General features: G+C 62.9%; 95 protein-coding genes, 2 pseudogenes and 3 riboswitches (1 of these 100 running past the window's edge). Of the genes and pseudogenes, 52 read left to right on the top strand and 45 right to left on the bottom strand.

Features of this window, described 5'->3' with window-relative positions:
- Positions 1-279 precede the first annotated feature (279 nt).
- The 3 genes from ASC86_RS14705 to ASC86_RS14695 all read left to right on the top strand — a co-directional run bounded on the left by ASC86_RS14705 (position 280) and on the right by ASC86_RS14695 (position 3444).
- Positions 280-1491, top strand: a complete 1212-nt coding sequence (locus tag ASC86_RS14705) for a pyrophosphate--fructose-6-phosphate 1-phosphotransferase (protein ID WP_056322343.1) — start codon at positions 280-282, stop codon at positions 1489-1491.
- Positions 1492-1594: 103 nt separating this feature from the next.
- The gene (locus ASC86_RS14700; protein WP_056322664.1) at positions 1595-2224 is read left to right on the top strand and encodes a LysE family translocator; all 630 of its coding nucleotides are present in this window, start codon (positions 1595-1597) and stop codon (positions 2222-2224) included.
- Positions 2225-2346: 122 nt separating this feature from the next.
- Positions 2347-3444, top strand: a complete 1098-nt coding sequence (locus ASC86_RS14695; RefSeq protein WP_056322340.1) for a lytic transglycosylase domain-containing protein — start codon at positions 2347-2349, stop codon at positions 3442-3444.
- 272 nt (positions 3445-3716) lie between these two features.
- Here the strand turns inward: ASC86_RS14695 and ASC86_RS14690 are convergent, their stop codons facing one another.
- Together ASC86_RS14690 and ASC86_RS14685 are read right to left on the bottom strand one after the other, a co-directional pair.
- Entirely contained in the window at positions 3717-5066 is a 1350-nt protein-coding gene (locus ASC86_RS14690; protein ID WP_056322338.1) for a serine hydrolase, read from the bottom strand.
- A gap of 132 nt (positions 5067-5198) precedes the next feature.
- Positions 5199-6752, bottom strand: a complete 1554-nt coding sequence (locus ASC86_RS14685; RefSeq protein ID WP_056322335.1) for a bifunctional diguanylate cyclase/phosphodiesterase — start codon at positions 6750-6752, stop codon at positions 5199-5201.
- Between the two features lie 285 nt (positions 6753-7037).
- On the opposite strand from ASC86_RS14685, the gene ASC86_RS14680 reads away from it, so the two are divergent.
- The 4 genes from ASC86_RS14680 (at position 7038) to ASC86_RS14665 (ending at position 11251) form a co-directional block, all read left to right on the top strand.
- Entirely contained in the window at positions 7038-8288 is a 1251-nt protein-coding gene (locus tag ASC86_RS14680) for a DUF3419 family protein (RefSeq protein ID WP_056322332.1), read from the top strand.
- A gap of 29 nt (positions 8289-8317) precedes the next feature.
- Positions 8318-8929 (top strand): class I SAM-dependent methyltransferase, encoded by a 612-nt coding sequence (locus ASC86_RS14675; RefSeq protein ID WP_056322661.1) that lies wholly within the window; start codon positions 8318-8320, stop codon positions 8927-8929.
- Positions 8930-9084: 155 nt separating this feature from the next.
- Positions 9085-9885: a GH25 family lysozyme gene (locus ASC86_RS14670; protein ID WP_056322330.1), complete on the top strand. Its 801-nt coding sequence runs from the start codon at positions 9085-9087 to the stop codon at positions 9883-9885.
- Positions 9886-10054: 169 nt separating this feature from the next.
- On the top strand, positions 10055-11251 hold the full coding sequence (locus ASC86_RS14665) for a lytic murein transglycosylase (protein ID WP_056322327.1): 1197 nt from the start codon (positions 10055-10057) through the stop codon (positions 11249-11251).
- 27 nt (positions 11252-11278) lie between these two features.
- Here ASC86_RS14665 and ASC86_RS14660 read toward each other — a convergent pair.
- Positions 11279-12508: pseudogene (locus tag ASC86_RS14660) on the bottom strand (cation:proton antiporter); the annotation flags it as partial.
- A 304-nt stretch (positions 12509-12812) separates the two neighbouring features.
- Between ASC86_RS14660 and ASC86_RS14655 the strand changes: the two are divergent.
- Entirely contained in the window at positions 12813-13715 is a 903-nt protein-coding gene (locus tag ASC86_RS14655) for a DMT family transporter (RefSeq protein WP_082510201.1), read from the top strand.
- Positions 13716-14188: 473 nt separating this feature from the next.
- Here ASC86_RS14655 and metF read toward each other — a convergent pair whose 3' ends face one another.
- The 4 genes from metF to ASC86_RS14635 form a co-directional block, all read right to left on the bottom strand.
- Entirely contained in the window at positions 14189-15112 is a 924-nt protein-coding gene (gene metF, locus ASC86_RS14650) for a methylenetetrahydrofolate reductase [NAD(P)H] (RefSeq protein ID WP_056322319.1), read from the bottom strand.
- A 3-nt stretch (positions 15113-15115) separates the two neighbouring features.
- Entirely contained in the window at positions 15116-16150 is a 1035-nt protein-coding gene (locus ASC86_RS14645; protein ID WP_056322658.1) for a metalloregulator ArsR/SmtB family transcription factor, read from the bottom strand.
- 237 nt (positions 16151-16387) lie between these two features.
- On the bottom strand, positions 16388-18037 hold the full coding sequence (gene ettA, locus ASC86_RS14640) for an energy-dependent translational throttle protein EttA (RefSeq protein ID WP_056322316.1): 1650 nt from the start codon (positions 18035-18037) through the stop codon (positions 16388-16390).
- A gap of 88 nt (positions 18038-18125) precedes the next feature.
- Complete coding sequence (locus ASC86_RS14635; protein ID WP_244477610.1) at positions 18126-19061, bottom strand: ribonuclease; 936 nt, start codon at positions 19059-19061, stop codon at positions 18126-18128.
- Positions 19062-19117: 56 nt separating this feature from the next.
- Here ASC86_RS14635 and ASC86_RS14630 point away from each other — a divergent pair, with 56 nt between their 5' ends.
- Genes ASC86_RS14630 through ASC86_RS14620 form a run of 3 tightly spaced genes read left to right on the top strand, consistent with a single transcriptional unit; the run spans position 19118 to position 22690 of the window.
- A complete protein-coding gene (locus tag ASC86_RS14630) occupies positions 19118-20059 on the top strand; it encodes an alpha/beta hydrolase (RefSeq protein ID WP_056322653.1) in 942 nt (313 codons plus the stop codon).
- Between the two features lie 7 nt (positions 20060-20066).
- On the top strand, positions 20067-21017 hold the full coding sequence (locus ASC86_RS14625; protein WP_056322313.1) for a DMT family transporter: 951 nt from the start codon (positions 20067-20069) through the stop codon (positions 21015-21017).
- Positions 21018-21043: 26 nt separating this feature from the next.
- The gene (locus tag ASC86_RS14620; RefSeq protein ID WP_056322310.1) at positions 21044-22690 is read left to right on the top strand and encodes a thiamine pyrophosphate-binding protein; all 1647 of its coding nucleotides are present in this window, start codon (positions 21044-21046) and stop codon (positions 22688-22690) included.
- A 211-nt stretch (positions 22691-22901) separates the two neighbouring features.
- Here the strand turns inward: ASC86_RS14620 and ASC86_RS14615 are convergent, their stop codons facing one another.
- A complete protein-coding gene (locus ASC86_RS14615; RefSeq protein ID WP_056322308.1) occupies positions 22902-23240 on the bottom strand; it encodes a TIGR01244 family sulfur transferase in 339 nt (112 codons plus the stop codon).
- A gap of 68 nt (positions 23241-23308) precedes the next feature.
- Positions 23309-24136: a DUF4432 family protein gene (locus tag ASC86_RS14610; RefSeq protein WP_056322305.1), complete on the bottom strand. Its 828-nt coding sequence runs from the start codon at positions 24134-24136 to the stop codon at positions 23309-23311.
- A gap of 200 nt (positions 24137-24336) precedes the next feature.
- Here ASC86_RS14610 and ASC86_RS14605 point away from each other — a divergent pair, with 200 nt between their 5' ends.
- Complete coding sequence (locus tag ASC86_RS14605) at positions 24337-25752, top strand: L,D-transpeptidase (protein ID WP_082510185.1); 1416 nt, start codon at positions 24337-24339, stop codon at positions 25750-25752.
- A gap of 134 nt (positions 25753-25886) precedes the next feature.
- Positions 25887-27176 (top strand): FAD-binding oxidoreductase, encoded by a 1290-nt coding sequence (locus ASC86_RS14600; RefSeq protein ID WP_056322304.1) that lies wholly within the window; start codon positions 25887-25889, stop codon positions 27174-27176.
- A 204-nt stretch (positions 27177-27380) separates the two neighbouring features.
- Here ASC86_RS14600 and ASC86_RS14595 read toward each other — a convergent pair whose 3' ends face one another.
- The 6 genes from ASC86_RS14595 to ASC86_RS14570 form a co-directional block, all read right to left on the bottom strand.
- Complete coding sequence (locus ASC86_RS14595; RefSeq protein WP_056322300.1) at positions 27381-28073, bottom strand: ParA family protein; 693 nt, start codon at positions 28071-28073, stop codon at positions 27381-27383.
- 230 nt (positions 28074-28303) lie between these two features.
- On the bottom strand, positions 28304-29449 hold the full coding sequence (locus ASC86_RS14590; protein WP_056322296.1) for an iron-containing alcohol dehydrogenase: 1146 nt from the start codon (positions 29447-29449) through the stop codon (positions 28304-28306).
- Positions 29446-30831 (bottom strand): aldehyde dehydrogenase family protein, encoded by a 1386-nt coding sequence (locus ASC86_RS14585; RefSeq protein ID WP_056322294.1) that lies wholly within the window; start codon positions 30829-30831, stop codon positions 29446-29448. The genes ASC86_RS14590 and ASC86_RS14585 overlap by 4 nt, the downstream gene beginning before the upstream one ends.
- Positions 30832-30967: 136 nt before the next feature.
- Positions 30968-32341: a glutamine synthetase family protein gene (locus tag ASC86_RS14580; RefSeq protein ID WP_056322291.1), complete on the bottom strand. Its 1374-nt coding sequence runs from the start codon at positions 32339-32341 to the stop codon at positions 30968-30970.
- A gap of 90 nt (positions 32342-32431) precedes the next feature.
- Positions 32432-33979, bottom strand: a complete 1548-nt coding sequence (locus tag ASC86_RS14575; RefSeq protein ID WP_056322289.1) for an amino acid permease — start codon at positions 33977-33979, stop codon at positions 32432-32434.
- A 115-nt stretch (positions 33980-34094) separates the two neighbouring features.
- Positions 34095-34862, bottom strand: coding sequence for an N-formylglutamate amidohydrolase (locus tag ASC86_RS14570; protein WP_082510183.1), 768 nt, complete (start codon positions 34860-34862; stop codon positions 34095-34097).
- A gap of 171 nt (positions 34863-35033) precedes the next feature.
- On the opposite strand from ASC86_RS14570, the gene ASC86_RS14565 reads away from it, so the two are divergent.
- The 7 genes from ASC86_RS14565 (at position 35034) to ASC86_RS25840 (ending at position 41365) form a co-directional block, all read left to right on the top strand.
- Positions 35034-35951 (top strand): MurR/RpiR family transcriptional regulator, encoded by a 918-nt coding sequence (locus ASC86_RS14565; RefSeq protein WP_056322282.1) that lies wholly within the window; start codon positions 35034-35036, stop codon positions 35949-35951.
- 98 nt (positions 35952-36049) lie between these two features.
- Complete coding sequence (locus tag ASC86_RS14560; RefSeq protein ID WP_056322279.1) at positions 36050-37156, top strand: ABC transporter substrate-binding protein; 1107 nt, start codon at positions 36050-36052, stop codon at positions 37154-37156.
- 134 nt (positions 37157-37290) lie between these two features.
- On the top strand, positions 37291-38154 hold the full coding sequence (locus ASC86_RS14555; protein WP_056322277.1) for an ABC transporter permease subunit: 864 nt from the start codon (positions 37291-37293) through the stop codon (positions 38152-38154).
- On the top strand, positions 38151-38939 hold the full coding sequence (locus ASC86_RS14550; RefSeq protein ID WP_056322274.1) for an ABC transporter permease: 789 nt from the start codon (positions 38151-38153) through the stop codon (positions 38937-38939). Before ASC86_RS14555 ends, ASC86_RS14550 begins: the two co-directional genes overlap by 4 nt.
- Before the next feature lie 14 nt (positions 38940-38953).
- Complete coding sequence (locus ASC86_RS14545; RefSeq protein ID WP_056322272.1) at positions 38954-40015, top strand: ABC transporter ATP-binding protein; 1062 nt, start codon at positions 38954-38956, stop codon at positions 40013-40015.
- A gap of 109 nt (positions 40016-40124) precedes the next feature.
- A riboswitch (FMN riboswitch) is annotated at positions 40125-40276 on the top strand.
- Between the two features lie 90 nt (positions 40277-40366).
- Positions 40367-40840 (top strand): 6,7-dimethyl-8-ribityllumazine synthase, encoded by a 474-nt coding sequence (locus tag ASC86_RS14540; protein ID WP_056322269.1) that lies wholly within the window; start codon positions 40367-40369, stop codon positions 40838-40840.
- 201 nt (positions 40841-41041) lie between these two features.
- Positions 41042-41365: a hypothetical protein gene (locus ASC86_RS25840; protein ID WP_156387054.1), complete on the top strand. Its 324-nt coding sequence runs from the start codon at positions 41042-41044 to the stop codon at positions 41363-41365.
- A gap of 51 nt (positions 41366-41416) precedes the next feature.
- On the opposite strand, the gene ASC86_RS14535 is transcribed toward ASC86_RS25840, so the two are convergent.
- From ASC86_RS14535 to ASC86_RS14510, 6 genes are all read right to left on the bottom strand, one after another.
- Entirely contained in the window at positions 41417-43078 is a 1662-nt protein-coding gene (locus ASC86_RS14535; protein WP_056322265.1) for a urocanate hydratase, read from the bottom strand.
- A gap of 213 nt (positions 43079-43291) precedes the next feature.
- A complete protein-coding gene (locus ASC86_RS14530; protein WP_056322263.1) occupies positions 43292-43621 on the bottom strand; it encodes a TfoX/Sxy family protein in 330 nt (109 codons plus the stop codon).
- Between the two features lie 2 nt (positions 43622-43623).
- Positions 43624-44724, bottom strand: coding sequence for a DUF917 domain-containing protein (locus ASC86_RS14525; RefSeq protein WP_056322261.1), 1101 nt, complete (start codon positions 44722-44724; stop codon positions 43624-43626).
- On the bottom strand, positions 44724-45980 hold the full coding sequence (locus tag ASC86_RS14520; RefSeq protein ID WP_056322259.1) for a Zn-dependent hydrolase: 1257 nt from the start codon (positions 45978-45980) through the stop codon (positions 44724-44726). The genes ASC86_RS14525 and ASC86_RS14520 overlap by 1 nt, the downstream gene beginning before the upstream one ends.
- Entirely contained in the window at positions 45977-47359 is a 1383-nt protein-coding gene (locus ASC86_RS14515) for an amidohydrolase family protein (protein ID WP_056322256.1), read from the bottom strand. Before ASC86_RS14515 ends, ASC86_RS14520 begins: the two co-directional genes overlap by 4 nt.
- Positions 47360-47371: 12 nt before the next feature.
- The gene (locus ASC86_RS14510) at positions 47372-48910 is read right to left on the bottom strand and encodes an aromatic amino acid lyase (RefSeq protein ID WP_056322255.1); all 1539 of its coding nucleotides are present in this window, start codon (positions 48908-48910) and stop codon (positions 47372-47374) included.
- A 138-nt stretch (positions 48911-49048) separates the two neighbouring features.
- Between ASC86_RS14510 and ASC86_RS25835 the strand changes: the two genes are divergently transcribed.
- A complete protein-coding gene (locus ASC86_RS25835; protein ID WP_056322253.1) occupies positions 49049-50266 on the top strand; it encodes a LysR family transcriptional regulator in 1218 nt (405 codons plus the stop codon).
- A 14-nt stretch (positions 50267-50280) separates the two neighbouring features.
- Here the strand turns inward: ASC86_RS25835 and ASC86_RS14500 are convergent, their stop codons facing one another.
- Positions 50281-51252 (bottom strand): GlxA family transcriptional regulator, encoded by a 972-nt coding sequence (locus tag ASC86_RS14500; protein WP_056322249.1) that lies wholly within the window; start codon positions 51250-51252, stop codon positions 50281-50283.
- 113 nt (positions 51253-51365) lie between these two features.
- Here ASC86_RS14500 and ASC86_RS14495 point away from each other — a divergent pair, with 113 nt between their 5' ends.
- The 9 genes from ASC86_RS14495 to ASC86_RS14455 all read left to right on the top strand — a co-directional run bounded on the left by ASC86_RS14495 (position 51366) and on the right by ASC86_RS14455 (position 63555).
- Positions 51366-52268, top strand: coding sequence for a 3-keto-5-aminohexanoate cleavage protein (locus ASC86_RS14495; RefSeq protein WP_056322246.1), 903 nt, complete (start codon positions 51366-51368; stop codon positions 52266-52268).
- Between the two features lie 143 nt (positions 52269-52411).
- Positions 52412-53902, top strand: coding sequence for a carnitine 3-dehydrogenase (locus ASC86_RS14490; RefSeq protein ID WP_056322244.1), 1491 nt, complete (start codon positions 52412-52414; stop codon positions 53900-53902).
- A gap of 175 nt (positions 53903-54077) precedes the next feature.
- Positions 54078-55238 (top strand): acyl-CoA dehydrogenase family protein, encoded by a 1161-nt coding sequence (locus ASC86_RS14485; protein WP_056322241.1) that lies wholly within the window; start codon positions 54078-54080, stop codon positions 55236-55238.
- 14 nt (positions 55239-55252) lie between these two features.
- Positions 55253-57319, top strand: a complete 2067-nt coding sequence (locus ASC86_RS14480) for an acetate--CoA ligase family protein (protein ID WP_056322240.1) — start codon at positions 55253-55255, stop codon at positions 57317-57319.
- Positions 57316-58098, top strand: a complete 783-nt coding sequence (locus ASC86_RS14475) for a carnitinyl-CoA dehydratase (protein WP_056322237.1) — start codon at positions 57316-57318, stop codon at positions 58096-58098. Before ASC86_RS14480 ends, ASC86_RS14475 begins: the two co-directional genes overlap by 4 nt.
- 304 nt (positions 58099-58402) lie before the next feature.
- Positions 58403-59992 carry an ABC transporter substrate-binding protein gene (locus tag ASC86_RS14470; protein WP_056322235.1) on the top strand — a complete coding sequence of 530 codons (1590 nt, stop codon included), beginning with the start codon at positions 58403-58405 and terminating at the stop codon, positions 59990-59992.
- Positions 59993-60102: 110 nt separating this feature from the next.
- Entirely contained in the window at positions 60103-61107 is a 1005-nt protein-coding gene (locus ASC86_RS14465; RefSeq protein WP_244477616.1) for an ABC transporter permease, read from the top strand.
- Positions 61104-61931, top strand: a complete 828-nt coding sequence (locus ASC86_RS14460) for an ABC transporter permease (RefSeq protein ID WP_056322230.1) — start codon at positions 61104-61106, stop codon at positions 61929-61931. Before ASC86_RS14465 ends, ASC86_RS14460 begins: the two co-directional genes overlap by 4 nt.
- On the top strand, positions 61924-63555 hold the full coding sequence (locus ASC86_RS14455; RefSeq protein ID WP_056322228.1) for an ABC transporter ATP-binding protein: 1632 nt from the start codon (positions 61924-61926) through the stop codon (positions 63553-63555). The genes ASC86_RS14460 and ASC86_RS14455 overlap by 8 nt, the downstream gene beginning before the upstream one ends.
- Positions 63556-63710: 155 nt before the next feature.
- Here the strand turns inward: ASC86_RS14455 and ASC86_RS14450 are convergent, their stop codons facing one another.
- Together ASC86_RS14450 and ASC86_RS14445 are read right to left on the bottom strand one after the other, a co-directional pair.
- Positions 63711-64049, bottom strand: coding sequence for a hypothetical protein (locus ASC86_RS14450; RefSeq protein ID WP_056322225.1), 339 nt, complete (start codon positions 64047-64049; stop codon positions 63711-63713).
- Between the two features lie 57 nt (positions 64050-64106).
- Positions 64107-64898 (bottom strand): helix-turn-helix transcriptional regulator, encoded by a 792-nt coding sequence (locus tag ASC86_RS14445; RefSeq protein ID WP_156387052.1) that lies wholly within the window; start codon positions 64896-64898, stop codon positions 64107-64109.
- Positions 64899-65024: 126 nt separating this feature from the next.
- On the opposite strand from ASC86_RS14445, the gene ASC86_RS14440 reads away from it, so the two are divergent.
- Both ASC86_RS14440 and ASC86_RS14435 read left to right on the top strand, forming a co-directional pair.
- Positions 65025-66614, top strand: a complete 1590-nt coding sequence (locus tag ASC86_RS14440; RefSeq protein ID WP_056322223.1) for an ABC transporter substrate-binding protein — start codon at positions 65025-65027, stop codon at positions 66612-66614.
- 11 nt (positions 66615-66625) lie between these two features.
- Positions 66626-68626 carry a CocE/NonD family hydrolase gene (locus tag ASC86_RS14435; RefSeq protein WP_056322219.1) on the top strand — a complete coding sequence of 667 codons (2001 nt, stop codon included), beginning with the start codon at positions 66626-66628 and terminating at the stop codon, positions 68624-68626.
- Between the two features lie 3 nt (positions 68627-68629).
- Here ASC86_RS14435 and ASC86_RS14430 read toward each other — a convergent pair whose 3' ends face one another.
- Positions 68630-69028 (bottom strand): ACT domain-containing protein, encoded by a 399-nt coding sequence (locus ASC86_RS14430; protein WP_056322217.1) that lies wholly within the window; start codon positions 69026-69028, stop codon positions 68630-68632.
- Positions 69029-69219: 191 nt separating this feature from the next.
- On the opposite strand from ASC86_RS14430, the gene msrA reads away from it, so the two are divergent.
- Entirely contained in the window at positions 69220-69945 is a 726-nt protein-coding gene (gene msrA, locus ASC86_RS14425; protein WP_056322214.1) for a peptide-methionine (S)-S-oxide reductase MsrA, read from the top strand.
- A gap of 5 nt (positions 69946-69950) precedes the next feature.
- On the opposite strand, the gene ASC86_RS14420 is transcribed toward msrA, so the two are convergent.
- Positions 69951-70880 carry an alpha/beta hydrolase gene (locus ASC86_RS14420; RefSeq protein WP_156387051.1) on the bottom strand — a complete coding sequence of 310 codons (930 nt, stop codon included), beginning with the start codon at positions 70878-70880 and terminating at the stop codon, positions 69951-69953.
- A gap of 451 nt (positions 70881-71331) precedes the next feature.
- Here ASC86_RS14420 and ASC86_RS14415 point away from each other — a divergent pair, with 451 nt between their 5' ends.
- The 9 genes from ASC86_RS14415 (at position 71332) to ASC86_RS14375 (ending at position 82196) form a co-directional block, all read left to right on the top strand.
- Positions 71332-72243 (top strand): LysR family transcriptional regulator, encoded by a 912-nt coding sequence (locus ASC86_RS14415; RefSeq protein WP_056322209.1) that lies wholly within the window; start codon positions 71332-71334, stop codon positions 72241-72243.
- Between the two features lie 127 nt (positions 72244-72370).
- Entirely contained in the window at positions 72371-73531 is a 1161-nt protein-coding gene (locus ASC86_RS14410; protein WP_056322207.1) for an ABC transporter substrate-binding protein, read from the top strand.
- Positions 73532-73697: 166 nt separating this feature from the next.
- Positions 73698-74693: an ABC transporter ATP-binding protein gene (locus ASC86_RS14405; protein WP_056322204.1), complete on the top strand. Its 996-nt coding sequence runs from the start codon at positions 73698-73700 to the stop codon at positions 74691-74693.
- Positions 74690-75640 (top strand): ABC transporter permease, encoded by a 951-nt coding sequence (locus ASC86_RS14400; protein ID WP_056322202.1) that lies wholly within the window; start codon positions 74690-74692, stop codon positions 75638-75640. The genes ASC86_RS14405 and ASC86_RS14400 overlap by 4 nt, the downstream gene beginning before the upstream one ends.
- Positions 75630-76442 carry an ABC transporter permease gene (locus ASC86_RS14395; protein WP_056322200.1) on the top strand — a complete coding sequence of 271 codons (813 nt, stop codon included), beginning with the start codon at positions 75630-75632 and terminating at the stop codon, positions 76440-76442. The genes ASC86_RS14400 and ASC86_RS14395 overlap by 11 nt, the downstream gene beginning before the upstream one ends.
- Before the next feature lie 16 nt (positions 76443-76458).
- Positions 76459-77886, top strand: a complete 1428-nt coding sequence (locus ASC86_RS14390) for a gamma-aminobutyraldehyde dehydrogenase (RefSeq protein WP_056322196.1) — start codon at positions 76459-76461, stop codon at positions 77884-77886.
- 246 nt (positions 77887-78132) lie between these two features.
- Positions 78133-80319: a TonB-dependent siderophore receptor gene (locus ASC86_RS14385; protein ID WP_056322193.1), complete on the top strand. Its 2187-nt coding sequence runs from the start codon at positions 78133-78135 to the stop codon at positions 80317-80319.
- A gap of 100 nt (positions 80320-80419) precedes the next feature.
- Positions 80420-81088 carry a siderophore-iron reductase FhuF gene (gene fhuF, locus ASC86_RS14380; RefSeq protein WP_162245009.1) on the top strand — a complete coding sequence of 223 codons (669 nt, stop codon included), beginning with the start codon at positions 80420-80422 and terminating at the stop codon, positions 81086-81088.
- 1 nt (position 81089) lies between these two features.
- Entirely contained in the window at positions 81090-82196 is a 1107-nt protein-coding gene (locus ASC86_RS14375; protein WP_056322188.1) for an ABC transporter substrate-binding protein, read from the top strand.
- Positions 82197-82251: 55 nt separating this feature from the next.
- Here the strand turns inward: ASC86_RS14375 and ASC86_RS14370 are convergent, their stop codons facing one another.
- Positions 82252-82752, bottom strand: coding sequence for a ferritin-like domain-containing protein (locus tag ASC86_RS14370; RefSeq protein WP_056322185.1), 501 nt, complete (start codon positions 82750-82752; stop codon positions 82252-82254).
- 162 nt (positions 82753-82914) lie between these two features.
- Here ASC86_RS14370 and ASC86_RS14365 point away from each other — a divergent pair, with 162 nt between their 5' ends.
- Complete coding sequence (locus tag ASC86_RS14365) at positions 82915-83433, top strand: hypothetical protein (protein WP_056322183.1); 519 nt, start codon at positions 82915-82917, stop codon at positions 83431-83433.
- A gap of 73 nt (positions 83434-83506) precedes the next feature.
- On the opposite strand, the gene ASC86_RS14360 is transcribed toward ASC86_RS14365, so the two are convergent.
- The 3 genes from ASC86_RS14360 to ASC86_RS14350 form a co-directional block, all read right to left on the bottom strand.
- Positions 83507-84739 carry an aromatic ring-hydroxylating dioxygenase subunit alpha gene (locus tag ASC86_RS14360; RefSeq protein WP_056322180.1) on the bottom strand — a complete coding sequence of 411 codons (1233 nt, stop codon included), beginning with the start codon at positions 84737-84739 and terminating at the stop codon, positions 83507-83509.
- A 205-nt stretch (positions 84740-84944) separates the two neighbouring features.
- Entirely contained in the window at positions 84945-87395 is a 2451-nt protein-coding gene (locus tag ASC86_RS14355) for an FAD-dependent oxidoreductase (RefSeq protein WP_056322177.1), read from the bottom strand.
- The gene (locus tag ASC86_RS14350) at positions 87392-89842 is read right to left on the bottom strand and encodes an FAD-dependent oxidoreductase (protein WP_056322175.1); all 2451 of its coding nucleotides are present in this window, start codon (positions 89840-89842) and stop codon (positions 87392-87394) included. The genes ASC86_RS14355 and ASC86_RS14350 overlap by 4 nt, the downstream gene beginning before the upstream one ends.
- 280 nt (positions 89843-90122) lie before the next feature.
- Between ASC86_RS14350 and ASC86_RS14345 the strand changes: the two genes are divergently transcribed.
- The gene (locus tag ASC86_RS14345; protein WP_056322172.1) at positions 90123-90980 is read left to right on the top strand and encodes a LysR family transcriptional regulator; all 858 of its coding nucleotides are present in this window, start codon (positions 90123-90125) and stop codon (positions 90978-90980) included.
- Positions 90981-90984: 4 nt separating this feature from the next.
- Here the strand turns inward: ASC86_RS14345 and ASC86_RS14340 are convergent, their stop codons facing one another.
- Entirely contained in the window at positions 90985-92760 is a 1776-nt protein-coding gene (locus tag ASC86_RS14340; protein ID WP_056322169.1) for a GGDEF domain-containing phosphodiesterase, read from the bottom strand.
- Positions 92761-93015: 255 nt separating this feature from the next.
- Positions 93016-93278: riboswitch (cobalamin riboswitch) on the top strand.
- A gap of 44 nt (positions 93279-93322) precedes the next feature.
- Here ASC86_RS14340 and ASC86_RS14335 point away from each other — a divergent pair.
- Complete coding sequence (locus ASC86_RS14335; protein WP_056322644.1) at positions 93323-93499, top strand: CbtB-domain containing protein; 177 nt, start codon at positions 93323-93325, stop codon at positions 93497-93499.
- A gap of 175 nt (positions 93500-93674) precedes the next feature.
- A complete protein-coding gene (locus tag ASC86_RS14330; protein WP_056322642.1) occupies positions 93675-94448 on the top strand; it encodes a CbtA family protein in 774 nt (257 codons plus the stop codon).
- Between the two features lie 40 nt (positions 94449-94488).
- Here ASC86_RS14330 and ASC86_RS14325 read toward each other — a convergent pair whose 3' ends face one another.
- Together ASC86_RS14325 and ASC86_RS14320 are read right to left on the bottom strand one after the other, a co-directional pair.
- Positions 94489-95196 (bottom strand): ferric iron reductase, encoded by a 708-nt coding sequence (locus ASC86_RS14325; protein ID WP_156387050.1) that lies wholly within the window; start codon positions 95194-95196, stop codon positions 94489-94491.
- Positions 95197-95334: 138 nt separating this feature from the next.
- A complete protein-coding gene (locus ASC86_RS14320; RefSeq protein ID WP_056322163.1) occupies positions 95335-96624 on the bottom strand; it encodes a glucoamylase family protein in 1290 nt (429 codons plus the stop codon).
- 158 nt (positions 96625-96782) lie between these two features.
- Here ASC86_RS14320 and ASC86_RS14315 point away from each other — a divergent pair, with 158 nt between their 5' ends.
- Positions 96783-97574, top strand: a complete 792-nt coding sequence (locus tag ASC86_RS14315) for a DUF1194 domain-containing protein (protein WP_056322160.1) — start codon at positions 96783-96785, stop codon at positions 97572-97574.
- 166 nt (positions 97575-97740) lie between these two features.
- On the opposite strand, the gene ASC86_RS14310 is transcribed toward ASC86_RS14315, so the two are convergent.
- Positions 97741-99036: an FAD-dependent oxidoreductase gene (locus tag ASC86_RS14310; RefSeq protein WP_056322158.1), complete on the bottom strand. Its 1296-nt coding sequence runs from the start codon at positions 99034-99036 to the stop codon at positions 97741-97743.
- A 53-nt stretch (positions 99037-99089) separates the two neighbouring features.
- A complete protein-coding gene (locus ASC86_RS14305) occupies positions 99090-99329 on the bottom strand; it encodes a hypothetical protein (protein WP_056322156.1) in 240 nt (79 codons plus the stop codon).
- Between the two features lie 184 nt (positions 99330-99513).
- Between ASC86_RS14305 and ASC86_RS14300 the strand changes: the two genes are divergently transcribed.
- On the top strand, positions 99514-99750 hold the full coding sequence (locus tag ASC86_RS14300; protein WP_056322640.1) for a DUF982 domain-containing protein: 237 nt from the start codon (positions 99514-99516) through the stop codon (positions 99748-99750).
- Between the two features lie 63 nt (positions 99751-99813).
- Here the strand turns inward: ASC86_RS14300 and ASC86_RS14295 are convergent, their stop codons facing one another.
- The 4 genes from ASC86_RS14295 to ASC86_RS14280 all read right to left on the bottom strand — a co-directional run bounded on the left by ASC86_RS14295 (position 99814) and on the right by ASC86_RS14280 (position 106136).
- Positions 99814-101802: a DEAD/DEAH box helicase gene (locus ASC86_RS14295; protein ID WP_056322637.1), complete on the bottom strand. Its 1989-nt coding sequence runs from the start codon at positions 101800-101802 to the stop codon at positions 99814-99816.
- Positions 101803-102053: 251 nt separating this feature from the next.
- Positions 102054-104294, bottom strand: a complete 2241-nt coding sequence (locus ASC86_RS14290; RefSeq protein WP_056322153.1) for a heavy metal translocating P-type ATPase — start codon at positions 104292-104294, stop codon at positions 102054-102056.
- A gap of 109 nt (positions 104295-104403) precedes the next feature.
- Positions 104404-105360: an ABC transporter substrate-binding protein gene (locus tag ASC86_RS14285; protein WP_056322150.1), complete on the bottom strand. Its 957-nt coding sequence runs from the start codon at positions 105358-105360 to the stop codon at positions 104404-104406.
- Positions 105357-106136, bottom strand: coding sequence for an ABC transporter permease (locus ASC86_RS14280; RefSeq protein ID WP_056322148.1), 780 nt, complete (start codon positions 106134-106136; stop codon positions 105357-105359). Before ASC86_RS14280 ends, ASC86_RS14285 begins: the two co-directional genes overlap by 4 nt.
- Before the next feature lie 104 nt (positions 106137-106240).
- Positions 106241-106343, bottom strand: a riboswitch (TPP riboswitch).
- A 203-nt stretch (positions 106344-106546) separates the two neighbouring features.
- Here ASC86_RS14280 and ASC86_RS14275 point away from each other — a divergent pair.
- Positions 106547-107251, top strand: coding sequence for a L,D-transpeptidase (locus tag ASC86_RS14275; protein WP_056322145.1), 705 nt, complete (start codon positions 106547-106549; stop codon positions 107249-107251).
- A 27-nt stretch (positions 107252-107278) separates the two neighbouring features.
- Here ASC86_RS14275 and ASC86_RS14270 read toward each other — a convergent pair whose 3' ends face one another.
- Positions 107279-107743: an Lrp/AsnC family transcriptional regulator gene (locus ASC86_RS14270; RefSeq protein WP_056322142.1), complete on the bottom strand. Its 465-nt coding sequence runs from the start codon at positions 107741-107743 to the stop codon at positions 107279-107281.
- A 134-nt stretch (positions 107744-107877) separates the two neighbouring features.
- On the opposite strand from ASC86_RS14270, the gene alr reads away from it, so the two are divergent.
- Entirely contained in the window at positions 107878-109008 is a 1131-nt protein-coding gene (gene alr / locus ASC86_RS14265) for an alanine racemase (RefSeq protein ID WP_056322140.1), read from the top strand.
- Positions 109009-109026: 18 nt separating this feature from the next.
- Positions 109027-110292: pseudogene (locus ASC86_RS14260) on the top strand (D-amino acid dehydrogenase); the annotation flags it as partial.
- 147 nt (positions 110293-110439) lie between these two features.
- On the opposite strand, the gene ASC86_RS14255 reads toward ASC86_RS14260, so the two are convergent.
- Together ASC86_RS14255 and ASC86_RS14250 are read right to left on the bottom strand one after the other, a co-directional pair.
- Entirely contained in the window at positions 110440-111162 is a 723-nt protein-coding gene (locus ASC86_RS14255; protein WP_056322135.1) for an aspartate/glutamate racemase family protein, read from the bottom strand.
- Positions 111163-111182: 20 nt separating this feature from the next.
- Positions 111183-111812, bottom strand: coding sequence for a flavin reductase family protein (locus ASC86_RS14250; RefSeq protein ID WP_056322132.1), 630 nt, complete (start codon positions 111810-111812; stop codon positions 111183-111185).
- A gap of 129 nt (positions 111813-111941) precedes the next feature.
- Here ASC86_RS14250 and ASC86_RS14245 point away from each other — a divergent pair, with 129 nt between their 5' ends.
- Entirely contained in the window at positions 111942-112619 is a 678-nt protein-coding gene (locus ASC86_RS14245) for a GntR family transcriptional regulator (protein WP_056322130.1), read from the top strand.
- 218 nt (positions 112620-112837) lie between these two features.
- Here ASC86_RS14245 and ASC86_RS14240 read toward each other — a convergent pair whose 3' ends face one another.
- The 3 genes in view from ASC86_RS14240 to ASC86_RS14230 are tightly spaced (each overlapping or abutting the next) and all read right to left on the bottom strand, a layout consistent with a single transcriptional unit that may run on beyond the window.
- Positions 112838-113827, bottom strand: coding sequence for an oligopeptide/dipeptide ABC transporter ATP-binding protein (locus ASC86_RS14240; RefSeq protein WP_056322127.1), 990 nt, complete (start codon positions 113825-113827; stop codon positions 112838-112840).
- Positions 113824-114807 carry an ABC transporter ATP-binding protein gene (locus ASC86_RS14235; RefSeq protein ID WP_056322124.1) on the bottom strand — a complete coding sequence of 328 codons (984 nt, stop codon included), beginning with the start codon at positions 114805-114807 and terminating at the stop codon, positions 113824-113826. The genes ASC86_RS14240 and ASC86_RS14235 overlap by 4 nt, the downstream gene beginning before the upstream one ends.
- Positions 114800-115343: the end of an amidohydrolase family protein gene (locus tag ASC86_RS14230; RefSeq protein WP_056322120.1), read on the bottom strand. 944 nt of this gene lie beyond the right edge of the window; only the last 544 of its 1488 coding nucleotides appear in the window; the start codon falls outside the window, past its right edge; it ends in the stop codon at positions 114800-114802. Before ASC86_RS14230 ends, ASC86_RS14235 begins: the two co-directional genes overlap by 8 nt.

The raw sequence follows: 115343 nt of genomic DNA, 5'->3' as shown, positions 1-115343 counted from the left end.
GGCCCTCAACATTTCGCCAAAGCGACCGCCGCCGGTTTTTGCGAAGCTGTTTTCACTCATTTTTTCAAATGATTGCGAAAGACGGTCTTTCGCCGACCCGACACACAGCGGGGGAAACGCCGCCCCACCGGATGCGGGCCGCCCCATACCAAAGAATAGGACGCCGCAGCCGGCGAAAGCCCTGTGAGCGCCCTTTCGCTGTCATTTCCCTTCCATAGGAATTGCGCTAGACACTCAGCAGGAGGGGCTTGTCCCCGAGCCGATGACCGAGGAGAAATCATGGCCAAGCAGAAAGTCGCAATGCTCACCGCCGGTGGGCTCGCACCGTGTCTCTCGTCCGCCGTTGGCGGGCTGATCGAGCGTTACACCGACATCGCCCCGGATATCGAACTGGTCGCCTATCGCTCCGGCTACCAGGGCCTGCTGCTCGCCGACCGCATCGAAATCACCCGCGACATGCGCGAGAAGGCTGCGATCCTGCACCGCCACGGCGGCTCGCCGATCGGCAACAGCCGCGTCAAGCTCACCAATGCCGCCGATTGCGTCAAGCGCGGCCTCGTCAAGGAAGGTGAGAACCCGCTGCGGGTCGCCGCCGAGCGCCTCGCCTCGGACGGCATCACCATTCTTCACACCATCGGCGGCGACGACACCAACACGACGGCGGCCGACCTCGCCGCCTATCTCGGCGCCAACGGCTACAACCTCACCGTCGTCGGCCTGCCGAAGACCGTCGACAACGACGTCGTGCCGGTTCGCCAGTCGCTCGGCGCCTGGACGGCGGCCGAATACGGTGCCCGCTTCTTCGACAATGTCAGCAACGAACAGAGTGCCGCCCCCAAGACGCTTGTCGTGCATGAAGTGATGGGCCGCCATTGCGGCTGGCTGACCGCCGCCACCGCCCGCGCCTACATGCAGATGACCGACAAGGAGGAATTCGTCGACGGCTTCATGATGAACAAGCAGATGAAGAACATCGACGGCCTCTATCTGCCGGAGATGGCCTTCGACCTGCAGGCCGAGGCCGAGCGTCTGCGCGGCGTCATGAACAAGGTCGGTTTCGTCACGCTGTTCGTCAGCGAAGGCGCCTGCCTCGATGCGATCGTTGCCGAACGGGAAGCCGCCGGCGAAACCGTCAAGCGCGATGCCTTCGGCCATGTGAAGATCGACACGATCAATGTCGGCAACTGGTTCTCCAAGCAGTTTGCCAACCTGCTCGGCGCAGAACGCGCCATGGTGCAGAAATCCGGCTATTACGCCCGCTCCGCGCCGGCCAACCGCGACGACCTGCGCCTGATCCAGAGCATGGTCGACCTCGCCGTCGAAAGCGCCCTCAACAAGGTTTCCGGCGTCACCGGCCACGACGAGGACCAGAACGGCAAGCTGCGCACCATCGAATTCCCGCGCATCAAGGGCGGCAAGCATTTCGACACGTCGGCCAAGTGGTTCGGCGACGTAATGGGCGCCATCGGCCAGCCCTGGCGCGCCGCCTGAGACAACCCCTGAAAACACCCACGCGGCGGGCTTGACCCCACCGCCGCCGCGTGGCTTGCTCCCCTGATCGCTTATCGGCGCCGCTCACGAGGGGGATATCATGATATCGATCGAACACTGGCTCGCTTTCGCCGCGGCCTCCGCCATCATGCTGGCAATCCCCGGTCCGACCATTCTCCTCGTCATCTCCTATGCGCTCGGCCACGGCCGCAAGACCACCGGCGCCCTCGTCGCCGGCGTGGCACTCGGCGATTTCACGGCCATGACCGCCTCGATGCTTGGGCTCGGCGCACTGCTGGCGACCTCGGCAGGCGTCTTCACCGTCCTGAAATGGATCGGAGCGGCCTATCTCATCTGGCTCGGCCTCAAGCTGTGGCGCGCGCCGGTCGGGGCGACCGAAGCCACCACGGAGACGGAGACCGCCAGGGAACGGCCGCTGCGCATCTTCCTGCACACCTATGTCGTCACGGCGCTCAATCCGAAGAGCATCGTGTTCTTCGTGGCCTTCCTGCCGCAGTTCCTCGATACCACCCTGCCGCTCGTGCCGCAGATGGTGATTTTCGAGGCGACCTTCCTGGTGCTGGCGACGCTGAATGCGTCCACTTACGCCCTCATGGCATCGGCCGCGCGAAAGACGATCCGCAATCCGAATATCCAGAAAATCGTCAACCGGACGGGCGGTTCGCTGCTGATCGGAGCGGGCGTTTTGACGGCCGGATTGCGGCGCATCTAGGCCTGGTTAATCGTCACAGCTTGCGATCCGGCGCCCCATAGGTTAATGAAGGCCAACCTCCGGCGGCCCAAGGCTGCTGATTTGCAAGCGGCGCACGCGCCCGGCAGCAGGAAAGCGACGGCATGGCTAAAATCGGTTTTTCCCTCTCGAATCAGCTGCTTACGGCGTGCGCCATCGCCTCTGCAGCGCTGATCACAGGCTGCTCCAGCGTCGACAACACCTCGACCAAGCAACTGTCGGCGATTCAGACCCCGAAACCGCAGCCTCAGCAGACCGCCGCTTACGCAGCCCCTGTCCCCGCCAACGGCGCATCCGCCTCCGCTTACGCGACCCAGAAGACGGCGCTCACACCTGCCCAGCAGGCCGCAGCCCAGCTCGGCGCGATGACCGCCACCCAGGCGGCCGCCACGGCGACACCGGCTGCGACGGAGACCGCAGTCGCGGCGACCGCCTATGCCGACGCACCACCGGTCGATCTCGCCGCCGCAGCCGCCGCCACCAGCTTCGTCGTTCCCGGCAACCCCGGCGTGCCCACGGCTCGCCCGGATATTCCGCAGACGGCCGTCGCTGCCGTCGAAGCAGAGGTCGCAGCCTCCCCCGTGCAGATGGCATCGGCCGTTCCGCAGGACGCCGCGGCAAAGGTGCAGCCCGTCGCCTACGGCGCTTCCCCGCAGATCCCGCAGGGCATGTATGCCATCGCCGCGATGGAATCGGATTTCGACACCGGCGAGCCGATGGGCCTTGAAAACCTCGTCGCCCGGCAGATGATCGTGCCGATGCCGCGTCCGGGCGAAAGCGCCGCCTTTGCCCCCGCAACGGCGGAACCTGCTGCAGTCGTGACCGCGCTTTCTGCCAACACCACCAGTTCGCGCCCGGAACTCGACAAGCTGATTTCCTATTACGCCAAGCTCAACGGCATACCGGAAGCGCTCGTGCACCGCGTCGTCAAGCGCGAGAGCACCTACAATCCCCGCGCCTATCACAACGGCAATTACGGGCTGATGCAGATCCGTTACAACACGGCCAAGGGCCTCGGCTACGACGGCCCGCCGGAAGGCCTGTTCGACGCCGAGACCAACCTGAAATACGCAACCAAATACCTGCGCGGCGCTTTCATCGTTGCCGACAACAAGCATGACGGCGCGGTCAAGCTCTATGCCAGCGGCTACTATTACACCGCCAAGCGCAAGGGCCTGCTCGACGACCTCGATATGCGGTGAGCGGGCGTAGCATGGATTTTGAAAAGGCGGCCGGAGGGCCGCCTTTTTTTGTTTGTGGTTGGGGCCTGCCCACTCTTTGCTCACTTACTCCGCGGCTCTCCGGCCTCCGCGTCCTTGTCCTCTTCCCTCTCATCCTCCGGTTGTCACCCTCGGGCTCGACCCGAGGGGCCACGCCCCGCGGCATGGATTGTCGGGACGAGCCCGACCAAGACGGAAGTGATAGAGAGCGGCATAGCATAGCAGCAGGCTTCACAAACCAAATCTGCCTCACCTCACCGGATCGCCTTGACGATCTCCGCATCCAGCGGCCGGACGTCATAGCCCAGCGATGACGGGGTCAGCCCCAGCCGCACCACGGCGAGATCGAGCGAGGGCACGAGCATGATCGTCTGCCCGTCATGGCCCTGCATCCAGTAAGCATCTGCGGGCAGCGCGATCGAGCGGTCGCGGCCGATGCGGGTCCAGACCTGCCCTGCCCCATAGGCGCCATCGGAGGCCGCTGTCGGCGTGCGCATGAAATCCACGAACCCTTCCGGCAGCATCTGCTGGCCGTTCCAGGCGCCGCCCCGCAGCAGGAAGAGCGCGAACCGCCCCCAGTCCCGCGCCGTCGCATACATGTAGGACGAGCCGACGAAGGTGCCGTGCGCATCCGGCTCGATGACGGCGCTGTTCATGCCGAGAGGCCGGAAGAGCGCTACGCGCGGAAAGACCAGCGCCTCGCGGGTGCTGTCGAAGGTGCTCATCCACAGCCGCGCGAGAATGGTTGTGCTGCCGCTCGAATAGCTGAAGCGGGTACCCGGCGTCGCCGCAAGCGGCTTGCTCGCGGCAAAGCCGGCCATGTCGCCTTCGAGGAACAGCATGCGGGTGACATCGGTCACCGAGCCGTAATCCTCGTTGAAATCAAGTCCGCTCTGCATGGCCATGAGATCGGAGACACGAATGCGGCTACGCGGATCGTTGCGCCATTCCGGCAGAAGTTCGGTACGGTCGAGCGCCATGCGGCCGTCGCGCACCCGAAGCCCAATGAGCGCCGCCGTCACCGATTTTGTCATCGACCAGCCGAGCAGCGGCGTCTCGCGGTCGAAGCCTTCGCCATAGCGCTCGGCGACGATGCGGCCGTTGCGGATGACGACCAGGGCACGCAGGCCGGGACCGGCAAGGCTGTCATTGGCGACGACGGCCTGCACGGCCGGCTCCGTAGCGATCCCGTCGCCGTCCGGCCAGGGCTTGGTGTCATCGCCCGGCCCGCCGCGCCGCCGCAGCTGGCGGTTGCCCGGAAAGGCCGCGAAATCGCCATCGACGACCGTCGTGCAGCCAAGCCCTTCGCGATAGATCGCGTGTCCCGGCGCGGCAAAGCCGAACATGCGGGCGGTCACCGACTTGCGGGTGTCGTCGACGGAGATACGGATGAAGCGCAACAGCGGATGGCCGGGCGCCTGCACGTCCTCGGCCAGCACCTGCGACGCATCACGGCCCGCCAGAAAGACGTTCGAGCAGACGATCTTTGCGGCATAGGCATCACCGACCCGAAGCAGTTCCGGGGGCCATAGGGCAAGCCAGGCCGCAACCGAGGCCACCAGCGCAAACACGATACCCGCAAGCCATTTCAAGACTATCCGCATGCACTCGCCTCTGTCTCGCGCAACGACGGGCCGCAGCCCGCCTGCAATTCAAAAGAGCGCAGCCAGAAGAACAGGATTCCCGGCATTTAGGAAGAGCAGGCGGCGATCAAATCGTCGAGACCGGCCGTTTCGTCAGACGGCCCGGCTTTCGGCCGCCAGCCGGTCGCATTCGAGAAGCCCCATCACATCGGCGGCCGAAACCGGGCGCGAGATCAGGAAACCCTGCGCCTCGGAGGCCCCGAGCGCACGCACGAACTCCAGTTGCCCTTCCGTCTCGATGCCTTCGATGGTGGTGGAGACCTGGAAGGTGTTGCCGAGTTGCAGGATGATATCGACAAGCTCGGCATCCCGCCGGTTGGCGAGCATCGCCTTGGTAAAGGACCGATCGACCTTGAGCTGGTCAAGCGGGAAGCGCCGAAGGTTGTTGATCGAGGAAAAGCCGATGCCGAAATCATCGAGCGCCACCCGCACGCCATGGGCGCGCAGTTCCGCCAGACTGTCACAGATCGTCCTGGCATCGACCGAGAAGATCGATTCGGTCACCTCGATCGTCAGCCGCCCCGGCGCAAGCCCGGCCTCTGCAAGGCACTGTTTGACGTGATCGACGAAGGCGACATCCTTGAACTGGTCGCCCGCGACATTGACGGCGACACCCATGGGCGATGGCCAGCGGGCTGCTTCCAGACAGGCGGTGCGCATCACCCAGCTGCCGATCGGCAGGATCATGCCGGTCTTTTCGGCGGCACTGATGAAGAGATCGGGCTGGATGATGCCCTTTTCGGGATGACGCCAGCGGATCAGCGCCTCGAAGGAGCGCACCGCCCGGCTTTCGATGCCGACGATCGGCTGGTATTCGAGGAAGAACTCACCGTCTGCGATCGCCCGCGACAGGTCGTGCTCTATCTCGAGCTTGCGGCAGGCTTCGGCAGCCATCTCGCCGCAGTAATAGACATGGGCGCTGCCGGGCAGCTCCTTGGCCCTGTAGAGGGCGAGATCGGCCTGCTTCAGCATGTCCGACATCGAACCGTCGCCATCCTCGGCACGAGCCACGCCGATGCTCGCGCAGGTCCAGAACCGGCCGGACTGCAGCTCGAAAGGTTCGGCGAAGAGGGTCTTGATAAGCGCGCAGACATCCTCGATCTTACCCTCGGACGGCGCTCCCGCCAAAAGCACCACGAACTCGTCTCCACCGAGGCGATAGACGTTCGCCATACCTTGCAGCATGCTGCTCAACCGCTGGCTGAGCGCGACCAGCAACTGGTCGCCGGCATCGTGGCCCATCGTGTCGTTGACGAACTTGAAGCGATCGAGGTCGAGAAGCAGCAGCGCGCCACGATAAGACTCTTCGCCCTGCCCGCCCGCTGCAGCGAGATCGCGCTCCAGCGCAAAGCGATTGGCAATGCCGGTGAGCTGATCGGTATGGACGGCCTGCGACAGGCGCTCCTCGGTTTCGCGGTGGCGGTCGAGTTCGGCGATAAGGCGTGCGCGAGAGCGGCGGCTCTGGACGAACATCGCGCCGGCAAGAAACGGGATGGCAGCAAACAGAGCGCCGCCGACCGGCGAAACGGCAAAACCCTCGACAAAGAGCCGGGGAGCGGACAGCACGGCGACGGAGGTGGCGGCACCGATTGCGACACCGATCATGGTGTTCCTGATATCGGTGCTGATCGAAAACGGTTTCAACATCATGTTTATCCCGACAGATTGATTCTGCTGCAATCGGCGTGGCCACGGCCAGCACCGGAAAACGTGGCACTCCTAAAATTGTGGAGACTGTATAAACGATTTCGCTACCAAATCGTGAATGCGGCTCGGGTTGCGCGGCGGCGCGGTCCCCATGTTTAACAAAGCCTTCCCGCGGATTGCGCCGGAAACCGGCGGCTCTCGGCCGCGGCCTCTCCCGTCGCTGCGTCATCAAACTGTAGCCGTTCGGCCATAGAAGCGGGCAACTTCACAACGGATGGCAGCGCAATGACTGATCTCGCCCCCGATGCCGGCTATGGCAGCACCAAAGCCAAGCTCAAGACCGCCCTTCTCCAGCACGATGCCTTCAGCCCCGCCGGATTCTCCGAACGGCTGTTCGGTCTTCTATTTTCCGGCCTCGTCTACCCGCAGATATGGGAAGACCCGGCCGTCGATATGGAAGCGATGCGGATCGCGCCGCACCACCGAATCGTCACCATCGGCTCCGGTGGTTGCAACATGCTCGCCTATCTCTCTGCCGGCCCGGCCGGGATCGACGTGGTCGATCTCAACCGCCATCACATCGCCCTGAACCGGCTGAAGCTTGCCGCCTTCCGCCATCTGCCGAGCCATGGCGACGTGCGCCGTTTCTTCGCCGAAATCGGCACCGCCAGCAACACCCAGGCCTACGACCTCTTCATCGCGCCGAAGCTTGACCGCCAGACCCGCGCCTACTGGAGCGGCCGCGACTTGACGGGACGACGGCGCATCCGCGTCTTTTCGCGCAACATCTATCGCACCGGCCTGCTCGGCCGCTTCATCGGCCTTGGCCATCTGCTCGCGCGCCTGCACGGCGTCGATCCCCAGGAGCTGGTGAAGGCCCGCTCGATCCGCGAACAGCGCCAGTTCTTCGACGAACGCCTTGCGCCGCTGTTCGACCGTCCGGTGGTGCGTTGGATCACGGCGCGCAAAAGCTCGCTTTTCGGCCTCGGCATTCCGCCGCAGCAATTCGACGAGCTGGCGCGGCTCAGCGAAGAGCGCTCGCTCTCCAGCGTGCTGCGCGGCCGACTGGAAAAGCTCGTCTGCCACTTTCCGCTGAAGGATAATTATTTCGCCTGGCAGGCCTTCGCCCGCCGTTACCCGCAGGCGCATGAGGGCACGCTGCCGCTCTACCTTCAGGAAGGCAGCCGCGACGCCATCCGCGACGGCGCTGACCGCGTGAAGGTTCACCACGCGAGCTTCACCGAGCTTCTTGCCGGCAAGGCGGCGAGTTCCGTCGATCGCTACGTGCTGCTCGACGCGCAGGACTGGATGACGGATGCGCAGCTCAACCACCTCTGGAGCGAGATCAGCCGCACGGCAACGCCGGATGCCATGGTCATCTTCCGCACCGCCGCCGAAGACAGCATCCTCCCCGGCCGGCTCTCTGAAACGCTGCTCGGCCAGTGGGACTACGATGCCGAACGCTCGCTGGACCTCGGCCGCAAGGACCGCTCGGCCATCTATGGCGGGTTCCACATCTACAGGAAGAAGCCGTGAGCCTTTCCCTCGACAGCCATGCGGCCCGCATGGACCGGATGTACAGATACCAGCGGCACATCTATGATTTTACACGGAAATATTATCTTTTCGGCCGCGACACGCTGATCCGCGACCTCGACGTGCCCGACGGCGGCAGCGTGCTGGAAATCGGCTGCGGCACGGGACGCAACCTTGCCTTGATCGCCCGCCGTTTTCCCGGTTGCCGGCTCCATGGCTTGGATATATCGGCGGAAATGCTGGCGAGCGCCGAGGCGAAACTCGGCCGGAACGCCCCAGTGCTGCGCGTCGCCGACGCCACGGATTTTTCCGCAGGACAGTTCGGCACGGATGGTTTCGACCGCATCGTGATTTCCTATGCCCTGTCGATGATCCCTGATTGGGAAGCGGCGATCGATGCCGCCATCGCAGCGCTCAAGCCCGGCGGGTCGCTGCATATCGCCGATTTCGGCCAGCAGGAACGCCTGCCCGGCTTCGTTGGAACTGCGCTCAAGGCCTGGCTTGTCCGCTTCCACGTCACGCCCCGACCCGACCTCAAAGAGGTGCTACAGGAGCGGGCGGATCGTGCGAATGCGCGGCTTGAATTCCGCTCGTTGGGTGGCGGCTATGCCTGGCTTGCCACCTATCGCCAGGCCGGATGAACGGGCGACTGCCCTCTTCCATCATTTCCAGCTTGAAAATAACCCAATTTTTACGATGATGGGGCGATTATGGGGGCAAGCCTCCGGGGGGATCGTCACATCATGGACACCGTCATTTGAGGCGCAATCATCGATCGTTTCGAAACGGGAACCCCATGCGCCGGCACCTTCTGGCTCTGCTGCCAATCCTGACGCTTCTTTCGGCCTGCACCTACGGCGATTACGACCTCGTTTCAACCGCCTCCATCCCGCCGCGCTTCCACGACAAGGACCCGCAGGATTTTGGCGCGCGCACGCCGCATCAGCAGGCGATCCACGGCATCGACGTTTCCAAATGGAACGGCGACGTCGACTGGGGCAAGGTCCGCGCCTCCGGCGTTTCCTTCGTCTTTATCAAGGCGACCGAGGGCAAGGACCGGGTCGATACCCGCTTCAACGACTACTGGCAGGGCGCGCGCGCCGCCGGTCTCGCCTATGCGCCCTACCACTTCTACTATTTCTGCTCGACGGCGGACGAACAGGCCGACTGGTTCATCGCCAATGTTCCGAAGAGCGCCGTGCACCTGCCGCCGGTGCTGGATGTCGAGTGGAACAACGAATCCAAGACCTGCCGCTTCCGCCCCTCGGCGCTGACCGTGCAGAGCGAAATGAAGCGCTTTATGGACCGCCTCGAAGCCTACTACGGCAAGCGGCCGATCATCTACACGTCGGTCGATTTCCACCGCGACAATCTCGTCGGCCAGTTCAACGACCACCATTTCTGGGTGCGCTCGGTGGCCAAGCATCCGACAGAGATCTATACCGAGCGCCGCTGGGCCTTCTGGCAATATACCAGCACCGGTGTCGTGCCGGGCATTCAGGGCGATACGGATATCAACGTCTTTGCCGGCTCCGCCAAGAACTGGAAGAACTGGGTCTCGGCGGTCTCGCAGCCCCAGCAGGTCGCGCAGAACTGAGCCTGAAGACACGCGCATAAGCCCTTGAACGGATACCTGTTTAACGGTTAACCGCCGGGCATTTCTTCTTTCCGCCCCAATGACATGTCATGGGGCGGACATCACTTTCACGAAAACCTCGCGCGCTGCCCGTTCGTCGGCAGCGCGAACAACTCTTGAAGGATTTGCGATGTTCCGCCGTGTTCGGCCCCTGCTTCTGTCCACCGCCTTTGTCTCTCTCGTTGCCTCCTCGGCCTTCGCCCAGCAGGCGCCGGCCTGCGGCGGCGATCTTTCGGCCTTTCTTGCGGGCGTGAAAAGCGAAGCCGTCGCCAAGGGCATTCCAGCCGATGTCGTCGACCGGGCGCTGGCCGGTGCGAAGATCGACGAAAAGGTGCTGAGCCGTGACCGCGCGCAGGGCGTTTTCAAGCAGAGCTTCACCGAGTTTTCGAGCCGCACCGTCAGCAAGGCGCGCCTCGATATCGGCGCCAAGAAGATGAAGGAATATGCCGCCGTCTTCGATCGCGCCGAGAAGGAATTCGGCGTTCCGGCCGCCGTCATCACCGCCTTCTGGGCGATGGAGACCGATTTCGGCGCCGTGCAGGGCGATTTCAACACCCGCAACGCGCTGGTGACGCTCTCCCATGACTGCCGCCGCCCGGAAATGTTCCGCCCGCAGCTGATCGCCGCCATCGAGATGGTCCAGCACGGCGACCTCGACCCGGCAACGACGACCGGTGCCTGGGCCGGCGAGATCGGCCAGGTGCAGATGCTGCCGGAAGACATCATCGCCCAGGGCGTCGATGGCGATGGCGACGGCCATGTGAAGCTGAAGGAAAGCTCGCCGGATGCGATCATGACCGCGGCGAAGTTCATCGCCAGCCTCGGCTACAAGGCCGGCGAGCCCTGGATTCAGGAAGTCAGCGTGCCGGAAAACCTGCCCTGGGAAAAGACAGGCCTGCAGCCGGGCATGACGGCCGGCGACTGGTTCAAGCTCGGCGTCAAGCCGCGCGACGGTAACACGTCCTTCCCGCAGCTTGCCGCTTCGGTGGTCATTCCGCAGGGCCGCAAGGGCGTGGCCTTCATGACCTATCCGAACTTCAATATCTATCTCGAATGGAACCAGTCGTTCATCTACACGACCTCGGCCGCCTATTTCGCCACCCGCCTCAACGGCGCACCGCCCTACAATGGCGGCAACCCGGAACCCGGCCTGAGCAACGACGGTATGAAGGCACTTCAGACCAAGCTGCAGGGCATGGGCCACGATGTCGGCAAGATCGACGGCATTCTCGGCTCCGGCACCCGCGCGGCGCTGCAGAAGGAACAGCAGCGGCTCGGCCTGCCCGCCGATGGCTGGGCGACGGAAGGCGTTCTCAACGCGCTCTGAGCAGAGCAAGCACTGCTGATACAACTCTTAGGGCCGGTTTTCCGGCCCTTTTTGCTGCGCGCGTCTGAGCTTGCGATGATGGCGGGCGAGACGGAAGGCGCGGTATCGGAGCCGGATCGACCAGCGCGCGCCGGCAAAGGCCTCGCCTTCGCGGGCATAGGCGATCGCGAGGGCTTCACGGTAATCGTGCAGCTCTTCGGAGGCGATATTTTCCATCCTGTGCATCAGGTTCACCCAGACGGGCGAGACCAACAGCGAAATCGCCGTGACGGTAATCGCCAGCCGGTAGGTATCGAGCTGCAGAACGCCGGTCGAGAAACCGGCGGCGGCCAGAACGAAGGAAAACTCGCCGATCTGCGCCATCGAAAGACCGGCGATCAGCGCGATCTGCGGCGAGGAGCCGGTTTTGCGCAGCAGGAAGATGTTGAGCACCGTCTTGGCCGCGATCACCATCACCGCCGCGCCCATCAGCAACAGCAAATGGTCAAACACGAAGGGCAGATCGATCAACAGGCCGATGGACAGGAAGAAGACGACGAGCAGCACGCTCTGGATCGGCTCGATGACGGGAATGATGCGGCTGCGCAGCGTCGAATTGCCGAGCAGGATGCCGGCGAGAAAGGCGCCATAGGCCGGCGACATGCCGGCCACACCGGAAACCGCCGCCGCCGAAAAGCATAGCGCCAAAGCTCCGAGCGCCAGGATCTCGACCTTGTCTTCCATGGTTTCGCTGAAGGGGATCTTCAGCTTGCTGCGGTGGCCGAACCACCACAGCAGCCCCGCCAGAAGCCCGATGGCGACGACCATCTTCACCGCGATCGAAACGATATCCAGCTCTCCGCCGCCGAGGCTGGAGACGAGGATGAGCATCGGCACGACGGCGACATCCTGCGCGATCAGCACGCCGATGGCGATGCGGCCCGTTTCGCTGCGAAGCTCGCCCATATCCTCCAGCATCTTCATGGCGACGACGGTGGATGACATCGCCGCGACAAAGCCGAGGATCATGCCTTCGGCAAGGCTTGCGCCAGTCATCAGCTCGATCAGAACGGCGACCGCCAGCGCCGCCCCCACCTGCCCGCCGGCCACCAGCAGCGCCTGACGCAGCGTCAGCGTGAACGCCTTGACGGAAAGCTCCATGCCGATGAAGAACAGCAGCACGACGACGCCCATCTCCGCGAGAAGGGTGACGTTGCCACTGGAGGAGATCAACCCGAAACCGGTGGGGCCGAGCGCGATGCCGGCGAGGATGAAGCCGACGAGCGGCGGCTAGCGCAGACGCAGGAAACCAAGCCCGAGCAACGCCGCCACGGCGACCACGACAGCAATGGAAACGAGGCTCTGGTCGCCATGGGATGCAGTTTGCGCAGCAGCGTCCAACGTTTCCAGCGCAAGCTCCTCGAATGAACCAAATCACGATACGGCACGAATCGGGTGGCGGCCCGCCGCCGAAATCCGTACTCCCTCACAATGTTTCAAATCAGGCGCCGGAAGGTCAAGGCATATGCAGCAAATTCGAGATGCACAGACGGCGCCGGCAGCCCTGCCGCAGGCGACCCGTATGGCGGCCTCCACCTGGGGGTTGCTCTGCCTCCTCGGCCTGATCTGGGGCGGCTCGTTCTTCTTCGCGCGCATCGCCGTCGCGGCTGTTCCGCCTTTCACGCTGGTCTTGCTGCGGGTGGGGCTGGCAGCGCTGGCGCTACAGATCTACATCGCCGGACGCCACGGCATTTATGATGTGTTTGCAAAGCGCTGGCGGCAGTTTCTGCTGCTGGGCCTCATCAACAACGCCATTCCGCACACGCTGATCTTTCTCGGCCAAACCCAGATCGGCGCCGGCCTCGCCGCGATCCTCAATGCCACGACGCCGGTCTGGACCGTGCTGATCGCCAATGTCCTGACATCCGACGAGCGGCTGAGCGCGATGAAGATCGCCGGCTGCCTGCTCGGCCTTGGCGGAACCGCCGTGCTGATCGGCCCCAGCGCTTTTACCGGCCTTTCGCCGGAGAGCGGCGTGCCGCTCTGGGCGCTGCTTCTGCCGGTGGGCGCCGCGATCAGCTATGGTTTCGCTGCCATCTACGGCAAGGGTTTTCGCGATCTCGCGCCGCCGGTGACGGCGGCAGGGCAGATGACAGCCTCGACTGTCATCATGCTGCCGGCGTCCCTCATGCTCGATCGCCCCTGGGAGCTCGCCATGCCCGGCCTGCCGGTGATCGCCGCCATCCTGGCGCTGGCGCTGATCTCGACCGCCTATGGCTATATCCTCTATTTCCGCATTCTCGGGCGCGCTGGCGCAACCAACGCTTCTCTCGTCACCCTGCTGGTGCCGCCGAGCGCGGTGCTACTCGGGTTTCTTTTCCTCGGGGAGACCCTGCATACTGCCGATCTCGCCGGCATGGCGCTGATCGCACTCGGCCTGATCGTGCTCGACGGCCGGCTCGTCCGCGCCTTAATGACAGGTTAACGGAGGTTTGAGGCTGTATCGGCCTGATGCCTTCACGGGATGTTTCATCCGTTCACATTAACGAAATCGATGCGATTGTGAAAAAAATGTGGCGAAATGAAAAACGTTTTTAAACAATATATTAGCCCTGTGCATAACGGAAATTGGGCGTTTCCTTATCGCAGCGCAGCATAAAATCCGCTTTGACACGTCGGGTTTTCACCCTATCTTTCAGACGTTAACGCAAGGAGGGCCGATTATGGGACTTACGCATTCGCTGAATGTCCTCATGATAAGTGCAGCGTTCGTCTTCGTCGCAACCATGCTTTTCATCTGAAGCGCCAGGAGATCAGATAATCGGATTTTATCCGAGCCATTGCAGCCAGACAGCATCTTGAACGCAGCATGCGGATGCTGGCACCAGACTGCCTCAACTGAAAAATCCCTGTCGGCAACCCGGCGGGGATTTTCCGTTTTTCAGAGATGCTTTGCCGTCAGGCGGCCGCGCCTTCATGGCGGGCATGGCCAACCACCGGCCTGCGCTCGAAACCGACGAGATCGCAAACGGCGGCGATCAGCGGCGAGCGGTTCATCGTATAGAGGTGGAAATCGCGCACCCCGCGACGGGCGAGATCGACGATCTGCTCGGCGGCAATATGGGTCGCCTCCTTGAAGCGCTCGACCGGCTGATCGTCGAGATGCTCAAGGCGGGTGGCGATCGCATCCGGCACGCGCGCGCCGCAGAGGCCGGCGAATTTGCGCATCTGGCCGAAATTGTTGATCGGCAGGATGCCCGGCACGATCGGGATGGCGATGCCGGCGCGGCGCACCCGCTCCAAATAACGCTCGAAATCGTCATTATCGAAGAAGAACTGGGTGAGCGCACGCGTCGCGCCATTGTCGACCTTTCGCTTCAGCATATCGATATCGGTAGCGACATCGGCGCTTTCGGGGTGCTTTTCCGGATAAGCGGAGACGGAGATTTCAAAATCGCCCTTGGCGCGGATACCGGCAACGAGGGCTGCGGCATTCTCGTAACCGCCGGCAAAGGGTTCGTAACGGGAACCGATGCCGCCTTGCGGATCGCCGCGCAGGGCCACGAAATGGCGCACGCCGCAGGTCGCGAACTCATTAACGACCGCATCGACATCGGCCTTGTCGGCACCGACGCAGGTGAGATGGGCGGCGGTGTTGAGAAGCCCGGTATCCTTGATCATGCGGCAGACGGTGGTCAGCGACCGCGCCTTGGTCGAGCCTCCGGCGCCGTAGGTGACCGTGACGAAGGACGGGGAAAAGACCGACAGGGCCTCGACGGTGTCGAACAGCTGCGTCTCCATCTCCTCGTTCTTCGGCGGGAAATATTCGAAGGAGAGCCGCAGATTGCCGCGCTCGGCCGGATAAAGCGTGTGGATCGCCATGGTTCAGTTCCTCCCCGCCTGGGCATAACGGGTACGCTCGACGTCCCCTGCATTGTCATTCGTCTTCGGCTCTGCCGCGCGCCGGTCGCGGGCAAGCCAGATGGTCACGGTCAGCTGCCGGTCGCTCTCGGGCTTCAAATCGACCGCCTTCTCCACCGAAAGCCCTGCCCGCTCCAGCCATTCGGCCATCGTCGCATGGGAGAAGCCGAGGCGGACGTGTGCGTGCTCGTCGCGCAGGTGCTCCAGGCTATGGGGGGCAAGATCGATGATCGCCAGACGGCCGCCCGGCGCCAACATGCGAGCCGCCTCCAGGATCGCCGCCTCCGGCTGCTCCAGGAAGTGCAGCACCTGATGGATGGTGACGAGATCGAAAGCCTGGCCATCGAGCGGCAGGTTGAAGATATCGCCGTGGCGGATGGTCGCCTTGCTGGTGCCGCTGCGGTCGAGATTGGCACGCGCCACTGCCAGCATGTCGCGGCTGGCATCGATGCCGATGCCGCGGCGATAGATACCTTCGAACAGCTGCAGGATGCGGCCGGTGCCGGTACCGAGGTCGAGCAGCGTATCGACCGGCGCATCGCCGACCACGCGCTTCAGCGCCGCTTCGACATCGGCTTCGCTGACATGCAGGCGCCGCAGCGCATCCCACTCGCCGGCATTACGGCTGAAATAGGCCTGCGCCTTTTCCGCCCGCGCCCGCTTCAGGGTCACAAGACGCTCGCTGTCACGCGCCAGCACAGCATCGGCTTCGGAGGCGGCGGACAGCATGTCCTGCACCAGCCGGACCGGCGCCCCTTCGTTCTTCATGCGGAAATAGGCCCAGGCACCTTCCTGATAACGATCGATGAGGGCGACTTCGGAGAGCAGCTTCAGGTGACGGGAAATACGCGGTTGGGACTGGCCGAGAATTTCGGTAAGATCGGTCACGGTGAGGTCGCCGGCCGACAGCAGCGCCAGAAGACGCATCCGCGTCGGCTCCCCCGCCGCCTTCAGGACGTCGACCAGCGCATCCAATCCCAAGCCCTGTGCGTTTGCCATCAAAAACCCCATCAACACATAAAGATATGTTTATGTGATTTCAGGATGCGGTGCAACTCGGAAATTGGGTGTTGAGAGAAATGAAGAGGCCCATCGGTGGCCCAGCGGGGAGAAGGGAGACGCAAGTGGCCACCAAGCGCCCCAAATACCCCTGTCCCGCAGCAAAAAGGGCGGCCTTGCGAGGCCGCCCTTTCCAAGACTTACAGGCGGCCATTCGCGCCGCCCGCTCGAAACGCCTCAGCGCGTCAGGCGCTTGTAGCTGACGCGGCTCGGGTTGACCGATTCCGGGCCGAGGCGGCGGATCTTGTCGGCTTCGTAATCCTCGAAGTTACCCTCGAACCATTCGACATGGCTGTCGCCTTCGAAAGCGAGGATGTGGGTCGCAAGACGGTCGAGGAACATGCGGTCGTGGCTGATGATGACAGCGCAGCCCGCGAAGTTCTCGAGCGCAACTTCGAGCGCACCAAGCGTTTCGGTGTCGAGGTCGTTGGTCGGTTCATCGAGCAGCAGGACGTTGCCGCCGGACTTCAGCATCTTGGCGAGGTGAACGCGGTTGCGCTGACCACCCGAGAGATTGCCGACCTTCTGCTGCTGGTCGCCGCCCTTGAAGTTGAAGGCGCCGCAATAGGCGCGCGAGTTCATTTCGAACTTGCCGAGCTTGACCACTTCGGCACCGCCTGAAATCTCTTCCCAGACGGTCTTTTCCCCGGCCAGCGCATCGCGGCTCTGGTCGACGTAGGAGAACTGCACGCTGTCGCCGACGCGGATCGAGCCGCTGTCGGGCTGCTCCTGGCCGGTGAGAATGCGGAACAGGGTCGTCTTGCCGGCGCCGTTCGGGCCGATGACGCCGACGATGCCGCCCGGCGGCAGCTTCAGCGAGAGATTGTCGATCAGCAGGCGGTCGCCATAGGACTTGCTGATGCCGTCGAGTTCGATGACGACGTTGCCGAGGCGCTCGGCCACCGGAATGATGATCTGCGCATCGGTCGGCCGGATGTTTTCGGCCGCTTCCACCAGCTGGTCATAGGCCTTGATACGGGCCTTGGACTTCGACTGGCGGGCCTTAGGGCTGGAGGCGATCCATTCCTGCTCGCGGCTGATCGCCTTCTGGCGGGAAGCGTCTTCGCGCGATTCCTGCTGCATGCGCTTGGCCTTTGCGAGCAGGTAGGCCGAGTAGTTGCCCTCGTAGGGAATGCCGCGGCCGCGATCGAGTTCGAGAATCCAGCCGGTGACGTTGTCGAGGAAGTAGCGGTCGTGGGTGATCATGATCACCGCGCCCGGATACTGGCGCAGGTGGTTTTCCAGCCAGCCGATGGTTTCGGCGTCGAGGTGGTTGGTCGGTTCGTCGAGCAGCAGCAGGTCCGGCTTCGACAGCAGCAGCCGGCAAAGCGCGATACGACGACGCTCACCGCCCGAAAGGCTGGTCACGTCGGCATCGCCCGGCGGGCAGCGCAGCGCGTCCATGGCCATCTCGACCTGGTTTTCGAGATCCCACAGGTTCTGGCCGTCGATGATGTCCTGAAGACGGGCGCCTTCCTCGGCGGTCTCGTCGGAATAGTTCATCATCAGTTCGTTGTAGCGCTCGATGATCGCCGTCTTGTCGGCAACGCCTTCCATGACGTTTTCCAGCGCGGTCTTGTTCGGATCGAGCTGCGGCTCCTGCGCGAGATAACCGACGGTCGCGCCTTCGGCGACCCAGGCTTCGCCGGTATATTCCTTGTCGAGGCCCGCCATGATGCGCAGCACGGTCGACTTACCGGCGCCGTTCGGGCCGAGGATACCGATCTTGGCGTCCGGGTAGAAAGACAGGCTCACATTATCGAGAACCTTCTTAGCGCCGTAGGCCTTGCTCAGCCCCGACATGTGAAAGATGAATTGGCGTGCCATTAAGCTCTGCTCCGACGGAATGAAATTTGCCCGCTATGTAGGCGAATTATCCCCAAGGAGCAATCTCGAAACCGGCGACATCTCCGCTTTACCGGGCTTCCGCGCGCGCAATGGTGCCGCTTGCGCATTTGCCGTGGGTGGCATCGGCGGCAAGGATGAGCGCCGACAGCGCAGAGCCCGCATTCCCCTGCCCTGCGGTACCGGCAGAGGCACTGACCGGCGTAACGGCCCCGCTGTCGCCGAGCCCGATCGTAAGCCCCGTCACGATCGTCTCCTTGCCCGTCTTTGCGCAATGAAGACGTACTCGCTCGCCGGCACCCGGACCGAAGGCGGTATCGAAAGCCTGCCGCACCTCCTGCTCCGTCACCATCCCGCCGAGCTTTTCAACGAACAGGCTGCGCACGGCCGAGCGGTTCAGGGCATCGAGATAGCGCATCTGCCCTTCGAAATACGCTTCCGCACTCGCGGAATAACAGCGGCCGCTTCGCAGCCATTGATGACGGTCGAGGCCGGATTGCACACCGGGCATGACGGCCGCGAGCGTCACCATCGCCTCATTGGCAAGCTCGGGGCGCGGCAATTCCAGCCATTTGCCCTTGCGGTCCTGTGCTTTGACAGCGGCATCGATGCCGCAATAGCTCTTGCCGACCGGCCAGAGGCCGTGCAGCGTAAAATGCATGGCGGAAAAGCCATCCTGCGTCTCGGCCTTGCATTCGAGTCGTTCAGGCCGGGTTCGGCAGAAGCCCGGCTGCCAGCTGACGGAAAAGACCGCCCTGGTCCGTCCCGCCTCCCTCGCCTTCTGTTCAGCAGCTTGCGCCCCCGCCGAAAAGATCATGAGGAACGCCGAAAGAAGGTATGACATCTGCCTCAAGATCGCGATCATCGCGTCATCCTCCAACAAGAACAAAACATGATCATTAACCAACATTAACGGGAAAATTACAACCCTTAATCGACTACCCTGCTTAAATTTTCTGAGGTAATGCGCAACCGTCACCAAGATGGCATTGCTTTCGCCCGGCAAATCTCCTTGAGTGCGGAATGTGTCGCTACATGCGGCCGGGAATGGCGGGAGGCATGATGTTTCAGGAGGTGAAGGCGCTGCGAAGCCCGACAGGTGCGACGCTCGCCTGGCGGTCGCAGGCTGCGGCCGCGCCGGAACGTGGCGTGCTCCTGCTTAGCCACGGCCTTGCCGAACATTCCGCCCGCTATGCCCGCTTCGCCCATTTCATGGCGGTGCAAGGTTTTCACATTTATGCCCACGATCATCGCGGCCACGGCGCGACGCAAGGGGCGGATGCGCCCTTTGGGCGCTATGCGCAAGCCGAGGGTCCAAAGAAGGTGGTCGAGGATATCGCCGCCATAGCCGGCGTCGCCAAGGCTGAACACCCGGATTTGCCTGTCATTCTTTTTGGGCATTCCATGGGTGGGCTGATCGCGCTCAATGCGGCGGAAGAAAATCCCGAGCTTTACGATGGGCTTGCGGTCTGGAACTCCAATTTAAATCCGGGCCTCGCGGGTCGTGCCGCACTCGTCATCCTTGCCGGAGAGCGCATGCTGAAGGGTTCGGATGTGCCGAGCACCATTCTGCCGCCGCTCACCTTCGGCGCCTGGGGAAAATCCATCCCCGGCCACAAGACGCCGTTCGACTGGCTTTCTCGCGACGAGCGCGAAGTCGCCGCCTATATCGCCGACCCGCTCTGCGGTTTCGATGCCAGCGTTTCGATGTGGATCGATATCTTCCGGCTGACCTTTGCCGGCGCAAGCAGTGAGCGCCTGCGCCGCCTGCCGGCAAAGCTGCCGATCCACCTCGTCGGCGGCGGGCAGGACCCAGCGACCAATGGCGGCCGCGCCATCGGCTGGCTTGGCGAGCGCATGAAGCGACATGGACTTCTAAACGTGACGACGCGGCTCTATCCCGAGATGCGCCACGAAACCCTCAATGAAAAAGACCGCGAAGGCCCGATGCGGGACTTCGCAGCGTGGTGTGCCGCCGTCGCAAACGGCTGGCGCAAGGCATAGGCAGAGCATGACGGACAACGCAATTTCGGGAACTGCCCGCAGGGACGACGTATCGCTCGGCATGAGCCTGATGGTGATCTCTGTGCTGCTGGCGCCGCTTATCGACATTTTTTCCAAGCTTGCCATCGCCACGGTGCCCTCCGGCGAAATCACAGGCGCACGCTTCGTTTTGCAGGCGCTGTTCCTGCTGCCGATCGTGGCGATGCGCGGCACGCTGTTCGAACTCACCTGGAAGAAGACGGCGCTGCATGCCCTGCGCGGTGCGCTGCTGGTCGCGGCCATGCTCTCCTTCAGCACGACGCTGAAGGTGATGGAGGTTGCGGATGCCATCGCCATCTTCTTCGTCGAGCCGATCATGCTGACCATTCTCGGCAGTATCTTCCTGAAGGAGACCATCGGCTGGCGGCGCTATACCGCCTGCGGCGTCGGCTTTTTCGGGGCTATGCTGGTCATCCAGCCGAGCCTTCAGGAAGTGGGGCTGATCGCGCTTCTGCCTGTCGTCGCAGCTTTCATGCTCGCGGTTTTCCTGCTGGTAACGCGGCTGGTGGCGAAGAACGAGGACCCGTGGTCGATGCAGTTTCATGCCGGCATCTGGGGCATGCTGTTTTGCGCCGTACTGCTGTTTTTCGGCAAGGGAACCGGCTCGGATATCCTCGATCCCGTCATGCCGGACAGCACGGCGATGCTCTATCTGCTCGGCGTCGGCGTGACCGCAACGATCTCGGGCATCCTTGGGGTCTATGCCTATCGGGCAGCGCCTGCTTCGGTGCTGGCGCCGCTGCAATATCTGGAAATCGTCTCGGCGACCATCTTCGGCTGGCTGGTGTTCGATCACCTGCCGGACGCTTTGAAATGGCTCGGCATTGCCATCATTATCGGCTCGGGCCTTTACATCATCTGGCGGGAGCGCCGGGTCAACAAATCCGCCGGCATCGCGCCGGTATCGCCGGCAATCTAGCCGGCCGCATGCTTGGAGGAGCAGACATGAAAACCGGAGGTCAACTGATCGTCGATGCGCTGAAGGCGAACGGCGTGAAACGTATTTCCTGCGTGCCGGGCGAGAGCTATCTCGCCGTGCTCGACGCACTTTACGACAGCGGCATCGAATCCGTCGTCTGCCGTCAGGAAGGCGGCGCGGCGATGATCGCAGACGCCTGGGGGCGTCTGACGGGCGAGCCCGGCATCTGCATGGTCACCCGCGGTCCGGGCGCCATGAATGCCTCGGCCGGGCTGCATATCTCACGGCAGGATTCCGTGCCGGTCATCCTGTTCATCGGCCAGGTGCAGAGCGATGCGCGCGAGCGCGAAGCCTTCCAGGAAGTGGAGTATCGCCGTGCCTTTACCGAGATCGCCAAATGGGTCGGCGAGATCGACGACGCCGCCCGCATTCCCGAATTCGTCACCCGCGCCTTTGCGATCGCGACCTCCGGCCGTCCCGGCCCGGTCGTGCTGTCGCTGCCGGAGGACATGCTGACCAGGGAAGTGGAAGCGGTCTCCGCCCGCGCCGCCGTGCCGGTTGAAAGCCACCCCGGCCCCAGCCAGATCGCCCGCCTGGAGGCTCTGCTGGCCAAGGCCGAACGCCCGATCGCCATCATCGGCGGCACGCGGTGGAATGAACAGGCCGTCGCCGGCTTCCGCGATTTTGCCGAACGCTGGCAACTGCCGGTCGGCTGCTCCTTCCGCCGCCAGATGCTGTTCGATCATCTCCATCCGAGCTATGCCGGCGATGTCGGCATCGGCATCAACCCGGCGCTGGCGAAGGAAATCAAGGAGGCGGACCTTGTGCTGCTGGTCGGCGGGCGCATGTCGGAAATGCCGTCTTCGGGCTATACGCTGCTCGACGTGCCCTATCCGAAGCAGACGCTGGTGCATGTCTATCCCGATCCGAGCGAGCTTGGCCGGGTCTATCGCCCCGATCTGGCGATTGCCGCAGCACCCGACGATTTCGTGGCAGCCCTCTCGGCTTCCGCTCCAAAAAGCGCGCCGGCCTGGGGCGGGCGGACGAAGCAGATGCACGAGGCCTATCTCGGCTGGTCGACACCGCCGCAGACCGGTCCGGGCGCGGTGCAGATGGGACCGATCATGGATTGGATCGAGGCCAATGTGGCCGAGAATGCGATCTTCACCAATGGCGCCGGCAATTATGCGACCTGGCTGCACCGCTTCCATCGCTTCCGCCGGTTCGGCACGCAGGCAGCGCCGACCTCCGGTTCGATGGGCTATGGGCTGCCGGCTGCCGTCGGGGCTAAAAAGCTATTTCCCGATCGGGACGTCATCTGCTTTGCCGGCGACGGCTGCTTCTTGATGCACGGGCAGGAATTTGCGACCGCCGTGCAATATAACCTTCCGATCATCACACTCGTCATCAACAACGGCATCTACGGCACGATCCGCATGCATCAGGAGCGGGAATATCCGGGCCGCGTCAGCGCGACCGACCTCACCAATCCCGATTTTGCGGCACTCGCCCGCGCCTATGGCGGCCATGGCGAAACGGTGGAAAAGACGGAAGACTTCGCCGCCGCCTTCGAACGCGCACGGGCAAGCGGAAAGCCCTCGATCATCGAGATCAAGCTCGATCCCGAAGCGATCACGCCGGCACGCACGCTGAGCCAGATTCGCGCCGGTTGAGGCGCTGAGAAACGAAACGGCGCGTGGGGAACGCGCCGTTTTGCTTTGTTTCTGCTTTTTGGACGAACGCCAACTCCACACTCTGCGTCATCCTCGGGCCTGACCCGAGGATCTTCCAGCCCCTGCCCGAACGGAGAGACTGATGGATGGTCGGGTCAAGCCCGACCATGACGGAAGAGAGTCGGGGGCTTACCAATTGGAGCCGGGCAGTTCAGTTCCGAATGTGCTGCGTCTGCTGGTAAACGGCCGTCGAGCGGGCACCGGAGCGGCAATAGCCGAGCATCGGGCGCTCGAAAGCGTCGAGCGCGTCAACCATCTGGTGCACGGCATCGGCGGTCACACCGGCGGGGCCGACCGGGATATGGGCGATATCGAGGCCCAGTTCTTCGGCGCGCGCGGCGATGAGGGCGAAGTCCGGCTGGTCCGGGCTCTCGTGGTCCGGGCGGTGGCAGACGATGGATTTGAAACCCATTGCCTTGATCTCATCGAGATCCTCGACGGCGATCTGTCCGCTGACCGAGTATTCATCGTTGATCTGGCGAATATCCATGGCAAAGCCCTTTCTCGGAAAATGTCGGTCTGATGTAAGACCCGCGACATGCGGCGTCAATCGCGGGTTCAGGCGACGCGGAAGGTCAGTTCGTAGGAAGTCGAAGCTGTGGGTTGCAGCGGCAGCATCTCGCCGGCTGCCGCAAGCTCCGGCCGCTTAGCGATGCGATGGGAAACGGGTTCGATGCTGATGACATTGGCCCCACCGCGCTCACAGCGCCACATCTGCAGATACGGCAGTGTCGCGGTCGCAAAGCGCACCTGCAGCGAGCGGCCGGAAAGCGCGGGAAACGGTCCGAGAACGACATCACTCCAGCCGTCTCGTCCGTGTGCCGGAAGGCAGAAATGGGCGCTTTCCCCTTCCCCGAAGCGCCAAGGGCGGGGTTCTCCGGCAAAAGCATCGGCCGACATCACGGTTTCCGGGGCCATCAGCCAGCCGCCGAGATTGATGTGATACATCATCATCGGGGCAAAGGCCTTGTCGCCGATATTCGTCAGTCGGTCGTAAAGATGAACGGCGCCGGCATCGACGGACCAGCGCCGCTCCAGTCGCGCCCGACCGCCGCCCGCTAGATCGAGTTCGATGACGCCCGTGCAGCCCTCCATCCCGGCCATCCGTGCTTCGAGGACCCGCGTGCCGGCAAGCGAGCCGTGCAGCGGATATGTGCCCGCGCCGTCCTCGATTTCCTCGGGATGGCGGATATGCTCCGGGCCGCAGGTGAAGAGAAAGCCCTTCAGCGCGTGGTCGATGCGCGGATCGCCATCGGAAGGAATGGCGGTTCCCGGCGAAAGATCGATGCCATCGACGACGAAAGCGCCGATATTCAGCGCCGATTGCCGGTCGAGAAGAATATGGAAATCCCCCTCGCCACCCTCACCTGCGATACGAATCGGCATAGACATCTCCCTTGCAAAACCTGCAACCAAACCCGGCCCTTAGACGTTTGATAGGCAAGCCGGCATTGCCTTGAAAGAGCCATGCGTTGAAATTACATCGCACTTAACGGGATGTTCATCATGAATTCAGATTTTTCATATTACCGTCTCATTTGATTTCTACGCGCCGAAAACCAACCGAAGACAGCAGGTTTACAAAAGTGACGCCCCGGACCACGATTTTCCTTCTCGCCGCCGCCAGTGCGCTCGGCCTTTGCGCGGGAACCGCTGCCGCCCAGGATCTCGGCCGCCTGCCGCCCGATGCGGTGCTCGTCACGCCGCAGGGCGAGATTCTCGATTACATCCCCGAATCAGGCGAAGTCACCCTCACGCGCGACCGGCGCGGCCGCACCGTGCTCGTCGACAACTGGGGCAATATCGTCGCCACCGTCATGGGCTCGGGCCGCCGTGGTGGCCAGGCCGTCGATGGTTTCGGTCGCAACGAGGCAAGCCGCTCGTATGGCAATCAGGGCTACGGCTCCTCGGTGCGCCGTTATGGCGATACCGTCTACAGTTCCGCCCCGGACTATCGCGACCCCGCCTATCGCCAGCCGGGCGATATAACCGGCTCGATCCCGGATTACCGCGACAGCGTTCCGAATGTCGAGCGCCAGCCGCTGCCCGATTCGCAGACGGCCTCCCTGCCCGATGAAAACGACAGCGCCGCCCTGCCGGCACTGGAAGACAGTCCGAGGGGACCGACCCTGCCGCCGGCTGCGGCCATCGGCAAGAAGTCCAGCGCGGAAATCACCGCGCTGCAGGTATTTCTCGACCGCGAAGGCTTTTCGCCGGGCGTGATCGACGGCAAGAAGGGCTCGAACGTCACCAAGGCGATCGAGGCCTGGCAGCAGGCGACCGGCGAAACGCTCGATCCGAACAACACCGATGATATTCTGGAGCGGCTACGGCTGAGCGGCGGCCTGCCGATCACCTCGTATACCATCACGGCTGCCGACGCCGCCGGTCCTTATGTCGCCTCGATCCCGGAAGATTACGCCCATAAGGCGATGCTTCCGCACCTCTCCTTCACCTCGACGACGGAGATGCTGGGCGAAAAGTTCCACATGGACGAAACCTACCTGCGTGAACTGAACCCCGGTGTCGATTTCACGGTTCCAGGCACGATCATCAAGGTCATTTCGCCCGGCGAGAAGAAAACCGGCAAAGTGGCGCGCATCCTCGCCGACAAGGCTCGCAAGCAGCTTTTCGCCTATGACGATGCCGGCAATCTGATCGCTGCCTATCCGGCCTCGATCGGTTCGGCCGATACGCCCTCACCATCCGGTACGGTGCAGGTCGATCGCATCGCGCTCGATCCGGGCTACACCTATAATCCGAAGATCAACTTCCAGCAGGGCGCCAACGACAAGATCCTATCGATCCCGCCGGGACCGAACGGCCCGGTCGGCACCGTCTGGATCGCACTGTCGAAGCCGACCTACGGTATCCACGGCACGCCCGAACCGTCGAAGATCGGCAAGACCCAGAGCCACGGCTGCATTCGCCTGACCAACTGGGATGCGACCGAGCTTGCCAAGATGGTGAGCGTCGGAACCACGGTGGAGTTCGTCGATTGAGGCCTTGGCCTCGTTCGCCTTCCTTCAGTCCAGAGCGATGCTTCATGACTTCATGAGATGTTCTCATGAAACAAGCGCGCCCGCTTGCTCTATCTGTTACAAAGCTGCTCACAGACTTTTCAAGGACGACACCGATGGCCGCCGAACGCGCTCTTCCCAACCTCTGGCATGCGACCGCGCCGGCGGCGCCCGAAACGACGCCGCTCAACGGTGACGTCACCGTCGATGTGGCGATCATCGGCGGCGGCTTTACCGGCCTCTCGGCCGCGCTGCATCTCGCGGAAAAGGGTGTGAACGCCATCGTCATCGAAGCGCGTATGATCGGCTTCGGCGGTTCCGGCCGCAATGTCGGCCTCGTCAATGCCGGCATGTGGACGAAGCCCGACGACCTGATCGCCACGCTCGGTAAGGCCGTCGGGGAACGGCTGCTGACGGAACTTGGCGACGGCCCCTCGCTCGTCTACTCCCTCGTCGAAAAGCACGGCATGGAATGCGAAGCCGTCCGCAACGGCACGCTGCACATGGCCGTAGGTGCCGAGGGCGTGAAAGACATCCGGGAACGCGAGACCCAGTGGAAGAAATTCGGCGCCCCGGTCGAGGTTCTAGACGCCGCGCGCGCCCGCAAACTGACGGGTGCTGAAGGTTTTGCCGGCGCCCTGCTCGACCGCCGCGCCGGCACGATCCAGCCGCTCGCCTATGCCCGCGGTCTTGCCCACGCCGCCCTTGCCGCCGGTGCCCGCATCCACACCGAAACACCGCTGGAAGGCGCCGAGCGCAAGGGCGACGTCTGGCTTCTGACGACGCCGCGCGGCCGCATAACGGCAAAGCATGTGATCCTCGCCACCAACGCCTATGGTGCGACAGTCGGCAAGACGCCGTGGACGGCCCACACGGAAGAGCTGACCATCCTGCCCTACTTCCAGTTCGCCACCAATCCGCTGCCGGCCAAGGTCGCTGAAAAAATCCTGCCGGAGCGGCAGGGTTGCTGGGATACCGGCCTCGTCATGACCTCGTTCCGCACCGACAAGCAGAACCGCATGATCTTCGGCAGCATCGGCCGCCTTGATGCCATGGCCGAGGGCACGCACCGCGCCTTTGCCATGCGCTCCGTTCGCAAGATCTTCCCCGAGATCGGCGATATCAAATTCGAATACTGGTGGGATGGCCGCATCGGCATGACCACCAACCACTTGCCGCAGACGCATCAGGTCGCGCCGAACGTGTTCTCCGTCAGCGGCTATAACGGCCGCGGCATCGCACCGGGCACCGTCTTCGGCCGGGCGCTGGCGCAGCGCGTACTCGGCGATGAAAACGCCATTCCGATCGCCGAAACGCCGGTGACACCCGATCCCTGGCGCGCGCCGAAATCAGCCTTCTACCATGTCGGCGCCCAGGCCAAGCACCTGATCGACCATCGATTTTAAGACAAAGAAGGCCTCGCCACACCCTCTACCGTCACCCTCGGGCTTGACCCGAGGGTCTTCCAGCCTCTCGCCGAATGGAGGTGCTGATGGATGCCTGGCTCAGGGCCGAGCACGACGGAGGAGAGAGTTTTCGGGCCGCCAAAAGGCGCCCAAAAAAGAAGCCCCGCCGGAGAGGACGGGGCTTTTTGCGTGCTAAGAAATTCGTCAAGCCGCGCGGCGGGCCGAACTCGTGGTGCGTAGCGGCACCAGGCGGCGGACTTCGTCGCCGAAGGCGCGGGCGTTTTCGCGGGCCTTTTCGAGGTTGCTCACCCGCTCCGGGTCCATGGTCTGGAGCGTGCCGCCACAGTCGAAGATATCGCGGAAGGCGGCGCGTTCGATGATCGGTGTATCGAGCACCGGGACGTTGCGCTGGGAGAGCAGCGTCTTGACCACCTGCAGCGCGCGGGTGGTGACGAGCGAGTTGACGCGGGTCAGCACCACGGAATGATTGATCGAAATGCCGGCCTTTTCCTTGAGATAGGCAAGCAGTTCCAGCACCTGCGCCCCACCCTTGGCGTCCATGGCACAGCCCTGGATCGGGATCATCACATGGTCGGACATGCCGATCGCCGTTGCCATCAGCGTGTTGCGGGCGCCGGCGAGATCGATGACGAAATAATCGGTATTAGCGCGGTTCTCGGCAATGTGGGTCTGGATATTGGCCATGCTCACAAAGGAGATGACCTGCACGTTCGGCACCGACACGGAAATCTCGTGCCAGGTGGTGATCCAGTGCTGCGGATCGCAATCGAGAATGGTGACCCGCGCGCCCGTGCGCGCAAGTTCCTGTGCGAGGATCAAGGCGGCGGTCGTCTTGCCCGCGCCGCCCTTGGTGTTCGCAAATGTAATGACTGGCATGGTCTGTCCCCGTCTGAATGATGGCCCGAGCCCCGGCATGGCTCTCGTCAAGCGCCCGTTTCGATCGCGCTTCGGTTACCAGAACCTTTCAGAACGTGGTTAATAAACTCTGAAGACCGCCTCGCCAGAATTAACTACTCAGCCCGACGCAAGGCATCCACGCACGAAAAAAGCCCGGAAACACAATGGTTTCCGGGCCTGAGCGTCAAAGCCGCCTGGGGCCTTAAAGGTTAAATGCACTCCTTGAAGAGCTGCTTTGCCGCTTCGAGCGTCAATTCCACCGGGTTGCCGCCGGCGGTGGGGTCGACGATCGCCATTTCCGACATCTCGTCGATCCGGTCTGTGCCGACGCCGAGCGCAGAAAGCTTGTCGGGAACGCCGAGTTCTTCGCGCAGCTTCAGCACGTAGTCGTAGAAGCCGTCGAAGCCGCCGGAAATACCGAGATAGGCGGCCGCACTTGCGATCCTGCCTTCGATGGCCGGACGGTTGAAACGCAGCACCGGCGGCATCACCACGGCGTTGGTCATGCCGTGATGGGTGTTGTAGATCGCACCGACCGGATGGGAGAGCGAGTGGATGGCACCCAGACCCTTCTGGAAGGCAACGGCGCCCATGGCGGCGGCCGACATCAGGTTGGCGCGGGCTTCGATATCCGTGCCGTCCTTATAGGCGCGCGGCAGGTATTCCTTGACGAGGCGCATGCCTTCAAGCGCGATGCCCTGTGACATCGGGTGGTAGAAGGGCGAGGAATAGGCTTCGAGGCAGTGGGCGAAGGCATCCATGCCGGTGCCCGCGGTGATGACCTTCGGCATGCCGACCGTCAGTTCCGGGTCGCATATGGTCACGGCCGGCAGGAACTTCGGATGGAAGATCACCTTCTTGGTGTGGGTCTCGGAATTGGTGATGACCGAGGCGCGGCCGACTTCCGAGCCGGTGCCGGCCGTGGTCGGCACGGCGATGATCGGCGCAATGCCTTCGACGCTCGCACGCGTCCACCAATCGCCGACATCCTCGAAATCCCAGACGGGACGCGTCTGGCCGGCCATGAAAGCGACCGCCTTGCCGAGATCGAGGCCCGAGCCGCCGCCGAAGGCAACGACGCCGTCATGGCCGCCATCCTTGAAGGCCTTTACGCCGGCTTCGAGGTTCTTGTCGTTGGGGTTCGGATCGACGTCGGCGAAGATGGCGCGGCCGAGGCCGGCAGCTTCGAGAATGTCGAGCGCCTTCTGCGTGATCGCCATCGGGGCGAGGCCCCGGTCGGTGACCAAAAGCGGCTTCTTCATGCCGACCGCCTTGCAATGATCGGCAAGCTCGCTGATGCGCCCTGCCCCGAACTTGATGGCGGTCGGGTAGCTCCAGTTGGCGGTGATGGTCATGCTGTGACTTTCTTCAGGTGATAGGATTTCGGGCGGGTGAGGTTCTGGAAGCCGATGACCGAAAGCGAGCCGCCGCGGCCGGTTTCCTTGACGCCGGTCCAGCACAGCGCCGGGTCGAGATAATCGGCACGGTTCATGAAGACGGTGCCGGTTTCGATTTCGGCACCGATGCGCGCGGCGCGCTCGGCATCCTTGGTCCAGAGCGAGGCGGTGAGGCCGTATTTGCTGTCGTTCATCAGCGAAAGCGCTTCAGCGTCATTCTTCACCTTCATGATGCCGACAGCGGGACCGAAGGTTTCCTCGCGCATGAATTCCATCGAATGATCGACATCGACGAGGATCTGCGGGGCGACATAAGCGCCGACGTCATCGGCCGGAAACAACTTCGGATCGACCAGCGCCTTGGCGCCCTTGGCGACGGCGTCAGTGATCTGGGCGCGCACCGTCGCGGCAAAGCGCTTGTGGGCCATCGGGCCGAGCGACGTTTCCTTGTCGAGCGGGTTGCCGAGCTTGTAGTTCGAAACCCAGGCAACGGACTTTTCGACGAAATCGTCATAGAGGCTTTCGTGCACATAGATGCGCTCGATGCCGCAGCAGCACTGTCCCGAGTTGAAGGTTGCGCCATCCATAAGCGTATCGACAGCGGCGTTGAGATCGGCGTCTTCCATCACATAGCCGGGGTCCTTGCCGCCAAGCTCGAGGCCAAGCGGCGTGAAGGTGCCGGCGGCAGCCCGCTCAATCGAGCGTCCGCCTTCGACAGAACCGGTGAAGTTGACGAAATCGAAGCTCTTTTCGGCAATCAGCGCCGAGGTGGTGTTGTGGTCTAGGAAGATGTTCTGGAAGACGTCTTCCGGCACGCCGGCCTCGTTGAAGGCGCGCACCATGCGCTCGCCGACGAGGATCGTCTGGCTGGCATGCTTGATGATGACCGTGTTGCCGGCCATCAGCGCCGGGGCAACCGTGTTGATCGCGGTCATGTAGGGATAGTTCCACGGCGCGATGACGAAGACGACACCATGGGCCTCGCGCGCGATACGGCGCTCGAAGCTGGCGCTCTCCTCGATGACCAGCGGGGCCAGCGCATCGGCCGCGATCGTCGCGACATAGTTGGAGCGCTCGTTGAAACCGCGGAACTCGCCGCCGTAGCGCACCGGCCGGCCCATCTGCCAGGCCAGTTCCGGCACGACCTCATCGACCATTTCATTGAGGCGCGCCACGCCCTTCAGCACGAGCTGAACGCGCTCTTCCAACGGCCGCTTCGCCCAGCTTTTCTGCGCCTTCCTGGCACGCGCGACGACTTCGCGGGCAGCTTCCAGCGGCAGAGCCGGGCGTTCGGCGTAAACCGAACCGTCGATGGGTGAAATACATTGGATCATTGTCATGATCAGTTTTCCTATTGGTTTATCCGTGTTTCATCGACCAGCGTACAAGCACACCATATGGTCAAGATGAAGCCGGACCACCCGTTGCCTGTCGGCATCGCGGCAATCCGGCCAATATGCAAAACGCCGACGGCTTTTACGCCCTCTCGAAGCCGCGCGCCACCTCCCAGTCCGTCACGCGACGATCGTATTCTTCCTGCTCCCACTGCCCCGCGCGGGTGTAGTGGTCGATCACATCGTTACCGAAGGCTTCGCGCAGCATTTCCGAATTGGTCATGAAGCTCGTCGCATCGCGCAGCGTCTTCGGGATTTCGCGCACGCCGCTGCCGCCGCCATAGGCGTCGCCGACGAAGGGGGCTTCAAGCTCCAGCTTGCCCTCGATGCCGGCGATGCCGGCGGCGATCAGGGCGGCCATGGCGAGATAGGGATTGAGATCGGAGCCGCCGACGCGGCATTCGATGCGGATGCCCTTGGTGCCTTCGCCGCAAAGGCGGTAGCCGGCGGTGCGGTTGTCCTTGCTCCACACGGCCTTGGTCGGCGCGAAGGTGCCGGCCATGTAGCGCTTGTAGGAGTTGATGTAAGGCGCGAGGAAATAGGTGATTTCGCTGGCGTGGGTCAAAAGGCCGGCGACGTAATGGCGCATCATGTCCGACATGCCGTATTTGGCATCCTTGTCGAAGAAATGCGGCGTCTTGCCGTCAAGGCTCCACAGCGACTGGTGGATATGCGAAGACGAGCCGGCAGCCGAATAATGCCACTTGGCGAGGAAGGTGATGGCCTTGCCGCGGCTCCAGGCGATTTCCTTGCAGCCGTTCTTGATGATCACGTGGCGGTCAGCCATGGCGAGCGCATCGGCATAGCGCACGTTGATCTCTTCCTGACCGGCGGAGGCTTCGCCCTTCGAATTCTCGACGGGAATGCCGGCGCCCTGCAGGCCCTTGCGGATCGCCCGCATCACATCCTCTTCCTTGGTGGTCTGGAAGATGTGGTAATCCTCGTTGTAGCCGCTGACGAGCCTGAGGTCGCGGTAGCCGCTTTCGCGCGCATCGTCATAGCTCTGGTCGAAGAGGAAGAATTCCAGCTCGCTTGCCATATAGGCCTTGAGGCCCATGGCTTCGAGGCGCTTCACCTGACGCTTCAGGATGGCGCGCGGCGAATGCGGCACTTCCTGATGCGTATGGTGATCGAGCAGGTCGCAGAGCACCAGCGCCGTTCCCTCGAGCCACGGAATGCGGCGCAGCGTCGAAAGATCCGGCTTCATCGTATAGTCGCCGTAGCCCGCCTCCCAGCTGGTCGACTTGTAGCCGGAGACGGTGTCCATCTCCATGTCGGTGGCGAGCAGATAGTTGCAGCTATGGGTCTCCTCATAGCCGCTCTCGATGAAATATTCCGCCTGGAAGCGCTTGCCCATGAGGCGGCCCTGCATGTCGACCTGGCAGGCGAGCACGGTGTCGATGCGCCCCTCGGCGACATCAGTCTTTAACTCTTCGAACGTGTAGATTGCAGTCATGATTTCGGGCCTTGTAATGGAGGCCGGCCGCGCGGGCCGGAAAAAGGGAGGGCGAAGGCCGCTTGGGGGCAGCCTTCGCAGCAAAGGCGATCAGTGCTCGCCGACAGCCTTTTCGGCAGCCGCGATCTCCGCCTGGCGGCGGGCCACTTCGTCGCCGATCGGCGGGCCGCGGAAGCGGCGCGTCTCGAAGCCGAACCAGATGATGCCGGTGAGCACCAGGAAGCCGACGGTGACATAGAGCGCCGGATCGTTCGGCGGCTGGATGCCGAGCACGAAGATCAGGATCATCGCCAGGACCGAGAGCACGGCAAACAGCTTGAACGTGCCTTCGCCGAGGTTCCACGGACCCATCTTGTCCCACTTCGACGTACCCCAGGCGAAAAGGCCGAGCGTGATCGGGATCGCGAAGGAGAAGAACAGGAAGATGACCGTGCAGGACACGACGATCGTATAGACCGGCGTTTCGCCGATGGTGACGAGCGACGAGCCCCAGACGAACAGCACCGACAGGATAGAGCCGGTCCAGATGGCGGCGACCGGCGTGCGATAGGTCGGGCTGACCTTGGCGAGCGCCTTGGAGGCCGGCAGGCCGCCGTCACGCGAGAAGGCGAAGATCATGCGTGAAACCGAGGTTACCGTCGCCAGACCGCACAGCCACTGCGACAGCAGAATGGCGAAGTAGAGGATGTCCTTGACGGTCGGGTTGACCTGTTCGCTCATCGCCCAGAAAAACACGTTCCAGCCCTGCTTTGCAGCGTCGTCCATGTTCGGCAGCATCAGCACGAAGGAGCACAGCATGATATAGCCGAACAGCGCCGACCAGAGCACGGAATAGACCATGGCGCGCGGCACGGAATGCGCCGCCTTGACGGTTTCTTCCGAAGTGTGGGCCGAGGCGTCGTAGCCGGTGATCGTGTAGATCGGCAACAGCAGGCCGAGCAGGAACACCCAGCCGCCCGAAGTCGCCGGCCAGACGTTGCCGCCGGCTTCGCCCGAATAGTTCGCGAAGGTAAAGAGCCGCCCGAACTCATAGGTATCGGCAGCAGTGAGGCAGACGATGGCGAGCGCGATCGAGGTTGCGAAGATCAGGTAGCCGGAGAAGTCCGTGAGCTTCGCCGTCAGGCCGATGCCCATGTGGTTCACCAGTGCCTGCGCGCCGGTGATGACGGCGAGGAAGATGATGCGGGTGACCGTCGTGTCTTCCATGCCGAAATACGGCGTGCCGAAGGTGCCCATGAAGAAGTAGTAGGTACCGACATTGATGGCGCCGAGAACGGTGACGAGACCCAGCAGGTTGAACCACGCGGTCAGCCAGCCGGTAAAGCGGTTGCCGAGGATCGAGCCCCAGTGATAGAGGCCGCCGGCCGTCGGATAGGCCGACGAAATCTGCGCCATGGCGATGGCGAAGACCAGCGACACGAAGCAGCCGATCGGCCAGCCGATGCCGATCGCAGCGCCGCCGGCGCCGGCGGTTGCCTGAGCCAGCGAGTTGATACCGCCCGAAAGAATGCAGATGATTGAAAAGGACACCGCGAAATTCGAAAACGAACTGAGGCGCCGCTCCAGCTCCTGCGCATAGCCCATGGAATGCAGGACCTGCATATCCGCCTTTTTATCTGAATCAGAATAATCTGACATTGATTTTCCCCTGTAACGACAGGGCCGTCGGCGGAATTGCCGAAAGCCTCCAATGCCTGGTCCATGGCAAGCCATGGCCACACTCCGCGGACATGCCGCTCCCCTGGGTCTTGTTTTATTGTTTCGACATCGACTGCAGGCTTTCGCGCAGCAGCCCCGTCAGATAATCAGCCATGACCCTTTGGCTGTTATCGTCAGCGATCAGGTCGTTTCGGACCTCGATCATTACATTGGGCAGGCGGTTGGCCAGCCCGTGCAATTTTAGCGTATGCGTCACGCCGTCTTCCGGCCCGTAGGGCGCGTTGCGGCGGATATCGTAGCGCGCCGCCTTTTCGGCAGCCGAGAGCATGCCATCGGCCAGACGCGCGTCCTCGTCATGCAGGATGCCGACCTCGACCGCGCGCGGCTTGCCGAAATAGACCGGCGTGAAGCTGTGAACCGTGACCAGAACCGGCATCACGCCAGCGGCAAGACGCGCCCGCAGCAGCGCATCTATTTCCCGGTGAAACGGGAAATAGAGCGCCTCGACACGGGCGGCGCGCGCCTCGTGCGACAGGGCGGCATTGCCGGGCACGGCATAGACTTCGCTGGTTTCCGGCATGGCGCCGGGCGATTCCGGCGGCCGGTTGCAATCATAGGCGAGCCGGGAAAAGCGCTGGTGCACCAGCGTCGCATCGAGCGACTGCGCCATGTAACGCGACACGGCAAGCGCGCCGGGGTCCCAGGCGATATGGCTGAGAAGAGCTTCGGGGGAAAGACCGAGCGTGCCGAGGCTTTCCGGCAGGGTGCGCGATGCGTGCTCGCAGACGATGACCACAGGGCTCGCGCCCTCGGCATTCTCGACGGCAACCGGGCCGCCCTCCGCTGCACTCAACAATGTCACCGGCCCCTCGATCGCTTCATCAATCGTTAATGAAAAGAATTCTTCAGGATTTGGCCCCTGTCAACGGGGATATGAAAATTTCTCTTCAAAAAACCATTTGACTCGAATTGTCAGAGCGATGTTTAATTTTGTGATAGGCAGGCAAAGACCCGCCAGAGGGGAAATTCAGACTTGGATCACGCATCGACCTCCGTTTCGGATGTGATCGCCGCTCATTTCGACGGGCTGACGCGCGCCGAAAAGCAGCTGGCGAACTCGCTTCTCGACAACTACCCGGTCTCAGGCCTCGGCAGCATAACCACGGTTGCCGAGAATGCCGGCGTATCGACGCCGACGGTCGCCCGCATGGTCCAGAAGATCGGCTATCGCGGCTTTCCCGATTTCCAGGCCTGCCTGCACCACGAGCTGGAGGCTACGCTTTCCAGCCCCATCGCCAAGCACGACCGCTGGGCCGCCAATGCGCCGGGAACCCATACGCTCAACCGTTTCGCCGACGCGATCATGACCAACATGCGCGAAACGCTGTCGCAGCTGGAAACGGCGGTTTTCGACGGCGCCGCGGCACTTGTCGCCGACCGGCGGCGCGACGTCTACGTCGTCGGCGGGCGCATCACCAAGGCGCTGGCCGAATATCTCTTCACCCATCTCCAGGTCGTGCGACCCGGCGTGACCCAGATCGCCGCCAATGCCAGCGGCTGGCCGCATTACGTGCTGAACATGAAGCCGGGCGACGTGCTGGTGATCTTCGATATAAGGCGCTACGAGCAGGAAATGGAGGCTCTTGCCGGCGCTGCACGGGAACGGGGCGTGGAGATCATCCTGTTCACCGACCAATGGGCCTCGCCGGTCGCCAAAAACGCCACCCATGTCTTCCGCGTCCACATCGAAGCACCCTCGGCCTGGGATTCCTCGGTCGTCAGCCTGTTCATCGTCGAGGCGCTGATCGAGGCCGTGCAAAGCAGCGAATGGACCGAGACGCGCGAGCGCATGGCGGTGCTCGAACATCTTTTCGAGGAAAGCCGGGCCTTTCGAAAACCGCGTCAGGCGACTGCTGCGGCCAAGAGCACGAAGCCAGAAAAACTGAAATAAATCTGTCACATAAACTTCATCTACCCCGATTATCTGCTTCACGGAAATCGGATTATCAGTTTCGCCGAAATCGATTGACACACAAAAGGAGAACACCCGTGATGTCACATACGAAGCGCCTGCTCTCGCTCACCACGGCCATCACCGTGGCCCTGCCCGCTCTTGCCTTCGCGGAGCCGAGCGCAGAATTGATTGCTGCAGCCAAGGCTGAAGGCAAGCTCACCACCATCGCCCTGCCCCATAGCTGGTGCGGCTACGGCGACGTCATCGCCGGCTTCAAGGCCAAGTATCCGGAAATCCAGATCAACGAACTGAACCCGGATGCCGGCTCGGGCGACGAAATCGAAGCCATCAAGGCCAACAAGGGCAACACCGGCGATCAGGCTCCTGATGTCATCGACGTCGGCCTCTCCTTCGGCCCCTCGGCAAAGGCCGAAGGCCTGATCCAGCCCTACAAGGTCTCCACCTGGGATTCGATCCCGGCAAGCGCCAAGGACACCGACGGCTACTGGTACGGCGATTATTACGGCGTTCTCTCGTTCCTCGTGAACAAGGACCTCGTGAAGGAAAGCCCGAAGGACTGGTCCGACCTGCTGAAGGCCGACTACGCCAACGCGGTTGCTCTCGCCGGTGATCCGCGCAGCGCCAACCAGGCCGTCCAGGGCGTCTTCGCAGCCGGCCTCTCGGCCAATGGCGGCGACACCTCCAAGGCTGGCGAAGCCGGTCTCAAGTTCTTCAAGGAACTGAACGACAAGGGCAATTTCGTGCCGGTCGTCGGCAAGGCAGCCCCGTTCGCCCAAGGCTCCACGCCGATCATCGTCGCCTGGGACTACAACGCCCTCTCCTGGGGCCAGAGCCTGAACGGCAACCCGCCGTTCGAAGTCGTCGTTCCGGCATCGGGCGTCGTCGCCGGCGTCTACGTCCAGGCGATCTCGGCCTTTGCTCCGCACCCGAACTCTGCCAAGCTCTGGATGGAGTACCTCTATTCCGACGAAGGCCAGCTCCTGTGGCTGAAGGGCTATTGCCACCCGATCCGCTTCAACGATCTCGCCAAGAACGGCAAGATCCCGCAGGATCTGCTCGACAAGCTGCCGCCGGCTGCAGCTTACGAAAAGGCAATCTTCCCGACGCTCGAAGAGCAGTCCGCCAACAAGGAAGTGATCAGTGGGCAGTGGGACAGCGTCGTCGGCGCCAACGTCCAGTAACAGGCTTTACGCATCTATGCCCTCCCGCCATCGGCGGGAGGGTTTTCCTGTTTATATTCAGACGCATACGTTGCACTTATATTATTTGCGGCTAAACTTCCCCCACCGCCTCCAGCCTGGATGACCACCGCTTCATGAGCACCCTGATAGACCGCCGAAAAGTCGTCGATTGGCTCGGCATAGCGCCGTTCATGATCTTCGCGCTGATGTTCCTCATCCTGCCGACACTCTATCTGGTGACGGGGGCGTTCTTCACGCCGGATGGCCAGTTCACCTTCAAGAACCTCGCCGACCTGACCCATCCCTCGATCATGAGCGCCTACTGGATCAGCATCAAGGTTTCGGTCGCCTCCTCGATCGGCGGCGCGCTGATCGGCTTCTTTCTCGCCTGGGCGATAACGCTCGGCGGGTTGCCGTCGTGGATACGCTCGGGACTTCTGACCTTTTCGGGGGTCGCCTCGAACTTCGCCGGCGTGCCGCTCGCCTTCGCCTTCATCGCAACGCTTGGCCGCACCGGCCTCGTCACGGTGCTGCTGCGTGATATCTTCGGCTTCAATCTCTATTCGACCGGCTTCAACCTGCTGTCGTTCTTCGGCCTGACCATCACCTATATGTTCTTCCAGATCCCGCTGATGGTACTGATCCTGACGCCGGCGCTGGACGGCATGAAGAAGGAGTGGCGTGAAGCTTCCGAAATCCTCGGCGCCTCCACCTGGCAATACTGGCGCATGGTGGCCCTGCCGATTCTCTGGCCAAGCGTCATGGGCACGACGCTGCTGCTCTTCGCCAATGCCTTCGGCGCCATCGCCACGGCCTATGCGCTGACCGGCGCCTCGCTCAACATCGTGCCGATCCTGCTCTATGCGCAGATCCGCGGCGACGTGCTGCACAATCCGAACCTCGGCTATGCGCTGGCGCTCGGCATGATCGTGATCACCGGCGCTTCCAACATTCTCTATATCTGGCTGCGCTCGCGCGCGGAACGGTGGCAGAAATGAAGACCAACCGCCTTCTCGCCTGGATCGCACTTGCCATCGGCGTCATCTATTTCGTCGTTCCGCTGCTCGGCACCTTCGAATTCTCGCTGCGCATGCGCCGCGGCGAATATTCCTTCGATGCCTACCAGTCGGTGTTCTCCGACATGCAGTTCCGCGAAACCTTCGGCTATTCGATGATGATGGCGCTGCTGACCATCGTTTTCGGAATGCTGCTGATCGTGCCGACTGCCTATTGGGTGCGCCTTCGCCTTCCGCAGGTAAGGCCGGTCATCGAGTTCATCACGCTCTTGCCGCTGGTCATCCCGGCCATCGTCATCGTCTTCGGTTATCTCAGGCTTTACAATTCCTCGTCCTTCCTGCCGCTGACCAATAGCTCCAGCGGCACCAACCTGCTGCTGATGCTCTCCTACATGACGTTGTCGCTGCCCTATATGTACCGCGCCGTCGATACTGCGATGCGCGCCATCGACGTCTCGACCCTGACGGAGGCCGCTGAAAGCCTCGGCGCCAAATGGCCGACCATCCTGTTCCGCTGCATCTTCCCGAATGTGATGAGCGGCGTGCTTTCCGGCGCCTTCATCACCTTCGCCATCGTCATGGGCGAGTTCACCATGGCCGCACTTTTGAACCGCCCGGCCTTCGGCCCCTACCTGCAGCTCGTCGGCGCGAACAAGGCCTATGAGCCTTCGGCGCTCGCGATCATCGCCTTCGCCATCACCTGGATCAGCATGGGCCTGCTCCAACTCGTCAGCCGCTTTTCCAAAACCGCCCCCCGCAAGGCCTGAGGGATATTTCTCATATGTCGTTTCTCACACTGACCAATATCCAGAAGTCTTTCGGCCCTGTTCAGGTCGTCAAGGACTTCAACATGACCATCGACAAGGGCGAGTTCGTGTCCTTCCTCGGGCCATCGGGCTGCGGCAAGACCACCATCCTGCGCATGATCGCCGGCTTCGAGACGCCCTCCGGCGGCAAGATCGAGATCGGCGGCAAGAGCCAGGCGAACCTGAAGCCCAACCAGCGCAATATCGGCATGGTCTTCCAGGCTTACGCCCTGTTTCCGAACATGAACGTCGCCGAAAACGTCGCCTTCGGCCTGAAGGTCGCCGGCAAGCCGAAGAGCGAGATCGATGCCCGCGTCAAGGAGATGCTCGGCCTGATCAAGCTCGATCATCTGTCGGAACGCTATCCCTACCAGATGTCGGGCGGCCAGCAGCAGCGCGTGGCGCTCGCCCGCGCCCTTGCCCCGAAGCCGCAGGTGCTGTTGCTCGACGAACCGCTGTCGGCGCTCGATGCCAAGATTCGTGTGTCGCTGCGCGAAGAAATCCGCATGATCCAGCAGCAGCTCGGCATCACCACGGTCTTCGTCACCCACGACCAGGAAGAGGCTCTGTCGATTTCCGACCGCATCGTCGTGATGAATGCCGGCCGCGCCGACCAGGTCGGCACGCCCTATGAGATCTATAACCGCCCCACCACCCGCTTTGTCGCCTCGTTCGTCGGCACGCTGAACCTGATCGAGGCCAAGGTCGTCGACCCCGCCTCCAACCGCATCACCATCGGCAACCAGGGCATCACGCTCCGCGAGCCGCTGGGCACCGCGAAAGCCGGCGATACGATCTCGCTGGCGCTGCGCCCGGAAGCGGGCTCGATTGCTGAAGGCGCAAAGGGCGATACGGCGCTGACCGGCGAAGTCACCTCCTCCAACTTCCTCGGCTCGGTCATCCGCACCCGCATGAAAGTCGGCGACAGTGTGATTTCGTTCGACATGTTCAACAGCCCCGGCCTCGTGCCGCCGGCCGTCGGCGATGTCGTGACGCTGCGCTTTACCGCGAGCGATCTCCTGATCATCCGCGAATAGGCAAAGCTTTTTCCCGCATCCCCATGTTGCGGGAAAAATCTGTCGTCAATCCCGCCCTTCATGTCGCAAGCGGGTTTGATCTTGCTCGTCAGAGCCTTATAGTCGGCGGCGTAGTTCTCAGGGCGGGGTGAAACTCCCCACCGGCGGTAACGGACAGCAATGCCCGGAGCCCGCGAGCGCTTCCGGTTTCACGCCGGAAGGTCAGCAGATCCGGTTGAATTCCGGAGCCGACGGTCACAGTCCGGATGGAAGAGAGCAAACAGGCGGAAACCTCTTTACGGGGTGGCCGTGCCTGTACGTTCGCCCAAGGGACCATTGAAGAATGGCACAACCCTTGAAAGGCCAAAACTTATGACGATTGCCTCCCACCCCTCGCAGAAGATCGCCGTCATCCGTGCCCGCTGGCACGCCGATATCGTCGACCAATGCGTCGATTCCTTCGTGTCCGAATGGCAGAAGCTCGGCGGCAACGCTGCCGATGTCGAGATTTTCGACGTTCCCGGCGCACTGGAAATCCCGCTGCATGCCCAGACGCTGGCCAAGACCGGCCGCTATTCCGCGATCATCGGCACAGCCTTCGTCGTCGACGGCGGCATCTACCGCCACGATTTCGTCGCCGGCACCGTGCTCGACGGCATGATGAGGGTGCAACTCGACACCGGCGTTCCGGTGCTCTCGACCGTGCTGACGCCGCACAATTTCCAGGAATCGGAAGCGCATATCCGCTTCTTCAGGGATCATTTCGTGGTGAAGGGCGTGGAAGCCGCCAATGCGACGCGGCAGATATTGGCGGCGCGGGCGGAACTTGCGCTCGTCAACGCTTGATGAATGCGGGCGGCCTTCAGGCCGCCCTTTCGCTATCCAGTCAAGCTTGCATCACAAAGAGGTAACCAAAGCACGTTATTTCCTCTGCAAATCTGATCTTTGCCAATCTCCCTACTGTACAACCTCAATGTCGGTAACGCTGCGTTAGATACAACCAATCAGGATATTGGCAGCTCAGTACAACATTTATCGGGGATATGGATGCGTATTGCCTTAATCTCTTTCTACTGTGTTACGCTCTTTATAGAGGCAACTCTCTGGATATTCCTCCGGCCGGCAGTAGGAAAAACCTTGATCGCGTTCCTCGGCCTATCCGCAGGCGCCGGGATTGGCGTAGGGTGCCGGATCAATCCCGCTTTACCCGCTGCCATAGGATTTTTTGCCGTCTTTCTTGTCGTGCCCGGCGGAGTGTTTGCAAGAGCCAAGGATAAACGTGTCGATTGGTGGCGCCGAAAGTTTGCAGAATTTCAAGAGCCGTTGCGGCGTTACGCAAATCTCATTCTCGATGCCCCAGGTCCTTGGTAGAGATCTCGGAATGAGCCTGCATCGGGCCGTATTGCCCATACGCAACAAACCCTACCCCAGCGGAATATACCCGATCCCCTTCTCCGCAATCTCCTCATGCGACTCCTCATATCCCGCATCCGCGTAGCGAATAACGCCCAACGCCGTATCATTGGTTAGCGCATGCGATAGCCGCTCGTCCGCAGCCTCAGTGCCATCCGCCACCACCGTCACACCACAGCTCGTCATATACCCCGCATACCCGCCGCCGCCGGAATGAACGACGACGAGGTCGGCCATGGAGGAGCAGAGCAGCATGGCATCGAGCAGCGGCCAGTCTGCGATGGCATCGGAGCCATCCTTCATCCGCTCCGTCATGATGTTCGGATGGGCCATGGCGCCGGCATCGAGATGGTCTCGGGAGAAGGCGATCGGTCCCTTGAGTTCGCCGGAGCGCACGAGCGCGTTAACGGCCAGCGCCAGTTCGGTGCGCTCGCCATGGCCGAGCCAGGCGATGCGGGCCGGCAGGCCTTCGAAGGGGATGTGCTCGCGGGCGAGTTTAATCCAGTTGGTGACGATCTTGTTGTCCGAGAACATTTCCAGCAGCAGATCGTCGATGCGGGCGATATCGCTCTCCTCGCCGGAAAGCGCCATCCAGCGGAAGGGGCCGATGGCGCGGGCAAAGAGCGGCCGCAGATAGGCTTCGGTGAAGATGCGGATATCGAAAGCATTGGCGACCCCGCCTTCGCGCGCCTGGGTGCGGATGAGGTTGCCGTTGTCGAAAACCTCCGAGCCCCGCTCCTGAAACGTCAGCATGGCACGGACATGATCGGCGATCGAGGCGCGGCTGGCGGCCATCAGCTGGCCTTGGCCATCTTCGCGCAGGCGCTTCACCTCATCGAGGCTCATGCCCTTCGGCACGTAGCCATAGACGAGATCATGCGCCGAAGTCTGGTCGGTGACGATATCCGGCACGATGCCGCGCCGGGCGATTTCCGGGTAGAGCGCCGCCGCATTGCCGACGAGGCCGATCGAGGTGGCGCGCTTTTCCTTCACCGCCGCATCGATCATCGAAAGCGCCGTATCGAGATCGGGGGCGATATGTTCGAGATAGCCGATCGCCTTGCGCTTTTCGGCGCGCTCCGCGTCGATATCGATGCAGAGGATCGCGGCACCCGCCATGCGGCCGGCAAGCGGCTGCGCCCCGCCCATGCCGCCGAGACCTGCCGTCAGGATGAAGCGGCCGGCGAGGTCGCCGCCGAAGCGGTTTTCGGCGATACGCATGAAGATTTCATAGGTGCCCTGAATGACGCCCTGGCTGCCGATATATTGCCATGCCCCGGCCGTCAGACCGCCCCAGCAGATCAGCCCCTTGCGCTCCAGTTCGTAGAAGATTTCGGCCTTGGCCCATTGTCCGACGATGTTGCAATTGGCCATGATCACCAGCGGCGCCTTGGCATGGGTCTTGAGGAGCGCTACCGGCTTGCCCGACTGGATCACCAGCGTCTGGTCTTCGTCCATCTCGATCAATGTCTTGACGATCGCCTTGTGGGAGGCCCAATTGCGCGCAGCTTTGCCCAGTGCGGCATAAACGATCAGCTTTTCCGGCGCCTCGCCGACCGAGAGCACGTTTTCGAGAAGCCGCAGCAGAGCCTCTTGCCGCCAGCCCTTCGCGCGCAGCTCCGGCCCGCCGGGGATCGGGAAATCGGGATGACGGGGATTGGGCTTCGGCATTGTCGTCTCCTGTCGAGTTTTGTGGTGTCGAAGCTCTCGCCACCCTCCCCACAAGGGAAAGAGGTGGGAAACTCGGTCGTCCCCTCTCCCCGCCTGCGGGGAGAGGGTTAGGGTGAGGGGCAGTGCTTCGACTCACGAAGATACCGCCATAGCCCCTCATCCGCCCTTCGGGCACCTTCTCCCCGTTTTACGGGGAGAAGGAAACGCGAGCCGCTAATCCTCCCGCGGCAAAGTCCCCACGAATGCAATCGCATCGTTCAGCAACCGCCGCCGCAGGTCGTCGTCGCCATAGGCATCCGGGCCGGCCCGTACCCAGCCGGGCATCCTGCGGCTCGACATCATCGCCTCGATGTCGGGCAAGGCCAGCGCCCAGCCGTCATTTCCCTTGCCGAGCCGGACCATCAAGCCGCGATCGCTCGCGCCGCAGAGCAGATGCCCATCCAGCATCCACGCCAAGCCGCCGAACATGCGCTTGCGCACGAGGCCGTGCAGGTCTTCGAGTTCGGCCTCGATCAGTTCTTCCAGTCCCTCATCGCGCGCCATCGTCAGCCTTTCACGCCATCGAGGGCGTATTTCGCAAGCTCGATACCCATCGCCTTTTCAACGGAAGGATAGACGGATGGATCAAGCACGCTGGAAGACAGCGGAATGACCGTCTTCGGCACATGCAGGACAAAAATCCTCATGCCGACCTTCAGCTGGCCGACACTCAGGGGCTCTCCATCAGGCGAAAGCGTGGTGATGACGTCGGGGAAGGTTGCGAGCCGTGCGCCGCCGGCATTTTCCACCGCCATATATTCGTTCATGACGTGAAGTACCGTGGAGTCATCTCCCTTCCCCAGAGTCACCGTGCCGATATCGAAGGCTTCCTTGGTGTAGACGACCGATTTATCGGTAATTTCGCCCTCCGCAAGAATGGCGCCGTTGGTGGCGCGCACGATGGCATCGATGATCGCATGGCCGCCCTTGGCTTCCGCAGCGATGATCGCCTCCCCGAGAGAGAGGGCAAGCGAAATGCCGCCGAGCGCCGCATTGGCCTTCACATAAGAGGCACGGACCGGATTGCGGCAGGAAGCGATGAAGCCGCCGGACATATCGGAGGCGGTGCGCAGGATCGGCGAGACCTTGGCCGTCGCGCCGCGCACCACAAGCTCGATATAGCGGTTCTCCTCGCGATTGCCGCCGACTGCCGTCTGGATCATCGGTTCGGGCGAGCCGGCAAGACCGATCGAGCCCATGTCTCCGGTCGGATGGGCGCGGATATCGCCGACGGCATCGACGACCTTGGTGCCGAGAATGGCCGATGGCAGCCAGCCGTTCAGCGTCGAGGATTTGCCGTTCTGGCCGACGATAAGGCCTGAAAGCTTTTCGCCGAGCGCCTCCTGCAACATCTCGACGGCCTTGACGTAGTCGACGCCGCGCATTTCCCAGGGCGTGGTCGAGGCCGGGGCGCCGATGGCGGCGGCCGTCGCCACCCAGTCGTTGGCATCGAGTTCATCGATGGAAACCAGTTCCGGCTTGCCGATGGAAACGGCGGCATAACCGAGCATGCGGCCATGATCGGCCCAGCCACCACCGCCGGCGGCATAGACGGAACCGCCCTTCACCGCCGCCTCGACATCCTTCTCCTTCAAGATGCGTCCCATTACTCCTGCTCCTGTAGCTCGGTATCGAGGCGGCGCACAGCGCCGAACAGCACGGCTGCGCCAAGGGTGATGTCGTCGGCTTCGGCCCATTCGGCGGGCGTGTGCGAGCGGCCCTCGCGGCAGGGAACGAAGATCATCGCCGAGCGCGAAATTCGTGCCATCCAGGCCGTGTCATGACCCGCGCCGGAGGCCATGCGGCGGAAACGCGCGCCGGCATCTTCGGCGGAGGCTTCGAGCGCCGCCATCACCTTGGCATCGGCCGGCGTCGGCATGTTGTCGGAAACGATCTTGGGCGAGGACACGGCCACGCCCCGGTCGCGCTGCAACTCGACGGCCATGCGGTCGACTTCCGCGATGAAATGCTCCATGTCCTCGCGCCGCTCGGCGCGGGCGTCGATCAGCAGCCGGGCGCGCGAGGGCACGACATTGGCGGCATTCGGCTCGATCGCAAATTCGCCGACCGTCGCGGTGAAATGCCCCTCGCCCCGCGACAGCAGAAGCGCGACGCGCTCGACTTCGGTGACCAGCGCAGCACCGGCCACCAGCGCGTCGCGACGGGCGCCCATCGGCGTCGTGCCGGCATGATCGGCCTGCCCCTCGATAAAAATCTCGATACGGGTGATGCCAGCAATCGCCGTGACGATGCCGATATCGCATCGCTCGTTTTCCAAGACCGGTCCCTGCTCGATATGCAACTCCAGAAAGGCGCTGATATCCGAGCGCTTCGGCTGTGAGATATCAGAGGGATCGCCGCCGGCATAGACGAGGCCCTGACGCAGCGTCAGTTCCCCTTCGCTGCGGTCGAGCCAGCTATCCGGTATAAGCCCCGCCATGCCACGGCTGCCGATGCAGGAGACGCCGAAGATCGAGACTTCCTCGGCGAGAAAATCGACGATCTCCAGATCGTGATCGAGCAGGATGCCGGCTTCATCCAAGGCGCGAGCGACTTCAAGCGCAGCCGCAACCCCGGCGACGCCATCGAAGCGGCCGCCTTCCGGCACAGTATCGGAATGAGAACCGAGCATGATCGTGCCGAGACCGGGTTTGCGGCCCTTGCGTCGGCCGATCAGGTTGCCGCTGGCATCGATGCGGGTCTCAAGCCCGGCGGCCTTGAACTGGCGGTCGAGGAAAGCCCGGCCTTCGAGAAACATCGGTGTGAAGGCGCGGCGGGTATAGGGTCGGTCCGGCTCGGTGATTTCAGCCAGCCTCTCGATGTTATCGACGATGCGCTCCGCCTTGACGGGAAGATTGCTCACGCGATCCCTCCCGCAAGCGGCAGGCTCGCCGGCGGACGCACGAAGCGGCCATCGCCGGGGGCGGCCAGCACTTTGCCACCTTCATAGACCTTGCGACCACGATTATAGGTCGCCGCCACCCGCCATGGCAGATGGATGCCGTTATAGGGCGACCAGCCGACGACATTGTTGCCGCTTTCGGCTGCGTCGTAGACGTAAGCTTCAGGCGTCAGCACGGCGATATCGGCATGTTTTCCGACTTCCAACGCGCCCTTCTCGTGATCGAGCCGAAAGTGACGCGCCGGGTTCAGCGCCATCAATTCGGCGGCGCGGGTGAGCGGAATGCCGCGTTCCAGCGCGCCCTTGATGAACAGCGGCACCATCACCTCCAGCCCCGGCACGCCGGAGGAATTGGCGAGCATATCCGGGTTGGTTTTGCGGTTTTCCGACCAGCTGACGTGATCGGTGGAAACCAGCGTGACATTGCCCTCGGCCACATGCCGCCAGAGCTTTTCCACCTCGGCGCGCGGGCGGATCGGCGGGTTGATCTTGGCCTTGCCGCCGAGACGGCGCACGTCGTTTTCCTCGTCCAGCACCAGATAGTGGATGCAGCATTCGATCGTCGCGCGAAAACCTTGGTTGCGATAGCTGCGGGCGATATCGTAGCCGCGGCCGACAGAACAATGCACCACATGGGCCGGGCAGCCGGTGGCGGCACCGGTCTCGTAAATCTGGTTGGTGGCGAGCAATTCCGTCAGCGGCGGGCGCGACAGGGCATGGGCGCGATAATCGGTGATGCCGGCGGCCTTCACCTTTTCGATGGCGGCGCGGACGGCTTCGTCATCCTCGTTGTGGACACCGGCCGTCAGGCCTGTCGGGGCGATGGCGGCGAAGCAATCTTCGAGCAGGGCAGCAGGAATGCGCGGAAACCGCTTCGGATCGGTACCTAAGGTCGAGAACTTGAAGGCAGCGACGCCGGCCTCGACCATTTCAGGGATGCGCGCCGGCCCCTCTTCAGGATCGACCGTGCCATAAAGCGCGAAATCGATACGGGCCTGCGCGCCCGCATGGGCGATCTTGCGGCGCACGGCATCGCGCGAGCAGACGAGATCGCCCTCGTCATAGGGCATATCGACGATGGCGGTGACGCCGCCGGCCGCCGCCGAGCGGGTCGACCAGATGAAATCCTCCTGATTCTTCTGGCTGAGCGAATGCACCTGCGCATCGATGGCGCCGGGCAGGATCAGCGCCTTGCCGAGATCGTGGCTTTCGCGTGCAGACGGCATCGCGCCCTGCCCGATAACGGCGATGCGCTCGCCGATGACGCCGACATGGCCGGCCTCGACGATCCGGTCGGGCAGAACCAGCGTTCCCTTCAAGACGAGATCAAGATCGGCCATGTGTTTGCCTTCCTAAAGCGCGAGAGCGAAGAAGTCGTCGAATTCCGGCATCGGGGCGGACGTGACGAGGCCGCGACGCAGAACGGGGCAGCAAAATTCCATTCGCAGCGCCTCGATCTCATCCGACAGCGGGCGGTCCTGCAGATACATCGGGCTGATCGCACGGACCCGGTCATAGGCGAGTTTGGTGATGCCCTGCGGCTGGTCCCCCAGCAGATCGACGGCTTGCGCCGAGAGCAGCGCCTCAATGGCACCCATCTGACAGAGGTCGCGCACCTGCGCTTCCATACGCTCGACGATCAGCGGCAGGAAGGTGGCTTCCTCCTCCAGCCCCCCGGCAACGACAATGGACTGCGCCGACAGCGGCACGGCATTGGATTGCACGCGCATATAAAGCTCGACCGCAAGCTTCATCAGCGGGCCAAGACCGCTTGCGACCTCGCCGGGGGCCACGAGATTGATCGGAAGGTTGCGCCGCACACCGTTGGAAAGCAGAACGCAGCGATTGAGCACATTGCGGGCGACGTGGGAGAAGGCGATCTGCGCCGTCTCGATATAGAGCGTCGTCGTCAAGGGCAGCGAGGCGCCGGAGGAATGCACCTGTCCGCCCAGCACGACGGGATTGTCGTCGGAGAGATAGGTCGCATCGAGCAGCCGCTCGGCTGCGACAACCAGCGTATCGACGGCTGCACCGAAAACCTGCGCTGTCATGCGCAGGCTCAAGGGATCGTGGATCGCGGTCGGCAGCGGCCAGTCGACCATGTCGGATTGGCCGTAAAGCCAGGAGCCGACCAGCGCCTCGCCGCGCGTGCCGAGCGTCGCCGCCACCCGCCAGGGATCGGCAGAGGCGCCGAGCGCCAGCGACGACATCAGGCCGGTGACCATCAGCACCCGGACGGCCGAGGCCGCCTCGCGGATCACCTCGGCAGCGGCGGCATAGGCCGTGGCGTTGACGCTGAGGGCCGCAAGCGCATCGCGCGGCTGCATGATCAGCGGCGTAAGCCCTGCCCGCTTCAGCGCTTCGGCGGCATCGAGCAACTCGCCGCTATAAAAAGCTCGACCCGTGCCGGTGAGCACCGAAGCCACCTGCCCCATCAGGCCGATATCGGCGCAGCCGATCGAGCCGTGACGATGCACCGCCGGCACGACGCCGGCGCGTAAGAGTCCGAGAAAGGCATCGATCAACTCGATGCTGCAGCCGGTGTGGCCTCCAAGCGCCGTGTTCACCCGGATCGCCATGGCCTTGCGCACGACGGATTGGGAAAACAGCGGCCCCGTGCCGAAGTGATGGGCCTTGACCAGTGAGGCATTGAACTGGGCGAGATCGTCAGCCGTCCAGAGCCGGTCCTTCATCGAGCCGACGCCTGTATTGGCGCCGTAGACGGGAAGCCCAGAAGCGATGCGATCGGCAATCACCATGCGAGCCGACTGGACCCGCTCCAGGGCGACCGGCGACACTTCCGGCACATGCTCGCCTGCGCCGATTCTCTCAAGTGCCGCGAAGCTCAGCGGTTGTCCTGTCAAAACAATGGTTTTCGTCGCCGCGTTCATGCCTGCTCACCCCTGATCATCGCCATGCTATGCGCAATGGCAGGGCTTGTGGTATATCCCAAAAATCAAACGGGAGATGCGGGAAACCGAACATCCGGCAGCGCCGCGCTCCTTACCCTTCGAGACACCGGCTGTTTCATGGATATCGCCACCCTCACCCTCGTCCATGCTGTTCTGATGGAGCGTGGCATCCGTCGCGCCGCCAAGGTCACCGGCCGTCCGCCGGCAAGCGTCAGCGCCGCCCTGAAGCGCATGGAGGCGGCGATCGCCGTGCCGCTGGTGCGGCGGGAAGGCGGCAATCTCGTTCCGACCCTGGAGGCCCAGCGCCGCCTTGCCGATCTTGCCGCTGCCTGCGCCGCGATCGCGGACCTGCTGACAGTTGCGAACCAAACCCATGAAACGGTGCCCGCCATCAGCATCGGCACGCTCGAACGGTTCCTTGCCATCACCCGCAACGGCAGCATCCGCGCCGCCGCCCAGCAAATCGGTGTCGGCCAGCCGCAATTGACCCGGCAGATCGCCGATCTCGAAAAATCGCTGGGCTATACGTTGCTGACCCGGTCGGCAGCCGGTGTCGCCTGCACCGCCAATGGCCTTGCCGCCATGCCGCTTGCGGAAACGCTGAGCGATATCTGGGCGCGGCTGTCGCGTGCTTCGGCCGACCGCTTTCGCCGCACCGCCGCGACATGGCGGCTGGGTTCGGTGATGCCGCTCGGCCCGGAAAGCGAGATCGCCCGCATGCTGGCGACGCTCACGGCAAGGTGGCATCGCGCCCGACCGCGCCAGCCGCTGTTTCTCTCCAGCACCACGGCCGATGAGTTGATCGCCGGGCTAAAGAGCCGCCGCTTCGATGCAGTGTTGCTGGATGTGGCGGAATTTCCAAGCGAGTTCGAAGGACGGCTTGTGTCGCAAGGCCCGCTGGCGCTTGCAGGGCAGCCGGAGATGTTTGCCAACGGGCGGACGCTGGCCGATGTACTCCTCTCCAACCCCATCGCGGTGCCGAGCCTGCGCAGCGGCCTGCGCCAACAGGCAACCCGATTTCTGGAAAATACCCTGAGCGAAGCGGAGCGCCAGCGGCTGACGATTACGGAAGTCGATTCCATCCCCGTCATCATCAATCTCGTGCTGAACCACGGCTATCTTTCCGTATTGCCGCAAAGCTCGCTGTCGAGGATCAGGAACGCGCCGGCGATGATCCGGCTCGACCAGAGCTATGCCCAGTCGCTTTCGCTGGTCTGGCCGAAAAATGCGCTTTCCCGCCAGCTCGGAGTGGCCATGCTGGAGATGATGCGTCCTGATGAATCGGCAGATGAAGAAGCGGAATCACTTTCCGCGAATATCACGCCAAGCAGCTGATCCGATTCGCCAAATCAGCCCTTGAGCTTCAGCCGCCGCCGCGTCTCGCTCGGGCTTTCGCGGTAATGGGCGCGATAGCTGCGGGAAAAGGCGGAGGACGAATTGAAGCCGGTGGCGGCTGCGATATCGGCGAAATCGGCGCGGCTTTCGATGACCTTGCGGCGGGCGGCGTTAAGCCGGAGCGCGAGATAGTGAACATGGGGCGCAACCCCCATCGTCTCCTGAAACAACGTCTGCAGATGACGGGCGCTGACGCCAAGGCGGCGGGCAAGACGGGCGAGCGTCAGCGGCGCTTCGACCGTCTCTTCCATCAGCTTCACGGCCATGCTCACTCTGTTATCCAAGATGCGCATGTTGCCAATGGCCGGCACCTGCAAGAGGTCGCCGCGGGTGCGCTCCTGCTCGTAGATGAACAGGCGCGACACTTCGAGCGCCAGCGAATAGCTGTGCTGGCGGCGGATCAGCTCCAGCATCAGGTCGAGCGTCGGCAGCGAGCCGCCGGTGGTGATGCGCTTGCCGTCGATGACGAACCGCTCACGCACCATCGTCACTTGCGGATAGGCAGCGCTGAAATCCTCGAAATCCTCCCAGTGGGTGGTGGCCTGGCAATTGTCGAGCAGGCTCATCTCGGCCAGAAACCACGAGCCGGATTCGATCCCGGCCATCATCTCACGATGCCGCGCCGTCTGGGAAAGCTGCATGCGCAGCTGCGGGGTATCGCTGCGCTGCCAGTTGTAGCTGGAGAGTATGAAAAGCGGAGCGGTATCCTTCTGCGGCCGAAAGGCACCTTTGACCGGGATCGGGATGCCGCTTTTGGTCTCGATGGCCAAGCCATCCGGGCTATAGAGATCCCAGCTATAGAGCGGTCGGCCGGCAATGCGGTTTGCCGCGCGCAACGGCTCGATGACCGACGCGGTGAGGATCAGGTTGGTCTCGGGCAGGATCAGGATATCGATGTGCTGGGTTTCATCAGCCGGTGCCAGCATGCTTCCTCTCCTTAGCCGCATCTTCCGATAATGTATAATCTCCATCCGATCATGGAAAGCAAACCCGATTTTCTTGGCTCGTAATGGGCTCAAAGAAAAAGGGGAGACTGCCCATGCCACTCTCAATGAACCGCGATGTTTTCATCACCTGTGCCGTGACCGGTTCCGGCGACACCGTATCGAAATCCTCCCACGTGCCGATCACGCCGAAGCAGATCGCCGATGCCGCGATCGAAGCGGCCAAGGCCGGCGCCGCCGTCGCCCATTGCCACGTGCGCGATCCGGAAACCGGCGCTCCCGCCCGCCGCCTCGATCTCTACAGGGAAGTGACCGACCGCATCCGCTCCGCCGATGTCGATGTCGTGTTGAACCTCACCGCCGGCATGGGCGGCGATCTGGTGTTCGGCAATGTCGAATCGCCCTTCCCGGTCAATCCCAACGGTACCGACATGGCCGGTGCCACCGAGCGCGTCGCCCACGTAGCCGAATGTCTGCCGGAAATCTGCACGCTCGATTGCGGCACAATGAACTTTTCGCTCGGCGACTATGTGATGACCAACACGCCCTCGATGCTGCGCGAGATGGCCCGCCAGATGACGGCGCTCGGCGTTCGCCCGGAAATCGAGGCTTTCGATACCGGTCATCTCTGGTTCGCCAAGCAGCTCGCCGAGGAAGGCCTGATCGAGGACCCGGTGCTGATCCAGCTTTGCATGGGCATTCCGTGGGGCGCGCCGGATGACCTCAACACCTTTATGGCGATGGTCAACAACGTGCCGAAAAACTGGACCTTCTCGGCCTTCTCCATCGGCCGCAACGCGCTTGCCTATCCGGCCGCCGCCGTGCTTGCCGGCGGCAATGTCCGCGTCGGGCTGGAAGACAATCTCTATGTCGGCAAGGGCCAGCTCGCCACCAACGGCCAGCTTGTGGAAAAGGCCGTGACGGTCATCGAAGGCATGGGCGCCCGCGTCATCGGCCCGGCCGAGGTGCGCGAGAAGCTGAAGCTGCAGAAGCGGTAAGTCTTCCCTTCTCCCCGCGAGCGGGGAGAAGGTGCCCGAAGGGCGGATGAGGGGCCTGTATTGCTTTCGGCGACTGCCCCTCACCCTAACCCTCTCCCCGCAGGCGGGGAGAGGGAACAATCACAAGAGGGAACACGAAAACAATGACCAAGATCACCAAGGCGGCCTGCATCGGCGGCGGCGTCATCGGCGGGGCCTGGGCGGCGCGCTTCATCCTTGCCGGCATCGATGTCGCGATGTTCGATCCGCACCCGGAAGCCGAGCGTATCGTCGGCGAGGTCATGGCAAACGCCGAGCGCGCCTATGGCATGCTGACCATGGCGCCGTTGCCGCCGAAGGGAAAACTCACCTTCGTCAAGAGCATTGAAGAGGCTGTGCAAGGCGCTGACTGGATTCAGGAAAGCGTGCCTGAGCGGGTCGAACTCAAGCGCAACGTCATCACCCAGATCGACGCCGCAGCCGATCCGAAGGCGCTGATCGGCTCCTCGACATCCGGCATCATGCCGACCGAGCTTCAACGCGACATGAAGCATCCCGAGCGGATGTTCGTCGCCCATCCCTACAACCCTGTCTACCTTCTGCCGCTCGCCGAACTCGTCGGCGGCGAGAAGACAGCCAAGGCCACCCTTCAGGAGGCCAAGGCGAAGCTCGCGCCGATCGGCATGAAGGGCGTCATCATCAACAAGGAGATCGAGGCCTTCGTCGGCGACCGCCTTCTCGAAGCCGTCTGGCGCGAAGGCCTGTGGCTGATCAAGGATGACATCTGCGATACCGAAACCCTCGATGACGTGATCCGCTATTCCTTCGGCATGCGCTGGGCGCAGATGGGCATGTTCGAAACCTACCGCATCGCCGGCGGCGAAGCGGGCATGCGCCACTTCCTCGCGCAGTTCGGCCCCTGCCTGTCCTGGCCCTGGACCAAACTGATGGATGTCGTCGATCTCGATGACGAGCTGGTCGACAAGATCGCCGGCCAATCCGACGCGCAGTCCGGCGCCCGCGGTATCCGCGAACTGGAGCGTATCCGCGATGAAAACCTCGTCGGCATCATGCACGCGCTGAAGAGTGGTGACGGCGGCAAGGGCTGGGGCGCGGGCAAACTACTCGCCGATTTCGAGCAAAGCCTGTGGGCAAACGCCAAGAAACCGGAAACGGATATCGGCGCAGCCCAGCCGATCGGCATCCTCGAAACCAAGGTCAACGCCGCCTGGGTGGATTACAACGGCCACATGACCGAGCACCGCTACCTGCAGGTCTTCGGCGATACGTCGGATGGGCTGCTGCGCCTGATCGGCGTCGATCTGGAATATGTGCGCGACGGCCACAGCTACTACACGGTCGAGACCCATATCCGGAACCTCGACGAGGGCAAGCTCGGCGATACGCTCTACACCACCTGCCAGGTCCTCTCTCAGGACGACAAGCGCCTGCACCTGTTTTCGACCATCTACAATGCCGAGACCGGCGCCAAGCTCGCCACCGCCGAGCAGATGATGCTGCATGTCGACTCGAAGGCCGGCAAGGCCGTTCCGGCGCTGCCGGCCGTGCTCGCCAAGGTCAAGGCGATTGCCGAAGCCCATGCTTCGCTGCCGGTGCCGGAAGGTGTTGGCCGGGCCGTGGGACAGAAGCGGTAAGTTTCGTAAAGTTTGCCCCTCATCCGCCCTGCCGGGCACCTTCTCCCCGTGAACGGAGAGAAGGGACAAGCGGCAAACTCCATCATCCCCTCTCCCCCGCATGCGGGGAGAGGGCCAGGGTGAGGGGCAGACCTGGGGAGGACTGCTCCGGCAAAAAGATACGAGGGAGAACACCATGAATTTCGCACTCACAGACGAACAGCAAATGATCGTCGACACCGTGCGCGGCTTCGTCGAGACGGAGATCTATCCGCATGAGAACGAGGTCGAGCGCACCGGCTTCGTACCGCCAGAATTGGGCCAGGACATCGCCCGCAAATGCAAGGAGCTCGGTTTTTTCGGCTGCAACATGCCGGAATCGGTTGGCGGCGCCGGGCTTGATCACCAGACCTTCACGCTGGTCGAGCGCGAGCTTGGCCGCGGCTCGATGGCGCTCACCGTGTTTTTCGGCCGCCCCTCGGGCATCCTGATGGCCTGCAACGACGAGCAGAAAGAAAAATACCTGCTGCCGGCCGTTTCCGGCGAAAAATTCGATGCGCTCGCCATGACCGAACCGAACGCCGGTTCCGACGTGCGCGGCATGAAATGTTTTGCCCGCAAGGACGGGGACGACTGGATCGTCAACGGCACCAAGCACTTCATCAGCCATGCCAATATCGCCGATTTCGTCATCGTCTTCATCGCCACCGGCGAGGAGCAGACCCCGCGTGGGCCAAAGAAGCTGATCACCTGTTTCCTCGTCGATCGCGGCACGCCCGGCTTCGAGATTCGCGATGGCTACAGCTCCGTATCCCATCGTGGCTACAAGAATTGCATTCTCAATTTCGACGAATGCCGCCTGCCCGCGTCGCAAATCCTCGGCGAAGTGCATAAGGGTTTCGATATCGCCAATGACTGGCTTTACGCGACCCGCCTGACGGTTGCCGCGACCTCCGTAGGCCGCGCCCGCCGGGCCTTCGACTACGCCCTCTCCTACGCTGCCGAGCGCAAACAGTTCGGAAAGCCGATCGGCGCCAATCAGGGTGTTTCCTTCAAGCTCGCCGACATGATCACCGAGATCGATGCCGCCGATCTCCTGACCCTTTCGGCCGCATGGCGGCTCGATCAGGGCCTTCCGGCCAACCGCGAAATCGCTTCGGCCAAGGTCTATGCGACGGAAATGCTGGCGCGCGTCACCGACGAGGCGATCCAGATCTATGGCGGCATGGGCCTGATGGACGACCTGCCGCTCGCCCGTTTCTGGCGCGATGCCCGCGTGGAGCGCATCTGGGACGGTACATCGGAAATCCAGCGGCATATCATCAGCCGCGACCTGCTGCGGCCGCTGGGGGCATAATGGAGGGATCGTCGATGACCACCCGTCCCCTCGACCGCCTCATCCGCCCGAAATCCATTGCCGTCTTCGGCGGCAGGGAAGCCCGGCGGGTGATCGAACAATGCAACAAGATGGGCTTTGCCGGCGAAATCTGGCCGGTGCACCCCAAGCTCGATGACGTGCTCGGCCGCAAATGCTACCGCTCCGTCGCAGACCTGCCGGCAGCACCGGACGCCGCCTTCGTCGGCGTCAACCGCCAGCTCACCATCGAGATCATCCGCGACCTCTCCGCCCGCGGCGCGGGCGGGGCGATCTGCTATGCCTCCGGCTTCCGCGAGGCGGTGAACGAACTCGCCGACGGCAACGAACTGCAATCGGCTCTCGTGGAAGCGGCCGGCAACATGGCGATCGTCGGGCCGAATTGTTACGGCTTCATCAACATGCTCGACGGCGCCCTGCTCTGGCCCGACCAGCACGGCATGCTGCGCGTCGAAAGGGGTGTAGCCGTCCTCACCCAATCCTCCAACATCGCCTGCAACGTTTCCATGCAGATGCGCGGGTTGCCGCTCGCCTATCTGATGACCGCCGGCAATCAAGCGCAGACTGGGCTTTCCGATCTCGCCTGCGCCGTCATCGAAGACCCGCGCGTCACCGCTGTCGGCCTGCATATCGAGGGCTTCGACAGCATTCAGGCCCTGGAGCGGCTGGCAAAACGGGCGCGCGAACTCGGCAAGCCGGTCGTCACGCTGAAGGTCGGGAAATCGGAGGCCGCCCAGCTCGCGACGGTCTCGCACACCGCCTCGCTCGCCGGCAACGACAAGGTCTCCTCGGCCCTGCTCGCCCGTCTCGGCATCGGTCGCGTCGATACCCTGCCCGAGCTTCTGGAGACGCTGAAGCTCCTCCATCTCCACGGCACGCTGAAGAGCTTCGATATCTCCTCGATGAGTTGTTCGGGCGGCGAGGCTTCGCTGATGGCGGATGCCGGTGTCGGACGAAAGGTCGTCTACCGAGCGCTGAAGGACGAACAGCGCCTGCCGCTGCGCGAAAGCCTCGGCGAAATGGTGACGATCTCCAATCCGCTCGACTACCACACCTTCGTCTGGGGCAATCGCGACAAGCAGACGACAGCTTTCTCGGCGATGATGAGGGGCGATTACGCCATGAACCTCATCGTGCTCGATTTTCCGCGTCAGGATCGCTGCGATGCCGCCGATTGGGTCACTACCTGCGATGCCGTCATCGATGCTTCGCGGGCGACGGACGCTGTTGCCGGCATCGTCGCCAGCCTCGGCGAAAATATGCCGGAAGACACGGCGCTGCGACTGATGGCCGAGAAAGTCGTGCCCTTCTCCGGCATCGACGAAGCGCTGACCGCCTGCGAGATCGCAGCGGAGATCGGCCGCCTCTGGTCGCAGCCGGATGCTGAGCCGCTGCTCACCGTTTCGCATTCCGAAGGCGAGAGCGCCACGCTCTCCGAACATGAGGCGAAAACGGAGCTTGCGGCCTTCGGCGTGACGATCCCGCAGGGCCTGACCGCGGAGACTGCAGAACAAGCGGCCGACGCCGCGGAAAAAATCGGCTTCCCCGTCGTCCTCAAGGGCCAGGGCGTCGCCCACAAGACCGAAGCCGGAGCGGTAAAACTCAACCTCGCAAGCCGCGAGGCCGTTCTCGACGCGGCAAAGGCCATGGCCGGCGTTGCCTCCGGTTACCTCGTCGAAAAGATGGTGGCAAAGCCGGTGGCGGAGCTGATCGTCGGCGCGATGCGCGATCCGGTCGCCGGTCCGGTGCTAACTGTTGGCGCCGGCGGCATCCTCGTGGAACTCCTGGAAGACTCAGCGATCCTGACGCTTCCGACCGACGAAAACGCGATCCGCACAGCCCTTTCCAGCCTCAAGGTTGCAAAGCTGCTCGGTGGCTATCGTGGCCAGCCCAAGGGCGATATCGACGCCCTGGTGAAGGCCGTCGCATCGGTGGCATCCTATGTCGTTTCAAACGCTTCAATGATCGAAGAAGTAGATATCAATCCTATCATGGTACTGCCCGAAGGTTTGGGAACCGTCGCGGCCGATGCCCTGATCAGGCGAAGGGGAACGGGCGCATGACGGGACCAATCAAGACCCGCCGCGAAGGCGGCATTCTGGAAGTGACGATCGACCGGCCGAAAGCCAACGCAATCGATCTCGTCACCTCGCGCATCATGGGCGAAATTTTTCGCGACTTCCGGGACGACGAGACCTTGCGCGTTGCGATCATCACCGGCGCCGGTGAAAAGTTCTTCTGTCCGGGATGGGATTTGAAAGCGGCCGCCGCCGGCGACGCCGTCGATGGCGATTATGGCGTCGGCGGCTTCGGCGGCATGCAGGAGCTGCGCGACCTCAACAAACCGATCATCGCGGCCATCAACGGCATCTGCTGCGGCGGCGGCTTCGAAATCGCCCTGTCCACAGATCTTATCCTTGCCGCCGAACACGCGACCTTCGCGCTGCCGGAAATCCGCTCGGGCACCGTCGCCGACGCCGCCTCGATCAAGCTGCCGAAGCGCATTCCCTATCACATCGCCATGGACATGCTTTTGACCGGCCGATGGCTCGACGTGACGGAGGCCCATCGCTGGGGCTTCGTCAACGAGATCCTGCCCGCCGAGAGGCTGATAGAGCGTGCCTGGGAAGTCGCGCGCCTTCTCGAAAGCGGCCCGCCGCTCGTCTATGCCGCCATCAAGGAAGTCGTGCGCGCCGCCGAGGGCGAGGCCTTCCAGACGACCATGAACAGGATCACCCGCCGCCAGTTGAAGACGGTGGACGTGCTCTATTCCAGCGAGGATCAGCTCGAAGGCGCCCGCGCCTTTGCCGAGAAGCGCGATCCCGTCTGGAAAGGGCGTTAACACCTTAACGGCGCGCGAGGAAACGCGCCGGAAGAGACGGCCGAAAGCACCTCCGCTTGCATAAGTCAAATTTATGCAGTGGGCCGAATTTTCATATGAATACAAGGGAGGTTTTTAAAAATAGCATGAAAGAAAACGGGAAACGGCCAAGCCGGAAAGCCCGCAATCAATAATCGACGGCCGCAAAAGGCTGCGAAAACCACTGGTAGTTGGGGCCATTGCGATCCATCATGCGCACGGACCTCGTCGGACAAAGAAAACCGATCGGCATCACGCCGGCGAACAGACAAAAGGGAACAGGGGAATGAGCGATTATAAGAATTTTCTGACTAGCCAGGTCACGCTTGGCAAGATGAACCGCCGCGAGTTCATGGGCCGCGCGGCAGCCTTCGGTATTGCCGCGACGGCAGCCGGCACGCTGTTTTCCGAAAGCGCCATGGCGCAGGAACCCAAGCGCGGCGGCCATCTGAAGCTCGGCCTTGAAGGCGGCTCTGCCACCGACTCGAACGATCCGGCGAAATTCCTGTCCCAGGTGATGTTCTGCATCGGCCGCTGCTGGGGCGACATGCTGGTCGAATCCGAGCCGCTGACCGGCAAGCCGGTGCCGGCGCTCGCCGAATCCTGGGAGCCCTCCGCAGACGCCGCCACCTGGACCTTCAACATCCGCAAGGGCGTCAAGTTCCACGACGGCAAGGAACTGACCATCGACGACGTCGTCAAGACCCTGCAGCGTCACACGGACGAGAAGTCGGAATCCGGCGCGCTCGGCGTGATGAAATCGATCAAGGGAATCAAGGCCGACGGCGACAAGCTCGTGCTCGTCCTGACCGAAGGCAACGCCGACCTGCCGCTGCTGCTCACCGACTACCACCTCGTCATCCAGCCGGGCGGCGGCTATGACAACCCGACCGCCGGTATCGGCACGGGTCCCTACAAGCTTTCGAGCTTCGAGCCGGGCGTCCGCGCCACTTTCGAGAAGAATGCCGACGACTGGCGCACCGACCGCGGCTTCGTCGATTCGATCGAAATCATCAACATGAACGACGCGACAGCGCGTATCGCCGCCCTCTCCTCCGGCCAGGTACACTACATCAACCGCGTCGATCCGAAGACCGTGAACCTGCTCAAGAAGGCGCCGAACGTCGAAATCCTCTCGACCTCCGGCCGCGGCCACTACGTCTTCATCATGCACTGCAACACCGCACCGTTCGACAACAACGACCTGCGGCTTGCGTTGAAATATGCCATGGACCGCGAGACCATGGTCCAGAAGATCCTCGGCGGCTACGGCAAGGTCGGCAACGACTTCCCGATCAACTCGACCTATGCCCTCTTCCCCGAAGGCATCGAGCAGCGCGCCTACGATCCCGACAAGGCGGCCTTCCACTACAAGAAGTCCGGCCATAGCGGCTCGGTGCTGCTGCGCACCTCCGACGTTGCCTTCCCCGGCGCGGTCGATGCGGCCGTGCTCTATCAGGAAAGCGCCAAGAAGGCCGGTATCGAGATCGAGGTGAAGCGAGAACCCGGCGACGGCTACTGGTCGAACGTCTGGAACGTGCAGCCCTTCTCGACCTCCTACTGGGGCGGCCGCCCGACCCAGGACCAGATGTATTCCACCGCCTATCTCTCGACGGCCGACTGGAACGACACCCGCTTCCTGCGCCCGGACTTCGACAAGATTCTGCTCGAAGCCCGCTCGGAACTCGACGAGAACAAGCGCAAGGACATGTACCGCACCATGGCAATGATGGTGCGTGACGAAGGCGGCCTGATCCTGCCGATGTTCAACGACTTCGTGAACGCCTGCGGCAAGAACGTGAAGGGTTACGTCCACGATATCGGCAACGACATGTCGAACGGCTATGTCGCAACCCGCGTCTGGCTCGACGCGTAATGGCGGCGCTCGGACCAGAAAATGGTCCGGCACCGACGTCTGAAACGCTTGCGGCTGGGACCACCCAGCCGCAAGCCGCAGCCGTTGCCGGATCGGGCGTCATCGCCACCATGAACACGGGCCTCGTCGATGCCGGCTTCTGGCGACGCTTCGTTCGTCGCCGACCGATGGCGGCCCTCATCCTCCAGCGGTTGGGTCTGAGCGTCGGCCTGCTGTTTGCGGTGTCGCTGATGATCTTCGGCGGCGTCGAAGCGCTCCCCGGCGATTTCGCCACCACCTATCTCGGCCAGTCGGCAACCCCGCAGGCGGTGGAAAACATCCGCAAGGATCTCGGCCTCGACCGGCCGGTGACGGAGCGCTATTTCTCCTGGCTCGGCCATGCGCTGCAAGGCGATTTCGGCACGTCCTGGGCCAGCCGAAATTCCGTCAGCGAGCAGATCGGCAAGCGGCTCGGCAATTCGCTGTTCCTCGCCTTTTTCGCCGCCCTTATCTCGGTTCCGCTCGCCATCTGCCTCGGCATGCTCGCCGTGCAGTTCCGAAACCGGCTGCCGGACAAGATCATCAATGTCGTGTCGCTGGCGGCGATTTCGCTGCCGGAATTCTTCGTCGGCTATATTCTCATCGTATTCTTCGCGGTGAAATGGGGCGTCGCGACCTTCCCGGCTACCGTTTATGACAGCATGGGCTTCATGGAGCGTCTCTCTGCCATCGCCCTGCCTGTGGCCACATTGGTCCTCGTCGTTCTCGCCCACATGATGCGCATGACGCGGGCGGCGATCCTCAACGTCATGTCCTCGGCTTATGTCGAGACCGCCGAACTCAAGGGTCTCGGCGCCTTCCGCATCATCGCCCGCCACGCGGCTCCCAACGCCGTGGCGCCGGTCATCAACGTGGTGGCTCTCAACCTCGCTTATCTCGTCGTCGGCGTCGTCGTCGTCGAGGTCGTCTTCGTCTATCCAGGCATGGGGCAATATATGGTGGATGCGGTGACCGTGCGCGACATGCCGGTCGTTCAGGCCTGCGGCCTGATCTTCGCCGCCTTCTACATCTTCCTCAACATGGCGGCCGATATCCTCGCCATCATGGCCAATCCACGACTGAGGCACCCGCGATGAACCTGAGAGCTATCCCCTTGAGCGCCTGGGTTGGTTTCGTCGGTATTGCCGTTGCCCTTATCTGCGCCCTCTTCGCCCCCTTTATCGCCCCCTTCGGCGAAAGCCAGGTGGTGGGCGACATCTGGCTGCCGGGCGGTGGCGACTATCTGCTCGGCACCGACAATCTCGGCCGCGACCTGCTGTCGCGCCTGATCTACGGCGCCCGCACCACCATCTTCGTGGCGCTGGCGGCAACCGTCATTTCGTTTTCGCTGGGCATGCTCTTGTCGTTTACGGCGGCCGTCACCGGCGGCTTCATCGACCAGTTGTTCTCCCGCTTCAACGACCTGATGATGGCGATCCCGACCCTGATCTTCGCCCTCGTCGTGCTGGCGGTGCTGCCGCAGCACCTGTGGATTCTGATCCTCGTCATGGCAGTGCTGGACAGCACCCGCGTCTTCCGCATCGGCCGCGCGGTGGCGCTCGATGTGGCTGTCATGGAGTTCGTCGAGGCGGCGCGCCTGCGCGGCGAAGGCACCGGCTGGATCATCTTTCGCGAAATCCTGCCGAACACGCTTTCCCCGCTGCTTGCCGAATTCGGCCTGCGCTTCGCCTTCTCGATCCTGTTCCTCTCCACCCTCTCCTTCCTCGGCCTCGGCATTCAGCCGCCGGCGGCGGACTGGGGCGGCATGGTCAAGGACAACAAGGACGGCATCATCTTCGGCATCAACGCCGCCCTCATTCCCGGTGGCGCGATTGCGGCCCTTGCCATCTGCGTCAACCTCGTCGTCGACTGGCTGATGAAACGAACCTCCAGCCTGAAGGGAGGCCGTGGCGATGCCTGATCTCTTGACCGTCAAGAACCTGAAGATCGTGGCGACCAGCTACCCGCCGGGCGAGCCGCCGAAGACGGTGACGCTCGTCGACAATGTCTCCTTCTCCGTCGAGAAGGGCAAGGTGCTCGGCCTGATCGGCGAATCCGGCGCCGGCAAGTCGACCATCGGCCTCTCCGCCCTCGCCTATGGCCGCGGCGGCGCCTCCATCGTCAGCGGCGAAGTGCTGCTGAACGGCAAGGACATCCTGAAGCTCGGGCGTGGCGGCATCCGCTCCGTGCGCGGCTGCAAGGTCTGTTACGTCGCGCAATCGGCCGCCGCAGCCTTCAACCCGGCCCACAGGCTGGGCGAACAGGTGATCGAGGCATCGCTGCGCCACGGCATCATGAGCCGGCAGGACGCCGAGAAACGGGCGCTTTACCTCTTCCGCGTGCTCGGCTTGCCGAACCCGGAAACCTTTGGCGAGCGTTATCCGCATCAGGTCTCCGGCGGCCAGTTGCAGCGCGCCATGACCGCCATGGCGCTCTGCCCCAACCCGGAACTGATCGTTTTCGACGAGCCGACGACGGCGCTCGACGTCACCACCCAGATCGACGTTCTCGCCGCCATCAAGCACGCCATCGAGGAAACGCACACCGCAGCCCTCTACATCACCCACGACCTCGCCGTCGTCGCCCAGATCTCCGACGACATCATGGTGCTGCGCCACGGCAAGATGGTGGAATACGGCTCGACGAAACAGATCATCGAAGCTCCGACGCAGGACTATACCCGCGCCCTCGTCAGCGTGCGCCAGACCAAGCGCGACGAGGCCGCCGACCAGTCGAACAAGCTGCTCAACATCGAGAATGTCAGCGCCGGCTACGGCAACGGCTTCAAGGTGCTGCACAACGTCACCATGCATCTACCGAAGGGGCAGACGCTGGCGATCGTCGGCGAAAGCGGCTCGGGCAAATCGACGCTCGCCCGCGTCATCACCGGCCTTTTGCCGCCGAGCGAAGGCCGCATCACCTTCGATGGCAAGCAGCTTCCGCCGGCCCTCAGCGGCCGCAGCAAGGAAGAGCTTCGCCGGGTGCAGATGATCTACCAGATGGCCGATACGGCGATGAACCCGCGCCAGACGGTGCGCGACATCATCGGCCGCCCGATCACCTTCTATTACGGCGTGCACGGCGCCAAGAAGACGGAGCGGGTGAAGGAACTGCTCGACCAGATCGAACTGGGAGACCGGTTCCTCGACCGCTACCCGGCCGAACTTTCCGGCGGCCAGAAACAGCGCGTCGCCATCGCCCGCGCGCTTGCCGCTAAGCCGGAACTGATCCTCTGCGACGAACCGACCTCTGCGCTTGATCCGCTGGTGGCGGAAGGTATCCTCAATCTTCTTCTGAAGCTGCAGGAGGAAACCGCTGTTTCCTATGTCTTTATCACCCACGACATCGCCATCGTCCGCGCCATCGCCGACAGTGTCGCCGTCATGCACCGGGGCAAGCTGGTACGCTTCGGACCGAAGTCGAAGGTGCTGTCTCCGCCGTTCGATGACTACACGGACCTATTGTTGAAGTCGGTTCCGGAAATGGAAATCGGCTGGCTGGAGAAGGTGCTGGTGACGCGGCGGATGGAGAGCGCGGGGAACTGAGAACTTGCCGCTTGTCCCTTCTCCCTGCCTGCGGGGAGAAGGTGGCCGACAGGCCGGATGAGGGGCGGAAGCCTCGAAATCTTCGGGGATCGTGAGTTGCCCCTCACCCTAGCCCTCTCCCCGCAAGCGGGGAGAGGGGATGATCGAGCAAGCCGCTACTCGGTCTTACACGCCACATCCCCCAGCCTGTTCGCCGCCTCTCCTTCCATCGTCACGCTGCCCTCGCTCTTGGCGGCACAGGTCGTCTTGCCATCCGAGCCGCCGCGGAAATGCACCACCGGCTGGCCCTCGATCATGATGCTCGGCACGACCTCGTAGAGTTCCGGCGGGCATTTGGCGACATCGGAAAGCCTGAGAGCCGGCGCACCGCCGATCATGACGCTGACGGCACCGGACAGCGCACAAGGCGGGATCGCAGCAGCGTCTTCGGCAAAACTTGCGGCCGGATAACCACCGAACAGCAGGCAGGCGCAAGTCAGCAGTCTTGTCCTCATGGTTTCCTCCTCCATCGAACCGACAAACCATAACACGCAGCCACCCGGCCGCATCCCTCAATAATCGGAGGGCAGCGTCAGCACTTCGGCGCTCGGTGTTTCCAGAAAATGCCGAACCATCGCCGGCATTTGCCGCGAGTTCAGCGCCAGCACGCCGCAACGCGATAGCATCTGCCTCAAGTCCGGCTCCTGGCCGATATGGCGCCAGATCATGCGTGAGGCATAGGGCAGATTTTCCTTGCGCCAGGAAACGCCCATGGTCGTGCCGCGCAGATAGACTTTCTGATGCACCTCGAACGGCAACAGGATGGTCTGCGACAGCATCGGCTGGCGCCCGACGCTTCGCTCGGCAATGAAGATGCGGTTGCGCCAGTAGGTGGCAAGCCCGACATATTTCGAAAACTGCACGATCTCGTTGGCAGTATCGCGGATACGCTCGATCGATTTCACCCGGATCGAACCATTGTCCTCGAAAAGCCGCGAGCAGGACGACACCGCCAGCCCCGGCCATGACGGCGAAAGATGGTAGGTCTGATAGTAGCCGACATGCCGGCGAAGCGCCGCAAGGTCGCCCGGAAAACCATCCAGCAGCGAGCCCGCCTGTAGCCGGTCGCGATCCGGCCTGATCAAGCGTGTTTCGAAAAGCTTTGGCGAAAGCGCGAAATCCTGCGGCGAGACGCCGAAGAAGGCGGCGATGCGGCCGATATTATAGGCCGAGGGCCGCGCCTCGCCGCTGATATAGCGGTTGAACTGCTGGCGGTTGATGCCGATGTCGCGGCAAACCTCGGAGATCGAGCGGCGTGTTGCGCAGGCAAGGCGTAGGTTCTCGTGAAAAATGGCGTCGCGCATATCAAGCTGTCCCCGGATGTCGGAGGTATAGCGTAAATTAGCGTAAATCAGCGTCAAGTCGCGAAATTGTGCATGAGTGTACAGAGAGTAGATTTTTTCCCAACGACATCACAAAGGGAACCGCACATGACCGACTTCACCAAGCGCCCGGACGGGCTGATCGTCCCGACCAGCATCAACCGTCGCGGCTTCCTCGCCGGCACTGCCGCCCTCGGCCTCGCCGCCACCTTCGGCGGCACGATGGCGGCAGGCGATGCGAGGGCTGAGGAGCCCAAGCGCGGTGGGCATTTCAAGATGGGCCTCAAAGGCGGTGCTGCAACCGACGTGCTCGATCCCGCGACTTATAGCGCCTCCGTGCTCTTCGTCATCGGCCATCTCTGGGGCGATACGCTGGTCGAGACCGACCCGAAGACGGGTGCAGCCTTGCCCTCCATCGCAACCTCGTGGGAGCCCTCGACCGATGCTTCCGTCTGGACCTTCAAGATTCGCAACGACATCTCCTTCCATGATGGCCGCAAGATGACCGTCGCCGACGTCATCGCCACCCTGAAGCGCCATTCGGAAGAGGGTTCGAAATCCGGCGCGCTCGGCCTGATGCGCTCGATCAAGACCATCGAGGAAAAGGCCGGCGATCTCGTGCTGACGCTGACGGAAGGCAATGCCGACCTGCCGCTGATGCTGACCGACTATCACCTGATCATCCAGCCGAACGGCGGCTTCGACGACCCGGCCTCGCCGATCGGCACCGGCCCCTACAAGCTGACAAGCTATGAAGCCGGCGTGCGCGCCACCTTCGAAAAGAACGCCGACGACTGGCGTTCGGATCGCGGCTTCGTCGATTCGGTCGAGATCATCGTCATGAACGATGCGACGGCCCGTATCGCCGCCCTCTCTTCCGGCCAGGTGCATTTCATCAATAACATCGACCCGAAGACCGTGCCGCTGCTCAAGCGCGCGCCGCGCGTCGAAATCCTGCGCAGTTCCGGCAAGGGTTTCTACAGCTTCCTGATGCACTGCGACACCGCGCCCTTCGACAACAACGACCTGCGCCTTGCCATGAAGTATGCGATCGACCGTCAGGCGATCCTCGACCGCGTGCTCGGCGGCTATGGCACGCTCGGCAACGACTACCCGGTCAACAGCAACTATGCGCTTGCCCCCGAAGGCATCGAGCAGCGCGTCTATGACCCGGACAAGGCTGCCTTCCACTTCAAGAAATCCGGCCTTGACCGGCCGATCCTGCTCAGGACCTCGGACGCCGCCTTCTCCGGCGCGGTCGATGCCGCCGTGCTGTTTCAGGAAAGCGCCAAGAAGGCCGGCATCGAAATCGAAGTGCGCCGTGAGCCGGAAGACGGCTACTGGACCAATGTCTGGAACGTCCAGCCCTTCTGCGCCTCCTATTGGGGTGGCCGGCCGACGCAGGATTCGCGCTACTCGACCTCCTATCTCTCGACGGCGGAATGGAACGACACCCGCTTCAAGCGCGAAGACTTCGACAAGCTGCTGCTGCAGGCCCGCTCGGAACTGGACGATGCCAAGCGCAAGGAGCTTTATCACACGATGGCGGTCATCGTGCGCGATGAAGGCGGCCTCATCCTGCCGGTCTTCAACGATTACATCATGGCCGCTTCCGCTTCGGTGAAGGGCTTTGTCGATGACATCGGTAATGACATGTCGAACGGCTATATTGGCAGCCGTATCTGGCTCGATGCGTAAGGGTGCATTCCATGACAAAGCGTAATTTCACGGTCATCGAAAACGAATGGATCGTGCTGAAGGACGGCACGCGGCTTGCCGCGCGCATCTGGATGCCGGAGGGCGCTGATAAAGCGCCCGTTCCCGCCGTTTTCGAATACCTGCCCTATCGCAAGCGCGATGGAACCTGCCTGCGCGATGAATCGACCTACCCGGTCTTTGCCGAAGCCGGCATTGCCGGCGTACGCGTCGATATCCGGGGCTCCGGCGAAAGCGACGGCGTGATCGACGGCGAATATACGCCGCGCGAACTCGCCGACGGCTGCGAACTGATCGAATGGATCGCGGGCCAGCCGTGGTCGAACGGCAAGGTCGGCATGATGGGTATCTCCTGGGGCGGTTTCAACTGTCTGCAGGTCGCGGCCTTGAAGCCCCCGGCGCTGAAGGCGGTGATCTCCATCGCCTCGACCGTCGATCGCTACAATGACGACATTCATTACAAGAACGGCACCCATCTTTCCGCCCAGCTTTCCTGGGCGGCGACCATGCTTGCCTACCAGTCGCGCTCGCCGGACCCGGCGCTGGTCGGCGACAAATGGAAAGAGATGTGGCTGGAGCGGCTGGAGAACGAGCCCTTCTTCATGGAAGAATGGCTGGAGCATCAGCGCCGCGACGAATTCTGGAAACATGGCTCGATCTGTGAGGATTTCGGCGGTTTCCCGATCCCCGCCCTGGTGATCGCCGGCTGGGCCGATGGTTACCGCAACACGCCGATCAAGGCGATCGAAGGTTTGGGCGACAAGGCCAAGGCGATGATCGGCCCATGGGTGCACAAGTATCCGCATTTCGCCTGGCCGAAGCCCAGAGCAGATTTCCACGGCGAGGCCATCGCCTGGTGGAACAAGTGGCTGCGCGATGAAGACACCGGCGCGGAAAAGCTGCCGCAGATGCGCGCCTACATTCAGGACGGCCCGAAGCCTTCGCTTCGGCGCGAGTTCGACCCCGGCTTCTGGATCGCCAAGGACAGCTGGCAGCAGCCGGAGATGCAGAGCTATTATGTCGATCAGTTCGGCGGCCTTGACGAGGGCATGCCGATTGCCGGCGCAAGCGGCCAGGACGTGTATATCAAGTCCCCGCTCGATACCGGTACGGCCTCCGGCGAATGGTTCACCCTGAAGCCCGACGCCGAGATGGCCGGCGACCAGCGTGTCGATGATGCCGGCTCGCTGGTTTTCGAAACCGCTCCGCTTACAAAAGCCGTGACCGCACTCGGCCAACCGGTGCTGACCCTCGATGTCGCCTGCGACGAGGATTGGGCAAACCTGATCGCCCGCATCGTCGACATCCACCCGGACGGCACGGCGACCCGCGTCACCTTCGGCGTTCTGAACCTCGCCCACCGCGATGGCAATGCCGAACCGAAGGCGATGGAAAAGGGCAAAAAGACGCAAATTCGGCTGGTGCTCGATGCGCTCGGCTATAATTTCCGCGAGGGCCATCGCATCCGGTTATCGCTTTCGACTGCCTACTGGCCGATGGTCCTGCCCGCTCCGACCGATCCGGGCCTGACCATCGATCGCGCTTCGATCGGGCTTGCCCTGCCGCTTCTTGGGGAGCACCAGCGGATCAGCGTGCCGGAACCGGAAAACCCCGATCCGTTGCCGAAATATATCGATCTCGAACCGGGCGAGACGTCCCGCAGCGTGCTGCGCGATCTCACCAACGGCGTGACCGATTATACCATCTACGAGGATACCGGCCTCACCCGCCATCCCGATACCGGGCTTGCCACCCGCCAGATCCGCGACGAACTCTGGTCTATCGCGGAGGGCGACCCCCTGTCGATGACCGGTACCTCGACCTGGACCTGCGACATGCAGCGCGACGATATCGTCCTGAGGACGATCACGGTTTCGACCATCGCCTGCACCAGGGAGGACTGGCTGGTCTCCGGCTCGATCACGGCGCTCGAAGGCGAGACGGAAATCTTCGAGAAGAGCTTCGACAAGCGCATCCCGCGCGACTTCATGTAACGCTCAGACGGGCGCTGCCTCCTTCAGGGCAAGCAGCGCCCGTTGTGCATCCTCAGCGGGCACGAAGATATGATCGTGATGGTAGGCGGCAACGACATTGGCGCTGATGCCGTGGCGCGTTAGGGCCGCCGAGACCGCGGCCGTGAGGCCGACCGCCTCAAGCGCCGAGTGAACCGTCAGCGTGATGCAGCGCATCACCGGGCCATATGCGAGCCCTGCCCGTTCGGCGTGGGTGCGTTCGAGAATGAGCGTCACCCCTTCGTCCTCGCGAAAAAGGCATAAAGCCGACGCGATGTGCTCTTCCGCCTCCTGTGTCGGAAGACAGCAGAAGACATAGTCGCCATCGCGCAAGGCCGGCCGCATTTCCCTGAGCAGCACTTCAAGATCGCGGATCGCCGTCATCTCTTTCTCTCCTTGAACCCCGTTGAGGAGCATGCAGCCGCAGCGAAGGTGCCGCAAGCGTTGATTTCCGTCACGCAGGACACACGCAAATGCGATTTGACCGTGTCCGGGCTTGGTAGGATGCTCCGCCCCAACGAATGCGGCGAGGAAAATAGCCGGCCGCGTGGATAAAGCCATCAGGAGACAGCGCCATGCCTGCCAAGACGTCTGCAATTGCCCGCAACTTCACGCTGGCGGCTATCACCATAACGGCGGCTCTCGCCCTGCAGATTTCCGGTGTCACGACCAGCCTTGCCGCAGAAGATGCAGTGGTCATTCCCGCGCCCGCCGCTGACGAAGTCTCCACCGCAGCGACCGAAAAAGCCATCTTTGCCGGAGGCTGCTTCTGGGGCGTACAGGGCGTTTTTCAGCATGTGAAGGGTGTCCGCAATGCCGTTTCCGGCTATTCCGGCGGCGACAAGGCGACGGCCGATTATGAGACGGTGAGCGCTGGCAAGACAGGCCACGCCGAATCCGTCGAAGTCACCTTCGATCCGAAAATCGTCAGCTATGGCCAGCTCCTCCAGATTTTCTTCTCCGTCGCGCACAATCCGACCCAGCTCAACTATCAGGGGCCGGACCACGGCACGCAGTATCGCTCCGCCGTGTTCACGCTTTCGGACGAGCAGAAGAAGGTTGCGGATGCCTATATCGCCCAGCTCGGCAAAGCCGGTGTCTTTCCCGAGCCGATCGTGACGCAGGTATCACATTCGAGCGGCTTCTATCCCGCCGAGGCCTACCATCAGGATTTCCTGACGGCCAACCCGACCTATCCCTATATCGTCTACAATGACCTCCCCAAGATCGACAATCTCAAGGCCTTGTTTCCGAGCCGCTTTTCGCAAAAGCCGGTTCTGGTCGCAGATGCGAAGGGCTGATCGGCTCAGACTTTGGCGAGTTGCCGGATGCCGTCACATAGAGCGGCAAAGCCGGTCCGTGCTCCCTCGCTCATGAAGCGGGCACGTAGCCAGGCATGGATCATCTGCGGCTCTTCCCGGAAGATGACGTCGATACCGGCTTGGATCAGCCGGGCAGCATAGAACCGGGCGTCGTCCCGCAGGGGATCGAAATGCGCGGCGGAAATATAAGCCCGCGGTAAACCGGCAAAGTCGCCGGCCGCCAGCGGGAAAGCATGAGGATTATCCTCCGGCGCGTGCAGCACATCGCGGTAATAGGCGACATCCGCGGTGGAAAGCCCCGGCGCATCGGCCATCTCGATATAGGAGCCGGAAACCAGATCGCCGCCGAGACCGGGATAGATCAACACCTGCCCGACAATGCCGGAAAGCCCCTCGTCCCGCGCCTTCACGGCGATACCCGCCGCCAGATTGCCACCGGCGCTGTCGCCGATGACAACCACAGGCCGGACATCTTGCAGCAGGTGAACGAGCACCGCCCAGCAATCCTCGAAGGCGGCGGGCCAGACATGCTCCGGTGCCAGCCGGTAATCGATGGAAACCAGTTCCGCCCCCACCGCATCGGAAATCTCGGCGCAGATGGCATCGTGGCTGTCCAGAGACCCCACCACAAAGCCGCCACCATGGATGTAAAACAGCCGGGTCTGCGTTTTGATCTCTGCGGGGCGGTAGCTCCGGATAGCGATCCGCCCTTCGACGAGGCTGTCGCTTTTGGTCATCCCCCCCGGCGGCGCGGCATCGAACGCCTTGCAAAGCGCATCATACCATTGCCGCTGCTGCCCGATCGGCGCATCGACGGCATCGGCCGGATAGAAGGCCTCGCAACGGGCGTGGAAAGCGAGAATGCCGGGTTCGGTAGGGAGTGGCTTTGCGGTCATGACCTGTCGCTCTGACATTGCGGTTTCCGCAAGCTAGCAAATCCAGCAAGCCGCACCATTCCCGATCCGACATTTCCAGTGAATTCGAAGACAAGGCGGCGGCGAAACAACCTCATCACAACCATTGCGGGTTTCTACGCATCTGCTAACAATAGCATGTTCACCGCAAAAGCAGAGTGCGCCGAGCCAGCCGGCGTCATCCGGGAAGACAGGCCTCCCGGACCGAGGCAACGGCCTTGCCGATGACCATGGAGGTGATCTATGTGGCCTTTGCCATTTAGCATCACGCTTACTGTACGAAAAACCCGGACGAGCTGGTCAATAGCTGTCCGGGTCAACTTCGTAAGATAAGCAAAGGTGGCCGGGGTATGCAGCTCCGGTCACCACTCCACCAATATAAATCTCACGAGCTTGAATAGCAAGCACACCACCCTTGCCATCTCCCGCCCCGCTCGCTTAGCTAACGCCCATGGCATTCACCCTTCGGCAATTGCAGTATTTCGTCGCCGTCGCCGAGCAGGGCTCGGTGACGCGGGCGGCGCAGAATCTTTCAATCTCCCAGTCCTCGATTACCGAGGCGGTGAAGGAATTGGAGACGGATCTCGGCGTCGAGCTTTTCGAGCGCCATCCGCGCGGCCTGCACATCACCCATAACGGCCACCAGTTCCTGCGCCACGCGACGAAAATCCTTGCCGGCGTTTCCGATGCCCGCCGCTCGTTTTCGCAGGAGCGGGTTGAGCGAGCCGGCGGCAAGCTCAATCTCGGCGTGACATCCCTGGTTGCAGGGTATGTGCTCTCCGATCTGCTCGCCCGCTATCGCCGCGCCTGCCCGGAAGTCGATGTCAGCGCCATCGAGGATAACGGCTCCTACCTCGAACATCTGCTGATCGGCGGCGAGCTGGACGTCGCGGTCATGGTCATCTCCAACCTGCGCGACCGTATGGCGCTGCAGGCCGAAATCATCGAGACATCCCCCTATCGCCTGTGGCTACCGCTCGGCCATCCGCTGGTTTCTGCCGATATCATCTCGGTCGCCGATATCGCCAAGGAACCGCTGATCATGCTGACAGTGGACGAAATCGAGGAGAACACCGGCAAGCTCTTGAGCGCGCTCGGTGCCCGCCCGCATGTCGCTTTCCGCACCCGCTCGGTGGAAGCGGTGCGCAGCCTCGTCGCCACCGGCGCGGGCATCGCGCTGTTGCCGGATCTCGTCTATCGCCCCTGGTCGCTGGAAGGCGACCGGATCGAAAGCCGCGATGTCTCCGGTGCTCTGCCGGTGGTGCAGGTCGGCATGGTCTGGCGCAAGGGTTCCGGCCTACCGCAATCGGCGAAGGATTTCATCGGCGTCGCCGAAGCCTTGAGGAGTGGAAGAAATCGCTGACGCCGATCGATATCGGAAATTCCGATACCGACTTTCTGATTAATGAATTTGCGAATACGACGAAATAGAGGCACCTTTTTCTCCGGGAACAATACCGCACGAAAGCGGACAAACCGGGAGACTGATGATGAAGCGAGTTCTTCATTCCTGCACTGCGCTTGCCCTGACCTTCGCCCTCACCGCCCCTGCCTTCGCCCAGGAAGCTCTCAAGGAAATCGGTCCCGGAGAAGGCGAGGTTTCGATCGTTGCCTGGGCTGGTTACATCGAGCGCGGCGAGACCGACAAGAATTACGACTGGGTCACCTCCTTCGAAAAGGAAACCGGCTGCAAGGTGACGGTCAAGACCGCCGCCACGTCAGATGAAATGGTCGCCCTGATGAACGAAGGCGGCTTCGACCTCGTCACGGCCTCCGGCGACGCCTCGCTGCGGCTCGTGGCCGGCAAGCGCGTCCAGCCGATCAACACCGATCTCATCCCGAGCTTCAAGACGGTCGACGAGCGCCTGCAGAGCGCGCCCTGGAACACGGTGAAGGGCGTGCATTACGGCGTACCCTATCTCTGGGGGCCGAACGTCCTGATGTACAACACCGAAGCCTTCAAGGGCGAAGCCCCGAAGAGCTGGAACGTCGTGTTCGAGGAAATGACCCTGCCGGACGGCAAGTCCAACAAGGGCCGCGTTCAGGCCTATGACGGCCCGATCCACATCGCCGATGCCGCCCTCTACCTCAAGGCCCACAAGCCGGGACTCGGCATCATGGACCCCTATGAGCTGAACGAAGACCAGTACAAGGCGGCCCTCGATCTGCTCCGCGTCCAGCGCACGCTGGTCGGCCGTTATTGGCACGACGCGATGATCCAGATCGACGACTTCAAGAACGAAGGCGTCGTCGCTTCCGGTTCCTGGCCGTTCCAGGTCAACCTGATGCAGGCCGAAAAGCTGCCGATCGCCTCGACCTTCCCGGAAGAAGGCGTCACCGGCTGGTCGGATACGACCATGCTGCATGCCGAAAGCGCCCATCCGAACTGCGCCTACAAATGGATGGAACATTCGCTGTCCGCCAAGGTGCAGGGCGACGCCGCCGCCTGGTTTGGCGCTGTTCCTTCGGTTCCGGCCGCCTGCAAGGGCAACGAACTCTTGACCGACGAAGGTTGCCACACCAACGGCTTCGACAGCTTCGACAAGATCAGCTTCTGGAAGACGCCGACTTCGAAATGCGAAAGCCAGGGCGAGTGCGTGCCCTATCACCGCTGGGTCTCCGACTATATCGGCGTGATCGGCGGCCGGTAAATCCGGCAGCCTTTGAACCTCTCAGAATGCCCCTCACCCTAACCCTCTCCCCGCACGCGGGGAGAGGGAACGACAGAGCATGCCGCTTGTTCCTCCTCCCCGCCTGCGGGGAGTCAAGGTGGCCGACAGGCCGGATGAGGGCAATAACGCGAACTCCGGAGCCTCCATGACCGCCGTTCTCTTCCAGAAAGTATCCCGCCATTTCGGCAGCGTGCGCGCCGTCGATGAGGCCGATCTTTCGATCGCCGAAGGCGAATTCTTTGCCATGCTCGGCCCCTCCGGCTCCGGCAAGACCACGTGCTTGCGACTGATGGCCGGCTTCGAGCAGCCGACCTCGGGCCATATCGAAATCTTCGGCGAGACGGCCGAGGGCGTGCCGCCCTATCGCCGCAACGTCAACACCGTGTTTCAGGATTACGCCCTCTTCCCGCATCTCTCGATCCTCGACAACGTCGCCTACGGCCTGATGGTCAAGGGCGTCGGCCGCGAGGAACGGCGCAAGGCAGCCGAAGACGCGCTCGCCATGGTGAAGCTGCCGGGGTACGGCGTCCGTAAACCGGGCCAGCTTTCCGGCGGCCAGCGCCAGCGCGTGGCGCTCGCCCGCGCGCTCGTCAATCGCCCCAAGGTGCTGCTGCTCGATGAGCCGCTCGGCGCGCTCGACCTGAAACTGCGCGAGCAGATGCAGGAAGAATTGAAAACCCTGCAGAAATCGCTCGGCATCACCTTCGTCTTCGTCACCCATGATCAGGGTGAAGCGCTCTCGATGGCAGACCGCATCGCCGTGTTCAACGACGGCAAGATCCAACAACTCGGCACGCCCGAGGATGTCTATAATCGCCCGCAGACCCGCTTCGTCGCCGATTTCGTCGGCTCGTCCAATGTGCTGTCCGCCGCCACCCTCAGCAAGCTCGGCATTTCCGCCGGGGCCGCGAGCCTCAGGCCGGAAGCGATCCAGATCAGCACCTCATGGGCGGAAATGCTGACCCTGTCCGGCACCGTCACCGCCTGCAGTTTCCTCGGCGCGGTTAACCGCATCACCGTCGATTGTGATGGCCAGCGCATTGTCGTCTCCGCACCCGCCGCGATGCCCGTACCGGATCAGGGCGCCAATATCGCACTCGCCTTCTCGCGCAACGACCTGCACGTGATGGAGCAAGCATGAGCACCGTCACCCACCAATCCATCCTGCCGGAACGCTCGGGCCTTGCCCGGCGCTTCTCGGATTTCCTCTGGCGGCACCCGCATGTGCTGCTGCTCATCCTGCTCGGGCCGCCGCTGCTCTGGCTCGGCATCATCTATCTCGGATCGCTGCTGGCGCTGCTGCTGCAGAGCTTCTTTTCGATCGACGATTTCTCCGGCCTCATCAATTACGAGTTCACGCTCGATACCTACAAGCAACTGCTGATCCCGGCCAATTTCGACATCATCCTGCGCACCGTCATTATGGCGGCGCTGGTGACGCTCGCCTCCGCCATCATCGCCTTCCCCATCGCCTACTACGCGGCCCGTTACGCCAGGGGCAAATGGAAGGCGGTCTTCTATCTCGGCGTCATGCTGCCGCTGTGGTCGAGCTATCTGGTCAAGATCTATGCCTGGAAGCTGATCCTCGCCAAGGAGGGCATCGTCACCTGGGCGCTGGCCAAGCTGCACCTGCTCTGGCTGCTCGATGCGTGGCTTTCCCTTCCGGTCGTCGGCGGCAATTCGCTGTCGATCAGCTACACCGGCACTTTCATCGTCTTCATCTATGTCTGGATGCCCTTCATGATCCTTCCGATCCAGGCTTCGCTGGAGCGGGTGCCCGGCAACCTCATCGAGGCCTCCGCCGATCTCGGCGGCAATCCGGCCCAGACCTTCCGGCATGTGCTCTTTCCACTGGCCCTGCCCGGCATCGTCGCCGGCTCGATCTTCACCTTCTCGCTGACGCTCGGCGATTACATCATCCCGCAGGTCATCGGCTCGTCGCGGCTGTTCATCGGTCAGGCGGTCTATGCCCAGCAGGGCACGGCCGGCAACATCCCGCTCGCCGCCGCTTTCTCCGTCGTCCCGATCGTCATCATGGGCCTCTACCTCTGGATGGCAAAACGCATGGGAGCTTTCGATGCGCTCTGACCGCTCCTCCGCCCCTCTCGGCCTGAAGATCGCCGCCGGTGCCGGCCTCGCCTTCCTGCATGTGCCGATCCTGCTGATCTTTCTCTACGCCTTCACCACCGAGGAGAAGAGCTACCAGTTCCCGCCGCCGGGCCTGACGCTGCAATGGTTTGCCGTCACCTGGAACCGGCCGGATGTCTGGGAGGCGCTGACGCTTTCCGTCAAGGTCGGAACGATCGCCACGGCGATTGCCCTGGTGCTCGGCACGCTCTGCGCCGCCGCCGTCAGCCAGACACGCTTCTTCGGCCGCGAGACAATCTCGCTGCTCGTTATCCTGCCGATCGCCCTTCCCGGCATCATCACCGGCATCGCACTTCGCTCCGCCTTCTCGATGGCCGATATCCCGTTTTCGTTCTGGACCATCGTTCTCGGCCACGCGACCTTCTGCGTCGTGGTCGTCTACAACAATGCGGTCGCCCGCTTCCGCCGCGTCTCGGGCTCGTTGATCGAGGCCTCGATGGATCTCGGTGCCGATGGTTTCCAGACCTTCCGCCACGTCATCCTGCCGAATATCGGCACCGCGCTTCTCGCCGGCGGCATGCTCGCCTTCGCGCTGTCCTTCGATGAGGTCATCGTCACCACCTTCACCGGCGGCCAGCAATCGACCCTGCCGATCTGGATGCTGGAAGAGCTGATCCGCCCGCGCCAGCGCCCCGTCACCAATGTCGTCGCCATGGTGGTCGTGCTCGTGACCTTCCTGCCGATCCTGGCGGCCTATTACCTCACCCGCGACGGCGATCAGATCGCCGGTGCCGGCAAATAACCAAGGGAGAAGAACAATGGATACCGAACTCCTGATCGGCTCGCGCTTCGAAGCGGGCACGGAAGCCGAGGAGCATATCCTCAACCCGCGCACCGGTGGCAAGATCATCGATCTGCCGGAAGCGTCCTACAGCCAGATCGAAGCCGCCATCGACGCCGCCGAAAAAGCCTTCGACAGTTGGGCCGCCACGACGCCGGCCGAACGCTCCGGCTATCTCCTGAAGATCGCCGACACCATCGAAAGCGATGCCGATGCCTTCGCGGCGCTGGAAGCCCTCAACTGCGGCAAGCCGATCAACGCCGTGCGCAATGACGAACTGCCGGCCATCGTCGACTGCTGGCGCTTCTTTGCCGGCGCCATCCGCTCCATGCACGCGCCGGTCGCGGGCGAATATCTTGCCGGCCATACCTCGATGATCCGCCGTGATCCGGTCGGCATCGTCGGCTCGATCGCACCGTGGAACTACCCGCTGATGATGATGGCCTGGAAGCTGGCGCCCGCAATTGCCGGCGGCAATACCGTCGTCTTCAAGCCCTCCGAGCAGACGCCGCTAACGGCGCTGAAGATGGCGAAGCTGCTCGCCGGCATCCTGCCGGAAGGCGTCGTCAACATCATCCTCGGCCGCGGCGAGACGGTCGGCAACGCCCTGATCAACCATCCGAAAATATCAATGGTCTCGATCACCGGCGATATCGCCACCGGCAAGAAGGTGCTTGCCGCCGCCGCCAAGACCGTCAAGCGCACCCATCTGGAACTCGGCGGCAAGGCCCCGGTCATCGTCTATGACGACGCCGACCTCGAAGCTGTGGTCAACGGCATCCGCACCTTCGGCTATTACAATGCCGGGCAGGACTGCACCGCCGCCTGCCGCATCTATGCACAGGACGGCATCTACGAAAAGTTGGTCGCCGACCTCTCCGCCGCCGTCTCTACCATCAAGTACAATCAGGCCGACGACACCGAAAACGAGATTGGCCCGCTGATCTCCAAGCGCCAGCGCGACCGGGTCGCAAGCTTCGTCGAACGCGCCACCGAGCAGAAGCATATCCAGATCGCCACCGGCGGCGCTCTCGGCAGCACGGATGGATTCTACTTCCAGCCGACCGTGGTTGCCGGCGCGACCCAGGACGACGAGATCGTCCGCCGCGAGGTCTTCGGCCCCGTTGTTTCCGTCACCCGCTTCAAGGAAGACGGCGAAGCAGTAACCTGGGCGAACGACAGCGACTACGGCCTCGCCTCCTCCGTCTGGACCAAGGACATCTCCAAGGCGATGAAGGCAGCCTCCCGCCTGCGATACGGCTGCACCTGGATCAACACCCACTTCATGCTGACCAACGAGATGCCCCATGGCGGCGTCAAGCAATCCGGCTACGGCAAGGATATGTCGATCTACGCGCTGGAGGACTATACCGCCGTCCGCCACATCATGATCAACCACGGCTAAACGTGGTGGCCCCCGCAGTTTTCGCTGTGGGGGCCAATTCTTCAATGCTCGCGTTGCGACTATCGAATCCCAAACCCCACCATTCCGCCTATCTGCGATTTCAGATTTTCGCGGATCGTGCGTGTGCAATGTTGCGCAAATCCCACAGCACGACAAACATGACTAAATAAGTCATGCTTTCCTCTTTTCCCCGCGTAAATTCTTGATAAAGAAAGTCATCTTTGATGCCTTTTGAAAGAATGTCGCATGGGTTCCTCTTCCTTCCGTTCCGCCATCCGTCTCGCTCTGGCGGGTACTTCGCTTCTGGCTTTGACCACGGCTACGCTGGCACAGGATGCCACCGGGGCCACGACAACGGCGGATGGGACGACCATTCTGGCGCCGCTCAAGGTCAGCGGCGGCAGCGGCGGCGTCATCACGGCAGAAGGCTATGTCGGCACCAGCAGCGCCACCGGCGCCAAGACGGACACGCCGTTCCTCGAGACCCCGCAATCGATCTCGTCCGTCACCCAGGCCCAGCTCAACGATCGCAATCCGCAGACGCTGCTGGACACGGTCGCCTATACGCCAGGCACCCGCGTCGGCGGTTACGGCTTTGATCCGCGCTTCGACAGCTTCACCGTTCGCGGCTTCGACGTGACCTATAACGGCGTGTTTCGCGACAACCTGCGCCAGCCGGGCGCCGGCTCCTCGCTGTTCAAGACCGAACCTTACGGTCTGGAAGGCGTGTCGATCCTGCGCGGACCGTCATCCTCGCTTTACGGCTCCTCCGGCGCCGGCGGCCTCTACAACCTGATCACCAAGCGCCCCACGGAAGACGCCCTGCACGAGCTACAGCTGCAATATGGCAGCCATGACCGTTATCAGGGCCAGTTCGATTTTTCCGGCCCGTTCAACGACACGGACCCGGTCTATTATCGCATGACCGGCCTGCTGCGCGATTCCGACACCGAGCAGGTCAGCCTGCCGGACGACCGCTTCTATATCGCGCCAGCCGTCACCTGGAAGCCGGATGAAGACACCAAGCTCACCATCCTCGGCGAATATTCCCGCACGGGAACGGGCGGCACCGCCGCCTATTACAACGATCCGGCGACTGGCCAGGTGACCGACATCTTTGGCGGCAATCCGGATTTCAACGATTCCGTCCAGAAGCAGGCGCGCCTTGGATACGAGTTCGAGCATCGCTTCAGCGACAATGTCGTCTTCCGCCAGAACGCCCGCATTTCCACGCTCAACATCGATGCCGACTGGGCCTTCGCCTATGGCCCGAATGCGATCGACCCGACCTTGCTCGATTCCAGCGCCGGCACTTTCGATGAGAAGCTGACCGCAGGCGTCATCGACAACCAGATCGAAACGACCTTCGAAACCGGCGCGCTCGACCATACGCTGCTGACCGGTATCGATTTCCAGAAGCTGCGCTACCGCAACCTGAACGGCTATGGCACCACGCCGCCGCTCGACACCAACAACCCCGACGCCGGCCGCCCGACCGATCCGATCGCCTTCCAGACCAAAGACGTGCAGGATCAATGGCAGGTCGGCACCTATGTTCAGGACCAGATCCGCTACGATGCCTGGACCTTCACGCTCGGTGGCCGCTACGATTGGGTTTCCAGCGATACCGACAGCACGGTGCTGGCGACTGACACGACGACGAACACCAAGCAGAAGGACCGCGCCTTCTCCTATCGTCTCGGCCTGACCTACGAGACCGATTTCGGCGTTGCGCCCTATGCCAGCTATTCCACCGCATTTTCGCCGAATGCCGGCGTCGACGTGACCACCGGATCGCCCTTCAAGCCAACGGAAAGCGACCAGCAGGAAATCGGCGTGAAGTATCTGCTGCCGAACAGCAATACGATGCTAACCGCGGCTCTCTTCAACATCAACCAGGACAACGGCCTCTACTACGAGGTGGTCGAACTGCCGGACGGCACCATCACCAATGCCCAGGTCCAGCGCGGAAAGCTGCGTTCGCGCGGCTTCGAGCTTGAAGCCAATACCAGCCTGGACAACGGCCTGTCGCTGATCGCCTCCTACTCCTACACCCAGATGAAGATCGAAGACGGCCCGACGGGAACGGTCGGCAACGACGTTTCCTCCGTGCCGCGCCATATGGCGTCGCTGTGGGCGGATTACACGCTTCCCGAAGACGGTCCGCTCTATGGTCTCGGCGTTGGCGGCGGCGCACGCTTCGTCGGCACCAGCTACACCAGCGACTACAACACGGCCAAAAACAACTCGCGGGTCCTCTTCGACGCCGCCGTCCGCTATGATTTTGCAGCGCTGGACAAGAAATTCGAAGGATTGAGGCTGCAGGTCAACGCGACCAACCTCTTCGACCGCCGCGACGCCGTGTGCTCCGCCGGCTTCTGCTACAGGGATCAGGGCCGTACCGTCATCGGGTCGCTGAAATACAGCTGGTGATCCTTTGAGCGCCGCTTCCCCGCAAGATACGAACACCGCCTTCGGCCCTTCCGGCCTGAAGGCGGTGTTCGCCGGTGAGCACGCCTGGTGCGGCGAAAAGATGATGCTGTCCGGCGAGCTGGAAGGTGCGACCGGTCTAAAGGATTTCTTCGCCTCCGGCGCCTTCGCCCGCGCGCTCGATACCTATGCGGCGGACAAGGCGGGTGCCGACCGGCGGGCGGTCGCCTCGATGTGGTCGCTGTATTATTTTTCGGCGTTGACCATTCCCTACATCGTCGCCCGGCGCTTCCATCAGGAACTCTCCGTTTCGCCCGACACCATGTCGATCGCACTCGGGGAGGACGGCCTGCCCCGCGCCTTCGGCCTGCCGGACGAGGGCGCCTGGCATGAGGGCAGCGACGACGACCTGCTCTCCTTCGTCGCACCGCTGGTGCGCGACCACCTGACACCGATCGTGCAGCAATTGAAGAACCAGTGCGGCATCGCGCCAAAACTCGCCTGGAACAATGCCGCCGTCTATATCGACTACGCCTTCAACGCCACGGCGCGGGGCAAGCCTTCCGAGGCCGGCAACTGGGCGTCTCGCGCCCTGTTCGAAGAGCAGTTCCTGCCGGATGGTACGCTCAATCCCTTCCGCGGCTGTCTGCGCCACGAAACCGCGCGCGAAGAGACGATCTGCCGGCGCAAGGTCTGCTGCCTGCGCTATCTCCTGCCGGGCATTCCGAGCTGCGGCGAACTCTGCGCTCTGCCCGAACAAAGAAAGCAATGACGTGATCCGTTTTCTCGTTCTCCTCGCCCTCCTCGTGGTCGGGCTCGCCTCGCCGTCCCATGCCGACGGGCGCTGGCCGATGACCGTGACCGATGCCCTCGGCCGCAGTGTCACCATCAAGGCGAAGCCGAAGGCCGTGCTGCTCGGCAGCGGCTTCAATCTCGTCGCGCTGTCGCTGATCCATCCCGATCCGGTCAGCCTCCTCGCCGGCTGGTCTGGCGATATGAAGGGAGACAACCCGGAAATCTACAAGGATTTCGTCGAAAAGTTTCCAAAGCTCGCCGATGTGCCGGTGATCGGCAACGGCACCGGCGACGGTCTTTCCATGGAAACCATCCTGACGCTGGATGCCGATCTCGCCATCCTCGCCAACTGGCAGGCGGATACGGAACTCGGCAAGCGCGCGATCGACTACATGGAAAGCATCGGCGTTCCCGTGGTCGTGGTCGATTTCAACAGCGATCCCCTGAAGAACACACCCACCAACATGCGCCTGCTCGGCCGCATCCTCGAGCGCGACGAACAGGCCAATGCCTTCGCCGATTTCTACGAGACGCATCTGAAGACGATCACCGACCGCGTCGCCGCCCATCCCGAACCCGGCCCGACCGTGCTGATGGATGCCTTTCCGAACCCGGACCGCTGCTGTTACGCCTATGGCGTCGGCGGGCTCGGCGAATTCATCGCCATCACCGGCAGCCGCAACATCGCCGACAAGAACCTGCCGCGCCAAGGCGGCATCGTCAGCGGCGAATACCTGATCGCCGCCAACCCGGAGGTCTACATCGCCACCGGCTCGCCGGGCGGCGTCTACAGCGGCTTTTCCATCGGCCCCGGCGTGGACCCGGAAGAGGCACGCCGTACGCTGGCGGAAGCCGTCAAGAATCCGGTGCTCGCCAACCTGAAGGGCGTGCGCGACGGCCGGGTGCATGGCCTGTGGAATTTCTTCAATGCCGTGCCGCTCAATATCCTCGCAGCGGAAGCCTTCGCCCACTGGCTGCGGCCGGATATCTTCGCCGATGTCAATCCCGATGCCAGCCTGAACGAAATCAACGAGCGTTTCGCCGCCGTCCCCTTTCGCGGCGCCTACTGGACAAGCCTCAAATGAAAAAGGCGACCGTAATTGACGGTCGCCTTTTACTCCGGACAGGCAAGGCCGCGGTTTAGGCGGCCTTCTTCATGGCCGTCGCATTCACCGAAGTTTCGGCAAGCGCGGAAAGCGCGTGATCGGTATTGCCTTCCTGCTGCAGCGTTTCGTCGAGCAGCTTCACCGCATCCTTCAGGCCCAGCATGCCGGCCCAGGTCTTGAGCGTGCCGTAGCGAGCCATTTCGTAATGCTCGACGGCCTGAGCCGTTGCCAGCAGGCCGGCATCGATCGCCGGAGAACCTGCAAATTCCTCCAGGATTTCCTCGCCTTCTTCGATGATCCCGTCGATGGCGGGGCAGGTCTTGCCGACGGCGCGTTTGCCGAAGATTTCATAAACCTCGCGCAGACGCTCCAGCTGCCCCTCGGTTTCCTCGTGGTGTTTCTCGAAGGCGGCCTTGAGCTTCGGGTTCTGCGCACCCTTGGCCATTTTCGGAAGCGTCTTCAAAATCTTGCGCTCCGCGTAGTAGATGTCCTTGAGCATGTCATGGAAAAGATCTTCCAAACCCTTCTGGGCCATATGTTCATCCTCCTGATGGTGATTGGGTGTCGCGTTGCGACAGAGATCAAACGGGAGAGTGAGCGCATTGTTCCCTGGGCAACCGCCGGAAATCGCTGGAAGGGCAAGACGCCGCTTCCATAGACTCCGCTGGCTTCCTATAGTGGCGCGGGAGGCTTTTGAATGATTTGGATCATTGCCGCGCTGGCGGGCATTCTGATTGTCTATTTCGCCATGCGCTCGTCGCGCTTCCGCCATTTGGCCGAACCGGTTCTCAGCGTTCTCGTGGCTATCGGCCTCGGCGTCGCGTTCGTGGTCTGGATGACCGACGACAACCGCTCCTCTCCCGATCCCGTGTCGAACACCAGCTCATCCCCGCTGATCAAGCCGGAGGAACTGGCGTTGGAGAAGGTTCGATTCGCGCGCAACGGCACCGACTTCAGCTTTCGCGCCACCGGCACCGTGCGCAACAACAGCAGCGCCTATCTCGACTATTTCCGGTTGACGGCAATTCTGGAAGATTGCGCCGAAACACCCTGCCGGCTGATCGGCGAGGATACCGCACTGATCCTCGCCCGCGTGCCACCGGGCGAGTCCCACGAGATCAGCACCTTCTTCACCTTTCCCAACCGGCTCGGCGTACCTTTGAAAACGCCGCGCTGGACGACGCGGATCGAAAGCGTCGTCGGGCACAGGCTCTAAGGCATGTCGCGCGAAAGTGTGCAGCGGTTCTGCGTGAACGACATGCGAAAAATCAAGGACCTGAAGCGCAAGATCAGGCCGGGCGGCTGAGCTCGTCCAGATACCAGTTGATGTAGCGCAACTCATTCTGCTCCATCGGCGCGATCGGGCCGGGCACGAAGAAATTCGAGCGCACGCCACGCGAGGTATGCTCGATGATCGCCTTGTCCTCGTCGGTCGTGACGGTCCAGAGCCATTTTAGCTTGTCGAGATCGTAATCCCGGCCCTCTTCCGCCTCGCCATTGACGAGCCAGATCAGCTCCATCTCGCAGGCTTCCGGCCCCTTCGGCACGAAACGATAGATCATGCCGTGATCGGGATAGCAGACGAGGAACGAGGTGCCACCGAGATGCACCGACGTCACGCCGCCGTCGAATTCGGTGAAGCGGCCCATCAGCATGCTGAGCGGCGAACCGTCTTGACTGCCGGTCTTCACCCCGTCATAGAGCGCATAACGGAAGGCATGGATGGTTTCCTTGCCGTTTGCCGATGTCTGCCAATGGTCGCCGGAACCGACTTGGATACCCAGCGCGCAGGTGCGCTCCTCCATCGCCGCATTCAGCGCCTCGATCATATGCAGCGGCTGTTCCAGCGCGTGGGTTTGCGAATACTCCGGGTGGGCCGGGCCGCAATGGTAGCACTCGACGTAGTTTTCGACGGCGAGCTTCCAGTTGGCATCGACCGGATAGGACTGGCGGTAGGCGACCTTGGCGTTGGCCCAGCCATACTGGCCGCAGGTTGCATGCAGCAGGTTTTCGACCTCGGAGAAATCGAGCGGCGTTTCGGCAAAGGAGATGAAGATCAGCCCTTCGACGACGCGAACGTGCAGCTTCTTCAGCCCATGATCCTCGCGCTTGAAATCCTTCGGCATCAGCCGTGCCGCCTTGAGCGCGCCGTCATTGCCGTAGGTCCAGGCGTGATAGGGACAGACGAACATGCGGGCATTGCCCTTGTCCTTGGTGCAGACTTCCGCGCCGCGATGGCGACAGACATTCAGCATGGCATGGATCGAGCCATCGGCATGGCGGGTGACGATCACCTGCTCGGAGGCCATACGAAAGACTTCGAAATCGTTGACCTTGGGGATGACGCTTTCGTGGGCGACGCAGTGCCAGTGGCGATAGAACACGCGCTCCAGATCGCGGGCGTAAATCTCCGGATCGAGATAGAACGGCCGGGCAAGGCCGTGACCGGGCTTGTGGGCGGCGATCAACTGGTCGATACGGTCGCCTTTGGCGCTCTCTTGCGAAAATTCTGGCGCGAGCATGTGATGTCTCCAAGATATCACCGGAAAATCCGCGTTCCGGCGCGCGCATTAAATTGCGACGGGGCCTAGAAATGCCCCTCACCCTAGCCCTCTCCCCGCTCGCGGGGAGAGGGGACGACGGAGTTCGCCGCTTGTCCCTTCTCCCCGTCAAAACGGGGAGAAGGTGGCCGACAGGCCGGATGAGGGGCTTTTCCTCTTTTGGACCTCACATCCTCACCCGCTCCGCCCTCGGATCATACATTGGCACAAGCGAAGCCTCCGCCTTCACCCTGACCCCGGCGATCTCGATTTCGTAGCTCGATCCCAGCACATCGGCCTCGCTCTCGCCTTCGCAGGGCACGTAACCCATGCCGATGGCGCCACCGAGGAAGTGGCCGTAGTTGCCGGACGTGATGGTCGAGACGATCTTGCCGTCACGTACCAAGGCTTCGTTGTGGAAGAGCAGCGGTTCGGGATCGGCCAGCCTGAACTGCAGCATGCGCCGCTTCAGCCCCTCGTCTTCCTTCCGCAACACCGCATCGCGGCCGACGAACGCGCCCTTCTTCGTGCGCACGGCAAAGCCGAGGCCGGCTTCCAGCACATGATCTTCATCGGTGATGTCATGGCCGAAATGGCGGAAAGCCTTTTCGATGCGGCAGCTATCGAGCGTGTGCAGGCCGCAAAGCTTCAGGCCGACGTCTACACCAGCCTCTTCCAAAGCTTCGAAGACATGCGCTGTCTGATCGGTCGAAACATAAAGCTCCCATCCAAGCTCCCCGACATAGGTGACGCGATGAGCGCGTGCGAGCCCCATGCCGATCTCGATTTCCCGCGCCGTCGCAAAGGGGTGATGCGCATTGGAAAAATCGTTGGGGCTCACCTTCTGCATCAGTTCGCGCGCTTTCGGTCCCATGACGCAGAGCACGCTTTCGGCCGCCGTCACATCGGTGATGACGACGAACTCATCGCGCACATGCTTGCGCAGCCAGGCCAGATCGCGCTGCAGCGTCGCGCCGGGCACGACGAGGAAGAAGGCGGTTTCGGAAAGCCGCGTTACCGTCAGGTCGCTTTCGATGCCGCCGCGCTCGTTCAGCATCTGGGTGTAGACGATGCGGCCGGGGGCGACATCCATCTGGTTGGCGCAAAGCCTTTGCAGGAAAGCCAGCGCATCGCGGCCTTCGACGCGGATCTTGCCGAAGGAGGTCATGTCGAAGAGACCGACGCCATTGCGGACGGCGAGGTGTTCCTCTTCCTGGTTTTCGAACCAGTTCTGCCGCTTCCAGCTGTAACGATATTCCCTCTCCTGCCCCTCTTTGGCGAACCAGTTGGCGCGCTCCCAGCCCGCCACTTCGCCAAACACCGCACCGCGCGCCTTCAGGTGTTCATGCAGCGGCGAGCGGCGCACGCCGCGGGCCGTCGCCATCTGGCGATAGGGGAAATGATCGGCATACAGCAGGCCGAGCGTTTCGGACACGCGGTCCTTGAGATAGGCGCGGTTCTTCTGGAACGGCTGGGCGCGGCGGATATCGACTTCCCAGAGATCGAACGGCGCCTCGCCGTCGTTCATCCATTGTGCAAGCGCCATGCCGGCCCCGCCGGAGGAGACGATGCCGATGGAATTATAGCCGGCGGCGACCCAGTAGCCTTTAATCTGCGGCGCTTCGCCGAGATAGTAACGGTCGTCCGGCGTAAAACTTTCCGGGCCGTTGAAGAAGGTGTGGATGCCGGCGGTTTCCAGCATCGGCATGCGGTTGATGGCGTTTTCGAGGATCGGCTGGAAGTGATCAAAATCCTCCGGCAACTGATCGAAGCAGAAATCTTCCCGGATGCCGTCCATGCCCCAGGGCTTGGCCTTCAGCTCGAAGGCGCCGATCAGCATCTTGCCGGCGTCTTCCTTATAGTAGGTGCATTCGTCCGGCACGCGCAGAACCGGCAGCCGCTGCAGGTTGGGGATCGGCTCGGTGACGATGTAAAAGTGCTCGCAGGCATGCAGCGGCAGAGTGACGCCCGACATATCCGCCAGCGTGCGCCCCCACATGCCGGCGGCATTGACGACGTTCTCCGTCTCGATTGTAAACGTCTCGCCGTTCTGTTCGCAGGTGACGCCCGCCACGCGGCCGTCCTTGGTGAGGACGGAGGTGACCTTGACGTTTTCGAGGATGACAGCGCCGTTCTGCCGCGCACCCTTGGCGAGCGCCATGGCGATATTGGCCGGGTCGCATTGGCCGTCGAGCGGCAGGTGCACGGCGGCTTTCACATCCGCGGTGTTGAGGTGGGGATACATGCCCTTCACCTCATCGACGGTGATCTCGCGCACATCGACGCCAAAGGCGCGGGCGAGCGAGGCCTGCCGGTAGATTTCCTCTTTCCGCTCCTCCGTCAGCGCCACGGTCATCGAGCCGCACTGGCGCATGCCGGTACCGATGCCGGTTTCTGACTCAAGCTTGGTGTAGAGATCGGCCGAATATTTGGCGAGCCGCGTCATGTTCTGCGAGGCCCGCAGCTGACCGATCAGGCCCGCCGCATGCCATGTGGTGCCGGATGTCAGCTGCTTGCGCTCCAGCAGCACCACATCCGTCCAGCCGAGCTTCGCCAGATGATAGGCGACGGAACAGCCGGACACGCCGCCGCCGATGATGACCGCGCGGGCCTTGGAAGGGATCGGTTTGACACTCATGCGCGCAGTCTTTCATTGTTGGGGTCGAAGAGCGGGCCATCCGGCTGGACAGTCGCCTTGAAACGGTCGCCGTAGATTTCCACCTCGATTTCCGTGCCGGGCTCGGCGAGATCGGCGCGGAGCATGCCGAGCGCAATGGACTTGCCGACGCGGTAACCCCAGTTACCCGAGGTCGTCTCGCCGACGACTTTGCCATCGTGCCAGAGCGTCGACATATAGGGCGCATCGCATTCGCCGGCCTCGACCGTCAGCGTCACGAATCGCTTGGAAACACCCTGTTGCTTCTCTCGCTCCAGCGCCGCCTTGCCCTTGAACTCGGGCTTCGCCCAATCGACGAAACGCTCAAGCCCGCCTTGCAGAATGGTGTAATCGGTCGAAAGATCGCCCTTCCAGGCGCGGTAGCCCTTTTCGATACGCAGGCTGTCCAGCGCCTCCATGCCGAAGGGTTTCAAGCCATGCTTCTGCCCGGCCGCCCAGACGGCATCGAAGATGATGGCGGTGTCGTCGGTCTTGGTGTGGATTTCCCAGCCGAGTTCGCCGGCGAAGGACACCCGCACCAGCTGGCACCAGCGACCGGCGATCTGGCAGCTCTGATGGGTGAGCCAGCCCTTCTGCAGATCGGCATCCGAAACCTCCGCGAGAATATCGCGCGAATTGGGGCCGGAGAGAATCTGGCAGGAGAAATTCTCGGTCACATCGTCCAGCGTGAAGGCTGCGCCTTCCGGCAGGTGTTTCTTCAGCCACTCGAAATCGTGCCACTGCGCCGTCGCCGCCGTAATCAGGAAGAAGAAATCCTCCGCCAGCATCATTACGGACATTTCGGTGACGATGCGGCCCTTGGCGTCGGAGAAATAGGCGAGGCCGATACGGCCCGGTTTTGGCACGCGACCAGTAATCAGCGACGAGAGCCATGCGGTCGCGCCCTCACCCTTCACGCGGTAGCGCGAAAAGCCCGGCAGATCGAGAATCCCGGCGGCCTCGGTGACGGCGCGGCACTCCTCCTCGATGCGCGGCCGCCACGGCCCTTCGCGATTCCAGGTCTGGGTCGATTCTTCCGAGAGATCGTCGCCCGGCTTGGCATACCAGTTGGCGCGCTCCCAGCCGTTATAGGGCTTGAACTGCGCGCCGAGCGCCTTGATGCGGTCGTGGATCGGCGACAGTTTCCGGTCACGGCCGGCCGGCCAGGCGTGTTTCGGAAAGTGCATGGCGTATTCGTGGCCATAGATTTCCATGCCCTTGGCAACGCAATAATCCTTGTCCGCGGCGAAAGCGGTATAGCGGCGCGGATCGCAGGACCACATGTCCCATTCCGTCTCGCCTTCCGTCACCCACTCCGCCAGCACCTTGCCGGCGCCGCCGGCCTGACAAATGCCAAAGGTGAAGACGCAGGCTTCATAGGCATTCGGCACGCCCGGCATCGGGCCGATCAGCGGGTTGCCATCGGGCGCATAGGGGATCGGGCCATTGATCATACGCGACAGGCCGGCCGTGCCGAGGATCGGCACGCGCTCGACGGCATCGTTCAAATACCATTCGAGCCGATCGAGGTCGTCGGGGAAGAGCTGGAAGGAGAAATCGTCCGGCATGGGGTCATCCGGCGTCACCCAATGCGCCCTGCAATTGCGCTCGTAGGGGCCAAGGTTCATGCCGGTCTTTTCCTGCCGCAGATAGTAGGAGCTGTCGACATCGCGCAGCAGCGGCAGCTTGTGACCGGTTTCTTTCGACCACGCGGCAAGCTCGGGGATTTCCTCGAAGAGAATATACTGATGGCTCATCACCATCATCGGCACGTCGCGGCCGAACCACTTTCCGACCTCGCGGGCATAATACCCGGCGGCATTGACCACCTTCTCGCAGCGGATTTCGCCCTGCGGCGTCGAAATCACCCACTCGTCCCCTTCCCGGCGCGCACCGGTGGCGGGACAGAAGCGGAAGATTTTCGCGCCCATGTCACGCGCGCCTTTTGCCAAAGCCTGCGTCAGCTGCGCCGGGTCGATATCGCCGTCATAGGGATCGTAAAGCGCGCCGGTCAGCTCGTGGGTCTCGACGAAGGGATACTTCGACTTGATCTCTTCGGGTGTGAGGATATCGAGATCCATGCCCTGATAGCGGCCCATGCCGACAACGCGCTTGAACTCCTGCAGCCGCTCCTTCGAATGGCCGAGCCGGATCGAGCCGGTGACATGGTAGTTCATGGGATAATCGACCAGCGCGCCCAGCTCGCGGTAAAGCGAGGCCGAATAGCGCTGCATGTTCATGATCGACCACGAAGACGAGAAGGTCGGCACATTGCCGGCCGCATGCCAGGTGGAACCGGCCGTGAGCTCATTCTTTTCCAGAAGCACGCAATCCGTCCACCCGGCCTTGGCCAGATGATAAAGCGCGGAGGCGCCGACCGCGCCTCCCCCGATGATGACGACGCGAGCGTGAGACGGCAATTGCGACATGTCTGTTCCCTTGTTTTAGGATGAGTTTTGGCAATGAACGGCATGGGCATCAAGCGGCCGGATTTCGCTTTATTGATCGAAGAATTCGATTAGATTGAGAGGAGCAGCCCCTCATCCGGCCTGTCGGCCAACTTCTCCCCGCTCGCGGGGAGAAGGGATATACCGCACCTTCCGTCACCCTCGTCACGGATGACGAAAGGAGTAGGCAACAACCGCGATCGTCCCCTCTCCCCGCGAGCGGGGAGAGGGCTAGGGTGAGGGGCAAAACCGGACGAAATGAATGCAGATCGACCTCATCGAAACCTTCCTCGACCTGATGGAAACCCGCAGCTTCAACCGCACCGCCGAGCGGCTGAACATCACCCAGTCCACCGTCTCGCATCGGGTGAAGGCGCTGGAAACCCAATTCAACCGCAAGCTCTTCACCCGCAACAAGGGCGGTACCGCACCAACGGCCTCGGGCCTGCGCTTCCTCGATCATGCCAAGGCCCTGCAAAACCAGTGGCATGAGGCGACCCGCGCAGTGGAAAGCGCCGGCGCTTACGAGCGCTCGATGCGCCTCGGCATCCAGCATGATGTGTCAGAGATTTTCGCCGGCGCCTGGCTGTCGGCGATCCGCACCGAGCTTCCGGCGACCTCGCTCTACATGGAGGCGGATTATTCGATCCAGATGAACCGCGATCTCGCCGCCGGCGACCTCGATCTCGCGATCCTCTACACGCCCCATTATCTGCCCGACCTGCATTACGAACGGATCGGCGAACTGCATTACCATCTCGTCAGCACATCGGCGCGAACAATCGCCGAAATCGAGCCGCACAGCTATATCCAGGCCGTCTATTCCCCGGCCTTCGACCGGGCGCATCGGCTCGCATTACCGCATCTTTCCGCAGCCCCCCTCGCCGCCGGCCAGAATACGGCCATCGCGGAGTTGATGACGAAACTCGGCGGCGCGGCCTATGTCGCCGCCCCCACAGCCCGTCGCTTGATCGAAACAGGCGCGGCCCACGCCGTCACAGATGCCGGACCGATCGTCCAGACCGTCTATGCCGCAACCAGCGTGCGCACGCGCCATGCCCACCAGCATCGGAGGATCATTGCCGTGATGGAAGGACTGCTGACGGCGCAATCGCACTGATGCTTCAGGAGCGGGCTGCCGCCATGAAGGGCGCCTCCGCCGGCGTTCCACTCAACGCCGTCAGCATATCCGCCGACGAGGCCGGATAGGCGATGGCATAACCCTGCAGCACATCGCAGCCGAGGCGCGTCAAGAGCTTGGCATGTTCCTGCGTCTCGACCCCTTCGGCCACCACCTCGATACCCAGGGCCTTGGCGATATCGACGATCGAGCGCAACAGGCGCTTCTGTTCGCGCGAGGTGGTGATCGGCATGACCAGCCGCCGGTCGATCTTCAGCCGGCGCGGCTTAAGCTTCATCAGGCCGATGATCGAGGCATGGCCGGAGCCGAAATCATCCACCTCGACATCGATCGACATCGCCTTCAGCGCCGATACGTTCGCGAGCATGCCGTCTTCGAGATCGTCGAGGAAGATCGTCTCCAGAAGCTCGAACGATAATGTGCCGGGCTCGATGTCCAGCCCCTTGAGATTGTTTATCAGGGAGGGATCGGAAAGCCGCGCCGCCGAGACATTGACCGCCACCCGCGGCGGCCGCACGCCGCTGCGCGCCCAGGCCTTGCGGTCGGTCAACGTCTGGCGAAGGATCGCGGCATCGAGGGCATCCAGCATGCCGAGGCTGGCCGCCGTGCTGAGGAACTCGCCCGGACCGATCAGCCCGCGCTTGGGATGATACCAGCGCGCCAGAGCCTCGACGCCGACGATGCTGCGGGTGCGGGCATCGACCTGCGCCTGGTAGAAGGGCTGAAATTCGCCCCGCTCCAGCCCGCGGATGAACTGGTCCGCCAGCCGGCGCTCGCCGTTGATCTGCGCTTTCATCTGCGCGGAGAAGAAATCGGCGCGGTTGCGGCCGTTTTTCTTGGCGCGCATCAGCGCGATATCGGATTCCGCCAGCAGATTGGCCGCCTTGCCGGATTGCGCGCAGGCGACCCCGACGGAAGCGGTGATGTTGATGACGCCCTCGCTGTGCCACACCGGGCGCTTCAGGCTTTCCACCAGCTGGTCGGCAAATTTCCGGACATAATCGAGCGAGGAAAAATTGCGGATGAGAACGGCGAACTCATCGCCGCCGATTCGCGCCAGAAAAGCGTTTTCCGGCAGTATCTTGGTCAGCGCCGCCGCCGAGGCTTTCAGCAGCCGGTCGCCGGCATCATGGCCGATGATGTCGTTGACGGCGGAAAAACGGTCGAGGCCGATATGCAGCAGCGCCAGCTTGCCGGCCTCGGGAATGACGGAGATTTCCGCCAGCCGGCGGTCGAAGAAGCGGCGATTCGGCAGGCCGGTGAGATAGTCGTGATCGGCGGCATGCTCAACGCGGGCGGCGGTTTCGGCAAGCTCGGCGGCGCGCAGCTCGGCAATCTGCTTCTGGGTGGCGAGCTCCCGGTTGAGGAGCACGTCGGCGGTCACATCCCATTCGGCACCGATGAAGATGCCGTGGCCGTTCTCCTCGAAATAATGGGCACGCGAGCGCAGGTGGCGGATCGCGCCGTCCGGCAGCAGCACCCTGTACTGGGAGGAATAATCGCCCTTGGCGGCGACGGCGCTGGCGAAATCGGCCCTTGCCCCCGAGAGATCGTCGGGGTGGATGGCATTGCTCCACAGCGAGGCCTCGACCGGCCCGCCGGGATCGTCGCGGCCATAGAGGCGAAACATCTGCTCATCCCAGATCAGCGCGTCCTCGGAAACGTCGTGCTCCCACACGCCGATCAACGAAGCGTCAAGCGCAAGCTCCAGCCTACGAACCAGATTCTGGAATTCTTGTTCCGATCGAACGGGTTTCATCGCCGTCTCTACGGTGGTTGCAGATCGTTTCGACAAGCGGCAGACCGGCCCTCCTGCGCAGCGTCCCAGATTGTGTCGAGGTTCACTCTTTCCGAACCATCAGCAGCAGCAGTCAGTCTCTAATGAAGGATAGTATGCTTGTCCCCGACTTCATACAACTTATGCCTGACGAAAACGTTAGCGCTTCGTTTCCGCCTTCCCGTCGACATCGCCGGGCGGGATAAGCCTCAATTGACAGAAGCGGCCTGAAAACATAATGATCTGACATCAATTGGTTCTGCTCAAGGCAAACGTCTTGGCGGAGTAAATGGGAACGTGACGGATGGACCCCTGCCGGGCATCTTCATCACGGCCGACCCCGCGACTGTAGAGCGGTCAAGGGTTTTCCATCCCGGAGGGTCCGGGAAAAGCCACTGGGAGGCGGACGCGTTCACCCCTGGGAAGGCGAGGAAAGCCCCAAGGTGCCCCGGCGCCTGACACCGCGAGCCAGGAAACCTGCCGGTTGATGAAGGGCATAGGGCCCGCCTGTGGGGATATCCCACGCGCCATCACGGAGGTTGTCATGGCTACGTCTACTCTTTCGAGCGTCACGCTCTCTCTCAGCGACCGGATCACTGCGGGCTTCCTCGCGCTTCTGGTCGGCGGTTTCCTGGTGTTCGGCACCGGTCTTGCCAATTCCGCCACGATCCACGACACGGCCCACGACGTGCGCCACTCCTTCGGCTTCCCCTGCCACTGATCCTGTCGCGGGAAACCGCGCAGAGACTGTGAGCGAAGCAACGCAACGGGCCTGCCCGCTGCGAACGGGAACGGCTGGCTTTGAGCCCGCCGCCGACAGTGACCATTCAACGTGACGATGCGCGTAGCCGCCGGGCGACCGGCGGGCGATGTCGCGCATTCAGGGGACCAAGAAAATGATCGTCAAAACGCTCCTGGCTGCCGTGGTAGCCGGGCTCATCGCGGGTGTCTTCATGACAGGCGCCCAGGAACTCCGGGTCGTACCGCTGATCCTCCATGCCGAGGAATTCGAAAACGCCGAACAGCCAGCCGTCCAGCCCGCCACGCCGCCGGCCGGCGAACAGCAGCAGCATTCCTCACTTTCGGGTGCTGCCCTGCTCGGCGAAGTGCTTGCCGCCCTTTCGCCGGTGACGCCGGCCTACGCCCATGAGGGCGAGCACGAGGACGGCGGTATCATGTTCGGCATGAGCCGCTTTTCCGGCACGCTGCTGGCAAATCTCGTGGCCGGCGCCGGCTTCGCGCTGCTGCTGACCGCCATCGGCCTGCTTTCGAATCGTCCGGTGACGTTTGCCAACGGCGTCTATTGGGGTGCCTGCGGCTGGCTTGCCGTGCACCTGCTGCCCGCCATTGGCCTGCCGCCGGAATTGCCGGGCTTCCCGGCCGCCGAGCTTCAGGATCGCCAGCTCTGGTGGATCGCGACCGTGCTGCTTTCCGGCGCCGGCCTTTATCTTCTTGCCCTGCGCGGCGAGATGATCGCCAAGATCGCCGGCCTCGTGCTGATCGCGCTGCCGCACATTTACGGTGCGCCGCAGCCGCTGGATATCTCCAGCAACGTGCCGGCCGTGCTCGGTGCGGAATTCGCCGTTGCCGCACTCGCAACGACGCTGGGCTTCTGGCTGGTGCTCGGCGTCGTTCTGGGCTTCATCAATGACCGCTTTCTGAAGGCATAACGAACAACAGGCCGCCGTGAACCACGCGGCGGCCTTGCGCCTATCCGGCAAGCGCGGCCAGCCGCCGCCGCCGCTCCTCGGGCGACAGCAGCACGCAGACATCGCAATGCCGCCCCTCGCCTGCCCTGTAGGCAAGACAGCAGCCGCTGCGGATGCGGTAGACCCTCTCTTCGCCATCGCAGCCGACGATCCGTTCCAGACGCGGTGCGCCCGAGCGGAACGGAGACCCCTGCTTCTCCACGATCGCCAGCCCGACCGCCGTCGCCCGATCCTCCTCGTTCAGAGCCCGGCCGACATCCACGAACGCGCCAAAAATGCCATCCGAAGCCAGCCGCCTGAGCGACCCCGCCGAGAGCCCGCACCGCCGCCCCAGAACCTCCACAGCCGGCAAAAGGCTATGCACGAGATTGTCATGCAACGCATCTTCGCTGCCCGGCGCTGCTGAGTGAAGCGACCGGAAATGAAACCGCCGCGCCGCTTCCGGCCGCCCTTCCATCGGATCGAAAGCTTCAAACCGGACATGCAGGCTTTCCGGGGAGAGATCGACAACATCGCCGCTGGCAAGAAAGAGGTGCCCCGCAACAGCCCCCAGATGGTGGGCATAGAAGGTCATGAGATGCGCGGCCTGAATGCGCTCATCCGGCCCCGTCCCGAAATTTTTCTGATAGGCGAGCCAGTCGTCCAGCCACTCGGCCCAGGCGGTGGCGACGGTGCGGAACGACGCGTCGGCATTACCAAAGGAAAGCATGGCTTCCGTGATGCGGTGCGCTGAAACGGCGGATGGCGCCGGCAAAGCTCGATCTACGCTGTTGTTTTCCAAGGATGCCGACCACTCGATATGCCGCCCGGATTCACCCTAAAACAGAAACACGTATGACGATACCGTCTAAAGCCAGCCGCCGGAAAAACCTGCCCGCCGCAGGCCGCGCCGGATGACCGGCATCTGCCGCGTCAGTTCCCAGATCAGTCCGCTGCGGGAATTCTCGATCATCATCACCAGAATGCCCTGATCCAGCCCGACGCAGCGCTCGTTGAGCCAGCCTGCCGTCGAGTCCGCCCGCACGCTCGGATTGAAGCTGCCGATGAAGCGGGCATCGGGCAACACCTCGGGATACTCCGTCAGGATATGCCGTGTCGCCGCCATCGCCAGCTTCGGCTCGAAGGGCAGGCAGGCGAGCGGCGCCCACGGCGCCAGCGTGCCGTCATCCGGCCCGAGCGGCGCGCCGCGCGCTGCATAACCGGCAAACTGCTGGCGGCGGCCGTCGATCAGCTTGCGCGGCCGCTCCGGCCCGTCGCAGGCTGACAATCCCCAGAGATCGGGGCCATAGCCTGCAAAGGCGCCGGGATTCTTGATCGCGTAGTCGCGCTGCACAGCGATCGCCCGGCGAGTGTTTTCGAAATAGTCGGTATCCTTCGCCGCCACCGCCGCATCGCGGATGCCGCGAAAATCGATCCAGCCATGGGAAAACAGATGGATGAAAAGCGGCCCGGCATAGAGGAACGCCTGCTCGCCGACCGTCATCCATTCGAACTTGTCGGTGAAGGCCTTATAGCTTTCCACCGGCACCGGATAGGACGGCGACGCCAGCGCCAGCACGTAAAGAATGATCGCCTCGCTATACCCTTCCCAGCGGAAGGGCAGGAAACCGCTGCGCGGCTTCCAGCCGAGCGAAAGCGTATCGGCGCGATCGAGCGCCCAGCTCCAGTTGGCGCGGGCATAGAGCATCGCAGCCAGCGAGCGGATTTCGTTTTCGGCTGTGTTTTCCTCGACGAAGTACGCAGACGCCGTCAGCGCGCCGGCCAGAAGCAAGGCGCTATCGATCAGCGACAGCTCGCAGCGCCAGGTGCGCTTGCCCGTCTCCATGTCGAGGAAATGGTAATAGAGGCCCTTGTAACCGGTGGCATCCTTGTCGCGGCTCTGCTTGCTTTCCGCCAGGAAACGCATGAGCGTCAGGGTGCGCTCGGCCGCCTGCGCCCGGCTCATCCATCCGCGTTCTACGCCGATCGGATAGCAGGAAAGGCCAAATCCCGTGGCGGCAATACTCGAGGGCGATCCGGGCAGCGAGGTATCGGCAATCAGGCCGGTGCGCGGATTGGCAAAATCGACAAAATAGTCAAATGCAGTTTTCTGGAGACGGTCGAGGACGGCCGTATCCGTATCACCTTTTAACAACATCAAAAAAATACTCCGGAGAGCCTAAAGATCACCACAGCTCGACGGCAGGATCAAATCACCGATTGTTGAACCGCTCCTTGATCGAAATCATCCCATCTCCTCTTGCCCATGCTAGACTGCGCTCTAAGCGCAAGATTAAGACATGATGGGATGGCGCGATGCTCTCGATACTTGTCTTTGTTCTCGGTCTTTCCAGTACGCCCGTCCCCGCCGCCGCGGAGGAAAAACGGGTGGATGTGGAACTGGTGCTTGCCGTCGACATGTCCGGCTCGATGGACACGGAAGAGGCGGAAATCCAGCGCTCCGGCTATGTCGAGGCGATCACCCATCCCGATTTCGTCAATGCGGTTCAGACCGGCCGGTTCGGCCGCATCGCCCTCAGCTATTTCGAATGGGCCGGAAGCGTCAACGAAACCTCGCTTGTGGACTGGCAGGTCATCGAAACCGGCGATGATGCGGCAACCTTTGCCGCCCGCATCGCCTCCCGCCCCATCGCCACCCGCCGCGGCACCTCGATTTCCAATGCGCTGGCCTATGGAGCCCGACTGATCGACGCCAACGGCTATCAGGGCCTGCGACGGGTAATCGACGTTTCCGGCGACGGCCCGAACAACATGGGGCCGCCGGTAAGCCCCGCCCGCGACGCGGTCGTCGATACAGGCATCACCGTGAACGGGCTTGCCATCCTCGTCCGCCCCTCGACGACGCGCGGGACCCTCGACAGTTATTACGCCGATTGCGTCATCGGCGGCGCCGGCTCCTTCGTCGTGCCGGTGCATAGCCGCGACGATTTCGCCATGGCCATCCGCCAGAAATTGGTGATGGAAATCACCCGCCGCCAACCATCCGCCCGCATGCTGCCGACAGCCGGCATGGCGACCGATTGTATGATGGGCGAAAAGCTGCGCCCGCGCTCTTTCGATCGCTACTATCCCGAGCTGGATCGCTAGTTTCTCCGGCAGCCACCGGCATTTCCCGCGTATCGGGCCGCCATCGCGCCGAAATTCGCACGCCCGCCGAAACCCTGTCGCATTTCACGAACAGCACAGCGTCGTGTGCAGCCTTCGCAATACCGGCCACAGCCGCGGGCTCGCAGCTTCGACCGATCAGGCTGACTTACGATCCGGACGCGCAGGAAGCTCTGCGCGATTGAGAAAGGATACGCGCCGCAGCCTCGCGGCCTGCCGTAATCGCGCCTTCGATATAGCCCGGAAAGAATGGCGACAACTCCGACGAGGCAAAGTGAACAAGCCCGGCCCCACCGCGCAACACGTCTTCGGCGTCGTAGGCGGACATGCCGAGGACGACGTCACTATAGCCGCCGCCGCTCCATTTGTCGTTGGTCCAGTCGCGCAGGATGGATTCCAACGGCTTGCCCGCCTCCGGGCCAAGCGCATCGGCAAGCCGCGCCAGCACCTTTTCAAGCATCGCGGCCTCACCCTCCCCGGCCCATTCGACCGCAAGCGGCCCGCCAATGAAGACGATGAGCAAAGCATCGTCGCCGCTGCTGATATCGCACGCAAAAAGCCCTTTCACATCGCGCCACATCACCATGCCGCTCAGATCACTATCCCGCCAGAAGCGCCGGTCGTAGCGGAAGCAAATCTTGACGACCGTACCGCTCCCCCAGACATCGAGGGCAGCCGAAATCTCAGCCGGAAGCGGCGGCGAGATCGAAATACGCCGGGCCATCACCGGCGGCACTGCCAGAAGGACGTGGCCGGCGTGGAATGTCAGGCCTCCCGCCTCGACGCTCACCCCATCGGCTGCGACGGCGATGGCGTCTACGGGCGTCGAGAGCAGCAACCGATCCCCCAGCCCGGCAGCAACAGCTTCGGCGAGCGAATACGTGCTGTCTTCCAGGTAATATTGCAGCTCGGAAACCGTCGTTTCGAGGCGGCGATCATTGTCTATATAATACCAAAGCGGAAGTTCATCCGCGCGCCGGCACCAGAGGCCGTGGATCATGGCGCGGAAACCGGCCTTGACCTCGTCGTCCTCCGGTTGCCGCGCCAGCCAGACGGCCACGGAAAGCCCGACGATAGCGGGATCGCGGGGATCGATGGCCTTGGCTCGGCGACGGATCGCATCCACGCCTTCATGAAACCGAAATGCATCGCGTGGCGGCAAGGCCGGCCGCAGCACAAGCTTTCCGTCGTCCGGCACCGATACCAGCGGTCGATTGTAACGCCGTGCAAGCTCCATGACAGCCGGCATATCCTCGCTGATGAACTGCCCGCCGGTATCGATCCGCCGCCCGTCGGCAAAGAAAGCCGGCTCCACGCGACCGCCAACCCGGTCGCGTGCCTCCAGCACGAGCACGCGCTTCCCCGCCTCGATCAGCGCATGCGCCGCTGCAAGACCGGCGAAACCGGCACCGACGACCAGCACATCGATAACGTCTGACCTCAATTGCTTGCCTCTATCTTCTCGTTTTCGGATCTGGCCGGCATGGAGCGGGCGGCTCACCTTTCCATCCGCGAGGCTTCGCGAACCATGTTGATGCCGATCATCACGATCGCGCCGTAAAGCAGAATGCCGAACAGAAACCGACCCGGCGCGGCGTCGAAGGACAGCGGCCCATCCTGACTGTATCCGAGATCGACAATACCGCCCATGTCGTTCGCCGCAAGACCGAAGACGAGATAAAGCCCGTTGACGACGATGAACATCCAGCCAAGCCAGAGCTTGCGGTTTTTCGTCATGATCCCCCCTTTTGAAACTGCGGCGCGCGTGAAAAACGAGCCCTGCAAAGGAGATGACGGACGCACCCCGCACCTTATTCAGAAATTTCGAAATCAACCGGAAAAGAATATAAAATCAATGCGGGAACCTTCCGGACGCCATCGCGTTCCCTCGCCGCAATCGAAATACGCATACGAGGTCAAGGTGAGTTCCAAATCCTTCCCCACCCCCGTTCGGCTCATTATCAAGAACAGCCGGCAGAATATCATCGCCAATGCCTGGGACGCGGTGGAATTCCTGCGCCGCTGGCCGGGCGAGCGCAACAGTGCCTATCGCCGCGCGCTCCAGCATTGCCTGGATGCGCTGGACGGCATCCGCAGCAGCAAGGCGGCTTCCGCCTCCTTCGTCGCCGCAGCGCGTCAGGCCGGCATTCTGGCCTGACGACACCGCCGCATCGCCCATCAGGCGATGCGGCACCTGACCGAGGCCGCGCCCCGGCCCAGATCAACCATTTGCTTTTTTCTTCTTGCTCTTCTTCTGCTTGGCATCGTCGCCATCGAAGGCAGGCTTTTCAAATTTCGGCTTCTCGAACTTCGGCTTCTCAAACTTGGGCTTATCGAATTTCGGCTTGTCGAACTTTGGCTTTGCCGGCCGCTCGTCAACCGGTCGGTCGGCGCCGAACTTGCCCTTGCTAGGCTTGCCGGCCCACGGCTTGTCGTCACGCTTTTCGAAGCTGCGACCCTCATGGGCGGCGCGCTCGGGGCGATCACCAAAGCTGCGCTTCGGTTTGCCTTCGCCCTTCCAGTCGCCCTTCGGCTTGCGGTCGGCATAGTTGCCGCGTGGGGCATCCGAGAAAGTCGGCGCGCCATCGAGTTCGCGGATCGAGATGCCCTTTTCCAGCATCTTCTTCGGGCCGACAGCTTCGTTGAAGCGATCCAGCCAGTCGCGGGCGATTTCCACGAAGGTCTCGTCCTGCTGCATCTTGATCGCGCCGATCTCCTGCTTGGTGATCTTGCCGATGCGGCAGAGCATCGGGATCAGCCAACGCGGCTCGACATTCTGCTTGCGGCCGGCAGAGAGCGAGAACCAGACGGCATCACCGAAATCGCCGCGCGGCGCACGCGGTTCGCGTTCCGGCCGGTCGCCACGGGGCGCACGGTCGCCCGTGGGCTGGAAGGACGGCGTATCGATCAGGTCTTCCGGGGCGGAACGATTGGCGCGAGTCATGCGCACCAGGGCTGCGGCCACCTGTTCGGCGCCGAACTTTTCCAGCAGCGCCTTGACCAGGGATTCCTCTTCCTCGCGCGGCGCCTCGGAGAAGGACGGGTCGGCCAGCAGGCGCTCGTCGTCGCGGGCGCTGACTTCGTCGGCGCTCGGCGGCTTTGCCCAGATGGCCTCGATATTGGCTTCGCGCAGCAGGCGCTCGGCCTTGCGGCGGGCGCTGGTCGGCACGATCAGCGCGCTGATGCCCTTGTTGCCGGCGCGGCCGGTGCGGCCGCTGCGGTGAAGCAGGGTGTCCGAATTGGTGGGCAGGTCGGCGTGAACGACCAGCTCGAGACCGGGCAGATCGATGCCGCGGGCAGCGACGTCGGTCGCGATGCAGACGCGGGCGCGGCCGTCGCGCATCGCCTGCAGCGCATGGGTCCGCTCGTTCTGGCTGAGTTCGCCCGACAGCGCCACCACCGAGAAGCCGCGATTGTTGAAACGGGCGGTCAGATGGTTGACGGCGGCGCGGGTGGAGCAGAAGACGATGGCGTTGCGCGCTTCATAGTAGCGCAGCACGTTGATGATGGCGTTTTCGCGGTCGGCCGGGGTCACCGTCAGCGCACGATATTCGATATCGACATGCTGCTTCTGTTCGGACTGAGTGCTGAGGCGCACGGCATCGCGCTGGTAGCTCTTCGCCAGATTGGCGATGGTGCGCGGCACGGTCGCCGAGAACATCAGCGTGCGGCGATCTTCCGGCGCGCTTTCGAGGATGAATTCGAGGTCTTCACGGAAACCGAGGTCGAGCATCTCGTCGGCTTCATCGAGCACCACGGCCTTCAGCGCCGACATATTCAGCGCCTCGCGGCGAATATGGTCGCAGATGCGGCCCGGCGTGCCGACGACGATATGGGCGCCGCGTTCCAGCGCCCGGCGCTCGGAGCGGATGTCCATGCCGCCGACGCAGGACGTGACGGTGGCGCCGGTCAGTTCATAAAGCCATTCGATTTCGCGCTTCACCTGCAGGGCAAGCTCACGCGTCGGCGCGACGACCAGTGCGAGCGGCGCACCGGGGCGGCCAAAGCGGTCGGCGCCATCGAGCAGCGACGGCGCGAGCGCCAGGCCGAAGGCGACGGTCTTGCCGGAGCCCGTCTGGGCGGAAACCAGGGCATCGCGGCCTTCCAGTTCCGGCGCGATCACGGCCTGCTGCACCGGGGTCAGGTCGGTATAGCCGCGCTTGTTCAACGCCTCTGCGATCGCCGGAACGACGCCTGCAAATTCTGTCATGTATTTATCTTTCGCACTTCGGATTGCGCGCGAGCCGCTGTGGGAGGAAGCAGGCACCGGTATCCGCAGCCACACGTCATGGCCGATCATGGCGCGGCTCATACTGCTTCTTCGCGCAAAAGTACAGAGTGATGAGGTGCGTTACGTTGGTTGCGACGGTCAATGAAGCGGTATATTCGGGAATGGTGGAAAAGCCTGTCGCCCTTTCCGCCAGCAGGCGGGAGAAAGGGCCAACAGTCGTCTCTCGACGCTCACCCCGCCCTTTTCACCGCAAGCAGCCGCAACGCATTGATCGTCACGAGCACCGTAGCACCGGTATCGGCAAGGATTGCCGGCCAGAGGCCGGTGATGCCGGCCACCGTCGTCACCAGGAACACGGCCTTGAGCCCGAGCGCGATGACGATGTTCTGCAGGATGTTGCGCATCGTCCGGTTGGAGAGATCGACCATCTCCGCGACATCGGAGACCCGGCCGTGCAGCACCGCCGCATCCGCCGTTTCGAGCGCGACATCCGTGCCGCCGCCCATGGCGATGCCGATATCGGCCGCCGCCAGCGCCGGGGCGTCGTTGATGCCGTCACCGACCTTTGCGACCTTCAGGCCTTCTTTCTGCAATTCGCCGACGATGCGCTGCTTGTCCTGCGGCAACAGATCGGCCCGAACCTCGATGCCGAGCTGGCGGCCGATCGCCTCGGCCGTGCGGGCATTGTCGCCGGTCAGCATGACCGTGCGGATGCCGCGGGCGGTAAGCATTTCAAGCCCCGCCTTGGCGTCAGTGCGGGGCTCGTCGCGCATGGCAAGCGCCCCGGCGATCACGCCATCGACGACGAGGACGGAAACGGTCTTGCCCTCACCGTTCAATGCCGCGATCCGTTCAAGCTGTTCCGGTGTGAGGCTGGCCTGCTCAGCCGCCGCCTTGGGGGACGCGAGCAGGACAGCACGGCCCTCGACGAGGCCGGCTACGCCCTTGCCGCCCAGTGCGCGCGCATCGGTAACAGCTGGGATCACAATGCCGGCGGCCTTGTCGAGAATGGCCTTGGCGAGCGGATGGCTCGAGCCGGTTTCCAGCGCGGCGGCAAGTTTCAGCACCTCGGTTTCCGGCAGGCCGAAGGCGAGAATATCGGTGACTTTCGGCTTGCCCTCGGTCAGCGTGCCGGTCTTGTCGAAGGCGACGGCGGTGATCTTGCCGAGCCCTTCCAGCACCACGCCGCCCTTCAGCAGAAGGCCGCGACGGGCGCCGGAGGCAAGGCTTGCGGCAATCGCAGCCGGGGTGGAAATGACCAGCGCGCAGGGGCAGCCGATCAGCAGGATCGCAAGGCCCTTGTAGATCCACTCGTTCCAGCTTGCGCCGGCAATGAGCGGCGGGAGGATCGCGACCAGCGCCGCGACCACCACGACACCCGGCGTATAATAACGCGAGAAACGGTCGATGAAGCGCTCTGTCGGCGCCTTGCTTTCCTGGGCTTCCTCGACGAGGCGCACGACGCGGGCAATGGTGTTGTCGGCCGCCTCCGCCGTGACCTTGACGCGAAGGGCAGCTTCCCCGTTGACCGTTCCGGCAAAGACATCGTTGCCGACGGCTTTGCGGACGGGCGTGCTCTCGCCGGTGACGGGAGATTCATCGATCGTGCTTTCACCGGAAAGAATCGTACCGTCAGCTGGGATGCGGTCTCCCGGCCGAACGAGGATCACGGCATCGATGGCGAGGCTGTCGGCCGGCACCTCTTGAGTGCGGCCATCCTTTTCGAGGAAAGCGGTCTTCGGCACCAGCGCTGTCAGCGACTGGATGCTCGCCCTCGCCCGGCCGGCGGCAACGCCTTCCAGCAATTCGCCGATCAGGAACAGCACGACAACAACCGCCGCCTCTTCCGTCGCCTTGATGGCGATCGCGCCGACGGCGGCGATGGTCATCAGCATTTCGATGGAAAACGGCGTACCGGAAAGCGCCGCCATGACGGCACGGCGGGCGATCGGTACGAGGCCGACCAGCATCGCCAGCGTGAACAACCACATCTCGGCACCGGGGATCAGCTTTCCAAGCCCATAGGCGACGACAAGCGCAGCCGTGCTGGCAATGGTAAGCCGCCCCTTGGCGGAAGCCCACCACGGACCGGAGGACGGGCCATGATCATGGCCGTGCAGGTCTTCCACGGCCGGCGCGTCATGATCATGGGAGTGCCCCTTGCCGCCTTCATCATGATCGTGGTCGTGATTATGATGTGCATGCCCGCAGCAATTGCCATGGGCGGCGGGCGGTTCAACCTTTGCCGCCGCTTTCGGGGCCAGCGCCGTCTTGTAGCCCAGGCCGCCGACCTTCTTCGCCACCGTCTCGACGAGGCCATCGGCTGCGGCATGGCGCACCGTCATCGTGCCTGTCGTCACCGAAACCGAGACATCCTCGACGCCCTGAACGCGCCGCACCGCGGTATCGATCTTGGTGGCGCAGGAGGCGCAATCCATGCCCTCGACCCGGAACCGTGTTTCGACTGTCATCGCTCATCCTTATCAACTGTTTGTCACAATCTAGGACCTCTAGTAACTAGAGCTGCAAGCCCCTTTTCACACATTTTGGAAAAGGCTGCGGGAGCTTCAGAGTCGCCGGCTACTTGCCCACCTGAACCGAAATCTCCTCCACTGCCGGCGCTTTCTCGATCAGCCCCATCTCCTGCAGGAATGCGCCAAACCGCGCATAGCGCCCGGCATCCAGCGCCGCCGGCCGCTTGGCGAAACGCGGCAAGGTGTCGAAGAAAGCTTTCCTGTTCAGCTCGTTGTCGAGATCGGGATAGGCCTTGATGAACAACGCCCAGGCCTCGGCCGGATGATTGGTCATGAAGATCGAAGCCTCCTCGACCGCTTCGAGGAAACGCGGCAGCCGGGTATCGGCGGCCAAATCCTTTCGCGTCACGAAGACGAGTTCGTCATAGGCGGGAACGCCGTGTTCCTCGGGGAAAAAGGCGGTTCCCTCATGCCCCTCCAGCTTCATCTGCGTCAGCTCGAAATTGCGGAAGCCGCCAAGCGTCGCATCGACCTTGCCCGATATCAGCGAGGGCGAGAGCGAGAAGTTGACGTTGATCAGCTCGACATCCTCCTTCTTCAACCCTTCCGACGCCAGCATGCGGGTCAGCATCGCATCCTCGAAGCCGGAGACGGAGAAACCGACTTTCTTGCCCTTCAGGTCCTTGAGGCTCTTGATCGGCCCGTCCGCCAGCACCGTCACCGTATTGAGCGGCGTCTCGACCAGCGTGCCGAAGCGAACCAACGGTAGGCCTGCCGCGTGATCGAGATAGAGATTGGGCTGATAGTGAATGCCGATATCCGCCTGCCCGGCCGAGACAAGCCGCGGCACGGCAGAAGGATCGGCCGGCGGGATCAGCTCCACCTCCAGCCCCTCGCGGGCAAAAAGGCCGCGCTGCTCGGCAATCACCATCGGTGCATGATCGGGATTGACGAACCATTCGAGCAGCACCGTCAACTTGTCGGCAGCATTGGCGGAAACGGGGATAGCAAGGCTTGCGGCGGCCAGAAATCCGGCAAAAAGTCGGGAAACGGCAGATGTCATGGGGTTCTCCGGGAAGGTTTTTTGGAAAATGCAGGATCGGCCTCGCGCGCCCAGGGCGCGATGCCGGCCGTCAGCCGCTCGACGAGAAGCCGGAGCGTGACGGCAAAGAAAGCGAGGATCGCCATAGCGGCAAAGACGGTATCGGTCTGCATGCGCGCATTGGCCTGCACCATGACAAAGCCGAGCCCGGCGGACGCCCCCACCCACTCGCCGACGACGGCTCCGAGCGGCGCAAGCGGGGCCGCGACCCGTAGCCCCGAAACGAGGCTCGGCAGCGCCAGCGGCGCACGCACCTGCGCCAGCGCCTGCCAATGGCTGGCCTCCGTCAGGGACACGGCATCGAGAATATCGCCATCGGTGCGGCGCAGGCCATCACCAAAGGCTGAGGCGACCGGAAAGAAAATGATGATCGTCGTCATCGCTACCTTCGAGGCCATGCCGAAGCCGAACCACAGCACGAGAAGCGGTGCCAGCACGAAGACTGGCAGCGCCTGCAACACGACGATGACCGGCCAGACCAGCCGACCGGTGCGCGGAAAGGCGGCAATCGCAAAAGCCGTCGCCGCCCCGAGAACTGAGCCGAGCGCCAGCCCGACGACGATCTCCGACAGGGTCACCAGCCCCTGCCCCATCAGGAAGCCGGGCTGGCGCAGGAAGGCAGCCGCCGTCTCCACCGGCGACGGCAAAATATAGCGCGGCGGCGCAAAGGCCATGACGCCGAGCTGCCAGCCGGCAACCAGCAAGGCGAGCCCCCCACCGGCATGGGAAAGGCGCATCGCCGTCAGCCTCGCCGGAAAACCGGAAGCAAACGCGAAAGGGTATTGTTCATCGATCGATCTCCAATGGAGACCCAGGTGAAGCGGAGAAGAAAAGGGGAGCCTGCAGCGCCGGTTTCCGTCCCTACGCCGGCATGACCCGGATCAGGTTCAAGGGTCCGGCTCACCGCCATCTCAGCATCGTTCGATGCCCCCCTCGGAATGCCGGCGACCCTGTCCGCTTTCGTGCCGCCTGTCAATGGAGGAGAGCGGCGGATGTAGCATCCTTGCCACGCCGGCGAAGTTGTTTGTCGTCATCCCATGGCGATGACGCCGATGTGATCGACCCCCGGCTTGCCACCGCAAAGCATATGTTCTCACAAGCATGGATGACCGGAAACACCGGACACCATTTGAAAGAAACTGCTGAAATGACTATCGAAAATAAGCTTTCGCGCAGAAGCTTCGTTCTTGGCGGTCTGTCGCTGACGGCCGCTCTCGCCGGCTGCACCACGAACACGCCGGGCGGCGGCCCTGCCCCCGTGCCGACCCGCGTCAGCCGCCCCATCGTTCCGCCGGCGCAGGCCGAACTCGCCTCCATGTATGGCCCTGTGGAAGACGGGGGCTTTTCCATTCCGGCCATACCCTTCGAGCAGGTCGATCCCCGTTTCTATCGCCAGCGCGTGCCTGACCCGACCGGCGAAGCGCCCGGCACCGTCGTCGTCGATACGCCAACCCGTTTCCTCTATGTGGTCGAGCCCGGCGGCACGGCGATGCGCTACGGCGTCGGCATCGGCCGCGATGGCTTCTCCTGGCAGGGCGAAGGCGTGATCCACTGGCGTCAGGCCTGGCCGCGCTGGAAGCCGCCGAACGAGATGGTCGCCCGCCAGCCGAGCCTCGAGCGCTACTCCATCGCCAATGGCGGCATGGAGCCTGGCCTGAAGAACCCGCTCGGCGCCCGCGCGCTCTATATCTTCCAAAACGGTCAGGACACGCTTTACCGCCTGCATGGCTCGCCGGAATGGAAATCGATCGGTAAGGCCGTCTCCTCCGGCTGCGTGCGCCTGATGAACCAGGATGTCATCGATCTCTACGACCGCGTGCCCTACAAGGCCCGCATCGTCGTGCGCCAGTAGCGGATCGGCGATAGCGGTCGCGTGTCGCTATCGCCGCCCCCTCGGCCGGGTCGCGAGCACGTTGCGGATCGCAAAGCTCGAATGGATGCGCAGCACCCCCGGCAGCGCCGAGAGGATTTCCTTGTGGATGCGCTCGAACTCGCCGGCGTTTTCCACCTCCACCCGCAGCAGATAATCCGAGCCACCCGTCATCAGGAAACATTCGCGGATTTCCGGGTGTTTGCGCACGGCCGCCTCGAAGCGGTCGAGATGATCCTCCGTCTGCCGCTCCAGCGTGATGTTGATGATCACGGCGATGGAAGCCTCGGCATTGGCGGCATCGACCAGCGCCGTATAGCCCTTGATAATGCCCGCCTGCTCCATGATGCGGATGCGCCTGAGACAGGCGGACGCGGACAGCCCCACCTCCGCCGCCAGCCGCGCATTGCTCATGCGCGCATCGAGCCGCAGCAGCCGCAGGATGCTGCGATCGATCTGATCGATCGAGGCCATGGCAATAATCTCCGAAAATTCGTCGTTTCGTTCAAAAATCACAAATAGACACAACAATCAATCACACTTTGCTTGGCAATTGCGCGATCGTTTCAATACACTTCCGCACCAGCGAGGTGGTCCGGGAGGGCAGCATGGACAAGAGCATCGTCAACTCCGGGATCGGCCAGACCGATGCGCCCGGCGCAACCGGCTATCTGGATATCGACCTTGGCGCTCTCTGCCGCAACTACCGCAAGCTTGCAGGCCTCCTGACGCCGGCCCGCGCCGCAGCCGTCGTCAAGGCGGATGCCTATGGGCTTGGTGCGGTCAAGGTTTCGCAGGCGCTCTATGGCGAAGGCTGCCGCCATTTCTTCGTCGCCCATTTCATCGAAGCGACACGGCTGCGCCCTTCTCTTCCCGCCGATGCCGCCGTCTTCGTGCTGGGCGGCCTGCTGCCGGGCAACGAAACCGCCTGCGCCGAAGGCAACATCATCCCTGTCGTCAATTCGCTGGAACAGTTCGAACGCTGGGCGGCAACCGCCCGCTCGCTCGGCCGCACACTGCCCGCCGTGCTGCAATTCGACACCGGCATGTCGCGCCTCGGCTTCCCGCCGCAGGAGCGTGCCGCCCTTTCGGCCGCGCTGCAGGAGACTTCCGATCTCGATATCCTCTTCGTCATGAGCCATCTCGCCTCGGCCGATGAAGCAACGAGCGCGCAAAATGCCAGCCAGCTCTCCGAAATGCGCTTTATCGGCAGGGAATTTCCGGGCCTCGATATCTGCTTTGCCAATTCGGGCGGCGTCTTCCTTGGCAATGATTATCACGGCGTGCTGGCGCGGCCGGGCATCGCTCTTTACGGCGGCGCGCCCTATGGCGGCGGCGAAAACCCGATGGAGCCGGTGGTGCATCTTTCCGTCGCCGTCACCCAGACGCGTACCGTGCCGGCCGGCGCCCTCATCGGCTATAGCGGCACCCATGTCGCGGCCAGCGAAATGCGGCTCGCCACCATTGCCGCCGGCTATGCCGATGGCCTGCCGCGCAGCCTCAGCTCGCGCGGGGCGGTCTATTACGACGGCGTGCGCCTGCCGATCGTCGGCCGCGTGTCGATGGACAGCACCAGCATCGATATCTCGGCGCTGCCGCCCGAGACACTGTCGCTCGGCAGCCTCGTCGAAGTGCTGGGGCCGCACCAGACGCTGGAGGACATCGCCCGCGATGCCGGCACCATTTCCTACGAGATCCTGACCGGGCTCGGTTCCCGTTATCATCGCCACTATCGCTGAGCCGCAAGCTGCGATCCCTTCCAAGAGGTTTCCATGAAAGTCATCGTTCTCGGCGCCGGCATCATCGGCGTCACCACTGCCTACCAGCTTGCCAAGGCCGGCCATGAGGTCACGGTCGTCGACCGCCAGCCCGGCCCGGCGCTGGAAACGAGCTTCGCCAATGCCGGCGAAGTCTCCTTCGGCTATTGCTCGCCCTGGGCCGCCCCCGGCATTCCGCGCAAGGCGCTGAAGTGGATCTTCATGCAGCACGCACCGCTGATCCTGCGGCCGAAGGTCGATATGGCGATGATCCGCTGGATGCTGCAGATGCTATCGAACTGCACCTCGTCCCGCTATGCGATCAACAAGAGCCGTATGCTGCGGCTTGCCGATTACAGCCGCATTTCGCTGGCGGCCCTGCGCGAAGAAACCGGCATCACCTATGACGAGCGCATGCAGGGTACGCTGCAGCTCTTCCGCACCCAGCAGCAGCTCGACGCCTCGGCCAAGGACGTGAAGGCGCTCGCCGCCGACGGCATTCCCTATGAAGTGCTGGATCGCGACGGCTGCATCCGTTCGGAACCGGCGCTCGCCCATGTTCGCGACAAGATCGTCGGCGGCCTTTTGACACCCAAGGACGAGACCGGCGACTGCTTCAAGTTTTCGAATGCGCTGGCGGAAAAGGCAAAGGCGCTCGGCGTCCGCTTCAACTATGGCAGCATCATCCGCGGGCTCGATGTCGACGGCGACCGCATCCGCGGCGTCGTCACCGCGCACGGGACGCTTGAGGCCGATACCGTCGTCGTTGCGCTCGGCAGCTTCTCGCCGCTGCTCGTGCAGCCGCACGGCATCCGCCTGCCGGTCTATCCGGTCAAGGGTTATTCGTTGACCATCCCGATCACCGACGCCTCGCGCGCCCCTGAATCAACGGTCATGGACGAGACCTACAAGATCGCCATCACCCGTCTCGGCGACCGCATCCGCGTCGGCGGCATGGCCGAGATTTCCGGCTACACCAACGACCTCGGCGAGCCGCGCCGCCTGACGCTGCAGCACTCCGTCACCGACCTCTTCCCCGGCGGCGATGTGTCGAAGGCAAGCTTCTGGTCGGGGTTGCGGCCGATGACGCCGGACGGCACGCCGGTCATCGGTGGAACGAAGATCAAGGGCCTGTTCCTCAACACCGGCCACGGCACGCTCGGCTGGACGATGAGCAGCGGCTCGGCGCGGGTGATCAGCGATCTCGTCTCGGGAAGGAAGCCCGAGATCGACGCCACCGATCTGGCTATCGCGCGGTATGCGTGAGCAGATAAATATCTGAAATTATTTTCCTTCCGTCATGCTCGGGCTTGTCCCGAGCATCTTCCAGCCTCTCCATTCGTGAGGGTATGCTGGAAGATCCTCGGCACAAGGCCGAGGATGACGACAGGGTGGGAGCCACTACCTACCGGCTTACGCGCAGGCCGCCATCTTCGTTTCCTTCACGCGCGGATAGTCGTAGGAATTGACCTTCGACGTCGCATAGCCGGCCCCGACCAGCGCTTCGGCGAGCTTGATCGCCGCCGTCACGCCGTCGATCACCGGAACGCCGGTCGCCTCGCGCAGCCGATCGCAGAGCGCCGACATGCCGGCGCAGCCGAGAATGATGGCTTCCGCCCGGTCTTCCTTCTTCGCCAGCTCGATTTCGCGGATCAGCAGTTGTTCGGCCTCCATCGGGTTCTCCTCGAGGCCGAGCACCGGCAGATCGATCGCCCGGACATTGCGGCAATGGTGGCCGGCGCCGTATTCGTGCGCCAGATCCTCGATGATCGAGATCGAGCGCGGCAGCGTGGTGATGATCGAGAAGCGGCGGCTGATGGTCATGGCCACCTGAACGGCCGCCTGACAGATGCCGATCACCGGCCCGCGCGCCACTTCGCGCGCCGCATGCAGGCCGGGATCGTCGAAGCAGGCAATCACATAGGCATCCACGCCCAAGCGCTCGCCCTTGCGGACCTCGTCAAGCATGGCCGGCACGGAGACGGCCTCGTCGGCGACGCCCTCGATGCTGACCGGCGTGGTCGTCGGATTGACGGCGGAAACATCCGTATCCTGGTGCTTGACGCGCAAGGCGCTTTCCAGCGCCTGGGCGGTCATCGACGCTGTGGAATTGGGATTGATGATGCGGATGTGCATGAAATGAACCTTCTTCGCCCTTACTTGCCCTGCGGCTTGATAAAATCGGTGATCGGCGGGGCCTTCAGGACGAACTGGCGATCGGAGGTGACGTAGTTGTCGGCGTGCAGGCGGGCGATCGGCTGGTAGCGCTCGGGATCGACATAATGCCCCTCGGCATCCATGCATTCGCGATGCACGTGCATGTGCACGACTTCGCCGAGAACCAGCGTGCGGCGCGGATACTCGATCAGCCGCTCGACCCGGCATTCGAAGACGCAGGGCGATTCCGCCGCATAGCTGGCATCGATCTGCTTGCAGGGCGTGGCGGTGAGTCCCGCCATGGAAAGCTCGTCCACTTCGCTGTCGAAGCCGAGGCCGCAGACCAGCATGTGCTGCGAGATCGTCATGTCGACCATATTGATGGCAAATTCCCCGGTGCGGCGGATATTGGCCGTCGTATCCTTCTCCTCGCCGGACAGGCGCGGCTGGATGCCGAGCACGACGATCGGCGGATCATGGGAGAAGACATTGAAAAAGCTCATCGGCGCCGCGTTGTTGTGGCCGGCCTCGGAGCGGGTCGTCACCAGCGCAATCGGCCGCGGTCCGATGAAGTTGGTCAGCAGGCGATAGCGGCTTTGCGCCTCAAGCGCGGTAAAGTCGAATTCCATGGTTTTACCCCGATCTATAATCTACAATATGATTTCATATTGTTGACAATTCTGCAATCAAAATCCTATTGTTGCAGTTGACTTTTCCCGCCGCATCACGCTTGTTAAAGACAACGGGGAGTGAATTTGATGACCGAGCAAACCGGCTCGTCCACACAGCAAATTGTCGAGAAAGTCTGGCTGTCCATCGCCGAACGCCGGCTGCGTCCGGGGGTCCAGCTGAAGGAAGAGCAGCTGGCGGCCATCTTCAACGTCAGCCGCGCCCGCATCCGCCAGGCCCTGACCGTGCTGGAGCGCGACGGCCTCGTCACCATCATTCCCAATCGCGGCGCCTTCGTTTCCAAGCCCTCCGTCGAGGAAGCCCGCGACGTGTTTTTCGTGCGCCGCACGGTGGAGCGCTGCGTCGTCGAGCGCCTGTGCAAATCGGTCTCCAAGGCCGATCTGAAGCGCCTGCGCGAGCATGTCGCCAGGGAGCGGGTCGCCAATACCCAGGATGTCACCACCGATATCATCAAGCTCTCCGGTGGTTTCCACCTGTTGCTGGCCGAGACGGTCGGCTCCGACTTCCTGTTCACCACCATGCGGGACCTGATCTCCCGCTCCTCGCTGATCACCGCCGTCTACCGCAACACCAACCGCTTCAACTGCGGGCCGGACGAGCATGCCGAAATCGTCGAGGCGATCTCCGCCAACGATGCCGACAAGGCGACCCACCTGATGGCGCATCATCTCGAACACGTCGAATCCGAACTCGACCTCAGCGAAATCCGCGACCTTTCCCACGACCTGCGCGCCGCGCTGGCGTAAGCTCCTCTCCTGTCCCTTTCCCCTGCCGTGAGAAGATTGGAAGCGAGAGGGTCCCGCGTATCCCTTCTCCCCGCCTGCGGGGAGAGGGTGGCCGACAGGCCGGATGAGGGGCAGTACCGCGATCTCTGCCGGTGAAGAGGCTTTCCCGCCCCTCACCCTAGCCCTCCCCCCGCACGCGGGGAGAGGGGACGAGCGAGATTGCCGCCCCTGTCGCCACCTCAAGCAGGCACAACCTCATCCGTTGCGAGATGGCAGGCGACGCGCGTGCCTGACGATAGCGTGCGCACGGCCGGCACTTCCGCCGAGCAGCGCGCGGTCGCCATCGGGCAGCGCGGATGGAAGGTGCAGCCCGACGGCGGCTTTAGCGGGCTCGGCACTTCGCCGCCCGCAAGCTCCCGGTCGCGCTGCGGCGCGGCGATGTTGGGAATGGTCTGCAACAGAAGCTGCGTATAGGGGTGGCGCGGGTTGGCGAAAAGCTCTTCCGTCTCCCCCTCTTCGACGATGCGCCCGAGATACATCACCGCGATGCGATCCGACATATGGCGCACGACGCTCATGTCGTGGCTGATGAAGAGATAGGTCAGCCCCAGTTCGTCCTGCAGCCGGCGCATCAGGTTCAGCACCTGCGCCTGCACCGAAACGTCGAGCGCCGAGGTCGGCTCGTCGCAGACGAGGAATTCCGGCTCGCTGGCAAGGGCGCGGGCAATCGAGATGCGCTGCCGCTGGCCGCCGGAAAACTCGTGCGGGAATTTCTCGCCGTCCGAGGCCGAAAGGCCGACGGTGCGCAGCAGTTCTTCCACGCGCTCGGTCACCTCGGCCGCCGTCTCGCGCAGCTTCAGCTCGCGCAGCGGCTCGGCGATGATGTTCTTCACCCGCCAGCGCGGGTTGAGCGACGCATAGGGGTCCTGGAAGATCATCTGGGCGGACAAGGGCGCACCCTTGCGGCCCGGCGCGAAGCGGATCTCGCCGGCGCTCGGGTTGAACAGCCCGGTCACCAGCCGCGCCACGGTCGACTTGCCGCAGCCGCTTTCGCCGACGATGCTGAGACAGCCGCCGGCCGGCACGGTGAAATCGATACCGTTGACGGCCTGTACGAACTGGCGGGGCTTGCGCTCGATGACGCGGTTCAGCCAGGGGGCGGAAACGTCGAAGGTCTTGGACAGGCCGCGAACGGTGAGCGCCGGCGCTTTCTGAGCGGATACGGTCATGCGGTTCCTCCTGCATTCATCCAGCAGGCGCTGGCGCCATCGCCGACAGCGGTGAGTTCGGGGCGTTCGCGCAGACAGCGCGGGCCGGCGGAGCGACAGCGCGGATTGAAGGCGCAGCCGGTCGGAATGGCATCGAGCCGCGGCATCGAGCCGTCGATCTGGTTCAGCCTTTCCACCCGAGCGCCGAGCGACGGGATCGAGGCCATCAAGCCTTGCGTATAAGGATGGCGCGGCGCATGCAGCACCTGCTCGACCGGGCCGATTTCGATGAGGCGGCCGGCATAGAGCACGGCGACGCGATCGGCTGCTTCGGCGATGACACCCATATCGTGAGTCACCAGCATCACGGCCGTCTGCTTCTCCTTGCAGAGTCGACGCAGCAGCGAAATGATCTGTGCCTGGATCGATACGTCGAGCGCCGTCGTGGGCTCGTCGGCGATCACCAGCTTCGGGGAAGCCGAAAGTGCGAGCGCGATCACCACGCGCTGGCGCATGCCGCCGGAAAACTGGTGCGGATAGTGGTTGACCCGCTCTTCTGGCGAGGGAATGCCGACATCGCGCAAAAGCTGTATCGCGCGCGCCCTAGCCTCGGTTTTGCCGAGCGACAGATGCTGGCGGATGGTTTCGGTGAGCTGCGCGCCCACCGTGAACAGCGGGTTGAGCGAAGTCAGCGGGTCCTGGAAGATCGCGCCGATTTCGCGGCCGCGGATCTTTTCCATTTCCTTGTCGCCGAGCGTATCGATGCGGCGCGTGCCGAGCCAGATTTCACCATCGGCGATGTGGCCGGGGCGTTCGAGCAGCCCCTGGATGGCAAGGCCGGTCATCGACTTGCCGGCCCCGGATTCCCCGACCACGCCGAGGATTTCCCCGGCGCGGATCGAAAGGCTGACATCGGACAGCGCCGTCACCGTGCCGCGACGGCCCGGAAACTCGACCTTCAGGTTGCGGACATCGATGACCGCCTGTTGTGCTTCACCCATTTGCGTCCACCTCGATCGGATAGCTCGGCGGGAAGATTTCCGAAACCGGGGGATTGGCCCAGCTTCGCTCGGGATATTTGGCGATCAGCCCGTCATACTGGGCCTGTGCCCGAATGCGGGCCCTCTCCATGTCGATGCCCGCGACCTTGCGCGACAGCATCGAAACGCGGCCATCGACGAAGACGGCGCGGGTAACCTTGCCCGAACCGCCGGTGACCAGCGTCGTGATCGGATCGATCGACGGTGCCATGACCGCGTCATCGAGATCGAAGACGGCGATATCGGCACGCGCACCCGGCGACAGGTGGCCGAGGTCACTACGGCCGAGCGCACGGGCGCCACCGATGGTAGCGGCATCGAAAAGATCGGCCGAACGCAGCTTGTCCGGTGCGCCATCGGCGATGCGGCCGGTGATCAGGCCGGTCAGCAGGTTCATCCACATATCCGCAGGCGTCGTGTCCGTGCCCATGGCGATGTTGATGCCCTTCTCGCGGCAGGCGGAGAAGGAATTGAGGATGCTGCCGCCGCGGCCGGAA

It is taken from the genome of Rhizobium sp. Root1212, assembly GCF_001424985.1.
GTDB lineage: Bacteria > Pseudomonadota > Alphaproteobacteria > Rhizobiales > Rhizobiaceae > Pararhizobium.
This window is presented reverse-complemented; position numbering and strand designations above follow the sequence as displayed.

Excerpts from the sequence above, each read along its gene's own strand:
- ASC86_RS14705 (WP_056322343.1), top strand. The coding sequence starts at position 280 with ATGGCCAAGCAGAAAGTCGCAATGCTCACCGCCGGTGGGCTCGCACCG.
- ASC86_RS14695 (WP_056322340.1), top strand. The coding sequence starts at position 2,347 with ATGGCTAAAATCGGTTTTTCCCTCTCGAATCAGCTGCTTACGGCGTGC.
- ASC86_RS14690 (WP_056322338.1), bottom strand. The coding sequence starts at position 5,066 with ATGCGGATAGTCTTGAAATGGCTTGCGGGTATCGTGTTTGCGCTGGTG.
- ASC86_RS14685 (WP_056322335.1), bottom strand. The coding sequence starts at position 6,752 with ATGTTGAAACCGTTTTCGATCAGCACCGATATCAGGAACACCATGATC.
- ASC86_RS14680 (WP_056322332.1), top strand. The coding sequence starts at position 7,038 with ATGACTGATCTCGCCCCCGATGCCGGCTATGGCAGCACCAAAGCCAAG.
- ASC86_RS14675 (WP_056322661.1), top strand. The coding sequence starts at position 8,318 with ATGGACCGGATGTACAGATACCAGCGGCACATCTATGATTTTACACGG.
- ASC86_RS14670 (WP_056322330.1), top strand. The coding sequence starts at position 9,085 with ATGCGCCGGCACCTTCTGGCTCTGCTGCCAATCCTGACGCTTCTTTCG.
- ASC86_RS14665 (WP_056322327.1), top strand. The coding sequence starts at position 10,055 with ATGTTCCGCCGTGTTCGGCCCCTGCTTCTGTCCACCGCCTTTGTCTCT.
- ASC86_RS14655 (WP_082510201.1), top strand. The coding sequence starts at position 12,813 with ATGGCGGCCTCCACCTGGGGGTTGCTCTGCCTCCTCGGCCTGATCTGG.
- metF (WP_056322319.1), bottom strand. The coding sequence starts at position 15,112 with ATGGCGATCCACACGCTTTATCCGGCCGAGCGCGGCAATCTGCGGCTC.
- ASC86_RS14645 (WP_056322658.1), bottom strand. The coding sequence starts at position 16,150 with ATGGCAAACGCACAGGGCTTGGGATTGGATGCGCTGGTCGACGTCCTG.
- ettA (WP_056322316.1), bottom strand. The coding sequence starts at position 18,037 with ATGGCACGCCAATTCATCTTTCACATGTCGGGGCTGAGCAAGGCCTAC.
- ASC86_RS14630 (WP_056322653.1), top strand. The coding sequence starts at position 19,118 with ATGTTTCAGGAGGTGAAGGCGCTGCGAAGCCCGACAGGTGCGACGCTC.
- ASC86_RS14625 (WP_056322313.1), top strand. The coding sequence starts at position 20,067 with ATGACGGACAACGCAATTTCGGGAACTGCCCGCAGGGACGACGTATCG.
- ASC86_RS14620 (WP_056322310.1), top strand. The coding sequence starts at position 21,044 with ATGAAAACCGGAGGTCAACTGATCGTCGATGCGCTGAAGGCGAACGGC.
- ASC86_RS14615 (WP_056322308.1), bottom strand. The coding sequence starts at position 23,240 with ATGGATATTCGCCAGATCAACGATGAATACTCGGTCAGCGGACAGATC.
- ASC86_RS14610 (WP_056322305.1), bottom strand. The coding sequence starts at position 24,136 with ATGCCGATTCGTATCGCAGGTGAGGGTGGCGAGGGGGATTTCCATATT.
- ASC86_RS14600 (WP_056322304.1), top strand. The coding sequence starts at position 25,887 with ATGGCCGCCGAACGCGCTCTTCCCAACCTCTGGCATGCGACCGCGCCG.
- ASC86_RS14595 (WP_056322300.1), bottom strand. The coding sequence starts at position 28,073 with ATGCCAGTCATTACATTTGCGAACACCAAGGGCGGCGCGGGCAAGACG.
- ASC86_RS14590 (WP_056322296.1), bottom strand. The coding sequence starts at position 29,449 with ATGACCATCACCGCCAACTGGAGCTACCCGACCGCCATCAAGTTCGGG.
- ASC86_RS14585 (WP_056322294.1), bottom strand. The coding sequence starts at position 30,831 with ATGACAATGATCCAATGTATTTCACCCATCGACGGTTCGGTTTACGCC.
- ASC86_RS14580 (WP_056322291.1), bottom strand. The coding sequence starts at position 32,341 with ATGACTGCAATCTACACGTTCGAAGAGTTAAAGACTGATGTCGCCGAG.
- ASC86_RS14575 (WP_056322289.1), bottom strand. The coding sequence starts at position 33,979 with ATGTCAGATTATTCTGATTCAGATAAAAAGGCGGATATGCAGGTCCTG.
- ASC86_RS14555 (WP_056322277.1), top strand. The coding sequence starts at position 37,291 with ATGAGCACCCTGATAGACCGCCGAAAAGTCGTCGATTGGCTCGGCATA.
- ASC86_RS14550 (WP_056322274.1), top strand. The coding sequence starts at position 38,151 with ATGAAGACCAACCGCCTTCTCGCCTGGATCGCACTTGCCATCGGCGTC.
- ASC86_RS14545 (WP_056322272.1), top strand. The coding sequence starts at position 38,954 with ATGTCGTTTCTCACACTGACCAATATCCAGAAGTCTTTCGGCCCTGTT.
- ASC86_RS14540 (WP_056322269.1), top strand. The coding sequence starts at position 40,367 with ATGACGATTGCCTCCCACCCCTCGCAGAAGATCGCCGTCATCCGTGCC.
- ASC86_RS25840 (WP_156387054.1), top strand. The coding sequence starts at position 41,042 with ATGCGTATTGCCTTAATCTCTTTCTACTGTGTTACGCTCTTTATAGAG.
- ASC86_RS14535 (WP_056322265.1), bottom strand. The coding sequence starts at position 43,078 with ATGCCGAAGCCCAATCCCCGTCATCCCGATTTCCCGATCCCCGGCGGG.
- ASC86_RS14530 (WP_056322263.1), bottom strand. The coding sequence starts at position 43,621 with ATGGCGCGCGATGAGGGACTGGAAGAACTGATCGAGGCCGAACTCGAA.
- ASC86_RS14525 (WP_056322261.1), bottom strand. The coding sequence starts at position 44,724 with ATGGGACGCATCTTGAAGGAGAAGGATGTCGAGGCGGCGGTGAAGGGC.
- ASC86_RS14515 (WP_056322256.1), bottom strand. The coding sequence starts at position 47,359 with ATGGCCGATCTTGATCTCGTCTTGAAGGGAACGCTGGTTCTGCCCGAC.
- ASC86_RS14510 (WP_056322255.1), bottom strand. The coding sequence starts at position 48,910 with ATGAACGCGGCGACGAAAACCATTGTTTTGACAGGACAACCGCTGAGC.
- ASC86_RS25835 (WP_056322253.1), top strand. The coding sequence starts at position 49,049 with ATGGATATCGCCACCCTCACCCTCGTCCATGCTGTTCTGATGGAGCGT.
- ASC86_RS14500 (WP_056322249.1), bottom strand. The coding sequence starts at position 51,252 with ATGCTGGCACCGGCTGATGAAACCCAGCACATCGATATCCTGATCCTG.
- ASC86_RS14495 (WP_056322246.1), top strand. The coding sequence starts at position 51,366 with ATGCCACTCTCAATGAACCGCGATGTTTTCATCACCTGTGCCGTGACC.
- ASC86_RS14490 (WP_056322244.1), top strand. The coding sequence starts at position 52,412 with ATGACCAAGATCACCAAGGCGGCCTGCATCGGCGGCGGCGTCATCGGC.
- ASC86_RS14485 (WP_056322241.1), top strand. The coding sequence starts at position 54,078 with ATGAATTTCGCACTCACAGACGAACAGCAAATGATCGTCGACACCGTG.
- ASC86_RS14480 (WP_056322240.1), top strand. The coding sequence starts at position 55,253 with ATGACCACCCGTCCCCTCGACCGCCTCATCCGCCCGAAATCCATTGCC.
- ASC86_RS14475 (WP_056322237.1), top strand. The coding sequence starts at position 57,316 with ATGACGGGACCAATCAAGACCCGCCGCGAAGGCGGCATTCTGGAAGTG.
- ASC86_RS14470 (WP_056322235.1), top strand. The coding sequence starts at position 58,403 with ATGAGCGATTATAAGAATTTTCTGACTAGCCAGGTCACGCTTGGCAAG.
- ASC86_RS14465 (WP_244477616.1), top strand. The coding sequence starts at position 60,103 with ATGAACACGGGCCTCGTCGATGCCGGCTTCTGGCGACGCTTCGTTCGT.
- ASC86_RS14460 (WP_056322230.1), top strand. The coding sequence starts at position 61,104 with ATGAACCTGAGAGCTATCCCCTTGAGCGCCTGGGTTGGTTTCGTCGGT.
- ASC86_RS14455 (WP_056322228.1), top strand. The coding sequence starts at position 61,924 with ATGCCTGATCTCTTGACCGTCAAGAACCTGAAGATCGTGGCGACCAGC.
- ASC86_RS14450 (WP_056322225.1), bottom strand. The coding sequence starts at position 64,049 with ATGAGGACAAGACTGCTGACTTGCGCCTGCCTGCTGTTCGGTGGTTAT.
- ASC86_RS14445 (WP_156387052.1), bottom strand. The coding sequence starts at position 64,898 with ATGCGCGACGCCATTTTTCACGAGAACCTACGCCTTGCCTGCGCAACA.
- ASC86_RS14440 (WP_056322223.1), top strand. The coding sequence starts at position 65,025 with ATGACCGACTTCACCAAGCGCCCGGACGGGCTGATCGTCCCGACCAGC.
- ASC86_RS14435 (WP_056322219.1), top strand. The coding sequence starts at position 66,626 with ATGACAAAGCGTAATTTCACGGTCATCGAAAACGAATGGATCGTGCTG.
- ASC86_RS14430 (WP_056322217.1), bottom strand. The coding sequence starts at position 69,028 with ATGACGGCGATCCGCGATCTTGAAGTGCTGCTCAGGGAAATGCGGCCG.
- msrA (WP_056322214.1), top strand. The coding sequence starts at position 69,220 with ATGCCTGCCAAGACGTCTGCAATTGCCCGCAACTTCACGCTGGCGGCT.
- ASC86_RS14420 (WP_156387051.1), bottom strand. The coding sequence starts at position 70,880 with ATGTCAGAGCGACAGGTCATGACCGCAAAGCCACTCCCTACCGAACCC.
- ASC86_RS14415 (WP_056322209.1), top strand. The coding sequence starts at position 71,332 with ATGGCATTCACCCTTCGGCAATTGCAGTATTTCGTCGCCGTCGCCGAG.
- ASC86_RS14410 (WP_056322207.1), top strand. The coding sequence starts at position 72,371 with ATGAAGCGAGTTCTTCATTCCTGCACTGCGCTTGCCCTGACCTTCGCC.
- ASC86_RS14405 (WP_056322204.1), top strand. The coding sequence starts at position 73,698 with ATGACCGCCGTTCTCTTCCAGAAAGTATCCCGCCATTTCGGCAGCGTG.
- ASC86_RS14400 (WP_056322202.1), top strand. The coding sequence starts at position 74,690 with ATGAGCACCGTCACCCACCAATCCATCCTGCCGGAACGCTCGGGCCTT.
- ASC86_RS14395 (WP_056322200.1), top strand. The coding sequence starts at position 75,630 with ATGCGCTCTGACCGCTCCTCCGCCCCTCTCGGCCTGAAGATCGCCGCC.
- ASC86_RS14390 (WP_056322196.1), top strand. The coding sequence starts at position 76,459 with ATGGATACCGAACTCCTGATCGGCTCGCGCTTCGAAGCGGGCACGGAA.
- ASC86_RS14385 (WP_056322193.1), top strand. The coding sequence starts at position 78,133 with ATGGGTTCCTCTTCCTTCCGTTCCGCCATCCGTCTCGCTCTGGCGGGT.
- fhuF (WP_162245009.1), top strand. The coding sequence starts at position 80,420 with ATGATGCTGTCCGGCGAGCTGGAAGGTGCGACCGGTCTAAAGGATTTC.
- ASC86_RS14370 (WP_056322185.1), bottom strand. The coding sequence starts at position 82,752 with ATGGCCCAGAAGGGTTTGGAAGATCTTTTCCATGACATGCTCAAGGAC.
- ASC86_RS14365 (WP_056322183.1), top strand. The coding sequence starts at position 82,915 with ATGATTTGGATCATTGCCGCGCTGGCGGGCATTCTGATTGTCTATTTC.
- ASC86_RS14360 (WP_056322180.1), bottom strand. The coding sequence starts at position 84,739 with ATGCTCGCGCCAGAATTTTCGCAAGAGAGCGCCAAAGGCGACCGTATC.
- ASC86_RS14355 (WP_056322177.1), bottom strand. The coding sequence starts at position 87,395 with ATGAGTGTCAAACCGATCCCTTCCAAGGCCCGCGCGGTCATCATCGGC.
- ASC86_RS14350 (WP_056322175.1), bottom strand. The coding sequence starts at position 89,842 with ATGTCGCAATTGCCGTCTCACGCTCGCGTCGTCATCATCGGGGGAGGC.
- ASC86_RS14345 (WP_056322172.1), top strand. The coding sequence starts at position 90,123 with ATGCAGATCGACCTCATCGAAACCTTCCTCGACCTGATGGAAACCCGC.
- ASC86_RS14340 (WP_056322169.1), bottom strand. The coding sequence starts at position 92,760 with ATGAAACCCGTTCGATCGGAACAAGAATTCCAGAATCTGGTTCGTAGG.
- ASC86_RS14335 (WP_056322644.1), top strand. The coding sequence starts at position 93,323 with ATGGCTACGTCTACTCTTTCGAGCGTCACGCTCTCTCTCAGCGACCGG.
- ASC86_RS14330 (WP_056322642.1), top strand. The coding sequence starts at position 93,675 with ATGATCGTCAAAACGCTCCTGGCTGCCGTGGTAGCCGGGCTCATCGCG.
- ASC86_RS14325 (WP_156387050.1), bottom strand. The coding sequence starts at position 95,196 with ATGCTTTCCTTTGGTAATGCCGACGCGTCGTTCCGCACCGTCGCCACC.
- ASC86_RS14320 (WP_056322163.1), bottom strand. The coding sequence starts at position 96,624 with ATGTTGTTAAAAGGTGATACGGATACGGCCGTCCTCGACCGTCTCCAG.
- ASC86_RS14315 (WP_056322160.1), top strand. The coding sequence starts at position 96,783 with ATGCTCTCGATACTTGTCTTTGTTCTCGGTCTTTCCAGTACGCCCGTC.
- ASC86_RS14305 (WP_056322156.1), bottom strand. The coding sequence starts at position 99,329 with ATGACGAAAAACCGCAAGCTCTGGCTTGGCTGGATGTTCATCGTCGTC.
- ASC86_RS14295 (WP_056322637.1), bottom strand. The coding sequence starts at position 101,802 with ATGACAGAATTTGCAGGCGTCGTTCCGGCGATCGCAGAGGCGTTGAAC.
- ASC86_RS14290 (WP_056322153.1), bottom strand. The coding sequence starts at position 104,294 with ATGACAGTCGAAACACGGTTCCGGGTCGAGGGCATGGATTGCGCCTCC.
- ASC86_RS14285 (WP_056322150.1), bottom strand. The coding sequence starts at position 105,360 with ATGACATCTGCCGTTTCCCGACTTTTTGCCGGATTTCTGGCCGCCGCA.
- ASC86_RS14280 (WP_056322148.1), bottom strand. The coding sequence starts at position 106,136 with ATGCGCCTTTCCCATGCCGGTGGGGGGCTCGCCTTGCTGGTTGCCGGC.
- ASC86_RS14275 (WP_056322145.1), top strand. The coding sequence starts at position 106,547 with ATGACTATCGAAAATAAGCTTTCGCGCAGAAGCTTCGTTCTTGGCGGT.
- ASC86_RS14270 (WP_056322142.1), bottom strand. The coding sequence starts at position 107,743 with ATGGCCTCGATCGATCAGATCGATCGCAGCATCCTGCGGCTGCTGCGG.
- alr (WP_056322140.1), top strand. The coding sequence starts at position 107,878 with ATGGACAAGAGCATCGTCAACTCCGGGATCGGCCAGACCGATGCGCCC.
- ASC86_RS14255 (WP_056322135.1), bottom strand. The coding sequence starts at position 111,162 with ATGCACATCCGCATCATCAATCCCAATTCCACAGCGTCGATGACCGCC.
- ASC86_RS14250 (WP_056322132.1), bottom strand. The coding sequence starts at position 111,812 with ATGGAATTCGACTTTACCGCGCTTGAGGCGCAAAGCCGCTATCGCCTG.
- ASC86_RS14245 (WP_056322130.1), top strand. The coding sequence starts at position 111,942 with ATGACCGAGCAAACCGGCTCGTCCACACAGCAAATTGTCGAGAAAGTC.
- ASC86_RS14240 (WP_056322127.1), bottom strand. The coding sequence starts at position 113,827 with ATGACCGTATCCGCTCAGAAAGCGCCGGCGCTCACCGTTCGCGGCCTG.
- ASC86_RS14235 (WP_056322124.1), bottom strand. The coding sequence starts at position 114,807 with ATGGGTGAAGCACAACAGGCGGTCATCGATGTCCGCAACCTGAAGGTC.